The sequence below is a fragment of the Pseudomonas sp. PvP100 genome, from assembly GCF_017833055.1.
In the GTDB taxonomy this organism is placed as follows: Bacteria; Pseudomonadota; Gammaproteobacteria; order Pseudomonadales; family Pseudomonadaceae; genus Aquipseudomonas; species Aquipseudomonas syringae.
In genome coordinates this window covers 4602692-4716452 of record NZ_JAFIBO010000001.1, presented here as the reverse complement: position 1 = coordinate 4716452, position 113761 = coordinate 4602692, and the positions used below count along the sequence as shown (strand labels likewise).

The window sequence follows — 113761 nt, the reverse complement described above, 5'->3', positions numbered from 1 at the left end:
CGGCGCTGATTTTGCTAGAAGGTAGGCACGGTGAATGGCAATACATGAGGTAGGTAATGGAAGGCTTGGTCAAACTGGATCGGATTGATATCAATATCCTGGTAGAACTCCAGAAAGACGGGCGCATGACCAACGTCAGCCTGGCCGATGCAGTCGGGCTTTCCGCGAGCCCTTGCCTGCAACGCGTCAAACGACTTGAGTCGGCGGGTTACATCTCCAGTTACAAGGCGCATCTCAATCTCGCGAAAATAACCGAATCGGTCACGGTGTTCACGGAAATCTCGCTCAGCGACCACAAGCGCGAAGACTTCGCCAAATTCGAAGCCAACATCCGCCACGTCGACGAAGTGCTGGAATGCCACCTGATCAGCGGCGGCTACGATTACCTGGTGCGCTTCATGACCCGCAGCATTCAGCATTATCAGGAAGTGATCGAAGAGCTGCTGGACAAAAACATCGGCATCTCCAAGTACTTCAGCTACATCGTCATCAAATCCCCAGTCATGAAAGACGGCGTACCGCTGCGCAAATTGCTGCGCCACTGAAATACCAGCCGGGAGAGGACGCTGAGCGTCCAGAACAGCATGCCCACGCTGGAGCATGGGCACGATAGCGTTCGCACGGACGCCTCGCGCTACACCCGTTCCGCGACCTACCTGCTGACTATCGTTCCTCACGCTCCAGTGGAATGCCTGGCGTGACGCTCCGCGTCACAGATCTGCGCCGCACCGCATACGCAGCCGTGAATACCGGGCAAAGAATATGTATGTCTGAAATTCTGGCATAGGGCTACTATCCGGACGGCACTTTGGCCGGGCTTTTGCTCGTGCAGATTTGAAAACCGGCAGGAGCCCCTGTCGCCATGGATTTCAAAAGGATGTGTTCGATGCCCGTAGCCCCTCGTTTCCTTGACCATTACCGCAAGGCTGACCGGATCATGCTGGGTCTGATCTGGCTGTTGTTCATCTACGCGCTCGGGTTGGCGTTCTGGTTCGACACCTTCACCCAGGCAGTCGTCGTCGGTGGCGGCACCGCGGTGGTGCTGACCGGGCTGTATCGGGCCATCGGCGGCACCCGATTGATGCGTTGCTGTTTCGGGGTAGGCCTGATGGTCATGACCGCGCTGCACATCAATCAGGCCCACGGGCAGGTCGAGATACATTTCGGCATCTTCGTCCTGCTGGCAGTGCTTACCTTCTACCGCGACTGGCTGCCGATTCTGGTCGCTGCCGTCACCATCGCCCTCCACCACATCGGTTTCCATGCCCTGCAGCATTCCGGCTTCCCGGTGTATGTCATGCACCACGGCTTCGGCTGGAGCATGGTGCTTGTGCATGCGGTGTATGTGGTCGTTGAAAGCGCGATTCTGGTCTACCTCGCGGTACAGAACCAAGCCGAGGCGGTCGAGAATCAGGACATGCTGGACCGGATGCTGGCCACCACCAACCAGTTCTCTACTGATAGCCAGTCCAGCCAGCAGTCGGGCAAACATGTCTCGCTGGCGCAGCGGTTCGAGCAGTTTCTGGCGCAGATCACCGGCCTGGTCGACGGCGTGGTGCGTGACACTCGCGGGCTTGGCGAACTGGGTCATGACCTCGCCAAGGCCAGCAGTACGCTGGAAACCGGTGCGCAGCATCAGCTCAGTGAAATCGCCCGCATGACCGGCGCGATGCAGCGCATGGGCGATGCCATGAACGATATCTCCAGCCACGTCGCGCAAGCCGTGCAGCGGGCCGGTGACGCCAGCGATCAGGTCGCTCACGGGCGCGACAGTGTCGACCGTGCGCAGAGCGAAATCACCCAGCTTGCCGCACGCATCACGACCACCGATGAGACCGTACAAGCCCTGGCCAATCAGTCAGAACAGATCGGCAAGGTGCTGGACGTGATCGGCAGCATTGCCGAGCAGACCAACCTGCTGGCCCTCAACGCCGCAATCGAAGCCGCCCGCGCCGGTGAGCAGGGCCGAGGCTTTGCGGTGGTGGCCGATGAGGTACGCAACCTGGCGCAGCGCACAGCAGCCTCGACCAAGGAAATCCAGACCATCATCGAAGACCTGCAAAAAGGCAGTCGTCAGGCCGCTACGGCCATGAACGACAGCCTGCAGGGCGTCGGGCGTTGTGTCGAGGACAGCCAGCGCGCTTCGCAATCCCTGCGCGCTGTCGGCGAAGGCATCGGCCATATCACCCGGCTCAACGGCTTGATTGCCACGACGACCGAACAGCAGTCCGCCGTCAGCCGGGAAATGGCCGACCAGTTGCGCTCGGTGCAGACCATCGCCGAACACACCGCCGCCAATATCGGTGTGCTGGCGACCAGCAGCCAGAGCCTGTCACCACTGGCCATCCGCCTGGAAGCGCTGGGCCAGAGCTTTCACGCGTAGTTTTCGCGCTTAGGCAAACACCAGCCCCGACGAACGCAGCAGTTCCTGAGTGTAGGCCTGCTGCGGCGCGGCGAAGATCTCGCGGGACGGGCCCTGCTCGACCACCTTGCCGTCCTTGATGACGATCAGGTCATGGGCCAGGGCGTGAACCACCGCCAGGTCATGGCTGATGAACAGGTACGTCAGGCCATGCCGGATTTGCAGGTCGCGCAGCAGGGCGACGATCTGCTTTTGCACGGTCCGGTCGAGCGCCGAGGTCGGCTCGTCGAGCAGGATCAGATCCGGTTCAAGCACCAGCGCCCGTGCGATGGAAATACGCTGGCGCTGCCCGCCGGAAAACTCGTGCGGGTAACGATGCCGGGTGGCCGGGTCCAGGCCGACTTCCTGCAACACGCGGATCACGGTCTGTTCACGCTCTTTCGGCGTACCGATGTTGTGGGTCAACAGGCCCTCGGCAATGATCTGTTCCACGGTCATGCGCGGGCTGAGACTGCCGAACGGGTCCTGAAACACCACCTGCAGTTGACGGCGCAACGGGCGCATCAGGTGCTGGCTGTGCAGGCTCAGTTCCTTGGTGCCGAAGCGGATGCTGCCCTCTGAATCGACCAGGCGCAAAATCGCCTGGCCCAGGGTCGATTTGCCCGAACCCGACTCGCCGACAATGCCCAGCGTCTTGCCTTTGAGCAGCTCGAAACTCACCCCGTCCACTGCCTTCACATACTGCGGTTCACGCTTGAACCAGGCCTTGCCCAGCGGGAACCAGACCTTCAGGTCCTGCACCGACAGCAGCGTGTTGCTGTGCGTGGACGGCACCGGTTCGCCATCCGGCTCGGCATTGATCAGCAGACGGCTGTAAGGGTGCTGCGGGCTGTCGAACAGGGTCTGGCAATCGGCCTGCTCGACGATCTCGCCCTCACGCATCACGCAGACCCGCTGGGCGATGCGCCGCACCAGATTGAGGTCGTGGCTGATCAACAGCAGCGACATGTTCAAGCGCTGTTGCAGGGACTTGAGCAACTCCAGAATCTTCACCTGCACGGTCACATCCAGCGCGGTAGTCGGCTCGTCGGCGATCAGCAGATCCGGCTCGTTGGCCAGCGCCATGGCAATCATGATGCGCTGCCGTTGCCCGCCCGACAGTTGATGCGGATACGCCTTGAGACGGGACAGCGGATCACGAATGCCGACCAGCTCCAGCAGCTCCAGAGTACGGCTCAGCGCGGCCTTGCCCTTGAGGCCCTTGTGGGTGACGAGGATTTCGCCGATCTGTTTTTCAACCGTGTGCAGCGGGTTCAGCGAACTCATGGGCTCCTGAAAAATCATCGCCACGCGGTTGCCGCGCAGGCTGCGCAACTGCTTGTCGCTGGCGCTGACCAGGTCCAGCCCGTCGTAACGAATCGAGCCTTGCGTGCTGACGGTTTTCGCCGGCAACAGGCGCAGAATCGAATGCGCCGTGACCGATTTGCCCGAGCCGGATTCGCCCACCAGCGCCAGGCACTCGCCACGGCGGATGTCGAGGCTGACGCCATGCACCACTTCGCGGCCGTTGAAGGCGACCCGCAGGTCGCGAATTTCAATCAGGTTGTCGTGCATGTCAGCTCCGAGGATCGAACGCGTCGCGGCAGGCTTCGCCGATGAACACCAGCAGAGAAAGAATCAAGGCCAGCACCACGAACGCGGTCAGCCCCAGCCAGGGTGCTTGCAGGTTGCGCTTGGCCTCGCCAATCAGCTCGCCCAGCGACGCACTGCCCGCCGGCATGCCGAAACCAAGAAAATCCAGCGCAGTGAGGGTGGCGATGGCGCCGGTGATGATGAACGGCAGGTAGGTCAGGGTACTGGTCATCGCGTTGGGCAGGATGTGTCGCCACATCAGCGCAGCGTCGGTCAGACCCAATGCGCGGGCAGCTTTGACGTACTCCAGATTGCGCCCACGCAGGAACTCGGCACGCACCACGTCCACCAGCGACAGCCAGGAGAACAGCGCCATGATCCCCAGTAACCACCAGAAACTGGGCGACACAAAACCGGACAGAATGATCAGCAGGTACAGCACCGGCAGCCCCGACCAGATCTCCTGAATGCGCTGGCCGATGAGGTCGGTCATGCCGCCGTAGTAACCCTGAATCGCCCCGGAACACACGCCGATCACCGTGCTGATCGCGGTCAGCAGCAGCGCGAACAGAATGGATATCCGCGCGCCGAATAGCACACGCGCCAGCACATCACGGGCCTGCTCGTCCGTGCCCAGCCAGTTGATGTGGTCCGGCGGGCTGGGCGATGGCGCGTCCAGGTCATAGTTGATGGTGTCGTAGCTGAACGGTATCGGCGCGAACAGCATCCAGCCGTTTTTCGCCGCGATCAGCTTGCGCACGTAGTCGCTGGAATAGTCCGGCTCGAAAGGCAGCTCGCCGCCGAAATCGGTTTCCATGTAGGTGTGCAGCACCGGGTAATACAGCTGCCCGTCGTAGCGGATCAGCAGCGGCTTGTCGTTGGCGATCAGTTCGCCGCACAGGCACACCAGCAGCAGGCCGATGAAGATCCACAACGACCACCAACCGCGACGGTTGGCCTTGAACAGGTCGAAGCGGCGCCGGGTTTGGGGAGAGAACTCGAACATCAGGCGCTCCTCGCGGAAAAGTCGATGCGTGGGTCGACCAGCGTGTAACACAGGTCACCGATCAGTTTGATCAGCAGGCCGAACAGCGTGAACAGAAACAGCGTGCCGAACACGATGGGGTAGTCGCGCGAGACGGCTGCTTCGTAACTCATGCGTCCCAAACCATCGAGACCAAAGATGGTTTCGATCAGCAGCGAGCCTGCGAAGAACACTTCGATCAAGGCCTGCGGGATACCGGCGATCACCAGCAACATGGCGTTGCGAAACACATGGCCGTACAGCACGCGGTGCTCGGTCAGGCCCTTGGCGCGCGCCGTGACCACGTACTGGCGGCTGATCTCGTTGAGAAAGCTGTTCTTGGTGAGGATGGTCAGCGTGGCGAACCCGCCGATCACCAGCGAACTGACCGGCAGCACCAGGTGCCACAGATAGTCCTTCACCTTGCCCCAGGTGCTCAGGCTGTCGAAGTTGTCCGAGAACAGCCCTTGCGCCGGAAACCAGCTCAGGTAACTGCCCCCGGCGAACACCACGATCAACAGAATGGCGAACAGAAACGCGGGCGTGGCGTAACCGATGATCACCAGCGTGCTGCTCCAGACATCGAACGCGCTGCCATGCCGCACTGCCTTGCGAATGCCCAGCGGGATGGAAATCAGGTACGTGATCAGCGTCGCCCAAAGCCCGAGGGACAGCGACACCGGGAGCTTTTGTGCAATCAGTTCGGTGACCGGTGCACCGCGGAAGAAGCTGGTGCCGAAATCCAGTTGTGCGTAGTTCTTGAGCATTAGCCACAGCCGTTCGTGCATCGGTTTGTCGAAACCGTAGTGTTGCTTGATCTGCTCGATCAGCGCCGGGTCCAGCCCGCGTGTGCTGCGGCTGGCGGTACCGGAGGCAGCCACTTCGCCCCCGCCGCCGCCCACACCGTTGGGGCTGAAGCCCTGAATGCGCGCGATGGCCTGCTCGACCGGTCCGCCGGGGGCGGCCTGCACGATCAGGAAGTTGACGATCAGAATGGCCAGCAGCGTGGGAATGATCAGCAGCAGGCGTCGAATCACATAAGCCAGCATCTCAATACTCCTTGGCGGCGGCAGGTTTGCCGGTCAGCGCAGTGGCCTGAGCATTGGTCAGCGGCGTCGGGCTGATCTGCCACCAGGTTTCCAGGCCCACGTCATAGATCGGTGCCACATCCGGCATGCCGAAACGGTTGGCGAACACCAGCGGCGTGCCCTTGGAGTAGTAGTTGGGGATCATGTAGTAACCCCACTGCAGGACCCGATCCAGCGCCCGCGCGTAGAGCACCATGTCGTTGCGCGTATTGGCGCTGACCAGCCCGTCGATCAGCGTGTCCACCGCAGGATTGCGCAGCACCATGGCGTTGGAGCTGCCCACTTCGGTGGCGCTTTGCGAGCCATACAGGTTGTACAGCTCACGGCCTGGGGAAATGATCGGATTGCCGTTTTTCGGCAGGCTGACCACGATCATGTCGTAGTCCCGCGCATTGAGCCGGTTGATGTACTGCGCCGAATCGATGCGCAGAAAATCCAGCGTGATGCCGATCTGCGCCAGCGTACGCTTGAAGGGCAGGATCAGCCGGTCGAAGCCGCCCTGACCATCGAGAAAACTGAACACCATCGGCTCGCCCGCCGCGTTGACCAGCTTGTTGTCTTTCGGGTGCCAGCCGGCTTCGGCCAGCAGCTTGAGGGCCTGCAACTGCTTGTCACGGATGTAACCGCTGCCGTCGGTTTTCGGTGGCTGATAGACTTTGCTGAACACCTCGTCAGGGACCTGGCCGCGCAAGGGTTCGAGGATCTTCAGCTCGGCCGGGGTCGGTAGCTCGGTGGCGGCCATGTCGCTTTTCGGGAAGTAGCTTTGTTCACGCACGTAGAAATTGCGCATGACCCGGCGATTGATCCAGTCGAAATCCCACAGCAACGACAGCGCCTCGCGCACGCGGCGGTCCTTGAACATGGGCTTGTCCAGATTGAACACAAAGCCCTGCGCGGCGACCGGGCGTTGCGGTGCGAGGATGCGCTTTTGCAGGCGCCCGTCGTCAATCGCCGGGCCGCTGTAGCCGACCACGAAGCCTGAAGAAGAGAACTCGCGGTTGTAGTCGAACGTCCCGGCCTGCAGCAACTGGCGAGCGATCTCGGTGTCGCCGTAGTAGTTCACGGTGAGCGTGTCGAAGTTGTACAGACCACGGCTGACCGGCAGGTCCTTGCCCCACCAGTCCTTGACCCGTTCGAAGGTGACGCTGCGCCCGGCGTCAACCTTGGCGACGCGGTACGGCCCGTTGCCCAGCGGCGGTTCGAAACCGCCGCCGTTGGCGAAGTCGCGGGTCTTCCACCAGTGTTCGGGGAGGATGTGCAGGCTGGCAATGTCCAGCGCCAGCATGCGGTTGAGGTTGTTTTTGAAGTCGAAGCGAATCTGCAGCGGGCCTTCGATTGTCACCTCTTTGACGTCGGCGAACATCGGTCGATAGCTGAAGCTGCCCTTGGTGGTCATCAGCTCGAAGGTGTAGCGCACGTCTTCGGCGGTGACGGGCTTGCCGTCCTCGAAACGCGCCTTGGGGTTGAGGAAAAAACGAATCCACAGACCGTCCGGGTCCATCTCCATCTTTTCCGCGATCAGGCCATACACCGTGTACGGCTCATCCAGCGAGCGATAGGCCAGTGGCGAGTACACCCAGCTGTCGACCTCGCGCACATTGATGCCCTGATCGACGTAGGGATTGAGGTAATTGAACTGGCCGATTTCTTCCGCCGAGCGCGTCAGCGAGCCGCCTTTAGGGGCGTTCGGGTTGACGTAATCGAAGTGCTTAAAGCCAGCCGGGTATTTCGCCGCCTCGCCATAGACGGTCAAGGCGTGGGTCGGCGTCGCCAGCACGGTCTGCCAGCCACTGCACAGCGCAACACCCAGAAGCAGGCGCTGCAGAAAACGGTTAAAACGCGACATGGTAGGGCTTTCCTCGTGCGCACTGAATGACGGAACACTGCGAAAAAGCCCCCGGCCGGGGAAGGCGGATGAAACCTGGGCCGGAGGGGGCGAGCTCGCAATCTGACGTGGCCCACGGAGCGTGTATGGGCCACGTCGTCACACTCAGAAGTGGTAAGTCGCGCGGGCGAACAGGGTGCGGCCCAGCGGGTCGGCGTAACGAGGGTCATAGCCGGACTGGAAGTTGTAGGCCTGGTTGGAGAACGGCGGGTTGCGGTCGAACATATTGCGCACACCGGCGTCGATATCCAGCACCTTGTCGAAGGTATGACCCACCGACATGTCCCACAGCGCATACGACGCGACCCGCGCATTGGTGGTGCGGTCGTAGTCGTTGTAGCCGCTGGTGAAGCGGTTGGTGATGGAGGCGCGGGTATCGCCCAGTGCCCAGGTACCAGTCAGGACGTGTTTCCAGCGCGAAATCACGCCGTCGCCCTGGAAGTCGCCGACCTTGTCGGTGTACGGGCCGTCGATGATGTTCTGGAAGTCATACCGGGTGACGTAGGTGCCGGTCATGCCCAGACCGAACTGGCCGTAAGGCGTGTTCGGGAAGCGATAGTCGAGGGTTACGTCGACACCGCTGGTTTTGACGATGCCCAGGTTGGCGTTGCCGGTGACGATGTTGGCGATCGAACCGTCGGCAGCGCGCACGTAGCGGTCGGCGTAGGTGTTCGGGTCATCGAACACGGTCGACTCGGGGAACGCCTGGATCTGGTTGGAGATGTGAATCCACCAGAAATCCAGGCCCATCGACAGGTTGTTGACCGGCTGATAGACGAAGCCCAGGGTCATGTTGCGGGCTTTTTCCGGGGCCAGCTCGGTGTTGCCTCCGCCATTGTTGAGGAACTGCTGCTGGCAATCACGACCGGCGTTACCACCAGGCTGGACGACACCACCGGCACACAGCACCGGGTCGTTGTAATAGCCTTGGGTAAAGGTCGTACTACGCGGGGCATACAGTTCGTACAGCGAAGGTGCGCGAAAGCCTTCGCTGTAGGCACCACGGACAACCAGTTGCTTGAACGGCTGGTAGCGGAACGAGTATTTCGGGTTGGTGGTGCTGCCGAAGTCGCTGTATTTGTCGTGACGAACGGCGGCGGTCAGTTCAAGGCTGTCCAGCACGGGGACATTCAGTTCGGCGTATTCCGCTTTGACGCTCCTGTCACCTTCGACGCTGCCTGCGGCATCTGCGCCCAGACTGCTGACGTCGTTGACGAACGCTTCGTACTCTTGATGCATTTTCTCTTTTCGGTATTCGCCACCTAGCGCAATGCCGGCAGGGCCTGCACCGAACCAGTCACCGATTTCTCGGCTGATGCGCGCGTCCAGCCCGGCCACCCGGCCCACGGCGCTTGAGTACTGGCCATGGTATTGATTGGCGTCAATCAGCGCCTGACCGGCAGCGGTCTGCGGACCAAACGGATTGAGGGTGCCGTTGGCGAGGCCATTGAGCATTGCAGCATCGCTGATGTAACCATCGGTGAGTGATGACAACACTTTGTTCTGGTTGTAAGAAGCGCCAACGTTGTAGTCCCAGCCACCCACCAGACCGTCGAAGTTCAGCAGAAAACGCTGGCTGGTGTTTTGGTCGCTCGATCCGCGTGGGCCTGCTGCCGTTTCTCGCCAGGCGGTGCTGACCGGTTGCGTCGGGTCGAGGGTGAAATCGGTGGGGGCCGGAGTGATGCCGTTACCGGGATAGAAGGGTGACGACGAGTCCAGTGACAGCCCGGTGAGAGGCGCTGGCCCGATATCGGTATGGTTGTTGTTGCGGGCCCAGAAGTATTCGAGGCTGACGTTATGATCGTCGGCCAGCTTGCCGGTAGCCCTGCCGAAAAAAGAGGTCTTTTCGGTTTGCGGGATCAGGTCGATGTACTCGCGAGTACTGAATCGGCAGATGCCGTTGCTGGCTATCAGGCTGGGGCCGCTGCAGTTTCTGCCCAGCGGGTTGGCGGAGTTGTCGCCCTGAAAATAATTGCCGGGATATGCCGTCCCGGAGGTCTGGTTGAGACCGCGTCCCGGTACGTAATCCTTGGCAAACGAACGATCATTGGCGTCCAGATTCTGCTGCTTGTTGTAGTTGAAGACGCCCATCACGTTAAAGCGGTCTTCTTCCAGATCACCGAAGCCCCAGCTGGCACTCATGTCCTTGGTCGCACCGCCGCCACTGGCGGTCGGCGTCTCGCCACCGAGGGTCAGGCTGCCATCGGTCAGGGATTTTTTGGTGATGAAGTTGATCACACCACCGATGGCGTCGGTGCCGTACAGCGCCGAGGCACCGTCACGCAGCACTTCCACGCGGTCGATCGCAGCGAACGGGATCATGTTCAGGTCAATGGCGCTGCCGTTGGGCGTACCCACACCGGACAACGCATTGTTGGCCAGACGTCGGCCGTTGAGCAGCACCAGCGTCTTGTTCGCACCGATGCCGCGCATGTCGGCGAAGGAGGCGCCTCCTGTTCCGGCTCCGACCGAGCCAGCGCTGTTGTTGATCGACTGGCTGCCGGTGATGCGCTGGACCATTTCCTGGGTGGTGGTCACGCCCTGTTTCTTCAGGTCGTCGGCGCGCAGGATGGTAATCGGCACGGCGGTTTCGGCATCGACCCGGCGGATCGCCGAACCGGTGACTTCTACACGTTGCAGCTGGGTCGTGGCAGGCACAACCGCTGCGCTGGTGGACACGGCCGAGCCGCTGGTGTCTGCATCGACGGCGTCTGCCGCCTGGGCACCGCTCATGCCCATGGCCAATGCGCAGAGCAGGGCACGTGGATGACGCCGGACCGCGAGGGCCAGTGGTTTGAGGGTGCAACCGGGAAGATTCATCAGCATGGTTAGTTCCGACTTGATCCAGACATTATTGAAATGGCCTTGTGAGCCCTCTGTTCCCGACGCGGTTGTGCCGAGCGGGAGTTCCACTTCTTCTTTTTCCAGCAAGCCGCTCCCCTCCAGGGGCTTTTCAGCCCACGGACAACCGCATTCACGGGGGTCGGGTCAGACGGCTTCGCGAGGCGAAGCCACCCGGTCAGTCGAGCGTCATTTCGCTGTCATGACGGATATCTTGGTAATGCCAGAGCGTTCGATGGAGGCCATGGCCTTGGCCACCTGGCCATAATTCACGGCGGTATCGGCCTGCAACTGGACGCGGATTTCCGGGTCCTTGGCCTTTTCGTCCTGCAGGCTTTTTTCCAGCAGCTCCGGGGCGATTTCCGATTTGGCGAGGTAGAACTTGCCGTCCTGATCGACGCTGACCACCACCGGGTTTTTCTTCTCGGCGGGGGCGACTGCGTCGGTCTTGGGCAAGTTGACCTTGATCGCGTTGGTCATCAGCGGCGTGGTGACGATGAACACCACCAGCAGCACGAGCATCACGTCGACCAGCGGCGTGACGTTCATTTCGCTGAGCACTTCATCGCTGTCCTGAGTGGAGAAAGACATTAGCTGGCCTCCCGAACGGCATGGCCATTCTTGCTGGCGATGGGCTGGCGCGTGACGGCAAAGGCGCTGCGCTGGGCGAGGGCGTCGAAGTCGTGGGCGAAGTCATCCATGTCGGCCACGGCGAGCTTGAGGCGGCGCAGGAAGAAGTTGTAGATCAGCACTGCCGGCACGGCGACGGCGATACCCACGCCGGTGGCGACCAGCGCGTGACCGATAGGCCCGGCGACCGCTTCAAGGCTGGCCGAGCCGGTCACGCCGATGCTTTGCAGCGCTTCCATGATCCCCCAGACCGTACCGAACAGGCCGATGAAGGGCGCGGTGCTGCCGATACTGGCGAGAATCGCCTGGCCACTTTCCAGCGCGCGCCGCTCTTTTTGTATCTGCTGGCGCAGGTTGCGCTCCAGACGGTCCGAGCGGTTGATGGTGTGCGCCAATTGTTGCGTGGTGCGCGGCGACTCATCGACCGCCATGGCTTCGAAGCCGCTGTTGGCAATACGTGCCAGCGCGCCGGGATATTGCGCAGAATGCTCGGCAGCGGTGAGCAGGTCCGGTGCGCTCCAGAACACTTTGGTGAATTGTTTGTTCTGGGACTTCTGGCGGACATACTGCGCCGACTTGATCAGCAACAGTGCCCAACTCAATACGGAAAACAGAATCAGTGCCCAGAGCACGGCCGGGACGATCATGGAAGAGAGCGATGCGTTCATGGTTTAAACCTCACCAGCTTTGATAATTGAATAGTCGGTTGTCATGCGCCGGATCATTCCGGCAACTTGAAGTCGATGGTCTGCGTCGCGAAGCCTTCTATCGGCGTGTCACCGCGTTTGGCCGGTATGAACTTCCAGTTGCGCACAGCCTCCACGGCCGCTTCGTCCAGTACCGGTTTGCCACTGGATTTGGTCACCTCGACAGCCCCGGCGCGACCGTTGGGCAGCACCTTGATGCGCAGAATCACGCGACCTTCCCAACTGCGTCGTAACGCCAGCCCCGGGTATTCCGGCGGTGGATTGCCCAGGCTGGCGAGCCCGGATACCGCGGCGCTTTCCTTGACCGGAGCCGGTGGCGCAGCAGGTGCCGGCGGCGCGGGCGCAGGTGTTGGCGGCGCGGGCGGGCTGGGCGCAGCAGCAGCAGGCTTGGGCGCAGGCGGCGTCGGCTTTTTCACCGGCTCGACTTTCTTGACCGGCTTGGGCTTCTCGACCTTGGGCTTTTCCACCGGTTTGGGCGGCGGTTCGACCGCGTCCGGGTCCTCGACCGGTTGTTCCGGTTCGGGGGGAGGCGGTGGAGGCGGCGGCGGAGGTGGTGGCTCGGGCGGCGGCGGTTCCGGGGCGGGTGGTGTCGGGCTGGTCAGTTCAATGGTCATTTCCGGAACTTGTGGCGCAACTTCCGGCACGTCTGGCTGGGCCGTTTGCATGTACCACCAGATCACACCATGAATAAGTACCGACGCAGCAATCAACACCATTACTTGCGGCTTGTTAAGGCCACCCGGGCGTGACGTATTGGCGCTGAAAGGAATACCCTGCCACGCCGTCGAAGTGTCATCGGGCGAGGGAGAGGGAACCGCTTTCATTATTACCGCATCATTCATTAACGCTCCCTCGGGTAGTTAAAGGGCAATAAAAATCCGCTCGAACAATGGGTAACTGTTCGATTGATGAAGACCTGCATATTGTGGATAGGCAGGGCAACGCGGTGGGTGCGCACACGGCGAACTCAAACGGTTAAAGGACGTCTTGAATCAGGGCACTGACATTGCAAATCCTTGCTTTCTTATCGTCATGTACGGGGACGTACAGCGATGTTCCTGAAGGCTTACATTGCAACCGCTGTGCCAGAACGACCCAGCTGTAACCACTGACGCAGAGCGGGTGTCGCATTCGTATAACTATTTATCGATTCCCGACTTCATTGGCTTCAAAACCGCACAGATGAATAAAACCTCGAACAAAAAAACAGGCAAACAATGACCCTCTGCTTGAGCAGACGCGTTCGAAAATCATGACCTGCAAGTCACTTTGTTTGATGCACCAATACTGTGTCACTAGGATCACGTTGGTGCGTTAGTTGATCAGCGCTTCATAAAACAATGCTCCGTACAGGTACGCGGTTGTGTGGACAGTTAGCGTTGTTGAAATAAAAGCCATTCCATGGGTGATGGCAAAATGAAACCACTTAAAACAAAGTGTCGGACACTCTTTATAGGTCGACCGTCTTTTAATTAAAAACAACTCCGTGCGTACTTATTACGCGCACGGGCGCACACGATCCTGATTCATCACCAGAACACTAAGGCACACGCGAAATGTCTTAAGTCCAGACGTGCAGGGCCGTCGAATAACAACGCGCAGATCGGGACAAGGGTGAAGCGACCGTGCAGGCATCGCTTGAGGCAGGTGATGCCCAAGGTGTGGATTGCCAACGTAACGGTGGTCTGACGCAAGACTGATAGGGCACAGCTAGATTCCTTTCCTGGCGGGAAGCGAGACTTGTGGTCTGCCCCCTGCACTGTTTATGGACGCTCTGACGTCCGTTAACTGCACTTTGGTGCGTGTAGGCACCCCATGAATGCAGCGCGCACCATTGGTTTATGGCACGACCGTTCCACTAGAAAGAACTGTGCCAATTTGTGTCTTTTTGTATCCGGAGGGGTACATTTTCATCTGGAGACGAGTATTTGCGGCTGCAAGGCGCAGTCGCTGACCCAGGCGGGTATCAACTCGGCAGATTGGCGCGGGTGCGTCGGGAGAGGGCAGCCCGTGATTCGGGCGGCTTGTAGGTGTCGTGAGTTACCAGAACGCAGCAGGTGCGCTGAGCGCCTTGCTGAACACCTCAATGGCGCGTTCGACATCTGCCTGCGTGGTGTAGCGGCCAAGGCTGACGCGCACGCTGGCCAGGGCCTTGGCGGAGTCCATGCCCAGAGCAAGCAGCACATGCGAGGGTGCATTGCTGGCCGAATTGCACGCGGACGTCGAGGACAACGCCAGGCTGTGGGACAACTGGGCGCTGGTGAAGCCGCTGCGGGTGATGCACAGGTTCAGGGTGTGCGGTATGCGTTGTTGCGGACAGCCATTGAGTTGCACATCCGGCAGACTCAACAGGCCTTCGCGCAGGTGACGACTCAGCGCTTCGATACGACGGTTTTCGGTTTCGGCCTGGCTGATCGCCAAGGCAAAGGCTGTCCCCATGCCGACGATCTGATGGGTGGCCAACGTGCCCGAACGAAAGCCGCCTTCATGTCCGCCGCCGTGGATCTGCGCTTTCAACAGTGAATGCGCACGCGGGCCCACGTACAGGGCGCCAATGCCCTTGGGGCCGTAGGCCTTGTGCGCCGAGAACGACATCAGGTCGACGGCCAGACTCGACAGATCGACCTTCACCTTGCCGACGCCCTGCGCAGCGTCCACATGAAACAGCGCACCGTGCTCGCGCACCAAGGCGCCGATGCTGGCGATATCGGTCAGTGTACCCAGCTCATTGTTCACCAGCATCAGCGACACCAGCAGCGTGTCTTCGCGCAAGGCAGCCTGTACCGCGTGAGGCTGGATCAGGCCTTGGGCGTCCGGTTTCAGCCAGGTGACGGGAAAACCCTGACGCTCCAGCGTGCTGACGGTGTCGAGCACGGCCTTGTGTTCCAGGACGCTGGTGATGATGTGGCGGCGTTGCGCGCTGGCATCCTGGGCGATGCCCTTGATCGCCAGGTTGTTGGACTCGGTAGCGCCGGAGGTCCAGACAATGGTATCGACAGGCGCACCCACCGCATCGGCCACCTGCGCGCGTGCCTGTTCAACGGCCTGCCGCGCCACCTGCCCATAACCGTGCCCGCTGGAAGCCGGATTACCGAAATGACCTTCGCGCCCCATGCAGGCAACCATGGCTTCGATGACCTGCTCATCGACAGGTGTGGTGGCGGCGTAATCCAGATAGAGCGCAGAAGTGGTCATGGGCAATTCGCTTTGTAATCGAGTCAAAATCAAGGGCTGGCATAACCAGACCGACTGCTTGAAAGATTACTGATCCGCGCGCGAAAAATTATTGATATTTGCACGGGCATGGACAACCAATGCGAAAAATTATTCGCTTTCACTTGGATTTATACGATTAAAAATTCTAGGATACTGCTTCAGACGCAGAATCGCAGCCAGACACCCATCGTTCCTCACGATCAGTGTAGAGCGACTAACGCAGGAAACCGCTAATGGACAAGTTCGACCGGGCAATCCTCGACATCCTGCAAACCGACTGCACCCGTTCGGTGGCGGACATCGCCGAGCGTATCGGCCTGGGCAGTACCGCGTGCTGGCGACGTATCCAAAAGCTGGAAGAGGCCGGCATCATCGACCGCCGGGTCGCGCTGCTCAATCCGCAACGGCTGAACGTGTCAGTCAGCGTCTTCGCCGCCATCCGCACCAACCAGCACAACGCCGCCTGGCTCGAACAGTTTCACGCCGCCGTCGGCGAGCTGCCTGAAGTGGTCGAGTGCTACCGCATGGCAGGCGACACCGACTACATGCTGCGCATCGTGGTGGCCGACATCGCAGGGTACGACGAGGTGTACAAGCAACTGATCAGCATCCCCGGCATCAGCGACGTGAGCTCCAGCTTCGCCATGGAACAGATCAAATTCACCACCGGCCTGCCCTTGCACTACGCATCGTTTGGCGGCTGAGCGCAGCCACGCTCATCGATTGAATCGAACCCTCAGCCCGATGCCACGTCCACTTTCTTTGGCAAACGAAAAAGGTGGCTGACATGACAACCGATCACATACTCACAGACAGCGTGCCCAAAGAAGACCCCGCCAGCCCGCAACTCGGCCAGTACGACCGCGAAGCAGACCCGGTCCTCGCCATGAACGCGAACAGACCCGGTGTCGGCCCGAAAAAAGGCGACGAGGTGAAGAAGCGTACGGAACACGACGAGACTTACGATGAAGGTGAGCTGGAAGTGGACGACGCCGACAGCGTCTCGGATGAGGGCGGCGGCACTCTGCCGGGCTGAGGGAGCACAAATATGGCGCTGAGGTGGTGTAACAGCTCAAACGTGTTCATGTAAGGGACGTTGAGCTGTTCACAGAGGTTGGGGATGATGAATTTCCGCCTTGCATCCATATTGCGTACTTCATGGGTAACGACAGTAGCTCCAGAGGTCAGAGCTTTGGCGATCAGCCATGGATCAGCGCCCCTTAAAAACTCTTCCATTGCCCCTGTCTTCATACCCTGGGCTTGAGCGACTAACGTTACAACCTTCACAAAAGCGGTTTGGGTATCTTCATCCGAAACGCCCCAAAAGAAGCTCGAATTATCGATCGTCCACACGGCCAGTTCATCATGGCCTTTGGTGAGTTCATCTTTGACAGGCTCTATGCTCGCTAAAGAAAAAGCCTGATTTTGAAGCAACAACCATTGCCAGTATGCCGGGCATATTCTCATGCCGTAGTAACGGTTCTTGGCTTCAATCAGCGTATTGGAGTCGAGAAAATACTTCACAGCGTTACTGTCTGCGCCAGCGTTCTCAACTTGGCAGGCTGTATGCCGAGCAAGTTGCCTGCTTCACGCAACAGCATTCGTCCACTCATGGCCTCGATCAGGACGGCTCTGCTAAGACGGGTGCTGTTTTTGGCAGTTGCATTCCGGTAGTAATTACCGGCACCGCCTTTCTCCTCCTGAAATGCTTTCAGTACCCTTTGGTAATACGTTCCGTACTGCTCTTGCGTTACAAAGCCCAGGTCGAGGGCTCGGCGACCTATAACGAGTTTGCTGACGTGGAATCGCGTAGCAAGCTGGGCTAGATTGCTTTCCCATTCCACAGCGGTATCCCACAGGGTACGAAAAAGTGCTTCGGGAACAAGAAACTCTCCGGCTACCGCATTGCAGAAACGCTCGTCCTCTCGGCCGTTGGCAGTGCCTGCGTCAGAGACACCACTGCTGCCAATCCAGATATGTGCAAGCTCATGCATCAATGTGAACAAGCGAGCCGTTGGAGCATCAGAGCTGTTGATAAATACCAAAGGTGCCAGCGGATTGCTGATGGCGAAGCCCCGAAACTCGCTGACTTCCAGTTTGCGATGGGTATTGCCCAGCGCAATACCGCTGCGCATCACAAGCACACCGGCCGCTTCTGCGGCATCGATCAAAGCACGGCTGTACCTGTCATGATCGAGACGGGATTTTTCTGGATCGACGTCGAGGGTCCGGCGAATATCGTCCACAACCGCCTTCACAGCCGATCGGCTGTCAAAGCGGCCTACGAACGAAAGCGGCTTTTGCTCATGGTTGTGGAGATACTCCAGATACCAGTCCTGCTTTCGAATGGCATCTTTCATAGTATCCAGAAGCTCCAGACTTGGCCGCAGGGGGGCCAAGTTGCCGACCGTGCGAAGGTCTGGCAGCGGGAGCAGCTCAACAGGCGGTTGCAGAAGGAAAAGGAAGCCAAATGGAACGTGCGCGACGCTCGCCCACTTTTGCGCCTGAAGAAAAGTCGGTTTCGCCTCACCCGCTTCCCATTCCACGACCCGCTCAGGTTTCACCGGAAGCTTTCTGGCGACCTGTGCGGCAGACAAGCCTGCACGCTCGCGGGACCACGTGAGGATGCTGGGATTAACAAACGCGGGTTGGCTCATGGCGGATTAGGAATATCAAAAAGGGCTGTAGCGAGCTGATCCATATGCAGGCTGACGGGCATTGCCTTCTCCTTGGCGATGACGCGCACCGCAGGCTGCGGCGCATGTCCGTACATTATGGGCTGACAACGCCACGGTCAATGACGGCGGCATCGCGTTAAGGCAGCCATGATGAACCTGATAATCGGGAGCGTGTAGGTAAGTAATTACTTCATTTACCTACCCGGCATCATTCAAGGCCGCGAAGCAATCTCGTCCAGATGATTCAGCAGATCCAGCGGGTCTTCATACACCCTCAACGCGCCAGCACGCTCAAGTTCGCCAATGTCGTAGCCACCCGACAGCAGGCCGACGCCGGTTGCCTTACAGCGACGCGCCGCCAGCATGTCCCAGATCGCATCGCCGATCACCAGACACTCGTCGATCGGAGCGTTTATCTTCTTTGCAGCCGCCAGGAACAGGTCGGGGTCAGGCTTGCCGTAGCTCACGTCATCGCGCGTAACGATGTTGATCTTGTTGATGTCCAGTTTCAGCGCTTTGAGGTTGATCGTCGCCGTATCGATCCCGCCGCTGGTGGCGATGCACCACTTGAGGTTTTCCTTGTCGAGCGTCTCCAGCAACTCGACGGCGCCGGGCAAGGCGATGATCTGTCCTTGCAGCCGCTCGTAAGCCTGAGCATGTTTCTCGCTGAGCCGTTCGGCTTGTTCTTCGCTGATGTTCAAGCCGGTTTCACGCGACAGTGATTTCAACATCAGCCCGCCGCTCATGCCGATCTTGCGGTGAATACGCCACATCGCAAGCGGGATCTTTTCTGCATCCAGCGCTTCTTTCCAGGCGGCGACGTTTTGATAAACGCTGTCGGTCAGCGTGCCGTCCAGGTCGAAGATGAAGGAAGTCTGGGGTCTCATAGGGTTACTCTTTTTGAATGCGGATTGACCATCTGGCGAGGTCCGGAGCGTTGTGAGTCGATACCTGTTCGGCGGTACCGGGGGGCTTCAATACGGCGTTGCCAAATGGCGGGAAAGGGTTGGTTTTTTGAGGTCACACACTTTCGAGTACGTGATGGAATGGCGGTTCGATCTTTCGGGCGGGAGGGCGATCTGGTAGCAGAAAAGCCTGATGGTTCTAAAGCCGCATTAACGCTGTATGTAACCCTCCACCAGCGCCTGAACCCGCGCCGCGTCATCCTCGGTGACCGGGTTATAAACAATCATCGACAGATCGGGCCGGCCATCCACTGCGAACCCCGAATACTCCAGTTCAATCAGCCCATGAACCGGATGCCGCAGGCGCTTGGTGCCTTCGCCCTGTGAACGCACATCGTTGTCGCGCCACAACGCAGCAAAATCGGCGCTGAGCGTGCAGAGTTCGTCAGCAAGTTCGCGGAGTTCCGAGGCAGCACCGGCACGGGTCGCGTCGGCTCTGAATGCGGCGACGATAAAGCGCGCGACGGCCTGCCAGTCGTCCTGCTTTGCACGCGTGCCAGCGTTGCAAAACATCAGGCGCAGGATGTTGCGCTGCTCTACGGGCAGCAGGCTGTAGTCAGTAAATACAGCTGCCGCAGCGTTGTTCCAGGCCAGAACATCCCAAGTGGCAGTCTTGATAAAAGCAGGGCTGAACGCGAGCGTATCCAGAATGCGCTGCAAGCGCGGCGATACGCCTTCGGGCGCGCTGTAGACCACTTCGGGCAGGTGACCAAAAGCGAGCATGAACAGGTGTTGCCGCTCGGGCTCGGTCATCAGGAGACTTTGCGCGATCCGGTCCAGAACCTGAGCAGAAGGCGCGCCACCGCGCCCTTGTTCCAGCCACGTGTACCACGTCGCGCTGATATTGGCGCGCTGGGCAACTTCTTCACGACGCAAGCCTGGCGTGCGTCGACGCGTGGTGGAAAGCCCCAGACTCGCAGGGTCCAGACGCGCCCGACAGTCCTTCAAATACGTTCCAAGCGGGTTGGCCATGATGATCCTGTTGGTTTTTATACCCTGATAACGTCACGTCTTTTACGGGATAAACGTTACGCGCACTCTGCCGACTTCAGCAAAGAGAGATTTGACTATGCGCGTATTTATAACCGGCGCCACAGGCTTTATTGGCACTCGCGTCACTGGGGAACTGATCAACGCAGGCCATCAGGTAGTAGGTCTGACACGTTCGCAAGAGGGGGCTCAAGCTCTGCTTGCCATGGGAGCCGAACCGCATCGCGGTGATATCGAAGACCTGTCCGGCCTTCAGCGTGGCGTAGAGCAGTGCGACGCGGTGATTCACACGGCGTTTGATCACAACTTCGCGCACTTCGTCGCCAACTGCCAGAAAGACGCTCGCGTCATCGACGCATTGGGTTCTGCACTGGCAGGCTCCGAGCGACCACTGGTTATCACCTCCAGCACGGCGATGGGCTCGTCAGCACCTGGGCAGTCCGCAGACGAAGATCATTTCGACCCGGCGCACCCCAACCCTCGCGTCGCATCGGAACTCGCCGGGCAGGCGCTGTTGCAACGCGGCGTCAACATAGTCGTGATGCGACTCTCGCAGATTCATAACCCGGCCAAACAAGGCTTGGTCAGCGAAGTCATCAAACAGGCGCAGGAAAAAGGCTGCTCGGCCTATATCGACCAAGGCCTCAATCAGTGGTCTGCAGCGCATCTTGAAGACACGGCGCGCCTGTATCGTCTGGCTCTGGAGAAACATCAGCCTGGGGCTCGTTATCACGCGACGGCCGAATCAGGCATTACTTTCCGCCTGATTGCCGAAACCGTCGGAGAACATCTCGGCCTGCCCACGTTGGCAATGCCCGCCCATGAAGCCGCCGCACACTTTGGCTGGCTGTCGACATTTGTGGCCAAGGACATGAGCAGCCTGAATCACAAGACACGCGAGCGCTTGGGATGGCAGCCCAAGGGCCCAAGTTTGATTGAGGACTTGGGAAGGTTTTTGAAGGGATAGCGTTTGCGGGCGGAGCAACTCTGCAATTGCAGATGACCATCGTGCCAATGCTCCGCGTTGGCATGCAGCTCGTGACGCTCTGCGTCACAAAGCTACAGTCTGGCAAGGCAGCCTAAGGGCCTAAGGAATCGCGTGTAATCAAAGTGATTACTGGTGAGTGTCCGCATTCTCAGCCGGATAAAACTCGCCCTGGCTCCCCATTCTTTCCAATCTATCGCGAACGAGTGCTTCGACGTTGGCTACTGCAGCCTTATCGTCGGGGTCGACCAGTTGCAGGCACAGGCGCCGGGCGTTCTGATCGTGGGTGCCCTCGCTGAGCATGTCGTGGGTAGGGACTTGTTTGCCACGCCACAGACATAGCTCGGTATGAGTACCGCCGAGCCATATTTCGTTGACTGATCTGAGGTCAGTGGAAGCCAGTTGGTCCACAGTGATCGTCTTGTCCATTGCGCTGTACCTTTTCAGTGAGTCGATACAGGTCAGACGAACAGCCGCCGCGGATCGTTCCCGGCGTCGGCTGTTCAACAGCGCCAACGGTGAAGAGTCGACGCCCTGAATCAATCGACAGGCAAGGCTTTACTTCTTTAGCCAACCCTCGACAACATCGGAACCATGCTCCGCTTTCCACTCCTTCAGAATCTTGTGATTCCCACCCTTGGTCTCGATCACTTCACCGGTTTTCGGGTTCTTATAAACCTTGAGTTCACGCGGTTTGCGTTTGCCCGCAGGTTTTTCAACGGTCTGGCCACGGGAAGAGCTCTGTGGGTCCAGCAGATTGATGATGTGCTTCAGGCTGAAACCATATTGCTCAAGTAGCTTGCGCAGCTTGGTTTCGAACTCGATCTCCTTCTTGAGCCCTTGGTCGCCTTTCATTGCTTCCAATGCCTGGAGTTGCTCGGCGAGATGTTTTTCCAGCTGGCGGAATTCTGCGAGTTTGGACATGGTGTTTTCCTCATAATCAGGTGTGCGTAGTTATTGAGAGAGATCATACCCGTTACAAGTTCAGCCTATTTTCCTCAGAGGCGCGTTGCCTTCTAATACGCTGTAGTGACACGATAAGCCGGATTGCCGGGGCTTCCGGTTATTTTCAGAAAATGCGATTTCACGAGCGCAGAATCAACAGCGATTTTGGTCTATCCGCGTTGCAAGCTCGAGGGAGGTTTTGATTGGCCTATTTGCTGACGCAGTAAACAGTGGTTCCGTCTATTCGCTGCGCGGCAGCGAAAAGCCTGTGAAGACGTGGCCGAACGACCACATCTTCACACTGGCTTTATTTAGGACTTGGCCCAAAACGGTTCGGTCCTGGATGACCTTCCTGAATCAGGAACACAAGGTTGGCAATCGGTACCAGCAGCCACCAGCCACTGCGATCCGTGTCGTGCAACCTGCGAACACCCACCGCGATACCTGGGACCAACACGGCCAGGGAGTAAAGGTTAGCGATAATGCCGCCATCCCCGATCAACCCACCGATAAAGCCGAGGACAATCGAGATCAAGATGTTGAACAGAAAGAACATCCAGTATTCTTTTCTGCGTGCCCTGCCCGTGAACACCGCGTATTTTTTCAGAACTTCTGTATACCAGCTCCACGCAGGCGGGTTATCGGTGCTCGCACTGGCTGGCGAAATAACCAACTGCGGAGCCCCGCAGTGCGGACACGTACCAGCGTCATCACTGATTTCCTTTGCACAACCACGACAAAATACCATCTCATTCTTCCCTAAATCAGTTAGCTATTAATCCAAAAAATATCAGCAGCGATACTGCTGACAAGACAGTGCCTGCTATCGCTATTCCGTTTCCCGGCAACTTTTTGTTGATGCTGATGACGCCCAGAACCAGTCCGGCTATCGAGCACATGCCGAGCCCGACGACGGTATCCAGATCCCATTCACCATCGTCGAACAGCGCCAGCGAGCAGAGGATGCCCAGCACCAGAGAGACGATAGCCATCCACGGAGAGCCAGTTTGTTGTAGCTGTTTCGCGGGAGTTGCAGAGACCTGACTGGCGCCACATTGCGGGCAGTTGAGTGCCGTTTCATGTATTTCCTTTGCGCAGCCACGACAGAAGACCATCGCCATTTTATTTCCTTATATCGAGTAGCTTTCAGACCACCAGCCAGCGATTGAACACCCGCAAAGTCTGGGTTAAAAGGTTTGTATTGCCAAGAATTAGTTAGTTTTATTTACAATTTTGGCGACTGCGCAACGTTTTGAGGTGTTTTGCAGTCAGTTATTTACGTTGGCGTGTTGCATCAGCCGAAATGGGAGCGCCTGTTCCAGGTTTCAGTGGGCTTTCGTGTCTGGCACGAAAGCAGGCAACTAAAGGTGAGGCGAGCGGTTCAGGCGCTGTCAGTTCACGAGGTCAACGGCGTTGCCCTCAGTGCTGGCGTTGAGCTCATTGGCATGGTTGCCACTGAGCAGAATTTCAAAGCGGTTACCGTTGGCATCGGCTTCTAATGATTTAAGTGCGGAGGCATCGCCGGCGAGGTTGAGAACCACCTTCAGCGTACCGTCGTAGCCGTTACCCAGCCCGGTGAAGCCCAGTGCGGACACGTTGATCATGTCATGACCGTTGCCATTGAAGTCGGTGGGCTGTAGCTGCCACTGGCATCGTTGCGGTAGCTGTCGCTGAGCTGGGTATACACGAAGGTGTCGGCACCCGCGCCGCCGCTCAGGGTGTCCCCGCCTGCGCCGCCGAATAACCGATCATTGCCCGCACCCGCTTCGACTGTGCCGCGGCCAGCGCCGGCTCTGAGCGTTTCACTGCCGTCGGTGCCCACCAGCTGTGGTGTGACGCCAGCAATGCGGTCTCGTGATAGCAGTGGGCCTTATCCGACGAAGGTGCAATAAGCGGCGGGTTTGAAGTACGCCGTTACGCGGCAGCCGTTAGTGTTGAGGAAGAATACGGCTGGGCTCAGGCATCACTCCAACCGTAATCGAGCTACTTGCCCATGGCAAAGGCTGCGTGAGTGGCCAAAGATTCCTGGATTCGCGCAATCAGTGCTTCTTCATCTGGATAGAAGAACCGTTGTCGGGATTTTGTGTAGTGCCCTGATCTTTATTCGATGTGTCAAAACACCCTGAGAGACCTGCCGACAAGAAAGCGGCAAGGCAAATTATCTGGAGATGGCTCATGACGTGCTCCATGGTTGATGATCGAAGTGAGGCGACGAAGACTGGGACGTCGCGCCTATCACTGACTGAACAGGCACATAGTGCTTTCAAACGCTCGATTGGCCATGGCCTCAAGGGGAAGCTTGCGGTGGGTGTCTGACAGCACTTCCAACCCCCACGGGCCCTCATAACCTGCAGCTTGAACCGCGTTGATAAAAGCCGGGATGTCGAAGGTCCCATCGCCCGGCAGGACACGTTTATGAATGGTGTCCATCCACAGCGGCTCGATGGGGTACTTGTGCGCATCGTTCAGCTCGACCGACTTTATGAACCGGGCCGGGATTCGGGCGATTTCACTGAAGTCGATACCGCCACGTTGCAGGTGCCAGATATCGAGTAGCAGACCTCCATTGGGCTGATCAGCGCCTTCCACAATCGCCAAGGCAGTGTCGATGGTGCGCACGTTACTGAACGGCATGATTTCCAGGACTATATTGGAACCGACCGCGGCAGCTTCCTGACAGAGCAAAGTGAACTCCTTGACCATGAGATCAATGTCCGTCAGGTCTTCTCCTATCCCAGGGCCGATTTTGATTGAGCGAACGCCCAAGGCTTCAGCTGCTTCGAGTAGTTCTCGGCGAACTTTGTCTGACTGGCGTCGACGCTCGCCTGAGTGGTACCAGTCCACCAGGAATTCCAGTTCAATATGCTCGATACCGTTCTGCTTCAGGATGGTTTTCATCGCCGGGTAACCGATCTCATCCAGCGTCGCCATCATGCCGTTGTGCACCAAGCCGATACCCTTGAAGCCAGCCTGGCCCGCCGCCTCCATACGATCTCTGAAGGAAAAAGGGCTCACTTCTGTAGGGCCCATCGGGTAAACGTCACCGGCAATAGTCCAGTAGGCTGCGAGAAGTTCTACGTGTTGATGGGTCATTGCTTTTTCTGCCTCTCAATCTGTTCTGAATAACTTGGTAACCAGACTAAGGTAGAGCTTTGCTACGATAAACCCGTAATCAGTCCTAACAGAGTAGAGCTGGAGTTGATAATGCCTCAGGTTGAACAGGCTTTGAGCGGAGTTGTTATTTTCGTTACAGCGGCAAGAGCCGGAAGCTTTACTTCAGCCGCCGACCGGCTGGGCATAACCAAATCAGCAGTGGGCAAGAGCATCGCCAAGCTGGAAGAAAGGCTGGGTTGCAAACTTTTTCATCGATCCACTCGCAGCTTGGGGCTCACCGTTGACGGAGAGGCTTACTTCGCAAGCTGCTCATTAGCCGTGGATGAAGTTCTCGCTGCTGAAGCATTTCTGACGAGCAACCAGAAGACGCCTGGCGGGCGCCTGCGAATCGATCTGCCCGCCGCCTATGGACGTAGCGTCGTTCTTCCGGTGTTACTGGATATCCTTGAAGCCAATCCCGGCCTCAAGTTGACGGTGACGTTTAACGATAGCGTGATCGATCTGATTGAAGAGGGTGTCGATCTCAGTATTCGATTCGGGGCGCTCAAAGACACAAGCGGCCTGGTCGCGAGGCGCCTGGCTGTACAGAAGCAGATCATCTGCGCTGCGCCTCGTTATATTCAAAAGCACGGCTACCCGGAGTCTCCCGAAGACCTTCAGCAGCACCGCTGTATCGTCAACTATCGTAGAGGCCAGCGGGTAAGCTGGACGGTCCTGGATGAAAGCGGCGAGCTCGCGCGGATCACTCCACCGGGTACCCATGAGGTCGGCGACGGGGATGCGATCATTGCCATGGCTGCGGCCGGTCAGGGGATCTGTCAGATGCCCGGCTCTTTGATCCGCGATCATCTAAAGGATGGCAGGCTGGTTCCCGTCCTGGAGAAATACCACCCGGATGACGTGGCCATCCACGCAGTCTGGCCTCAGACGCGGCACCTGCAGCCGAAGGTAAGACGTGTCGTGGATGAGCTTGTTGCCCGGGCCGAGAGGGGTGACCTGAGCTGATCCTGTCGGGCGACTGGACGTTCGCAGCCCGCTCAAACCCGACTGAACTGTGGAGCCCTCGCGGGGACTGAACTTAACACCCCTTTAAGGAGCCAGCCCCATGAACAGCGATCAACTCAATCAATACGACGCCGAGCGCCTTCACCAGCGCGTAGCGGCCGAACTGGGCATTACTGCCGAAGAACTGACCACCTGGATGATCAACGATATCGAACGCGTGACCGAGGGCGGCAAGGATGTCGGGCACATGGTGGTCTTCCGCGAGTCGACCCCTGCGCAGGTTCTCGACAGGGTTCAGCACAAGCAAAGCCATTTCACGGCCATGACCGGTGTGATCGATCTGAGCTAAGTGCAGCGGGCTTTGAGGTCAAAGCCCGCAGACTCAATAGCCCGCCCCCGCACCCGCGCCTGTCACGATCGCAATCCCGGAACTGGTGCCCAGGCGTGTTGCGCCAGCTTCGATCATGGCTCTGGCCGTGGCCACGTCACGCACCCCGCCAGACGCCTTGACGCCGATGTCAGGGCCTACCACACGGCGCATCAGCGCCACATCCTCAAGCGTCGCGCCACTGCGGCTGAAGCCGGTGGAGGTCTTGACGAATGCCACGCCCAAGTCGCGGCAGATCTCGCAGGCGCGCACCTTCTGCGCCTCATCGAGCAGGCAGGTCTCCAGGATCACCTTGAGCGGCACGCTGCCACAGGCCTGCAGCACCGCAGCGATATCGTCGCGGACCTCGTCGAACAGGCCGTCCTTGAGCCAGCCGATGTTCAGCACCATGTCGATTTCCTGAGCGCCAGCGGCGATCGTCAGGGCTGCTTCCGACGCCTTGCTGGCACTCAGCCCGGCGCCCAGCGGAAAGCCGACCACCGCACAGACCTTCACGGCAGACCCGGCCAGTTGTCGAGCGGCAAAAGGCACCTGGCTGGAGTTCACGCACACCGAGTAGAAGCCGTGTTCCCGGGCTTCGAGGCAAAGTGTGGCAATCTGCTCTCGGCTGGCGTCTGCCGCCAACAAGGTGTGATCGATGGCCTGGGCCAGTGCAGCGGGTTCTAGCGAATTCATCAAGGGATTCCTGTCATCAGTAAAAACACTTGGGTGGATACCCATAAGTTAAAAAATTAACACTTGGTGTTACTCTAGCGACACCACTAACGGATTGCCGAGATGCCCATGGACGTCAAGAAAACCGACCGCATCAAACAGATTCAACAGGCCCTGCAAGATCAGAAAGCCATCCATCTGCGGGAGATGGCGGCGCTGCTTGAGGTGTCCGAAATGACCTTGCGCCGCGACCTCAGCCGGCACCCCGAGCAATTACGGCTGCTGGGTGGCTACATCACTCGCGCCCACGATGATCCTGAGCCGGGGGACTACCGGGTCAGCGAGCAGGGCACCCGCCATGTCGAGGAGAAGCGCCGCATCGGCAAGCTGGCCGCCACTTTCATCCGGCCCGGCGACACCGTGTTTTTCGACTGCGGTACGACGATCCCCTTCGTGGTCGACTTCATCCCCGACGAGCTGGAGTTCACCGCGGTGTGCAACTCGCTCAACGTGCTGCTCAAGCTGCAGCAGAAACCCAACTGCAGCATCGTCTTGTGCGGTGGCATCTTCCACCGCAAGAACCAGGTGTTCGAGAGCCATGCCGAAACCAGCATCCTCGATGGCGTGCGCCTGACCTGGGCGTTTGTCTCGGCGGCCGGGGTCAGCCTGGACTGCGGTGTCACCTGCTTCAATTTCCACGAGGTGGAGGTCAAGCAGAAAGTCATGCGCCAGGCCCGGCAAAGCCTGCTGCTGGCCGATCACTCCAAATTCGACGCCGTACGCACTGCGCACTTCGGTGCCTTGAGCGATTTCCATTGCGTGGTCAGCGACAAGAAAATCCCGCGTAGCTACCGCGAGGCCATCGAGGCCGGCGGCGCGCAGCTGGTGCTCTAGATGCATCACGGTTGCAGCGCCCGGCGTTCGGGTGCGTTCAGGTAACCGGTGGTCACGCTGAACTCGGCGCTGGCACCGGGCGCGAGGCTGCGCACGTTGCCTTTGGCGAGTTCGGCGCGGTAGCCCTCCGGTTCGCAGGTGGCCGGCAAGATGAAGGCCGCCACCTGCTGATCGGTGTTATGCAGGATCCAGCGCGCGGCATGTTCAAATTGCCGCGGGCTGTAGCGGGTGTAGAACGCCGCGCCGTCGGGATGTTCGAGGAAGAAATGCGCCTGTCCCTGAGCGTCGCTGCGCACGTCATCGAAGAAGCAGACGATCTCCGGGTCATACAGCGCGGGCGAGTCGAGCACCTCAAGGCGGGGCGGGTCCTGGCTGAGCTCGGCGATATAGGCGTTCCAGGCTGGGGTCGGCCGCACATGGGCCGGCACGCTGGCGCGTACCCGTGTGCGCTCGCAGCCCAGGGGCTGGGTGAGGCGCGCGCCGTCGACGTAGGCGTAGTTCATGTGCGCCATGTACATCAGGTCCATGGCCTTACCGGCCAGATTGACCACCTGCATGCCGATCTCGAACAGCCCGCTGGCCGGGCGCAGGGTCACGCTCGGGCTGGCCCGGTAATGGTCGCCGAAACCCTGCACGTATTCGTAAGTGCCGCCGAGGCGCAGATAAGCGCCGTGCTCGTCTTCGCCTGCCTGTAGCCAGGCATCGTCCATCGGCGCGCAGGGCATTTCGCCGTGCAGCGCATGATCATCCTCGGGCCCCGGGCAACCGTTGCGCAGCAGGCCGCTGTGAAACATGAAACAGCCGTAGGTGCCGATCACGCTGGCACTGGGCCGCGGCTGGGCGAACATATTGAGCATGGTCAAATCAACGCCGTCGAATTCGGCCGACCAGATCATTTGCCCCTGCCAGGGCAGGATCACCAGCTTGCCGCGACTGTTTTCCAGTGACAGCGCCTTGACCCCGCTGGGGTAGGTCCAGGCACGCACGCTGAAATTCGCGGATTCGAGCAGCAGCCGGCTGGTCTGGTCCCAGAGCTGAGGGTAGAGCGGCAGGCGTAACGCTTCGCTACTCATTGCGCCACCGCCGTGGCCGAGCCACCCAGCACCGGTTGCGGCTGACGCATGCAATACACTGCGTACATCACGATGGCCACGAAGCACAGCAGCGGCACGCTGTAGGCAATCTGCATGTTGCCGCCATTGGCATCGCTGAGCAGACCCTGGAAGATCGGCATCACGCCACCGCCAACAATGCTCATCACCAGCAACGAGCCGCCGACACCGGTGTCCTCGCCGAGCCCGTCAATGGTCAGACCATAGATGGTCGGCCAGCAAGGCCCGAGAAACACACTGACCCCCACGGCGGCATACACCGCGGTGATGTTCGGCACCAGGATGGTGTAGGCCAGCAGCGCGATGCACAGCACGCCATACACCGCGAGAACTTTGGCCGGGTGCATTTTGCGCATCAGCAGGTTGGCGATCATCTTGCCGATAAAATAGGCGGCAAAGGTGGTCAGCAGGAACCACGAGGCACTGCGCTCGTTCATCCCGCCCATTTGCATGGCCAGGCGAATGGTGAAGCTCCACACCCCGACCTGCGCGCCAACGTAGAGAAACTGCGCCAGTACACCGAAGCAGAAGCGCGGATTGCGCCGCAGGCGGCCGAGGCTCTGGCCGATGCTCGCCCGCGGTTCGCTGACGGTGCCGTTGCCCTTGCACGCCGGGAAGCGGGTGATGGCGATCAGAATGAACATCAATATGAGTACCGCGATCATCCATTTGTACGGCAGCAGGGTCGACTGGATCATTTGCAATTGCTGCGCCGCCGCCTCACTGGCGCTCATCTGGGCCAACTGTTCGCGCGTGGCGTCGGTGTCCTTGAACATCACGAAGCTGCCGACGTACACACCGGTCATAGCGCCGAACGGGTGGAAGGTCTGCGAGATGTTCAGGCGCCGTGTGCCGGTTTCCCGCGGCCCCATCAGTGTCGAATAGGTGTTGCACGCGGTCTCGAGAAACGACAGGCCGGCGGCGATGACGAACAGTGCCATCAGGAACATGCCGTACTTGGCGGTCGACGCCGCTGGAAAGAACAGGGCGCAGCCGAACAGGTACAGCATCAGGCCGATGAGGATGGTGGTCTTGTAGCTGAAGCGGCGCACCACCAGTGCGGCCGGAATGGCGACGAAAAAGTAGCCCAGATAGAACGCCGACTGGACGAAAGCGGTCTGGAAGTCGCTGAGCAGGAAGGCCTTCTTGAAGTGCGCGATGAGTACATCGTTCATGCTCGCGGCCGCCGCCCACAGGGCGAAGATGCTGCAGAGCAGGATGAAGGCGAACCACGGCGTACGGTTCAGGTAGAACCCGTCCGGGGTTTGTTGCAGCGCAGGCTTATTCATTATTGTTCTCCGCGAGATGCTGGTGAGTGTCAGTTGGTCGATGCATCGAGGAAGCGCGCAAACGTGGGCGCATCGGGGTAAGAAGATTGCGTGCCGAGGCCGGTGACCGAGCAGGCCGAGTAGGCCACCGCCTGGTGCATGGCCTGGCGAATATTGCCGTCCTCGCTCCAGTGCCGGGCGAAGCAGCCAATGAAGGCGTCACCGGCGCCGGTGGTGTCACGCGCCTGAACCTTGACCCCTGGCACCTGCCACTCGCCTTCGGCGCCGACGTACAGCGCCCCTTGTTCGCCCAGGGTGACGATGACGTGGCGTACGCCCAGCGCAACCAATTGGCGGGCAGCCTGAGCCGCTTCCTCGGCGCACGTCACCGGCTGACCGCTGATCAGAGCCAGCTCGCTCTCGTTGGGGATCAGGAAATCCAGCTGCGCCAGGTGCTCGCGGCTCAGGCCGGCCAAGGCCGGCGCCGGATTGAGCAGCACCGGGATGGCATGCCGGTGAGCGAAGGCGATGGCGTGGTAAACGGTCGCCAGCTCGACTTCCAGTTGCAGCACGATCAATGCGCAATCGCGCAGCTGTGCCTCGGCGCGGTCGATATCGGCCGGGCTCAGGTGGGCATTGGCGCCTTTGACGATGAGGATGCTGTTATGGGAGTTCTCCTGGACGAAGATCGGCGCCACGCCGCTCGACACGCCCGGCACCCGTTCAACGAAGCGCGTATCAATGCCCAACCGTTGAAAATTGGCCAAGGTGGTATCGGCGAAAGCATCGTCGCCGACCTTGCTGAGCATCAGCACGTCGGCACCCAGCAGCGCAGCGGCGGCGGCCTGATTGGCGCCTTTGCCACCGCACCCCATGGCAAAACGCGGTGCTTCGAGCGTTTCGCCCTGGGCAGGCATGCGTTCGATGTAAGTGATCAGATCGACCATGTTGCTGCCGATGACTGCAATCTTGCTCATTGTTATTTTGACCTCACCAGCGCCGACGGATGCCTCAGCGGCTTTATTTATGTTATTTAAATAACATTTTCTGTGAGGATTCAATCTTTATTTTTTGATGTGAGCGCGCGCTATCAAAACGCCTGCAAGGCGTTTCGGTGGCGGTTCCGGATCAGAGGCAGGGAAATCGAGCGACTGCCTTCGCCGCCTTATTGCGGTTTGAATCCGGCAATGTCTTTCTCTGGATGCTCAACGTTCTGTCTATTCCAGCCACAATCCGCTCGTCTTTTTGTATGCATGATTTCGAGGACAAACAGAGTACAAAGGGCATAGCAGTGACGCTGCTTTACCTTGGTTTTCGTGTTTCACGGGGTTGTGACCAAAATGCATGCTTTGGGCGATAACAGCCCGTCAGACGGGCCTGACCAGACTTACAGCCCTCTCACTTTCGCAAATGAAATAAGTCACCAGACAATCGGCTTATCGTCCCAGTCCCAAAAGGTCCCGCTGTCGGCCGGTCCATGCGCGCCCACCACCTCAATGATGCGATCCGCCGAGAAAGCCGGTTCGAACAGTTGGCCTTCGGGCACATTCGCCTGGAATGGCTGAGACAGCTCCGTGTCAGTCGTGCCTGGGTGTATTGCCAGGACAGTAGAGGCCGGATTCAGGCGTTTCAATTCGATACTGGCCGTGTGCAGCAACTGGTTGAGCGCTGCTTTGCTGGCTCTGTAGCTGTACCAACCACCCAGTCGGTTATCGCCAATAGAGCCAACCCTCGCGGAGAGCGCCGCGAAGGTAGAAGGTTGTTTGCGCAATAGCGGGAGTAGGTGTTTGAGCAGCAGAATCGGTGCAAAGGTGTTGGTCGCGAAACTCGCTTGCAGGCTCTCAAGTGTCAGTTGTGCCAGGCCCTTTTCTGCTTTCGCACCGTCCTGATGAAGGATGCCAAGCGTACTGATGACAAGGTGCAGATGATGACATCCATCCAGCGTCTCGCTCGCGAGTGCTTCGAGGGATTGTTCATTGCGCGCGTCGCAGTCGACGCGTTTGATGCGTTGGCCATATTGCTCTGCAAGCGTTGCCAGCTCTTTGGAGCTGCTGGCTTGTCGCGCGACCGCCCATACCTGAGCCACATCATCGCGAGCAAGCAACGCCGCGCACAGTGCCAAGCCAATACCTCGGCTGGCCCCGCATATCAGCACGTTAGCCTCGCTGTTCAGTTCGGGTATCAAACTCATAAGGCACCTTGAGGAGCATGGTTGAAGTGTTTTTTGACTTCTTTGAGGCAACTATAGCCCTACCGCCTCGCCAACAACCGCGCCAACCCAGCCGTCACCACGACCGCCAGCAAAACGGCAGCCGCGATAGACAGAAGCGCGCCCCATTGCAAGATGGAGTACCTGAGGGTCAGGTAGAAACTCACCACCCCGACCGCGCCAATGGCATTGCCACGGATTATCGCCGCCAGTTCATAACGCCCGCCTTGCACGTGGACGAACACTACAAGCGGCCAGGCGATCACCGGGATCGGCGCGAGCAGCCCACTGACCACAGGCCCGAGCCAGGTGGCGCTTGCGGTAATCGCCAGCAGCAGAAGGGTAGCCGTCAGCATTCGCATCGGAATGACCCAGCGCGGCAGTGCAACGTATGACGCTACGTCCGGCGGTGTCTGTTTCGAGGTGGCAACGATGATCAGCGCAACCATCAGCAGCGTGAACATGATCGACAGCGCCAGTAAGCCCGACAGGTTCATCAAAAAGGCCGTTGCGCCATACACCGCCAGGGCCAGGACGCATCCCGTCAGCGCTGAAACGTGTCGAGTGACCAGGAAATAAAACAGGTACGTCGCCTGAATCGCCGCCAGCCCGGCCAGTGCGCCGGGCACCGCCATCGAGGCGAATTCGGTGCCTTGCTCGAGGCTGAGAAACAGCATGACCAGCGCCGAAGTCATCGGCAGGCCGGAAAGCAGCCCTGCCACGCCGGTGCCCCAGCGCCTGGCCGCCAATGAGATGGCCAGCATGAGCGCGGGGGTGATGAGTAACTTGAGGTAGAAGGCCGTCATGCAGAAAACTTCACATCCGAAGGTGGGCTGAATGCTAAACCTTTTGGCGGTGGGTAACGATGTATGTCAGCGCTTACTCCATCGCTCGATAGCCAGAAACAGAAAAGCCCGGCGAACCGGGCTTTCTGAAAACGGGCAGTGCTTATTTAGCGGTCTTCAGCTTGATCACATCACCAGAAACGGTGGTGGTGTAGCCGTTCAGGACCCAGGCCCAGAACCACTTCTCCTGCACTTGGGTATTGATCAGCGCATCGCCACCCTTAGCCTGAATGGCGCTGTTCTGCGCACGAACGAAACGGTCGTTCTGACGAATCGGGATCAGACCGAACAGCATCAGGCCGGTGGCGCTTGCTTCACTGTGACCTACGACGGTGTATTGGCTGCTGTCGTATTGCGGGGTTTTCATAGGGGTGCCGGTGCAACCTGCCAGAACCAGACCACATACTGCTGCGGCGACAACTTTACTAACTGACTTCACGATAAAACTCCATGGAAAACGCCCGGATCCAAATCTCGGGCGGCGGTACTTTACTCGTCGGGTTCATGCTTGAGGTAATTTTTTGAAATTGCCTCACAGCGCGCTCACGACCGAGCATCCGCCAACTCCGAGAGTGGCTGTTTTCCAGTTGTAGCGGGGCGCTCCACCTCCGAGATACTCAGTACGCCTGCAAAGGTATCAACGCAGCAGGCGGAAGGTCTCACGCACATGCTCGGTGAGCGTTTTCGGGTTTTCCATGGCCGCGAAGTGGCCGCCGTGCTCGGCTTCCGTGAAGAACCGCAGATCGTCGAAACGCGCCTGCGCCCAGCGCCGTGACAGGCGCAGCAGCTCGCCCGGAAACATGCTCACGCCCGCAGGTATAGGCATCGCAGGGGCAGGGCCTTGCTGTTGCATTTCGCGCATCCCTTCCCAATAGAAACGGATCGAGCTGGGGCCGGCATTGGGCAGCCAGTACAGCATGATGTCGTCGATCAGCGCATCGAGCTCGATGACCCGCTCAGGCTCGCCGCCGCTGTCGGAGGCATCCTGAAACAGCGCATACACCCACGCCGCCAGGCCAACGGGCGAATCCGACAGGGCGAAGCCTACTGACTGCGGCCGGGTGCTGTGCACTTTCATGTAACCGGAAAGCTCTCGGTCGTAGCGCTGCGCATCGGCCAACATGCGCTGTTCTTCAGGCGTGGCCTGGGCGATTTCCGCCTCGGTGGCTTGGTACATCACCATGTTCAGGTGAATGCCGATCAGGCCAGGCGGGCGCATGTGCCCAAGGGCGGTGGTCACGGCCGCGCCCCAATCCCCACCCTGAGCGGCCCAGCGCTGGCCATAGCCCAAACGCTCCATCAACTGCGCCCAGGCCGCCGCCGTTTTGCCCACGCCCCAGCCTGTAGAACGCGGCTTATCACTGAAACCAAAGCCCGGTAGCGCCGGGATCACCAAATGGAACGCATCACTGGCCTGCCCACCATGGGCGACAGGGTCGGTGAGTGGCCCGATCATCTTCCTGAACTCAAGAATCGAGCCCGGCCAACCGTGGGTCATCAGCAAGGGCAAGGGGTCAGGATGAGGCGAGCGAATGTGCAGAAAGTGAATACCAAGCCCGTCGATCTCGACCCGGCTGCTGTTCCAGTGGTTGAGCTGGGCTTCGGTGGCCCGCCAGTCATAGCCATTACGCCAGCGCTCGACCAGCGCGCGCAGTCGCTCGAGCCGTGGTCCCTGACTGTTGTCGGAGACCGTTTCAGGATCAGGCCAGCGGGTTTGCGCCAGGCGCTGAGCCAGATCGTCGAGTTGCACCTGGGGGATTTGAAGGGGAAAGGGCTCGATAAGGTAGGTCATTGGTTGCTCCCTTGCACATGGGTACGGGCCAGCGTGTCACGCACGGATGCCCATTCACGTTGACCATAGCGGTCGTTATCCAGATTGAGCAGCTTGCCGCGCCCGCTCATCATGTCGCACAGGTATTGCATGCCCTGCCAGGCCGGGAACGGCTTGTCGCTGGCAGGCGTGAGCGCACGCACCACGCCGATAAGCGTGGACAGCGTGCCGATATTGCTGGGGCGCAGGGTACGGTAGCGCTGCCCGGTCAACTCAGTGAGGAGGCTGGCGATCTGCGCAGGCGACAGACTGTTACCGGCAATGCGCAGAAAGCGCGGCGTGTGAGAATCCAGCGCGGCATCGGCGGTGAAGGCGGCTACGTCGTCCTTGGCCGTGAAGTCCAGCGGCTGTTGTGCATCACCAAAATGCAGCACCCGGCGCCCAGGCAGCACGATCGGCGCATCGCCTTCGAGCAGCTCCAGAAAACCACCGTTGAGGATAGAGGTCACGTTGATGTCGGCCGCATCGAGCTGGGTAACGAAGCGTCGCCGAAGGTCCAGGTTGCGGTTATCGCCAGGCCGGGTACGGGTGTAGTCGAGCGAATAATCAGAGGGAATAAACCTGGGCACGCCAGCGGCTACCGCAGCCTCCAACAGCCTGCCCTGCTGCCCGATGATCACCTCTTCCAGGCCGTTGAGTGTAGACACCACACAACCCGAACCGGCAATGGCACGGCGCAGGCCCTGAGCGTCATCCAGTGAAACAGGCGTGATCGTCGTGGTGCTGTTGCGCAGGCCATTCAGCCTGGCTGGTTCAGTGCCCGGTCGAACCAGGGCTATGACATGGGCACCGCGCTCTGCCAAGGCCCGAACGACGCGGTGGCCCAGATCTCCCGTAGCGCCAGCAACCACGATGGGTAAAGCAGTCGCGTGATTCACAAAGCGCTTCCTTGGTCGTTATGAATAGGTAGAAACGGCGTTTACCTGCTTCTATTTAACTGAACGTTACCGTTTAGTTGACGAACAAACAAGCGGGCTGTAAGTTGCCGGCCATGACAGCGATCAAGACCAAATCCAAAGGTGGCAGGCCCAGGCAAGACCAAGCGGGCGAGGCCGAGCGTCGATTGCTGGATGCCGCGCTGCAGCGCTTTCTGGCCTGTGGTTTCGAAGGCACCTCATGCGAAGACATCGCCCGCGCGGCAGGTGCCAGCAAAGCCACCCTCTATGCCCGTTACGCCAACAAAGAAGCGCTGTTCGAAGCCGTTGTACGACGCCACGTAGCCACCTTGCTGGTGCCCGCCGAAACCACTCCCGCACTCCCTCTCGAAGGCCGCCTGCGGCATGTGGGCCACGGCATCCTCGAACATGCGCTGCAAGCCGAAACCCTGGCCATGATGCGCCTGGTGATCGCCACCTCTAACCGCACCCCGCTGCTGGCGGCTGAGGTCAACCGCATCGGGTGGGAAGGCGGTTTCACCAGAGTACGTTCGGCGATATTGGCAGGCCCGGACCAACCCACCGACCCTGACGCACTGGCCCGTCAATTCATTGATCTGGTGTTCGCTCCCCATCAGCTTAGAGCGCTGTTGGGGGAGGATCGGGGGGTGTTGATTCAGGGTATTCCGGAGCGGGTGGAATGGGGGGTGAGGATGGTTGGAGGTGCTGGGTTGTTGGGGTGAGGGGGTTGGGGTTTAACCGCTTGCGAGGCAATGGGCCTGAACGGTGAAGCCTTGTTGGGACATACAAGTCCCAGGCCCAAGCTGTCATCGCGGGCTACTTTTTTAGTTCATCAGATGGCTTCGCGACACTCGGTTCTGTCTCCCTGATTACCCTGGGTGCCCGTTTAATCACACAAGGTGGGCTGGTTTAGACTGCACTCACTTCACACCATTGCGCGAATCTTATCGAGCAGCCGAAGCTCGCACCCACTACATTGATTTTTGCAACTAAAAATGCTCGAGAATTAGCGGGTAAGAAGCTCTATTTTTTTCTGATCCTATAACCTTCCAAAGGAATCTCAGACGTGCAGTTATAAAGCGGAGCAGGGCTAAACTCTACGCTTTCTAATTCCTGTGTGTCCCAGGTTTTTGTTTTAGCAGCCAAATACAGCATACCCAAAGTTATAGGAATCTTGCCGCGCCTGTCCTTGCTTCGCCTGAAGGAAAAAAAATCATATCCCTCAGGTACAAAATACCTGTAGGGATCATAGTTATCTATATTTATGGAAAAACGCTCAAAGAACTCGGGCATCAGCTCATTGGCATCATCCCCTTCGATGCCCAGCTCACGATTAATATCAGTGGCCAGGCTGAGAGTTTCAAATGCATCCTTGCTGAATTCAAACACTTCTTTAATACACTTGACGATGTCGTTCAGCAGTTCATAGTCCACGCTATCTTTATTCATTCAGAACACCTGATCCTCAGCGCATACGTTGGCATTGTATGCGACAACGGTTTTATAGCCGATAAGTCCTAGATCTCGACTCCAATGCGTTCAGGTAGCAGCGCCTGGATTTCCTCGACAAGATGCTTTCACGCTGACGGCATTCTGCGGAGTCGGGTGCGGTGTCTCCCTTGCAAATGGGTGCGCGTGTCATTGAAATAGATCGCGTCCGATGCATGTTCAGCCCCGTTTTTCCAGGGCACCAAAAAAAAAACCGCACAAGGCGGGCTTTGGGCATTTCAGTCCACTGTCCAAGACACATCTAGATTTCAATAGGGTGCCCAGGCGTGAATCACGCAAATAAAACGAAGCCGCCGCAGAGTGCGTGTGCAGTCTGCGGCGGCTCTTTCCTGCAAAGCCTGGGGCTCTAAATCAGCTTTGGCTTTGCTTCGGGTCCTCAGCGTGAGCCCAACGATAATCCAGACGCGGCGCGAACACTTTGATCCGACGCTTGATCTTGATCAGAATCGGATCATGCACCGGCTCCGGATCTTTCAGGAATACGGTCAGCACAGCACTCAGTGCGTACAACCCGGAGAACGCCCAGACCACGCCTTCAATGCCGTAACTTTCATTGAAGATCGCAACAACAGCCGGGCCAACCCACGTCGACGCGCCTGCACCCAGGCTCAACACCGACAAGGCAGCCGCTTTGTTGTTCGGTGCCAAAGCAGGGGCAAGCGCCGACAGCGGCACGAAGCACGCCAGGGTCAGGCCGTAGAAGGCGCCGAAGATCGAGGCGATCAGGAAGTCGTTCGGAAACGCCTGTGGCATGAAGAAGAACAGCGGCGTGCTGATCGTGCTGCCCACTGCGCCAAACCACAGGATCGTGTTGCGATAACCGATCTTGGTGCTGATGACGCTGGAGCCCAGGTTGCCGATGATGTTGAACACAAACACGATGGTCAGCAGGCGCAGCCATTCTTCCAGGGTGAAGCCAACGGTTTGCATGAAGAACCCTGGCATGACCACCAGAAAGCCAAACATCGATGAGGTGTTGATGACGCGGACGATACCGGCCAACGACACTTTGGGACGGGTCCACATGATGGTGATGTTCTTGGCCATCGACACCAGCGGACGCTCGCCTTCCGGTGCCAGTCGGCGCATGCCATGAGCTTCGCGCATCCCGACCAGACCAATCACACCACCGATGACCACCAGAGCGAAAGACAGCCAGAAGGTCAGCAATGCACCAATCAACGGAATAGCGATGCTCGCTACCAGAGAGCCCAGCATTGGCAGGCCCGCGGCGTAAGCCACCCAGAACCAGCCCACGGCCATGCCCATCTTGCGGGACGGCGTGGAAGCCGCGATCCAGACCAGGAAACCGTAGGCGAAGAGCGGATAACCGAAACCGCGCAAACCATAGGTCAGCAGAATCATGGAATAGCTCAATTCCTGCAGCCCGTAGACCAGGAAGAGCACTTCGAACACGCTCCAGATAATCAACCCCAGGAACATCACCCGTTTCGGGCCCCAGATATTGGAGAGCGCGCCGGCGAGCCACGATGAAATACCGACCGTGACGCCATAGATGGTGAAGATCATGGCGACTTCATCGCCGGGCATGCCGCGTTCACTGAGGAAGGGCGAGAGGTATCCGAGTTCTACGCCATCGCCGATCATGAAGATCAACAGGCCGACAAAACCCCAGAACATGGGATAGGGAATACCAACTTTGTCGCAGAATCTAACGAGTGGAGTGTTCGGAGTTGATTGATCGCTCAATTTTCCGGTCCTTTTTGTTGCACGGCGTTTGGGCGCGCCGTAGGAATGGCCTCGATGAGGTTGAAAGACAGATTGGATAGCACAGGCATCCGCTTCGGGCAGCGAGCAAAACTGGCTTGATTATTTGACGCGCGGGGTCAGACATTGGAGCAGCTATCGTCGACCCATTAATCTATGTTTTTCTAGATTTTCGAGCCCGAAGCCGACCTTTTATGCCAGATGAAACGATTCATCACAACCGCAAGCCATTTTTTTAGGTGCGACAATATGTCCGGTTGTATTGTCTGAGGGGTTCGGATTTAGGGGCATGAGGTGTTTCGAATTGTGTATGAAAATAAATACATCTTTTTCCTGGGGCTGTGAGAAAAGCGGTGTGCCAGTGCTGCTGCATCTTCGGAACCGTTCAGGGCGTCGAACATACCGAGGCCTTTGCTGGCATCGGTTGGGGGGGGCGAGCATGCGTACCTCGATGTCCGCTTTCAGTTCCTTGTTCGTTTGGGCCATTTGCTGGGCCAACACCTTCTCGCCGTGACGTGTGGAGCGCACATAACGATCTCATCCAGCACCAAAAGCCAGAAACAACAAAGCCCGCACAGGGCGGGCTTTTGGGGTTCTTTGTAGACTGTCCACGACATGTCCAGATTTCCAGGCGTCGTTTGAACTGGGCTGTCAGAGGCCCGTTTTATAAGGGCTCTGCTAACAGCCTCTCAGTTAGGCATACACGTGGGCATACACGGTCCAGCTCGCTATGGTTAGTAGTCAGTCATTTGGATGATTCATTTCCCTACCTGTACGGTCTTCAGCAAGGGGGTCCCATTTCGAATCAGAGCAAGCCTGACTGCTTGTCCCCTCCGAGCGGCGATCATTTTGGTAAAGCCCTCTTCGTTGGAGACTTTCTCACCATCAATCGCCACGAGCATATCGCCTACCAAGACATCTGCTTTGTAAGCAGGACTATCATCGACGATGGTCCGCACCACGACTCCTTGATTTGTCTGCAGCAGTTGCTTTTCTAAGTCGTTCAGATTGCGCACAAACACTCCGAGCCGAAACCTTCCTTTCACAAAGTAAATCGCGCCATAGTCGGACCGGTTTACCGTAATTGGTACATAAGTGGTGGTGCTGCCGTAGGTGGTAGTCGTGGCATTTCCGTAAGCAGTGACCGGGCCACCAGGGCCATAAGCGTTGGCGCTTCCTGAGGTGAAGGAAGTGCTGGTGGTGGGGGTAGTGATCGGCATGCTTGAGGTAATGGAGCCGGTATATTTCGGTAGATAGACCAGAACCAAATCTGCTCCTACCGCCTTGCCTTGCTCCAATGCGTCCTCTTCAGAAACCCTTTCTCCGCTATTGAAGTGCGACTCGCCAATGATCACGTATCCCCGTTTCGCGTACCTGTCGACAATTTGATCGGCATCGCCGAATGCTGACCTTTCGACAAGGGGCGTCGCAGGAGGCGTCGAAGCTCGATTTGCGGAGATCTCCTCAGGCGTTGCGCCGGAACTCGGGGTATAAAACTCTTTGTAGCCGCTGGCGCATCCAGTGATGACAAACGACGTGATTATTGCCAACAGAGCGTGCATAGATAGCTTTCTCATACGAACCGGTCCTTGCCCCATTGACGTCATTGTCTTCTCCAGTATGGCGGAATGCCGCTACTTGATACAGCTGAGCCCGTATGCGGGACATAGCCGCTGACCGTGGAAGGGTTGAGGCTGTTGGCAGTTACTGAATCGGATTAGTAGCGGAAGGAATGAGAAGTCGAGTTCACCAGCCGATGAGTGAGTTCACCGAGTTCACCAGTTCACTAAGCTGCGAAAGCGTCGGCTACTCAAGACGCGCGGGTTCCCTGCCCCGTATGATGTAAAAGACCTCAGGGACCCCGCCCCTGAGACGATGCTTTCGCTGGTGGATCCACCTTAAGGGGGGGCGGGGGCGATAGCTGTCAAATGCCGTGTAACTAGTGTTGCACGTGTAACAAGCCTTCTTAACCCATTGATTTTCAAGTATAAATATATCGTAACACCGACCTGAAAGCTTCCGAGTTAGGGATGTAACAACGAGCAAATGTGTAACGTCACCTTCGTCTATGCTGGCTGCTCTTGACCGCCGTGGGCTCAAGGCAGCCGTTCGCCTAGTCGTTCATCAAATAAATTGACATATAGCTGGGCTCGACTTCATTTTCTGCGCACCACAAATCAAAACGTTCGATCTCAGATGCAACGAACCCGGTCTCATCTTTGTTAGTGATCACGTACGTTTGTGGATGTATAGGCCTGATGTATCCACCATCACGCATAAACTCTCGAGTTGAAATCAATGCATCGGCGACTTGTTCGATAGTCACACCGTGATTCCGAATTAAATACTCCCTCATATCATCATCTAGGAGTAAATATCCACCTTGCACTGCCATTATATTTATTGAAGCTATTTCAGCTTTGCCTATCCTCGAGGGCGACCACAAATTGTCATCGTCTCGCACCATGTGTTTTTCCTTAAACTCTTGTGTTCTATAAGCCCAACCAGCGCCGCCTTCGATCTCTTTGGCTTCCGCAATCAACAGTGGCTGAACACTATCCATGTGCAGCCCATCACCCCAAGGCATTTTGACGTTGAAATACTCGCCGATTTTTGACCAAATCAACTCTAAAATTAACTTTGCTGAGTTATGCCTCGTAGAAAATACGGAGATCCACTCATTTTTATTCTGCACAAGTAAAAATGGAATACCGCTACCTTTAACCAAACAAAAGTTATTAGACGTAACAAGGGTTGGAATGCTTGGAACTCCCCAGCCATGCCCGCTTTTCCAAGCCTCTTCAAGAATATCTGAAAATGCAGTCCTAAGACCATTCTCAGTCTTATATCCTTCGTAGCCATGAATTATTGTTATTGGTGACAATGACTCTTGCACAAGAGTATAAAATAGTATGCCATCAGCTTTAGATAAGTTATGTATGTCAAGGTATTCTTCAGGCGCCACTTTACCAGTCAGCTGAGAGAAACGTCGGCGCGCATTAGAAATATCAGGTCTATACCCTTCGTTAATCAATCTCTCCTCAAAATTGTCAGCAAATTTTCTTCTGATTTTTGCTAAATGATGCATAGCATCAGCGTATTCGGCCTTTCTTAGATTTTTCTTAACTTCAAATATACAAAGTATACTGTTGATATCATACTTGTACTGCTGCGTAAGCCCATATCTCTCTCCATCGCCATGCACCAACATACAATCTATTTGCTCATCCAGCATTTCGCCTCCGATAGAGATGAAACCCGAAACGACTCGTAGATCTAAGTGTTTTGGAATGGCGAAATCTTGGTATATACCTTGCTTTGTAATCTCCTCATAGGCACTTCCAAGGGTCGGCATATGAGACATATTAAATCCATCGAGCTTTCTTTTTTCGGCTTCGATAAATTCTCCAAGAAGCTCCGATGCCTTGCGAATCATATAACCTCCATTGGCAACTCTTGATTAATACACACTGAAGCAGCTTATCATCGACGTGCATAGAACGGCGATAAGAAGCCTAAATTTAAGGCGATTCGAGCATTTAAGACCCACTGTTTTCGGATCGTAAATTAAAAATAATTGTAATGCCAAGTATGACTAAAGCGGATCAAAAAATTATTTTATGGGAGGGACTCGTACGACTGGGAAGGCTTTAAGAAGTTCGGCATCTAGAGTATCTGCAAAGCTCTTTACCAAATCAGCAACCCGCTTCACGTCGGACGATGAGACATTGACAGGATAACCCTCTTTATTACGCCCACCTCGGTGCACTATATCATGACGAATTATTATTTCAGGCATGAAAGGAGCAATGTCAGGAAACTTTATTCCTAGGGTTTTCTCAAGTAGCGGCTTAGTTTTATCTAAGCGATGCCAAATGAATGTCTGTAAATACTCAATAACTTTTTTCTCTAACCCTTCCATTGCGGTGAAGATATCCGAAAGCTTCAGCTTCTCCCCTGCAAAGTCTTCATTACCCTTAACAAAAGAGCGCAATACTTCATCATTCTGAGTGACCCAGAAGGCTGTTGTGTCCCATAGATAAGCCTCTAAAGCCGTGATTGTCGCGCTATGCAATAGCTGTATTACAAAATCTTGAGCAGTCGCAGGCCCTGTCAGCGTCTCTTCAATTCTATTCAAGCGCTCAATCAGCATTTTCAGTGGGTCACTGCGATTGTCAGGAAGCAACGAATAAATGTCATCGTACTCCCAATCTCCGTGATTGACTCCTGCCCATTCATCTCCACACTCCTGAATTAGCTCATTGATCAACTCTTCCATCACCTCGTATGTTACGACGTCTGAAAAACGCTCTTGGATCTCATCGCTTGGATCATAGGGGCCACCGCAAATAAAATGATAACCTCCCTGCCGACCATCGTAAGGTGTTGAATTCGCGGGATTTTCAAACCGAGCATAAAACCAATGCCGCATTGCTTCAATCTGGAGGGCTTTAGGGGCTTTTTGAAGCCACTGATCATCAGGGTTAAATTCTCGAGCATCCTGGTTACCTGCTTCGGGTGGTAACTCTGGACGATCATCGAAGTCCCATTGGTCCATAACGTAATCTCCGTGTTAGCTCGTATAAACTGGGCGAATCGTGATGAAGGCCCTAAAAGCAATCTAGCGGATATTTAGCTCAATTGCCTCCCCGACCTTTGTAAATCCGTCAAAATAGGCGTACCTAGCCGACGCCGCTCGCCATGAAAAATCTAAATGGGTAGTTAGCGATCACTTGCGAGATCGCATCCTATCTTTACGTTGCTGCACGCGGACAAAAAGCAAGAGCCAATGCGACCCCACCTCCAGCCCTCCGAAGCTAGCTCGTGATTCTCTATCAGCTTCAACGAACGCAAAAGGTTAGCCGCCACGGTAGGTTTCCCGTAGTTTTTACGCATGTATGCACTAGGATTTGGCTTCGCACAAAAAAGCTTTTGACCAATGGCTCTCTGACTCCCCAACGACTACGCTGGAACTGTGCCCAGCCAGTCTAGGATGGCTTCTATGAGAGATCTTCGATTCAGTCGTACCTTTACTCTGCTGCAGCAAGAGGGACACCTAGCTAGAACATCGTTACTCGCCGGGATTGATTTGCTCTTGAAGGCAAATCTCGATGATAGAAAAATAGGTAATTTCTATTCCGCATTCTTTCAGCTCACAATTGGGATAGAAAGGATCCTAAAGCTTGTAGTTATTACTCACCACATGCTCGAAAACGACTACAAGCCTCCGACGGACGAGGAGCTACGAAAGAAGTATGGGCATAACATTAAGGCAACGTATTTGTATGCACTGTCCATACATAATAAATGGGAGGATGAAAAAGTAGCTGCGCCAATCTCTGGCAGTGCTGAAGATGAAATTCTCGATTTCCTAGAAAAATTTGCTAATAAGGCTCGTTACTACAATCTGCGCGAACTTAATAACAACACAGCAGATCGTGGGCCGCTCGGGGACTGGTACGCTATCTGCAAGAAGGTTGCAAACACTGACATAGGGTATGTAAAACTCAACAAAGACGCAGAGCGAGTCATGTATCAGCTGGATCAAGCAGGGTTGGTTGGTTACTCTACTAGATTTGCTTTCGACGGCCATCCAATGACGCTGTTCGACGATTATTGGAGCATGCATGTCATCCAGAAGACCGCGCCACATCTGGTATGGAAGATCCTACAGTTTATCAAGCCACTGTATAACACCCTCAACTATATTGCTCACGAGGCGGTAGATTTTGAGAGTACAAAAAAATTCAAATTACCCGTTATTCCACACCTATACGAATTCTTCGTCTTTGCGCTTGCAACAAAGGCTGACGCAATGCGTAGAAAATCATGGGCTCGAATTTTCCTTTATTAGCTTGGCTGATCTAAGAGCATACGAATTTAGCACTGACCGCCCGTTATCTAACGAATTTTTTTCTAGCTATCCAAAGCAGCAATTGACGAATAGTAAACGTCTTCGGTAAGTGAGTTTGGTAGTTTTCAAATATAACCAATCGTGGGATTGGGGCGGTCTACCGCCCAGAAGGAGGGCAATTAAATTTTATCGACCTCACCTAATATATCCTCTGCTTTTTCTACATTTACAACTCGAACCATTGATTTTCCGAAGCCCAAAGGAAAAATTGGATTTGACGGATCAATAGCAATAAAAAACTTCAGTAAAAGCATCGCTGAATTTATGTATCGGCCTACATATTCTGCGAATAACTCCTCCAGTATTGCATCTGTATTACTGGACTTGCTGTGTATGATCTCGTTTCTTAGCCTTTCAAGACTCTTGAAGTCCGACCAAAAAACTTCAGATTGAGGCGGTGGACATTTTAATATTACTGGCAGTATCGATGAAACTTTGTCTGACGTGGAAATCCATCGTTCAATTTGTTCTTTGTTATAATATTCTGTAGATTTATTCGTGGATTTTTTGTATGTGTATGAGTCTGGTATTCCTGCGTTACAAAACGACTCCACTGCCTTGTAAGCGAATATTATTGCTGTTTGTATGCACTCAAGATAATCATACGCAAGACCTACATTGTGGTCATATATCGATTCGGTAGACTCCGATAGCCGCTCGAGTCTCACTTTGATTTTTTTAGCCCGCTGTAACGACTTAGTTGCAACACTTATTGCGAGGGTGATTTCATTAGGGATTGCAATTGCAATTGTATTTGAACCAATTTTTGGCTTTATTATTTTTTGAAAAAAAGCTGTTGTATTTGTGGATGTTTCGTGAACCCCAAAAGGTTTATTTCCGCGCATGTCGGGTGCAGGGACAAACTCAGATGGATCGTCCGGGTTGCTCATGTGATAAACGCATACCAGCTGGGTATTTAGTTTTAACAATTCTCACTCCGGTATCTTGATAGCTTGTTGGCCTGATAGGGATGTTGTAATTTAATGCGCTTCTTACAATTACCTATTTTTCATCGCTAAAACACAGCCCTCTTTTTACCACTTTGCCGCTTTTCAATAATGTCATGAGGATTATGATTCTGTCATAGGCCATGAGATTTCTGGCTTTACACGGACGGCACCTACGAATCGGAATTTCCATGTTACTCATATCTAAATAAATTCCTTTTTTCGAATTTCGCACTCGTCTAGAACATAGTCTAGCCATGCCTCGTACCAATACCATGTGTTCATCACGGTAACACCGAAACCTTTACCCTGTTTTTTTGCTTCATTGAGCTGCCACATTTGCGTGTGGTGCATCATGTTGAATCGTGGATAACCAGCTTTCTTTACTTTTTCTACAATTTTCGAAGGTAAATATTTAGGCCGTTCAATCTCCTTTATCTGAATATACTTTGTATTCATTCCTTGGGCCATTTCAGAACCTGGCTTGATAAACTCAATAACCTGATCTGCCTGACCTTTATGATTCGCGGTTTTGGGAACGAAGAATACGCGATAAGAAAATTTCGGATCATTAAACTCCTCATCGCTTAGCGCCAAATCAAAATTAGTTATATATGCCCTAATATTTTCAGGGAGTCCGTCTGCCTGGGACAATCTGTCAACCTGATCCTTATTCAAAGATGAGAATTGTAGGCTGAAAGATAAGTGTTTATCTATTCCGAAATTAATGCCAAATAGCGACTTTATAAGTTCGTTGTAGTTTAGGCAGCAGGCTTGAAATCTAGCACTTAGAAACTGATCTATCCTGGTTGTCATTTGGTGTTCAATCTCATGCCTTAACCCGATTAAGAATCGGAGATTATTGGCGGCACTTAGGTGGACCGGTGATGCTGGATGATCCAAGCATTTCTCTAGCTCCCAATGCTTTACCGCGCCTTTAGCAGTCTTTTGAAACTTCTTACGCGTGCCTTCCAACTTAAAGTATCGATACTCAACTTTGTTTTTACGATAAAAAGCATGGAGTAGATAAGTCCAGGATATCATCATCAAGACTATAAATATTTCAGACTTAAAGGTTAGCGCAGGATTATTGAATATCTGTACCGAGGCTAGCGCAGCTTCTCTGGATTTCTTTATAAGTTCACCAGCTACAGAACCAACCGATCGCACTCTCTTCTCTGTTGACATTTTGATAGCCCTTAGAGTTGATTATATTTATTGGTTTACATTCTGTGAAGTCAAATTGACTGCGTTGTGTGTACTTGGGATGTTCCCTTTCCTACTGTACACCATAGCGACAGATAGCCGGAAATCCAGTCTGGGTATACGGTTTGCAGCATTCAGCAGTCACTCCGATCCTGCGCTAGTAGAAGCGTGGTTGGACCATTCACGCCCTAGCCTATGAATAATCTTTCAGACCTCTCCGTCCGAGCAGCAGTAGAATTGTCCTGCAGTAGCGACCGCTGTTGGCGGAAAACACTCCAGATCGTGAGGCAGAAATTCAAAAATTTGGTGTATTAGACTCCCTGCGTGTGGATTAAGACCGAGACATCTCATTTCAGTAAGTCGCGCCCATCAAAAAGGGCCCGTTCGGGCCCTTTTTCAGGTTAATCAGCGCTATTTCTTCAGCCATCCCTCGACGACATCATCGCCGTGTTCTGCTTTCCATTCCTTCAAAGCTCTGTGATTCCCACCTTTGGTTTCGATCACTTCACCGGTATTGGGATTTTTGTACACCTTGAGCTCGCGCGGTTTGCGTGTGCCTGCAGGCTTGTCAGAGATCTGACCTCGGGCTGATGCCTGTGGATCCAGCAGATTGACGATGTGCTTCAGGCTGAAGCCATAGTGCTCAAGCAGCTTGCGCAGCTTCGTCTCGAACTCGATCTCTTTCTTCAGTCCATCATCATCTTTCATTTTCTCCAGTACCTGGAGTTGCTCTGCGAGGTGTTTTTCCAGTTGGCGGTACTCTGCAAGTTTTGACATAGGGTTTCCATTGTGTGTGTTATTGAGATCGATAGCGCCGATTACAAGTTCAGCACTATTTTCGGCTTATCAGTTGACTTTCAATGTGCGCCATTTCCGCTTTAATTGCCTTGATCGTCAGCATTTGAATCTGACTGACTTTGGCTGAGGTCGCGTTGATGGTTTTCAGCAGTGCGGCCAGATGAGCTTTCCGAGTCTTGAGCGTGTCAGCCCAGCTCGTGCTGTTTTGTAGTTGCTTGTTCACTGCTTTCATCCTTTCGTTCCTCCAGTTGGCTCACGAGTACAGCCTGTTGAGGTGTCGAGATATTGTTGAGCTGAAGCAGATCCTGCGCGCCGTAGTTGCGCGCTCGGTCGGATAATTCATGCCACGTCCAGTTCCCGACGGTTTCGCCTTCCTGCGGAACCGCCAGTTTCAACAGGCTCACTTGATCAAGGCCGAGCAGGTTGTAATTCGCCCAGAGCCTTCCACCGACTTCAAACAATGACTTCGCGGCCTCGTTCCATTTCTCCTCAAGGATCGTCTGAGAGAGCCACAGGGCGTCGCGCTCTATGCCTCTGTGCTTTTCCTGTGCTTCAACGATGTATTTATCTACGGTGGCCAGCTCCTGCTTGAGCGCGGATATGATCAGCCCCTGCCGACGATCATGCTCGGCGGCGGTTGCCAGGTTTTTTGCGGCTTTTTGTGCATCGGCATTGGCGGTCTTTTCACCTTCGGTGTCGCCCCATGCGACAGCCTGTGCATATGCGGTAGCCGCATCCGTTTCCGCCTGCCGGGCTTTGGCCATGTCCTCTACCGCCTGTTGTTGGATCTGTTCCAGACGGATGCTGAGGCTCTGACGTTTTTCATTCAGCTCCTGCTCATCGGCTTTCCAGGTGTTCATGGCCTCGATGTAACCCGCCATCAGGGACTGATTGTTGATGAGGGTCTCGCGGCGATTGATCTTCTGATCCAACAGTCCGTATTGTGCCTGCGCGAGTCGACGATGCGCGGATCGCACATGCTGATCTCACCAACCATTAGGAGGCTGTCGGAATGCTCACGGATGGTGGATGCCGACATATCTTGAGAATTGCTAAAGCCAGAAACAAAAAAGCCCGCACAAGGCGGGCTTCGGGCATTTCATAGACTGTCCACTATCCAAGACACATCTAGATTTCAATATGGTGCACCAGGCGGGATTCGAACCCACGACCCCTGCCTTCGGAGGGCAGTACTCTATCCAGCTGAGCTACTGGTGCGACGCGGGCGCCATGATACTCACATGGGTACGGGGCGTCCAGTTGCGGGCGGTGTGCGACACAAATCATCCGCCTTCCATCACCCCACACCCACTGCCACCCATAAAGGAACAGACCTACGCTACCGGCACAACCGCCAGCTGGTGCATGATGCTCCCCATACCACTCCGTCAGTTCGTTCTCACCGAGGGCCTCTTATCAATCAGTTCAAAAGCATCGAGCGCAGCCCGTGCCGCGTTCTTATTACGGGGGCCAGTATCGCGGGTTGTGCCGCGGCCTGGTGGCTGACGCGGCGCGATTGCGATGTCACGGTTGTCGAGCAGGCGCCTGCCTTTCGCGATGGCGGGCAGAATGTGGATGTGCGGGGCGCGGCTCGGGAGGTCTTGCGTCTGATGGGGCTTGAGCAGGCGGTGAAGGGTCTCAACACCGGCGAGACGGGGCTTGCGTGGGTGGATGAGGATAACCGCACGGCGGCGCGCATCGATCTGGCCGGTCTGGACGGAGACGGCCCGACGGCTGAGCTTGAGGTGTTGCGCGGTGATCTTGCGCGTCTGCTGTATGAGGCGTCGTCTGCTGATGCGTTCTATCGCTTTGGTGACCGCATCGTCTCGGTCGAGCACGATGCGGAGGGCGTGTCGGTTACGTTCGAGGGCGGTGGCGAGGAGCGTTTTGATCTGTTGATCATTGCCGAAGGTGTCGGCTCGCGCACGCGGGAGCTGGTGTTCCCCGGCGAGAATCAGCCGCGTCGGATGGACCTGGCCAGCGCGTTCTTTACCGTGCCTCGTGCGCCGACCGATAGTCAGACCGCGCGCTGGTACAACGCGGTGGGCGGTCGCAGTGCGGGTGTTCGTCCGGACAATCGCGGTACGACGCGTGCGTTCTTTAATGTGCAGGGCCGAAGCCACCTGACGGTCGGCAATAGCGTTGCCGAGCAGAAGGCGTTTCTTCGGGCGTCGTTTGCAGGTGCCGACTGGGAGGTGCCTCGCCTGCTGGAGGGGATGGAGGCTGCGGAGGATTTCTGGTTCGATGACTTGCGTCAGGTGAAGATCGATCGCTGGTCGAATGGCTCGGTCGTACTTCTGGGCGATGCGGCGTGGTGTGTCACGCCGCTGGGCGGGGTCGGTGCTTCGCTGTCGCTGATTGGCGCGTATGTGCTGGCGGGCGAACTCACCAGAACCGATACGATTGCAGAGGCGCTTGCCTCCTACGAATATGTCCTGCGCCCTGTGGTGAAAAAGTCGCAGAGCGTGCCGAAACTTGTTCCGCGTCTGGTCCATCCTCGCAGTCAGACCGGGGTGAAGATCCTGCGCACCGTGCAGCGGTTGGTGGCAACGCCCTTTATCAGCAAGCGTGCTGCCAGAGCGCTGACTCCGGCGGTGCAGGCTTTCACGCTTCCGGATTATCGATAGCGCTACAGGCGTGGGCTAATGCCTGCGCCACAGGGAGAATAAAAAATGGAATCGCTACAACAGTGGCTCAGCTTCGCGATGATTGCCTTGTTCGTCACGCTCACGCCGGGGCCTGCGGTGATCATGGCGCTGTCCAATTCAATCACCCACGGGCCGGCGAGGGCGATGATTGGTTCGCTCGGCAACGCCTTGGGGTTGATCGTGGTTGCCACGGCGGTAACGGCCGGGCTAGGCGCGGTCCTGGTAGCGTCCGCCAGTGCCTTTCTGGTCCTGAAAATCGCGGGCGCGGGGTATCTGGTTTATCTGGGGATCAAGCAGTGGCGTAGCGCGCGCAGTGCATTCGACGCGCTGGCCAACGTGCCCAAGGCGGTGTCCACAGGCAGCCTGTTTATCAAAGGCATCTCGGTGGCGCTGACCAACCCCAAGGCGATTCTGTTTTTCATCGCGTTTCTGCCGCAGTTCATTCAGCCCGGCACCTTTCAGGTGGAGCAGACGGGCGTTTTGATCGTGACCTTCGCCGGCTGCTCTGTGGTTGCTCACGTCTTTTATGTGCTGCTGGCACAGACGCTCAAGCGCCACCTCAATTCGGCGCGCAGGCGCCAGAACGTCAATCGTGTGTTTGGCGCTTCATTCATAGGTCTGGGGCTGAGCCTGTTCACGTTGAAGGGCAGGGCCGCCTGATCGCGTTGCGGTTGCAAGATGCCTCTGCGTCGCGGCTCGACGCTGATCAGAAAACCACACACCTCCCTGCGCCCGTTCTTTTTTTCGAACGGGCTATTGTCCTTTCCCCCCGCAATGCCTAGGATTCGTTTGAGATTTCAAACGCTCTTGTTCGGTCTTCCTGCCTTCATGCGTTGCGCAGCGCTGGAACCCGATGGAATGTTTTCCTGACGATGGCTTCCAAATGGGGTGCATCGATATCAATTGTTCGCGTCGCCTCTCGGGCGATGCTGTTTAGGAGGCCGACATGCAGCTCAAAGATTCCACACTGTTCCGCCAGCAAGCCTATATCAACGGCCAATGGCTGGACGCGGACGGTGGTCAGTCGATCAAGGTCAACAACCCTGCCAACAACGAGATCCTCGGCACGGTGCCAAAAATGGGCGCAGCCGAGACGCGTCGGGCGATTGAGGCGGCTGACAAGGCGCTGCCGGCCTGGCGTGCGCTGACCGCCAAAGAGCGTGGCAACAAGCTGCGCCGCTGGTTCGAGCTGATGATCGAGAACCAGGACGACCTGGGTCTGCTGATGACGCTGGAGCAGGGCAAGCCACTGGCCGAAGCCAAGGGCGAGATCACCTACGCTGCGTCGTTCATCGAGTGGTTCGCCGAAGAAGCCAAGCGTGTGTATGGCGATGTGATCCCTGGTCACCAGCCGGACAAGCGCCTGATCGTGCTCAAGCAGCCGATTGGTGTGACTGCAGCGATCACCCCGTGGAACTTCCCGGCGGCGATGATCACCCGCAAGGCCGGCCCTGCACTGGCGGCGGGCTGCACCATGGTGCTCAAGCCTGCGTCGCAAACGCCGTTCTCGGCACTGGCTCTGGCTGAACTGGCCGAACGTGCGGGTATCCCGGCGGGCGTGTTCAGCGTGGTGACCGGCAGCGCAGGCGATATCGGTGCCGAGCTGACCGGCAACCCGATCGTACGCAAACTGTCCTTCACCGGCTCGACCGACATTGGTCGCCAGCTGATGGCCGAGTGCGCCAAGGACATCAAGAAGGTGTCCCTGGAGCTGGGCGGTAACGCGCCTTTCATCGTGTTCGACGATGCCGACCTCGACAAGGCGGTCGAAGGCGCGATGATCTCCAAGTACCGCAACAACGGCCAGACCTGCGTGTGCGCCAACCGCATCTACGTGCAGGACGCGGTGTATGACGCGTTCGCCGAGAAGCTCAAGGCAGCGGTCGGCAAGCTGAAGATCGGTAACGGCCTGGAAGAAGGCGTCACCACCGGCCCGTTGATCGATGACAAGGCGGTGGCCAAGGTCAAGGAACACATCGCCGACGCCGTCAGCAAGGGCGCAACCGTGCTGACCGGTGGCAACAGCCTGGAAGGCTCGTTCTTCGAACCGACCATTCTGGTCAACGTATCGAAAGATGCCGCCGTAGCCCGGGAAGAAACCTTTGGTCCGCTGGCCCCGCTGTTCCGCTTCAAGGACGAGGCTGAAGTGATCGCGATGGCCAACGACACCGAGTTCGGTCTGGCGTCGTACTTCTACGCGCAGAACATGAGCCGCGTGTTCCGTGTCGCCGAGGCGCTGGAATATGGCATGGTGGGTATCAACACCGGCCTGATCTCCAACGAGCTGGCACCGTTCGGCGGTATCAAGTCGTCCGGCCTGGGCCGTGAAGGCTCCAAGTACGGCATCGAAGATTATCTGGAAATCAAATACCTCTGCCTGTCGGTCTGACCGACACTTGGGTATTGCAGCCGATGGCGCGCGAGAGCGACGTGTCATCGGCTTTTGTTGCACCGCAGTTTCCTAGTGGCCTTAAGGCTGCAGCAGTCGATCATCGTATGCTGCCGCAGTTGATCCGGTCCGCTTGATCCTTGACCCACGCCGACCGATGAGCGGCGAATGAGGAATACATGAGCAAGACTAACGAATCCCTGATGCAACGCCGCCATGCAGCCGTCCCGCGTGGCGTTGGTCAGATCCACCCGATCTTCGCTGCGTCGGCGAAGAACGCGACCGTTACCGACGTCGAAGGTCGTGAATTCATCGACTTCGCGGGCGGTATTGCCGTTCTCAACACCGGTCACCTGCACCCGAAGATCATCGCCGCGGTGCAAGAGCAGCTGACCAAGCTGAGCCACACCTGCTTCCAGGTACTGGCCTACGAGCCTTACGTCGAGCTGTGCGAAAAAATCAACGCCAAGGTGCCAGGCGATTTCGACAAGAAAACCCTGCTGGTGACCACCGGTTCCGAAGCGGTGGAAAACGCCGTGAAGATCGCCCGTGCTGCGACGGGTCGTGCGGGCGTTATCGCCTTCACCGGCGCTTACCACGGCCGCACCATGATGACCCTGGGCCTGACCGGCAAGGTCGTGCCGTACTCGGCGGGCATGGGCCTGATGCCAGGCGGTATCTTCCGCGCGCTGTACCCGTGCGAACTGCATGGCGTGAGCGTGGATGATTCCATCGCCAGCATCGAGCGCATCTTCAAGAATGACGCCGAGCCCAAGGATATCGCTGCGATCATCATCGAACCCGTACAGGGCGAGGGTGGTTTCTATGTGGCGCCGAAGGCCTTCATGCTGCGTCTGCGCGAGCTGTGCGACAAGCACGGCATTCTGCTGATCGCTGACGAAGTGCAGACCGGCGCTGGCCGTACCGGCACGTTCTTCGCGATGGAGCAGATGGGCGTTGCGGCTGACCTGACCACCTTCGCCAAGTCCATCGCAGGCGGCTTCCCGCTGGCGGGCGTGTGCGGCAAGGCTGAATACATGGACGCCATCGCACCCGGCGGTCTGGGCGGCACGTATGCCGGTAGCCCGGTGGCCTGCGCTGCGGCACTGGCGGTGCTGGACATCTTCGAAGAAGAGCACCTGCTGGAGCGCTGCAAGGCGGTTGGCGAGCAGTTGGTGACCTCGCTCAAGGCGATGCAGACCAAGTACCCGGATATCGGTGAAGTGCGTGCGCTGGGTGCGATGATCGCTGTCGAACTGTTCGAAGGCGGCGACTCGCACAAGCCTAACGCCGCTGCTGTGGCTCAGGTGGTTGCCAAGGCGCGTGACAAGGGTCTGATTCTGCTGTCCTGCGGTACTTACGGCAACGTGTTGCGCGTGCTGGTGCCGTTGACCGCCGAAGACGAATTGCTGAACCGCGGCCTGGCCATTCTTGACGAATGCTTCGCTGAAATCGCGTAAAAAGTGTGAAGTCATGAATTGATTAATTTATGACCAAACAGACAAAAAAAGCCCGTTTCGACGGGTTTTTTTTGCTTTAGAGCAGGGTATTTCGCTGTTTTGGGTATATCCGGACGTTTGCATTGGCTAAGGTGGTCGCATTGACATCGGAGAGTCATGATGACCGCTGTAGTTTTGCCCGCCGTTCCTCGCGTACTGATAGCCGAGTCTGATCCGTGGGTTCGCGAGACGCTCAGCGACCTGGTGCTGGGCGTGCGTGCGGATATCGAGCTGGAGATGTGCACCGATGGCAAACAGGCCGTCGAGTGGATGAAAAAACACCTGCCGGACCTGATCATCGCCGCCCGCGAGCTGCCGGGGATTGATGGCCTGAGCCTGCTGCGGGGCGTGCGCAATCTGCGTCGTCAGCCCGCCATCCCGTTCATTCTGATCAGCAATCGCAATGACAGCGCCAGCGTGCGCGAGGTCGTGCCGCTGGCGCCGACTGCCTACCTGACAAAACCACTGAACACCGAAGGGCTGCGCCAGCGTCTTGAAGGCCTGCTGCTGGAACGCAGTGCCCCGGTTGCAGGTGCGGTGCCCGCGCTGACGCCGGGTCTGACCCTGACCAAGTTTCTCGACAAACGCCGTGACATCGCCGATGGAGCGCCGCTGTTTGTCGATGTCGCCACGGCGGTGACGCTCAGCCAGACCGCCAGCGGCATCGACGCCACCCTGCTGGAGCAGGAGCTGCGCAATGATCCGCACATCACGGCTGTATTGATCGCCGCCGCCAACACGGCGGCGCAGCACCTGGGCAAGCCGATTCAGACCATGGGCGGGGCGCTGGCCATTCTCGGGCCAGTGCAGGTCGCCAATATCGCGTCCGGTCTGGGCAAAAAGCGTATGGCGGTGCTGACCGACGACGCGTTGCTGGCCAAGGCCCATGAGCTGTGGACCCTGTCGCAGCGCACGGCTGATTACGCACGCATTCTGGGCGGCATGCTGGAGCTGGATGCGGAGCGCTGTTTCTGTGCCGGACTGTTGCAGTCGCTGGGCGATCTGGCGGTGTTGGGTTGTCTGCAGGAGTGGCTGCTGGCTGGCGGCCATCTGGATGAGCAGGTGATCGGGCAGTCTCTGGAGCAGTACTCCGCTGCCTTCGGTTCTGCTCTGCGCACCCGCTGGCGTTTGCCGCTTGAACTGCGTGAGCTGATCGCTGCGGTGTATCAGTACAATACCGGCATCTACACACGCGAAGTGCTGACAATGAACCTGGCGGGGCAGATGGCGCGCCTGGGCGAGGAAGAAAGTGTCACCACGCTGGTCAAGACCAAGTCGGCCAAACTGTTGAAGCTCAGCGTCGGTGACTTGCAGCGCCTGCGCAAGAAGCTGACGGGTGTGACGGATCCGAGTTTGCTGAGGCCGCTGACTAGCGAAACTGAGGTGGCTGTAGATGCGGTCGACGACGAGCCTGATCTGCTCGACCTGGCACCTGAGGCACCTGCTGAAGAGCCTGCTGCACTTGAGGATCCGGCTGGCGCTGTTCAGGGTCCGCCCGAAAAGTAAAAATCTGACTGACGCCTTCGCGAGCAAGCTCGCTCCCACAAGGTACCGCGTGCTCCTGTAGCAGCGACCGGGGTGGCGATCCGCCTTGTTCGCGAAGGCGGTATTCCTGACGCAGAAAATCCATCGACTGCACCGGACTCTTCGCGAGCAAGCTCGCTCCCACAAGGTACCGCGTGCTCCTGTAGGAGCGAACGTGTTCGCGAAGGCGGTATTCCAAACGCAGCCAATGCATTGAATGTACCGCCCTCTTCGCGGACAAGTCCGCTCCTACAGGGCACCGCGTGCTCCTGTAGGAGCGAACTTGTTCGCGAAGGCTATATTCCTGACGCAGGAAAGCCATCGACTGCACCGGACTCTTCGCGAGCAAGCTCGCTCCCACAAGGTACCGCGTACTCCTGTAGGAGCGAACTTGTTCGCGAAGGCTATATTCCAAACGCAGCCAATGCATTGAATGTACCGCCCTCTTCGCGGACAAGTCCGCTCCTACAGGGCACCGCGTACTCCTGTAGGAGCGAACTTGTTCGCGAAGGCGGTATTCCTGACGCAGAAAGTCCATCGGCTGTACCGGACTCTTCGCGAGCAAGCTCGCTCCCACAAGGTACCGCGTGCTCCTGTAGGAGCGACCGGGGTGGCGATCCGCCTTGTTCGCGAAGGCGGTATTCCTGACGCAGGAAATCCATCGACTGCACCGGCCTCTTCGCGAGCAAGCTCGCTCCCACAAGATACCGCGTACTCCTGTAGGAGCGAACTTGTTCGCGAAGGCTATATTCCAAACGCAGCCAATGCATTGAATGTACCGCCCTCTTCGCGGACAAGTCCGCTCCTACAGGGTACCGCGTGCTCCCGTAGGAGCGAACTTGTTCGCGAAGGCGGTATTCCTGACGCAGGAAATCCATCGACTGTAGCGGCCTCTTCGCGAGCAAGCTCGCTCCCACAAGGCACCGCGCACTCCCGTAGGAGCGAACTTGTTCGCGAAGGCTATATTCCTGACGCAGGAAATCCATCGACTGCACCGGACTCTTCGCGAGCAAGCTCCCACAAGGTACCGCGTGCTCCTGTAGGAGCGAACTTGTTCGCGAAGGCGGTATTCCAAACGCAGCCAATGCATTGAATGTACCGCCCTCTTCGCGAGCAAGCTCGCTCCCACAAGGTACCGCGTGCTCCTGTAGGAGCGACCGGGGCGGCGATCCGCCTTGTTCGCGATGGGGCCGGTCGTGCTTTCTACATTCGGGAAAGCATTTCAGACCAGTACGATCTGGTTCTTGCCCTGGCGTTTGGCCTGATACATCGCTGCGTCGGCGCGGCCGTAGAGAGTTTCGAGGCTTGGGTCGTCAGCGCCCAGGTTGGTCAGGCCCTGGCTGGCAGTGATGCTGAAGGTGGTGCCGCCTGACTGGAAGTTCTGGCGCTGGATCTCGCGTTGCAGTCGCTCGGCGATCTGCATGGCCATGTCCGGCGCGCAGCCGGGGAATACTGCGGCGAACTCTTCGCCACCGATACGCCCGAACAGGTCACCCCGCCTCAATGCCGAACGACCGCTTTCGGCGATGCGCTGCAGCACGGTATCGCCTTCCTGATGACCGTAGGTGTCGTTAACCAGCTTGAAGTCATCGATGTCCAGCAGCAGGAACGCCAGCGGCGTGCCGTTGAGACGAGCCAGTTCGAACTCGCGCTGGGCGCATTCGAAAAAGTGCCGGCGGTTGCTGCTCTGGGTCAGCACATCGGTGGTTGCCAGGCGTTGCAGCTCATCCTCGAGGTGCTTCTTCTCGGTGATGTCTTCGGCGATGCCCACCACGATCAGACGCTGGCTGACATCGGCGCGCTGGCTGACGAAGCATTTGTCGCTGAGCCAGCGCACTTCGCCGTCCGCACGAATGATCCGGTACTCGCGGTCTTCGATCGAGCCTTTCTCGATGACCTCGTTGAGGCTGCGCTCGGCGTAATTCAGGTCATCGGGGTAGATGCTGTCGCGCCACTCGCTGTAGTCAGCCAGCAGCAGGCCCGCCGAACGACCGAAGATGCGCTCGTAGGCCGGACTGACATAGATCATCTGCTGAGTTTGCCAGTCGAACGCCCACAGAACAGCGTTCACGCTCACCAGCAACGAGCTGAACAATTGTTCACGCTCGCTCAGGCGTGCGACTTCTGCCTGAGCGTGCATCAGGGCTAACAGGGTTTCTGCGGCTGCGGGCATATCTGTGATCGGAGTGCCGGATAGGGAGGTGGGGGGCTGCTTTTCCATAAGAACCATCTCAAGCGTTTACGGCCAGTGAGGCGCCCTGTCCCGATTGGCGGGAAAGTGGATGAGATAGACGAGGAGGGGATAAGTTCCGGGACCGGCGCGCCAGGGGATGGCGCGCCGATCAACGGTTCAAGCGTGGGCGGGGCGCAGCGAGTAGGTTTTCAGCTGGTCGGCGAACTCGCGCAACGAGTGAATACCACTGGCTTCGGCCTCGTGAATCCACTCTTTCATGGCCGACAGCATGTCGTGACCGTTGCTGCTGGTCTTGACCCAGATCTGCTGCAGGGCCAGGCGTTTTTCATAGATCACCTTCAGCGCATGGCTGTGTTCCAGCATGGTCTGAATACGCAGGTGATGCCTGTCATCGAGCAGGCTGGTTTCACGCGACAGCAGGCGCTTGGCGCGACGGAACTGATGACGCACCGACTCGTCGGCCTTGCCGAGTTCCTGGGCAACCAGCGGCGCGATGACCAGCTTGCGGTACTGCGCCATGATCTGGAAACGGTTGTTGAGGATCGCCATCGCGGTGTCCATGTCCATATGGCCCTTGCCTTCGACGCGATGGGCGATAGGCGCGACCCGCTGGACCTTGGCCAGACCGAGGAAGCTGAACAGTTTGATCCACGCCCAGCCCATGTCGAACTCCCATGGCTTGACCGACAGCTTGGCCGAGTTGGGATAGGTGTGGTGGTTGTTGTGCAGTTCTTCGCCGCCGATCACGATGCCCCACGGCACCAGATTGGTGGCTGCGTCGCGGCATTCGAAGTTGCGATAGCCAACGGCATGACCCAGACCATTGACCACGCCGGCAGCCCAGAAGGGAATCCACATCATCTGCACGGCCCAGACCGTGATACCGAGGGCGCCGAACAGCGCCACGTCGATGACCGCCATCAGAGCGATACCCAGCAGCTTGTAGCGCGAATACAGATTGCGCTCGATCCAGTCTTCCGGGCAGTTCTTGCCGTAGATACGCAGGGTGTCCTGGTTCTGCGCTTCCTCGCGGTACAGCTCGGCACCCTTGCGCAGCACAGTGGACAGACCCTTGACGACCGGGCTGTGCGGGTCATCGACGGTTTCGCATTTTGCGTGGTGTTTGCGGTGGATGGCTGTCCACTCGCGGGTATTCTGGGCAGTGGTCAGCCACAGCCAGAAGCGGAAGAAGTGTTTCAGACCCGCATTGAGCTCAAGTGAGCGGTGGGCTGAATAGCGGTGCAGATAGACCGTGACGCCGACAATAGTTATATGGGTCATCGCCAGCGTGACCGCTATTACCTGCCAGACGGAAAGGTCGAGCAAACCGTTGTACCACATAGGCTGTTTGGCCCTCGTAGAAATACCTGTGAAGAAAAAAGTCGCAACAGCATTATCACTGACATTGCTCAGAAAACCAGCCACCCTTGCAGATAAGCGTCGCAGGATGTTTCTTGCTTTATAATCCAGACCTTTCGTAAGGCTCGGTTTTTTATGTCCGATTATTCCCGTAACGCGCTGCGAACCGCCGTTCTGTATGGGCTGCTGTCGATTCTGTGGTTCGCGACAGGCAGCGCCCTGCTGTCTTTTTTCGTCAAGGATCCGGCTCGACTGGCCGTCGGACAACAGATGATCGGTTATGGCTGGGCGCTGCTCAGCACCGTCATGATCTTCATTGCACGTGACAGATTGAAGGCCATCGTCGGCGGTGAAGCGCTGTTTGAGCGCCAACAACAGGACTATGACCGACTGCTGCTGGCGGCAGTGGTGTTCGACAGCACGCGTGAGGGCGTACTGGTCAGTGATGCCGAAGGGCGCATTGTCCATGTAAATCGTGCGTTTGTAGACATCACCGGCTATCAGGCCGACGAGGTGCTGGGTTTCAACCCCAGCAAGTTCAAGTCCGGTCGTCATGGCCCCGAGTTTTATCGGCAGATGTATCACTCACTGCAGAGTGCCGGGCAGTGGAGTGGCGAGATCTGGAACCGACGCAAAAGCGGTGAAATCTATCCGCAGTGGCAAACCATCCGTAGCATCAAGGGTGAAGACGGGCAGGCCAGGCATTTTGTCGCGGTGTTTTCCGATATCACGGCCATCAAGCGCTCCGAGCAGGAACTGGCGCAACTGGCCCATTACGATGCGCTGACCGAGTTGCCCAATCGTCTGCTGCTGACCGATCGTATCAGCCAGGCGCTGACCTCGGCGCGCTCCAGCAAGCGCGGCTGTGCGCTGCTGGTGGTGGACCTGGACAACTTCAGAAACATCAACGACAGCCTTGGCCATAACATCGGCGACGAAGTGCTCAAGGCGGCTGCCGAACGCCTCAAAGCGCTGGCTGACAGCGGTATGACGGTCGCACGCCTGGGCGGTGACGAGTTCGCGCTGCTGGTCAAAAACTGTAAGCACATGGTGCATGCCGCAGCGCTCGCGCAACAGGTGATCAATGCCTTCAAAGCGCCATACCCGATTGCCGGGCATCAGTTGTTCGTCAGTGCCAGTATCGGTATCAGCCTGTTTCCCGGTGATGCGCTAACTGCCGAGCAACTGTTGCGCAACGCTGATTCGGCGCTGTTCAAAGCCAAGACCGATGGCCGCGAAGGGTTTGCGCTGTACACCGAAGAGCTGACCGCTCAAGCCCAGCAACGGGTGCAACTGGCCAGCGAGTTGCGTCAGGCGATCGAGCAGGACCAATTGCGGGTGTTCTACCAACCGGTTTACGACCTGGTGACCGGGCGTATCTGCGCGGTCGAAGCGCTGGTGCGCTGGCAACACCCGACCCGTGGCATGGTGTCGCCTGGCGACTTCATCCCTATTGCCGAGCAGAACGGGCTCATTGCCGATATCGACGCTTGGGTATTGAATACCGCCTGTCGGCAGATGCAGGCCTGGCTGGCAGAAGGCGTCTCGATTGCGTCCGTCGCGGTCAATGTATCCAGCCGTCTGTTCAGTCGTGGTGATGTCGATCGGCGAGTGGCTGAGGTCTTGAACGAGACCGGCCTCGATCCGGCATTTCTTGAGCTGGAAGTCACTGAAAGTGCCGTCATGGAAGACCCTGAACAGGCCATCGAGCAATTGCATCGCCTGCGTGAACTGGGTCTGAGCCTGGCCATCGATGATTTCGGCACAGGCTACTCATCGCTGCTGCGGCTCAAGAGCATGCCGGTGCAGAAGCTCAAGATCGACCAGGGTTTCGTGGCCGGGCTGCCGGGCGATGTAGATGACATCGCGATTGTGCGGGCGGTCATCGCGCTGGCGTCGAGCCTGGGCATGCGTGTACTGGCGGAGGGGATCGAACACGCCAATCAGGCTTCATTTTTGTTAAGCAACGGTTGCGAGTTGGGCCAGGGCTACTGGTTTGCCCGGCCCATGGCGGCGCAGTCTATCGATTGGACGCACGCCCCCGCGTTCAACTAGTTCAGCCTCTCACTGATAACGCCGGCCAGGGTGTGCAATGCACCCTGGCAGACTCACGCCTCGCTAAAGTTCTTTTGGTTATATCTGCATTCTTAAATAGTCTTTTTAAGAATATCCGCACCTCACTATTATTGCCTCACCGCCATACGCCATCGCCCCCAGTCGCGACGGCAGGCCTCTCACCTCTCAAGGAATAAGACAATGAGCGCATCTCTACGTAGTGTTGACGGTCAGGACGAAGCAGCCATTCTGCGTGAAATTCAGAGTGCGTTGCGTGACCTGCGTTTTGGTGCCGTCGAAATCACCGTGCACAACGCACAGGTGGTGCAGATCGAGCGCAAGGAAAAGTTTCGTTTGCAGACCCCTGCCAAGCAGAGCTGAAGCGGCAAGCACCCGACTGGTCAACCGGAGGGTTTCATCCTGACTCCTGATACCCCCCTGAAAAAAAGCAGCGCGCCCGTGCGAATGCCGCTCTGACGCGCCAAGAAGAAATCAAAAAAGTCGACACACCGTATTTCCAGGAGCTTCAATCTATGTCCATTCGCCGTTTTGCGCTGGCTGCTCTCGCCAGTGCTGTTTTCGCAGGTTCGGCTGTCGCCAAGGATTACGAACTGCTCAACGTGTCCTACGATCCGACCCGCGAGCTGTATCAGGACTACAACGCAGAATTCGTCAATTTCTGGAAAAAATCCCATCCGGACGACAAGGTCGAGATCAAGCAATCCCACGGCGGCTCGGGCAAACAGGCGCGTGGCGTGATCGACGGCCTGCGCGCCGACGTGGTGACCCTGGCACTGGCCGGTGACATCGACGAAATCGCCAGGCTCGGCAAGACCCTGCCCGAAAACTGGCAGACCCGCCTGCCGGACGCGAGCACGCCGTACACCTCGACCATCGTGTTCCTGGTGCGCAAGGGCAACCCGAAAGGCATCAAGGACTGGGGCGACCTGACCAAGGAAGGCGTCTCGGTGATCACGCCCAACCCGAAAACCTCCGGCGGTGCGCGCTGGAACTTCCTGGCCGCCTGGGCCTACGGCCTGAAGGCGGGCGGCGGTGACGAAGCCAAGGCCAAGGAATACGTGCAGACGCTGTTCAAGCACGTGCCGATTCTGGATACCGGCGCACGCGGCTCAACCATCACCTTCGTCAACAACGGTCAGGGTGATGTGCTGCTGGCATGGGAAAACGAAGCGTTCCTGGCGTTGAAAGAAGACGGCGGCAAGGACAAGTTCGACATCGTCGTACCGTCGCTGTCGATCCTTGCCGAACCTCCGGTTGCCGTGGTCGACAAGAACGCCGAGCGGAAAGGTAATACCGAAATCGCGACTGAATACCTCAAGCACCTGTACAGCAAGGAAGGTCAGGAAATTGCCGCGAAAAACTTCTATCGTCCACGTGATGCCGAAGTGGCGGCCAAGTACGAGAAGCAATTCCCGAAACTGGATCTGGTGACTATCGACAAAGACTTTGGTGGCTGGAAAACTGCGCAGCCGAAGTTTTTCAATGACGGCGGCGTGTTCGACCAGATTTATCAGGCGCAATAAGCCGAATGAGGATGCCGCACGAGCGGCATCGCAACTTTGGCCAAACAGCCCGGATTGACGTCCGGGCTTCGTGCAAGTGAAACCAGGGACTTTTATGTCGCGTCGTATCTCCCCCGTCATACCCGGCTTCGGGCTGACGCTGGGCTACACCTTGGTGTACCTCAGTCTGATTGTGCTAATACCGCTGGCCGCCATGTTCGTACATGCCGCGCAGCTCACCTGGGATCAGTTCTGGACCATCATCACGGCACCTCGCGTGATCGCGGCACTCAAGCTGAGTTTCGGCACCGCCTTTTACGCAGCCCTCATCAACGGGGTGATCGGCACACTGCTGGCCTGGGTGCTGGTGCGCTACACCTTCCCCGGCCGCAAGATCATCGATGCGATGATCGATTTGCCGTTCGCCCTGCCGACCGCCGTGGCTGGTATCGCCCTGACCGCGCTGTACGCGCCCAACGGCTGGGTCGGCCAGTTCGCAGCTGATCTGGGCTTCAAGATCGCCTACACCCCGCTGGGCATCACCCTGGCGCTGACCTTCGTCACCCTGCCGTTCGTGGTGCGCACCGTGCAGCCTGTGCTGGCCGACATCCCCCGCGAAGTCGAAGAGGCCGCTGCCTGCCTGGGCGCACGCCCCCTGCAGGTGTTCCGCCACATCCTCGTGCCGGCGTTGCTGCCTGCCTGGCTGACCGGCTTCGCCCTGGCGTTTGCCCGTGGCGTGGGCGAGTACGGTTCGGTGATTTTCATCGCCGGCAACATGCCGATGAAAACCGAGATCCTGCCGCTGCTGATCATGGTCAAGCTCGACCAGTACGACTACACCGGCGCAACCGCTATCGGCGTGATGATGCTGGTGGTGTCCTTCATTCTGCTGCTGCTGATCAACCTGCTGCAGCGGCGCATTGAAACCCCATCCTGAGGAGGCGCAGAACATGTCTTATTCATCTGTTTCAGCCGCCGCCTCTGCCAACGCCGCCCGTCGTGGCAGCGCGGTGTCGCGACGTATCCTGATTGGCCTGTGCTGGCTGGTGTTCGTCCTGTTTCTGGGCCTGCCGCTGTTCATCGTGGTGTCCCAGGGCCTGAAAAACGGTCTGGGCGCGTTCTTCACCGCGATCCTCGAGCCGGACGCGCTGTCGGCGCTGAAGCTGACGGTCATCGCGGTACTGATCTCGGTGCCGCTCAATCTGGTGTTCGGCGTCAGCGCCGCGTGGTGCGTGAGCAAATACTCGTTCCGCGGCAAGAGCATTCTGGTCACGCTGATCGACCTGCCGTTCTCGGTATCGCCGGTCATCGCCGGTCTGGTCTACGTGCTGATGTTCGGTGCGCAGGGGCTGTTCGGGCCGTGGTTGCAGGATCACGACATCCAGATCGTCTTTGCCCTGCCGGGCATCGTGCTGGCGACCATCTTCGTCACTGTGCCCTTCGTTGCGCGTGAACTGATCCCGCTGATGCAGGAGCAGGGCACTCAGGAAGAAGAGGCCGCGCGGCTGCTGGGCGCCAACGGCTGGCAGATGTTCTGGCACGTCACGGTGCCGAACATCAAATGGGGCCTGATCTACGGCGTGGTGCTGTGTACGGCGCGGGCGATGGGTGAGTTTGGCGCGGTGTCGGTGGTTTCCGGGCACATTCGCGGCGTCACCAACACCCTGCCGCTGCACGTCGAAATTCTCTACAACGAGTACAACCACGTTGCCGCCTTTGCCGTGGCGAGCCTGTTGCTGATCCTGGCGCTGTTCATCCTGCTGCTCAAGCAGTGGAGCGAATCCCGCATTAACCGTCTGCGCCATAACGCGGCGGAGGAATAATCATGTCGATCGAAGTCCGTAACGTCAGCAAGAACTTCAACGCCTTCAAGGCCCTGAACAACATCAGTCTGGACATCCAGAGTGGCGAGCTGGTGGCTTTGCTCGGCCCGTCAGGCTGCGGCAAGACCACCCTGCTGCGCATCATTGCCGGTCTGGAAACCCCGGATAACGGCAGCATCGTGTTCCATGGCGAAGATGTGTCCGGCCACGACGTGCGTGATCGCAATGTCGGGTTCGTGTTCCAGCATTACGCGCTGTTCCGCCACATGACGGTGTTCGACAACGTCGCGTTCGGCCTGCGCATGAAGCCCAAGCGCGAGCGCCCGAACGAAACGCGGATCGACGAGAAGGTCCATGAGCTGCTGAACATGGTGCAGCTGGACTGGCTGGCCGACCGTTATCCGGAGCAGCTGTCGGGTGGACAGCGCCAGCGCATTGCCTTAGCCCGCGCCCTGGCGGTCGAGCCAAAAGTGCTGCTGCTGGACGAGCCGTTCGGCGCGCTGGACGCCAAGGTCCGCAAAGAGCTGCGTCGCTGGCTGGCGCGCCTGCACGAAGACATCAACCTGACCTCGGTGTTCGTGACTCACGATCAGGAAGAGGCCATGGAAGTGGCCGATCGCATCGTGGTGATGAACAAGGGCGTGATCGAACAGATCGGCTCGCCGGGCGAGGTCTACGAGAAACCGTCCAACGACTTCGTCTACCACTTCCTCGGCGACTCCAATCGCCTGAGCCTGGGCGAGGAAGGTCACCTGCTGTTCCGTCCGCATGAGGTGTCGCTGTCCCGCCAGGAAATCGAAGACCACCACGCCGCCGAAGTCCGCGACATCCGCCCACTGGGCGCGACGACGCGGGTCACCTTGAAAGTGGAAGGGCAGGACGAGCTGATCGAGGCCGAAGTGGTGAAAGACCACGACAGCCTGGTGGGCCTGACCAAGGGCGAGACGCTGTTCTTCAAACCGAAGGTCTGGCAGAAGCTTTAAGCCTGCGCAGGTGCTTATCGTTATACACAACTCTTGTGGGAGCGACCGGAGCGGCGATCCGCATTGCTCGCGAAGACGGTGTTTCAGTCGATGCATTTTCGGCGATGCTACCGACCCCTTCGCGAACAAGTTCGCTCCTACGCCCTCCGGGCAGAAGCCTTATCGTTCCCATGCTCCGCGTGCTCTGCGTCCTCGGGCTGTTATCGTACGGACAACGCCAGCATGAACGCCGCGACGATGCCGCATACGGCGAACAGTTGTTGCAGGCGTGGGCCGGCGAGGTAGCGGGCGACTTGTCTGCCGATGACCAGGCCGATGACTGCACCCAGCGCGAACGGCGCACCGACCGCCCAGTGCATCACCCCGCTCAGTGACGCGGTAATGACGCTGCCCATCGAAACCAGGGCGATCACGGCCAGTGACGTCGCCACGACACTCTTCATATCCAGGTCGCTGTAGCGGGTCAGCGCCGGAATGATCACGAACCCGCCGCCCACCCCCAACAACCCGGACAGCAACCCGGAGCCCACGCCGGTCAGCGTCAGTGCGCGCAGGCAGGGCATGGTCCAGCGCAGGCGGCCCTGCAGCGGGTTGAGCACGCAGGGCAGTATTTCCGCACGCGGCGCCGGCTTGCCGTGGCGCAATTCGCGGCTGGCCCTGATGAACATGCGTCCACAGGCGTACAGCAGCACGACCGAAAAGACCAAAGCCAGCGGCGTATTGGGCAGTCGATGAGCGAGCCATAGGCCCAGAGGCGCCATCAGCACACCAATGGAGGCGATGTACCCGGCCGCGCGATAGCGGACGATGCCCTGACGCAGCCCCAGTACCGCACCGATCCCCGCCGCCAGCCCTACGGCCAACAGACCGACAGGCGCGGCTTCGACAATCGACAGGCCGAGACCGAAGACCAGCAGCGGCACGGCGAGAATGCCGCCGCCCGCGCCGGTCAGCGCCAGTACCATGCCGATGACGGTCCCCAGACCAACGCCCAGCAACTGATGCTCATCCATGCCGGGTGTCAGCCTTTTGCGGTTTGGCCAGCCATTCACGGCCCTTGAGCATGCCATGCCAATAAAGCGCGGGCAGCACTCGCGCTTTCAACCACCAGGCCAGTCGGGTCGGCTGGCGACCCTCCAGCAGCCAGCGCGGAAAGCTCGGCGCAACCTTGCCGCCATAGGTAAATTCGGCCAGCACGATGCGGCCTTTCTCGACCGTCAACGGGCACGAGCCGTAACCGTCATACACAGCTGCCCCATCCCGACGACCCAGCGCGACCAGCACGTTGTTGGCCACCACCGGCGCCTGCTTGCGTGCCGCTGCAGCGGTCTTGGCATTGCTGGTATTGGTGACGTCGCCCAGACCATGAACATTGGCGAACTGCCGGTGCTTCAGCGTGGCAGGGTCGACATCCACCCAGCCTGCGGCATCGGCCAGCGGGCTGCTGCGGATGAAGTCAGGGGCAATCTGCGGCGGCACTACGTGCAACATTTCGAAGCTTTGCTCGACGGTCTCGCTGCTGCCATCGGCCTGCGTGCGAATGAAGGTCGCGCGCTTGCCAGGCCCGTCGACGGCGACCAGCCGATGGCTGAACTTGAGGTCGATGGCGTAGCGCTCGACGTACTTCATCAGCGCCGGAACATAGTCGGCGACACCGAACAGCACGCCACCGGCGTTGTAGAACTGCGTATTGATCTGCGCGAGACGGCCGCTTTTCAACCAGTGATCGCAGGACAGGTACATGGCCTTCTGTGGCGCACCGGCGCACTTGATCGGCATGGGCGGCTGGGTAAACAGCGCGCGGCCCTGTTTCAGATTCTGTACCAGCTTCCAGGTGTAGGGCGCCAGGTCATAGCGATAGTTGGAAGTCACGCCATTGGCCCCGAGCGTTTCTACCAGCCCGTCGATAGCCGACCAGTCCAGCTTCAGGCCGGGGCAGACCACCAGTTGCTGATAACCGAGCACGCGGCCGTCGGCCAGCGTAAGCGTATTGTGCTGCGGCTCGAAGGTCGCCACCGCAGCCTTGATCCACTGCACGCCTGTGGGTATCAGCGAGGCCATGCTGCGTGCCGTCGACTGCGGCGTGAAGATCCCCGCACCGACCATGGTCCAGCCGGGCTGGTAATAATGGGTATCGGCGGGGTCGACCAAGGTGATCTGCAGGGTAGCGTCGCGGGCCAGCAGGCTTGCGGCAGTAGCGATACCGGCAGCACCGCCACCGACGATCAGGATCTGACAGGTTGTTGTCGAAGCATTCATCACAGGGTTTTCCAGAGCGGGCAGCGGTCAAAGGGCATTGAGCGGGATCTTCAGGTAGACGACGCCGTTGTCTTCCGGCTCGGGAAAGTGTCCGCAGCGCATGTTGACCTGCACCGCAGGCAGCATCAGCACCGGCATGTCCAGCGTTGCGTCACGGGCTTCGCGCATGCCGACGAACGCGTCTTCATCCACCCCGTCGTGCACATGGATGTTGCTGGCGCGCTGTTCGGCAACCGTGGTCATGTACTTCAGCTCCCGGCCATTGGGCAGGTAGTCGTGGCACATGAACAGCAGAGTGTCCGGCGGCAGCGCCAACAGCTTCTTGATCGAGCGATACAGCGTGCGCGCATCGGCACCCGGGAAGTCGCAACGAGCGGTGCCGTAATCGGGCATGAACAGCGTATCGCCGACAAACGCGACCGTGGCGTCACCGACTTGCACCAGGTAACTCATGCACGCCGGCGTGTGTCCGGGCGTGTGCATGGCCTTGACCTCAAGCGTGCCGAGGGCGAACGACGCGTTGTCCTCCAGCAGCACATCGAACTGGCTGCCATTGCGTGCAAAGTCAGAAGGCGCGTTGAACAGCGTACCGAAGGTTTCCTGCACGGCAGTGATATGACTGCCGATGACAATTTGCCCACCCAATCTCTGTTTCAGATACGGCGCTGCCGAGAGGTGATCGGCGTGCACGTGGGTTTCGAAAATCCACTGCACCGAGGCGCCCAGCGCCTGCGCCCGTTCGATCATCCGGTCGGCAGACTCGGTCCTGGTGCGGCCGGACTTGGGGTCGTAATCGAGCACGCTGTCGATCAGCGCACATTGCTTGCTGTGCAGGTCCATCACCAGATAGCTGATGGTCCAGGTATGCGTGTCGAAGAACGCTTCGACATGGAGTTTTTCACCGATGATCATGTGCAATTCCTGTGGCTGTAAATCGCCTCAAAGCCCGTTTGGCCAGGCCCGACGGTTGGCAGTCGTTGCCATGATGTCTCAATAACCATGCCAATCACTGCAAAGCCCCTTCAGGCTAATAAATACAAGGCGTTTTGCGGTTTTGCAAAACACCTTGATGGCCTGCCGCAGGTCGTTGACTGCCACATTCTGGCAGTCATTTGGCAGTCAGTGGCACAAGCTGGCAGGCGAATGGGTTAAGCTGCGCCCAGTCCACAGGAGCACCCATGAACCTCGTCGCCACCGATTTTACCGGCAGTCGCATGCAGTCGCTGGTGTCATACCTCGAACACGATCTGCGACCGACCATCGTGCTCGACACCGACTACAACATCATTGCCGCCAACACTGCCTACCAGCGTCAGTTCGGCGTCGAAGGCACGCCGCATGTGGGCGAGAAGTGTTATCGGGTGTCGCATCAGTTTGCGGTGCCGTGCGATCAGGCCGGTGAGCATTGCCCGATGCGCAAGGCCCATGAAACACGGCTTCCGGAGCGTCTGCTGCACATTCATCACACGCCGCGCGGCCCCGAGCATGTGGATGTGGAGCTGCGGCCGATTCTCGACGATCAGGGTGAGGTGATCGCTTATGTCGAGCGACTGAGCTCGGTGGCGGTGGCCTCCGTCCAGCCGCAGCAACATGGGCTGGTAGGGCGCTCGGCGGCGTTCAAAGAAGTGCTGGGCGCTCTGCAACGCGCTGCGCCCGCGCAGATTCCGGTGTTACTGCAGGGCGAGTCGGGTACCGGCAAGGAACTGTTCGCGCGCGCACTGCACGCCAGCAGCGCCAGGTCCGCCGGGCCGCTGGTGGTGGTCGATTGCACCGGGCTTACCGAAACCCTGCTGGAAAGCGAGCTGTTCGGCTATGAGAAGGGCGCATTCACTGGCGCATTGCAGCGCAAGACCGGTCTGGCCGAAGCCGCTCATGGCGGGACGTTGTTTCTTGATGAGATTGGTGAGGTGCCGCTCGCCATGCAGGTCAAGCTGTTGCGGCTGATTGAATCGGGCAGTTTTCGTCCGGTGGGCAGTCTGCGCACGGTGCACTCGGATTTTCGGCTGGTGGTGGCCACGCATAAACCGCTCAGGGAGATGGTCGCCGACGGCAGCTTTCGCCAGGATTTGTTTTACCGCATCAGCGCCTTTCCGATTCGCCTGCCGGCCCTGCGTGAACGCAGTGACGACCTGCCGCTGCTGATCGATAGCCTGCTGCAACGCATCGCGCCTGGCGCCGCGCCGCGTGTCGACGCCGAGGCCATGAAGCTGCTGAGTTTGTACAGCTACCCCGGCAACATTCGCGAGCTGCGCAACATACTCGAACGCGCCCGTTTATTTACCGATGACGGCATCATTCGCGCGCAGGATCTGCCCGCCGAAGTACGTGGGCAGGGCGAGGCGGGTGGCGTGACGTACCGCCAGCAGGACGACAGCCTGGAAAAACTCGCCCATGCGCTGCGAGTGTTCAACGGCTCGCGCAGCGAACTGGCCAGAGAACTGGGACTGAGCGAACGCACTTTGTATCGACGTTTGCGTGCCCTAGGCATTCCGCGCTGAAGCACGCACGCTATGACGCAGAGCGTCACGAACGGCATTCCCACGCGGGAGCGTGCGGAACGATAACCGCAACTATCGTGCGGCGCTCCGCGTCGTATGCCTTTCCGGACGCTCCGCGTCCGCCCTCGGGAGCCTTACTTGAACGTCACAACCCCACCGGCCAAGGATTCGACCCGCGCCAGGGATTCGACGCGATAGCCCTGGGCGTCCAGTTCAGCGCGGCCGCCCTGGAAGGATTTCTCGATCACGATGCCCAGCCCGGCTACCGTGGCGCCAGCCTGTTTGATGATCGAGATCAGCGCCTGCGAGGCTTTGCCGTTGGCCAGGAAGTCGTCGATGATCAGCACCTTGTCGTCGCTGCTCAGATGGCGCGGCGAGATGGCCACGGTGCTTTCCACCTGCTTGGTGAACGAGTACACGGTCGCCGACAGCAGGTTTTCGGTCAGGGTCAGGGACTGGTGCTTGCGAGCGAAGATCACCGGCACGCCCATGTTCAAACCCGCCATGACTGCCGGCGCGATGCCGGACGCTTCGATGGTCACGATCTTGGTCACGCCAGCGTCGGCGAACAGTCGGGCGAATTCGTCGCCGATTTCCTTCATCAGGGCCGGATCGATCTGATGGTTGAGAAACGCATCGACCTTCAGCACCTGATCGGACAACACGATGCCTTCTTCGCGAATTTTCTTGTGCAGTGCTTCCACTTCAATTCCTTGGCTGCGCCATTGCGCAATAAATGATCAATAGGGTGTCGGCTAGCGTTTCAGCATGGCGCGAATGTCGGCAAGCGCGGTGTTGCCGCGCACCGCTTTGACTTCCGTCGGGGTGTCGTCATTGCCTTCCCAGGCCAGGTCGTCCGGGGGCAGCTCATCCAGAAAGCGGCTTGGCGCGCAGTCGATGATTTCACCGTACTGCTTGCGCTTGGCGGCGAAGGTGAAGGCCAGGGTCTGCCGCGCGCGGGTGATGCCCACGTAGGCCAGGCGGCGCTCTTCTTCGATGGTGTCGGCTTCGATGCTGGAACGGTGCGGCAGGATTTCTTCTTCCATGCCCATGATGAACACGTACGGAAATTCCAGGCCCTTGGAGGCGTGCAAGGTCATCATCTGCACGCCTTCGGCACCGTCTTCCTCTTCCTGCTGACGTTCGAGCATGTCGCGCAGGACCAGCTTGCCGATGGCTTCCTCGATGGTCATGCCGCCTTCTTCGTCCTTCTCCAGCGTGTTTTTCAACGCCTCGATCAGGAACCAGACGTTGCTCATCCGGTAATCGGCAGCCTTTTCGCTGGAGCTGTTCTGTCGCAGCCAGTTCTCGTAATCAATGTCCATGACCATGCTGCGCAGCGCGGCGATGGGATCGTTCTGCGCGCACTGCTGGCGCACCCCGTCCATCCAGCGCTTGAAGCGCTGTAAACGGTCGGTGAATCGGCTGTCCAGGTGCTCGCCCAGGCCGATCTCGTCGGTGGCGGCGTACATCGACACCTTGCGCTCGGTGGCGTAATTACCGAGCTTTTCCAGCGTGGTCGAGCCGATCTCGCGACGCGGAACGTTGATCACCCGCAGGAAGGCGTTGTCGTCGTCCGGGTTCACCAGCAGACGGAAATAAGCCATCAGGTCCTTCACTTCCTGGCGGCCGAAGAAACTGTTGCCGCCCGACAGTCGATACGGCACCTGATGGTGCTGCAATTTCAGCTCGATCAGCTTGGCCTGGTAGTTGCCGCGATAGAGGATGGCGAAATCGCTGTACGGGCGGTCGGTGCGCAGGTGCAGGGTGAGGATTTCCATGGCCACCCGCTCGGCCTCGGCGTCTTCGTTACGGCAGCGGATCACGCGGATCTCGTCGCCGTGGCCCATCTCGGACCACAGTTGCTTTTCGAAGGCGTGCGGGTTGTTGGAGATCAGCACGTTGGCGCAACGCAGAATGCGGCTCGTCGAACGGTAGTTCTGCTCCAGCATCACCACCTTCAACGACGGGTAGTCGTCCTTGAGCAGCATCAGGTTTTCCGGCCGCGCGCCACGCCAGGCGTAGATCGACTGGTCGTCGTCGCCCACCACGGTGAACTGATGGCGCGTACCGATCAGCAGCTTCACCAGCAGGTACTGGCTGGCGTTGGTGTCCTGATATTCGTCGACCAGCAGGTAACGCACCTTGTTCTGCCACTTTTCCAGGATGTCGGCGTGTTCCTGGAACAGCTTGACCGGCAGCAGAATCAGATCGTCGAAGTCCACCGCGTTGTACGCCTTGAGCGTGCGCTGATAGTGGGTGTAAACGATGGCGGCGGTCTGTTCCTTAGGATTGCGGGCGTTTTCCAGCGCCTCGGCGGGCAGGATCAGGTCGTTTTTCCACGAGCCGATCATGTTCTTGATTTCGTCGACGCCGTCGTCGCCGGAATACTCTTTCTGCATGATGTCGGTCATCAGCGCCTTGACGTCGGTTTCGTCAAAGATCGAGAAGCCCGGTTTGTAGCCCAGCCGCGTGTGCTCTTTGCGGATGATGTTCAGGCCCAGGTTGTGGAAGGTCGAGACCGTCAGGCCGCGTCCTTCGCTGCCCCTGAGCAGCGTGCCGACCCGCTCTTTCATCTCGCGCGCGGCCTTGTTGGTGAAGGTCATGGCGACGATGTACTGGGCGCGAATGCCGCAGTTCTGGATCAGGTGCGCGATTTTGCGGGTGATCACGCTGGTCTTGCCGGAACCGGCACCGGCGAGCACCAAAAGAGGGCCGCCGACGTAGTTCACGGCTTCCTGCTGCCGGGGATTGAGTCGGGACATGGCGGTATGAAGAGTCGTCTGCAAAAAAGGTCGGGCATTTTAACAGGCCCACGGTTTTGTGCAGTGCTCATCGTCGTCAGACAGTGACTGCTATCTAATTCTTCTGTTTTTGTTACATTTGCGCCGCGACGCGCGATACGTGTATTTGTCGCGCTCCTGCGAGAGAGCGGCCACCGGTTTTTCCTTTGCACTTAGGAAGTTAGATTGCCTACACCTGTCGAACCCTTGCGATTGCTGTTATTGGCGCACGAGCCTTTCTGGCAGGCGCTGCTTAGCGGCTGCCTCACTGCGCCGGGAGGCAACGTGATACTTCTGCATGGCGCGAACTGGGACGTTTTCAGTGCCCGTTACGCTAACGAGCGCAATACCGTGCTGCTGACCACGCCTGATCTGCAGCCCAGGACCGGGGCCTGCCTGTTGCCTACCGTGGTGCTGCTCGAGACCGAACCACTGGTCGGACCGACCGGCGTCAGTGACTGGCTGGTGCGCGATGCCTTGACCGGTGACACGCTTCGGCGCTGCCTGCGCTATGTTCACGAGCGCAGTCGCCTGGAAGACAGCCTGCGACGCCTGGTCGGCCAGGACCCGTTGACCGGCATCGCCAACCGCCAGGGTTTTCAGGCGCTGCTCTCGGCTCGCCTGAGCGAAGGCGGCGGCGTGGCGCTGGGGCATCTGGACCTGGACAACTTTCGCCGCGCCAACGATTCACTGGGTCATCAGGCCGGTGATCGACTGATCCTGCAAGTCGTGGCACGCTTGAAAAACCAGCTCGATGCCGGTGATCAGATCGCCCGTCTGGGGGGCGACGAATTCGCCCTGTTGATCGACACCCGAACAACCCCCGAACGCGCTCTGCAAATGGCCGAACGTATCACTGACGTGCTGGCCGAACCCTATTGGGTCGATGGCGAAAGCCTGCTTCTGGGTTGCAGCCTGGGCATCGCTCACTCCCAGGCCCAGCCCGAAGCCGACCCGCTGATGTGGCATGCACATATCGCCATGCGTCAGGCCAAGAGCATGCAGGGCTGCACCTATCACCTGTTCGACGAGCGCATCAACCGCAACGCCCGCAGCCTCGCCGACCTGGAAGGTGAACTGCGACGCGCCTTGCGCCGCGATGAGCTGGAACTGCATTACCAGCCGCGTCTGTGCCTGGACAGCGGGCGTATCGTCGGCCTGGAAGCGCTGGTGCGCTGGCGCCATCAGGAGCGCGGGCTGCTGCCACCCAGCGAGTTCGTGCCACTGGCCGAGCAAAGCGGCCTGATCGTGCCGCTCGGCTACTGGGTCATCTTCCGCGCATTGCGTGACATGCAGGCCCTGCGCGAACAAGGCTTTGCCCCGCTGCACATGGCGATCAACCTGTCGTTCCGGCAGTTTCAGGACAGCCAGTTGCTGCCGACCTTGAATCGCCTGATCGCGGAACACAATGTCGACCCACGCTGGCTGGAGTTCGAACTCACCGAAACCGCCGTCATGCGGCGCAGCGATCAGGTCAGGCAGACCATGGATGCATTGCGCCAACTGGGCGTGCGCTTTTCGCTGGATGATTTCGGCACCGGCTATTCGTCATTCATGCACCTCAACAGCCTGCCCATCGCGCTACTCAAGATCGACATGGGCTTTGTCGCGCAGATGGAGTTACGCGAAGAGAACCGCAAGCTGGTCAACGCCATGATCAATCTGGCGCACAACCTGAACCTGGAGGTGGTCGCCGAGGGTGTGGAAACCGCCGGGCAACTGGAGTTGCTGCGCAGTTTTGGCTGCAATCAGGTGCAAGGCTATCTGATCAGTCGGCCGCTGCCGGTGGAAGAACTGGTGACCTATCTGCGTTCGCAAGCCGCGCACACAGATACATCCAGGTCCGGGTGACGGTGCGCCGGATCAGCCCGGCACCGCCACCCCGGCTGCATCCCTACGCAACAGCCGAGCCGTCTTCCATTCAAACGCATAGGTCAGCGCCACAGCCGAGCAGAACAGGCCCAGCGCCAGCCCCCACCACACACCTGAAGCACCGGCATCGGTAGAGAAACCGAGCAACCACGCGGCAGGCGCGGCGATCAGCCAGTAGCAGCCCAGGCCGATCAGGAAGGTGGTGCGTGCATCCTTGAGCCCACGAATGGCGCCCATGGCAATGGTCTGCGTGCCGTCGAAAAACTCGAACAAGGCGGCAATGGCCAGCAGTTTTGTGGCCAATACCACGATCTCGGCAAACGCCGGGTCATTGATGTCCAGAAACAGCCCGATGACCAGGTGCGGCGCCAGCCAGAACAGCAGCCCGAACATGAGCATCACACAGCCGCCAAAACCGATGCCCAGACGCCCGGCCATGCGCACCATCAACAGGTTGCCTGCTCCATAATGCTGGCCGATACGCATGGTGACCGCGTAGGACATCCCCACCGGAACCATGAACGCCATGGACACGGTCTGCAGGGCGATCTGGTGCGCCGCCATCTGCGTGCTGCCCATCGCGCCCATGCAGAACGCCGCAAAAGTGAACAGCCCGACTTCCACTGCATAAGTGCCGCCAATCGGCAAACCGAGACGCCATAGCTCGCCCAGGTGACTGCGCGACAGTTTCGAAAGCCCTTTTCTGATCGGGTACGCCGCGTAGGCCGGATGCCGCCTGATATGCAGCGCCAGCGCGAGGGCCATGCAGTTGGTGACGATCGCGGTGACCAGCCCGATGCCCATCAGCCCCAGGTTGGGCAGCCCCAGCCATTGATGGATCAATGCGTAATTGAGCACGAAGTTGGCTGCCGCACCGGCCAGGCTGATGGTCATCACCGGCCCCGCACGACCCAGTGCGCTGGTGAAGCCGCGCAATGCCATGAAGCTGAGCAGGCCGGGCAGGGCGAAGGGCAGGGTGATCAGAAATTGAGCCGCCATATGCACGTTGGCTTCGGCCTGACCGAACTGCAACAGGATGGGTTCGAGGTTCCACAGCAACAGCGCGGCAACCAGCGCCATGCCCCAGGCCAGCCACAGACCGGCCTGGGTCAGACGGGTCGCGCCTTCGGTGTCGCCGGCACCGTGACGGATCGAAACCAGCGTGCCGACCGCGGCCATCACGCCGACGCAAAAGAACGACACGAAGCTGTACGTGGCAGCGCCCAGCCCCCCGCCGGCCAAGGCCTCCGGGCCGATCCTGCCCATCATCACGGTGTCGGTGAAGACCATCAGCATGTGCGCCATCTGTGACGCAATCAGCGGCCCCGCCAGGCGCAGGATGATCCAGAGTTCTTTGAGGGCGGACGGCTGCATGGTGACGGTGCTCTACGGCAAAGGGACGAATGAGCGACGTATTCTGGGCAGTTGCTCGACTAAACACAAAACGATAAATCCGATGCTCAGCATGACTAAAACTCATCTGAAGCTATTTTCAGCATTTGCAGTAAAGTAGCCGTTCATCGTTCGCAGGAAGCGCCCCATGCCCCGTAGCCTCCCTCCTCTTTATGCACTAAGGGCTTTTGAAGCGGCTGCGCGGCATACCTCGTTTACCCGCGCGGCCGAGGAACTTTCGATCACCCAAAGTGCAGTAAGCCGGCATATTCGTACGCTGGAAGAGCACTTTGCCTGCCGCTTGTTTCAGCGCAACGGGCGTAACTTGCAGCTCACTGAATCGGCACGCGCGCTATTGCCCGGCGTACGCGATGGGTTCCTGGCACTGGAACGCGCTTGCAGCACCTTGCAGACCGACGAGGGCATTCTGCGCATGAAAGCCCCGTCCACTCTGACCATGCGCTGGCTGCTCGCGCGGCTCAGCCGTTTTCGTCATCTGCAGGTGGGCAACGAGGTACAACTGACCAGCGCGTGGATGGAAATCGATGCGGTGGACTTTACCCAGGAGCCTTTTGACTGCGCGATTCTGCTCAGCCAGGGGCATTTCCCGTCGGACTGGGAAGCCACACTGCTGTTTCCCGAATTACTTATTCCAGTTGGTGCGCCCACCTTGTTGCAGGACCCGCCATGGGACGTCGAACGCCTGGCAAAGGCTGAATTGCTGCATCCCACCCCTGATCGCCGTGACTGGCGCACCTGGCTGAACCGCATGGGTCTGGCCGATCAGGTGTCGCTCAAAGGCGGGCAGGTCTTCGACACCCTGGAGCTAGGCATGATTGCCGCAGCACGTGGCTACGGTGTGTCGATGGGTGATCTGCTGATGGTCGCCGAGGACGTGGCGCAGGCCCGGTTGAGCCTGCCGTGGCGCACGGCGGTGTTCAGTGGCGAAAACTATTATCTGGTCTGGCCGCGTACGAGGCCCGGCGCAGAGCGGTTGCGACGCCTCAGCGATTTTCTTCAGGCGGAGGTGGGCGCCATGCAGTTGCCGTTAGTTGAAGTACTCTATTAAAATTTAGTTTAATATTGAACTGCCATCATCTGTAAATGTCTCGCTCCGCTCTCAAGTAACGACCTTGATGGCCGAAGCATTGCTTGAAGATTGCTCGTTCAAATAGCGTAAAAACACCAACTAAATTTATCAGCTGAATGGCAAGCCACGGACCCGGCGACTCCAATCATTCGGCACGGAGTCTCTATGTCCAAGCCTCGTACCCGAATTGCTTCGCAACTTGGTATTGCTCTGGCCGTGATCCTGGCGGTGGTTATCAGTGGTAGCACCCTCTTCGCGTTGAGGTCCCTGGACGCGTCCAACCTGGTCATTCGTGAAGAGCACATGTCGAGTGAAGCCAGGCTCCTCGCTGACCAGCTCAACACTTTCCACAGCACGCTGCGCGACAGCACTCAGCGCTTGAGTGGCCTGTTCGAAAAACGCTTCGCCGCTGGCCTGAGCCTGCAAGCCGACAAGCCGGTCACGGTGGCGGGCACGTCCACGCCAGGCCTGTTCCTGCGTGATGCCGCGCTGAATAACGACTTCACCGAAGTCGATGAATTCCGCTCGATGACCGCCGGCGTCGCGACCATTTTCGTGCGCAGCGGCGACGACTTCATCCGGATCAGCACCTCCCTGAGCAAACAGGATGGCACGCGCGCCATCGGCACCGTGCTGGACCGCAAGGGCGCAGCCTACGAGCGCCTGATCGCCGGTCAGAGCTATGTCGGCAAAGCGGTATTGTTCGATCGTTATTACATGACCCAGTACAGCCCGGTCCGCGACAGCAGCGGCAAGATCATTGCGGCGCTGTTCGTAGGGTTCGATTACACCGATGCGCAGAAAACCCAGTTCGATAACCTCAAGAACTTCCGTATCGGCTCAACTGGTTCGCTGGCACTGCTGGACGACAAGGGCACCTGGCTGGTTCCACCGGCAGGCGTCAAATCCCTCGACGGCGCAGCCAAGTCAGTTGCAGAGCTCGCCAGCAAACCGGGCAAGGCGCAGTTCTGGGATGACGGGGATGACAACTATTACAGCGTCGGCCAGCCGTTCGCTGGTGGCCCCTGGACCGTCATCGCCAGCATGCCGCGCAAGGAAATCAGCGAAGTGACCTGGCACGTCGGCACGCAACTGGCGATCGGCAGTCTGCTGGCCATGATCATCGCGGTGATCAGCGCCATCTGGCTGCTGCGCAGCAAGCTTCGCCCACTGTCCGAATTGGTACGCCAGGCCGACGCACTGGGTGCAGGCGACCTGAGCGTGCGCCTGAATGTGACCAGCAATGACGAGATAGGGCAGTTGTCGGGCAGCTTCAACAAGATGAGCGAAGCACTGTCATCAATGGTGTCGCATATCCGTACCGCGGCGCAGGAAGTCAGCACCCGCGCCAACGCGCTGTCCGGCCTGTCGGGCGGCGCGTTCGAGGGCATGGAGCAGCAATCCGGCGAGATCACCAGCATGGCCGGTGCCGTCGAAGAGTTCAGCGCCACGTCGATGAACATCGCCGACAACATGGGTAATACCGAGCGTCTGGCCCAGGAAAATGCCCAGCAGACACGCATTGGTCGTACTTCGATGGAAGAGGCGTCTTCGTCGCTGCAACAGATCGCCACTTCGCTGAGCAGCACCGCGAAAGTCATCGACACGCTGGGCCAACGCTCGCAGGAAATCGGCAGCATTGTCGGGGTGATTACCTCGATTGCCGACCAGACCAACCTGCTCGCGCTCAACGCTGCCATCGAGGCCGCACGCGCCGGTGAGCAGGGTCGCGGCTTTGCCGTGGTGGCTGACGAAGTCCGCAGCCTGGCCTCGCGCACCCGTGAAGCCACGGATGAGATTTCCGGCATGATCGCCAGCATCCAGCAGGAAACCGGCAACGCCATCAGCACCATGCAGCAGGGCAACACACTGATGCAGGAGGGCTTGTCGCTGAACGCCAAAGTGGCCTCCGCACTGGCGCAGATCGACGAGCAAAGCCGCTCGGCCGGTCACCAGTTCGCCGCGATCACCACTGCCACCCAGGAACAAAGCAGCACCGCGACCATGCTCAGCAGCAACCTGCAAAGCATCGCCATGGCCAACAGCGAACAGCGCCAGGTCATGTCCAACCTCGCCATCACTGCCCAGGAGCTGAATGGCCTGGCGACAGAACTGCGTCACGAGGTTGACCGGTTCCGTTAAAAACGGACCGAACAGTGTGCCAAGGCTCGGCGTTGGCACGCTGTTTCGGACGTTTGCGTCAGTTTCTGAATACCCGTCAAAGCCTGCTATGTCGCTGCAGGTGCCATTAGTGTCACCAAGCGTTTCTGGTCAGTTTGCAGGATTAACGGCCAGGCACTCGAAACCCCCTACACTGTTCCCACACCCCAACGCGCATGCTTCGACAGGATCTACGGTAAACCGCGCCTCGCTAACCATCGTCAAGGATCCAGACCATGAAGCAATATGTTGAAAACTATCAGCCTACCGAAGGCTTCGCGCCTGCAACCGGCCATGTGGAAGGCGACTCGGTCTCTCCCAAGGCGATGATTTTCCATATCCTGAAAGATCTCAGCGCCGATGTTGAAGTACTGGATATCGGGTTCGGCTCTGGAACACTGGGCGCGTTGATCAAGGCAAACCCGGACACGGCGCACTGGTCGGTGGACGGCATCGATGGCTGGGAAGCCAACTGCCAGAATTCGCAGCTGCATGAGAACGCTACCTACCGCAACATCTGGCACGGCCTGGCTCAAGAGCTGTCATCCGAGCGGCTGGCCCAGTACCGGATAATCTGTCTGCTGGATGTGGTCGAGCACTTGACGGCCGATACGGCGAGATGGCTGGTGCGCACGTTGCTTTCCAGCCTGGGTCCGGATGCCTATCTGTTCATCAGCACGCCACTGTGGTTCTACCCACAAGAAACTCAACAGACCGGCGATCTCGAGGAACACCTGATCGGCGTGCCTGCTTCGTCGATGATGGCGCTGTGTCCGCACCTGTATGCAGTCAATCAGCCGCTCATCGGCGGGTTCGTGTTCAGTCGCCGCAGCCTGGATTTCGTGGAGTTCTTCCAGCCCACTGCAGATAAATCGTTTTCGTATGAAAAAGGCATGCACGTCGCAAAAGCCGTCGGCATGAAACTCGAGCCCAACGTTGCGTTCACTATGGATTGACTCGGTAACGTTTCCGCCGCCTTCGGGCGGCAGGGCGGGTGAACAGCCATGAGACACGTGCGACGGGTCCATGGCGAATGCCCGAGCGATATCAAAATACTGATTTATGACACTTTTATTTCAATGGAATCCGCGCTGTGCGATGCTGGCGCCAAGGCCCGTGGCCGACTAAAAGCCTAGTAGAGCGTTACACCCATCCCCGCTCTCTACACGCTGCATCTTTCAATTCATCGCCTGTATGGGCAAACCTCAGGGGGCTTTTCGCATGCTGACCCTGCTCGATTTGCTATCTGCCGTCGCCCTGCTGATCTGGGGCACGCATATCGTGCGCACTGGCATCCTTCGTGTTTACGGTACACAACTTCGTCGTGTGCTCAGCCAGAACATGTCCAAACGACCGCTCGCGTTCATCGCCGGCATTCTGGTGACAGCGCTGGTACAGAGCAGTAACGCCACCGCCATGCTGGTGACATCGTTTGTCGGCCAGGGGCTGATGACGCTGACGCCTGCGCTGGTGATCATGCTTGGCGCCGATGTCGGCACCGCTTTGATGTCTCGCGTGCTGACTTTCGATCTGTCATGGCTGTCGCCTTTGCTGATCTTCCTTGGCGTGGTGTTCTTCCTGTCGCGCAAGCAGACCCGTGCCGGTCAACTGGGGCGGGTCGGTATCGGCCTGGGCCTGATCGTGCTGGCCTTGCAGCTGATCGTCGAGGCCGCCGCACCGATCACCCAGGCCGCGGGGGTCAAGGTGCTGTTCGCCTCGCTGACCGGCGACCTGCTGCTGGATGCGCTGGTGGGCGCCATGTTCGCGCTGATCTCCTATTCCAGCCTGGCGGCAGTGCTGCTGACGGCGACATTGGCAGGCACCGAAGTCATTGGCTTGCCGGTGGCGATCGGCCTGGTGATCGGGGCCAATATCGGCAGCGGCCTGCTGGCCTTTCTCAGTACCAGCATGCAGAACGTTGCCGGTCGGCAGGTGGCGCTGGGCAGTCTGCTGTACAAGCTGCTCGGCCTGCTGCTGATCTTTCCGGTGCTCGACCCGCTGGTTGCCTGGATCGACACGCTCGGCTTTAGTCCGCAGGAACTGGTTATCGGCTTTCACCTGCTCTACAACACGGTGCGCTGCCTGATCATGCTGCCAACCGTAGCCCCGATGGCGCGGTTGTGCTCGTATCTGCTGCCGCAGCAGAACGAAGTCGGCGGCCTGGCCAAGCCGCGTCACCTGGACCTGACCGCACTGTCGACACCCAGCCTCGCGCTGGCCAACGCGGTGCGTGAAACCCTGCGGATGGGCGATCTGATCGAGAGCATGCTCGCCTCGATGCTGGCGGTGCTGCGTGGCACACAGACGGCGGTGACTCAGGAAGTGCGCCGCCTCAACGACGACGTCGAAGCGCTGTACAGCGCAATCAAGCTGTACCTGGCGCAGATGCCGCGTGAAGACCTCGGCGAGCACGATAACCGGCGCTGGGCCGAGATCATCGAGCTGACCATCAACCTGGAACTGGCCAGCGGCCTGATCGAACGCATGCTGCGCAAGATCCAGCAGCAGAAGACAGCGCATCGCCGGTCGTTCTCTGAAGTCGGTCTTGAAGAACTTGCCGATCTGCAGATCCAGTTACAGTCGAACCTGCGTCTGGGCCTCTCGGTGTTCCTCAGCGGCGACCACGAAAGCGCACGTCAGTTATTGCGCGAGAAGCGCCAGTTCAGGGCCGAGGAGCGACGCCTGGCGCACGCCCACGTCAGCCGTTTGCGCAACAAGGTGGTACAGAGCATCGAAACCAGTTCGCTGCACCTGGAACTGATTGCCGACATGAAGCGTCTGAACTCGCTGTTTTGCAGCAGCGCCTACGTGGTGCTGGAAACCGCTGACACAGGAGCCTTGTCAAGCGAGGGCGAGGCAGACAGATCACTATGAACGTAAGGGCGGAGGTGAAGTCTGTTAAACATACCGGCCCGCCAGGAAAGCTGTTTTATGCGTTGCCTGCTGTTCGCTTGTCTGCTCCTCGGTTCACTCCCCTCATTCGCCCTTGACCGTCTTCAGGTCGAGGGCTACCTGCTGCCCAATGGTTTGCAAGTCATTCTCAAACCCGGTTACGACAAGGGTCACGTCGCCATTCGCCTGGTGGTGGGTATCGGCTTCGATGACTTCCCGTGCCAGGACAAGGAACTGCCGCATCTGCTGGAACACCTGCTGTTCAGCGGCGTGGATGACAGCGGTGAAGGCGGGCTGGAAGAGCGTATGCAGGCACTGGGCGGCGAGTGGAACGCCTTCACCAGCAACGCCGACACCACCTTCGTGATCGAAGCGCCTGCGCGAAACCAGCGCAAGGTGCTCGATCTGCTGCTGGAAATCATGACCAAAACCGAGCTGAGTCAGGCGCGGCTGGACGGCGTCAAACGCGTGGTCGAGCGTGAAGATGGCGGGCACTTCTCGCACTTGCAGCGCCTGCTTGACCGGCGTGATTCCGGGCGCAGCGCCAGCAGCCAGCTCGCCGTGGAACTGGGGCTAAAATGTGCCGACCGTCCCGAGGTGGACGGCATCAAGCTGGAGCACATCGAAGACATCTTCGCCAACTGGTATGCCCCCAACAACATGACGCTGATTGCGGTGGGTGATCTGGACAAGCTGCTGCCAGCCTATCTGGAGCGCACCTACGGCAAGCTCGCCCCCACCGACCCGATCGACCACCCGCCGCTGGCGCAGGACAGCGGCTCTGCCGAACCACGCCGCGAGCTTGAACGCGGCGGGCTGGGCGAGAGCGCCAAGCTGCACCTGATCTACCCCGAGCCGCAGCTCGACGATCAGCACGACGAAACCTGGGAGTTGGTCAAAGCCTATCTGGACTGGACGCTCTACACTGAGCTGCGCCTGAAACACAGTTTGTCCTACGGCCCCTCTGCAGAGCGCGAAGTGTTCGGCGATGTCGGGTTTCTGAGCCTGAACGCCGATGTCGAGCGTGACGATGCCGATGAAGCCGAGCGCGACATTCGCGTTCTGGTCGAGCGCCTGCAAAAAGAAGGCATGCAACCCGCCACGTTTGCGCGGCTGCAACAGCTCGCCATAGACCGGCAATCTTGGGCCACTCAAGGCAATAGTGCGCTGGCCGACTACTATTGGAGTGCGCTCAACGATTATGAAAACGGGCGCTTCGAGGACCCGGCCAAACGGATCAAGGCAGTGAAGCTGGAAACCGCCAATCAGGCGATGCGCCAGTTGCTTGCCCAGCCGGGTTACATGCGCATTGAAAAGCCGCTGTTCAGTTATGACGGTCTGTATTGGCTGATTGGCGCGGTACTGGGTTTCATCGCACTGCTGGCCCTGTGGCGCTGGCGTGCACGCAGCAAATAGAATCCTGACGCCGAACTGCACCCAGAGTGCAGGCACCGCGCCGCGTTGTTACGCTGCGCGTTTTTTTGTATGAACAGAACCGAGTGACCCCTCCGATGCTTGACGTGAATCGCTATGTGACACCCGTGCTCAACTTGATGCAGCGCTATCCGGGGCTCATTGCGGCGTTTGGTTTCGTTTCCGGTATCGCCAGTTTCATTCTGGTCGATCGCCAGGCAGGGCTGGCCACCTGGATCGCGGTGGTGATGCTGATCAGTTGGCTGTGGCTGATGGTCGAAAACACCATGGTCGGGTTGCTCAACAGGGCGCTGGGCCGTGAGATCCCGCAGGGTTTGCTGCGCTACGGCACGCAGATGATCCATCAGGAAAGCCTGTTCTTCGTGCTGCCGTTCTTTTTCATCACCACCACCTGGAACAGTGGTCAGGCGGTGTTCACTGCGGTGCTCGGGGCTGCCGGGCTGATTTCGATCATCGACCCTCTCTACTACAAATGGCTGGCGCCCAGGCGCTGGCTGTTCATGACGCTGCACACCCTGACGCTGTTCGCCGCACTGCTGACCGCGCTGCCGATCATCCTGCACCTGACCACCGCCGAGAGTTACAAACTGGCCCTGGGCGTGGCGATGCTACTGTCGGCGCCCAGCCTGATGTCGAACTTTCCGCTCAACACCTGGCGCAGCGCACTGGCCGTGATCAGCATCATCCTGGCCATCGGCGCGGCGGGCTGGTTGCTGCGTTCCTGGGTGCCGCCTGCGACGCTGTGGTTGACCGAAGTGGCGGTGAGCCCGGACTTCGATAACAAGAACCGTACGCCGGGCGACAGTATTTCGCTGATCAGCGCCAAGCAGCTGCGCAACGGCGGCCTGTATGCGTACACCGCCATCAACGCGCCGCGTGGCCTGGATGAGCGTATCTACCATGTGTGGTGGCATGAAGGCGAAGAGATGGACCGCATCGCGCTGGATATCCACGGCGGCCGCAAGGAAGGCTATCGCGCCTGGACGCGCAAGCAGAACTTCCCGGAGGACGTGACGGGACGCTGGCAGGTGAGGGTGCTGACCGAGGACGGCCAGATGATCGGCGTGCTGCGGTTTGTCGTCACTGACAATGACCAGCCGGCAGTCAAGCGACCTACCGGGCGGATAATCAAGCTCAAGCCGGGCGGCGACTCGGCTGAAGAGACCACACCTGAATCCGCGCCGGCTGATGAGCCGAAGCAGGAGAAGCAGGAGGCTGCGCCGGCACCTGAGCAGTCTGCCCCCGCTGAATCTGCGCCTCAGGCTCCGGCGCAGTAATGCTTCAGGTGGCGGTCGCGCCGAAGAACCAGTAGCAGACGAAGATCGCGGCCACGACACCGGAAAACTCGGCCAGCAGCGCGCAGCCCACAGCATGGCGAGCGCGCTGAATGCCCACGGCGCCGAAGTACACGGCAAGTACGTAGAACGTGGTCTCGGTGCTGCCCTGAATCGTGGCAGCGGCCAATGCAGCGAAGCTGTCCACGCCTTGGGTCTGCATGGTTTCGATCAACAAGGCACGGGCGGCGCTGCCCGAGAAGGGTTTGACCATCGCGGTCGGCAGCGCATCGACGAAGCGCGTGTCCAGGCCCAGCCACTGCACCAGATGCCGAATGCCTTCCAGACCGAAGTCCAGCGCGCCGGATGCGCGCAGCACGCCCACCGCACAGAGCATGGCGACCAGATAAGGCAACAGGCTCTTGGCGACGTCGAAACCTTCCTTCGCACCTTCGACAAAGGCCTCGTAGACCAGCACCTTGCGTAGCGTGCCGATGATCAGAAACATCATGATCAGGCCGAATAGCGTGAGGTTGCCCAGAATCGACGACAGACCCGCCAGCGCAGCCGCCGACAGCGTGCCGAGAAAGGCCATGAATGTGCCCAGCAGCAGGGCGCCGGGGATGAGGTAGGCGAGCACCACCGGGTCCCACAGACGCAGACGCTGCATGAATGCGACCGACAGCAGGCCGACGATGGTCGAGACACTGGTGGCCAGCAGGATCGGCAGGAATACCAGGGTCGGGTCAGGCGCACCTTGCTGGGCGCGGTACATGAAGATCGTCACCGGCAGCAGGGTCAGGGATGAGGCGTTGAGCACCAGAAACAGGATCTGCGCGTTACTGGCGGCGGTCTTGCTGGGGTTGAGTTCCTGCAGCGAGCGCATGGCCTTCAGGCCGATCGGCGTGGCGGCGTTGTCGAGGCCCAGCGCATTGGCAGCGAAGTTGAGGGTGATCAGCCCCAGCGCAGGGTGGCCGGGCGGCACTTCCGGCATCAAGCGCAGAAACAGCGGCCCGAGGACCTTGGCCAGCCAGTCGACGATGCCGGCCTTCTCGGCGATGCGCAAAAAGCCCAGCCATAGAGTCAGCGTGCCGAACAGCAGCACCATGACCTCGACCGACAGCTTGGCCATGGCAAAGATACTTTCGACCATCGCGGCAAAAATGCCGGCGTTGCCGCCTACCAGCCACTGCACCAGCGCGGAAATCGTCGCCACGACAAAAAAACCAAGCCACAGGCCATTGAGCATCGGATAAGTCCCCCACAAGAAGCGGGGATGATAGCGGCGGGGTGCGCTGGAGGGAAATCGGCAGGTGCTGAAAGAGTTGCAGGAACGATAGGTGCACGAGAACACGGTCGTTTTGTGACGCTCTGCGGCGCACATTCAGGATAGGACGCAGAGCGTCCAGAACAGCATTCCCACGCGGAGCATGGGAACGATGAAAACCTCGAGATTTCTATCGTGCCAATGCTCCGCGTCATCAGGGGCTGTACGGGGTATGTTCAGCGACCGGCCAGCAGTTCCTGGCCGCGAACCACGGCAGCGCGGACCTGTTCGGGGGCGGTGCCGCCGATGTGGTTACGGGCATTCACCGAGCCTTCCAGGGTCAGCACGGCGAAGACGTCCTGTTCGATCTGGTTGCTGAACTGACGCAGCTCTTCCAGGCTCATCTCTGCCAGGTCCTTGCCGGTTTCCACACCGTATTTCACTGCGTGACCGACGATTTCGTGGCAGTCACGGAACGGCAGACCACGACGGACCAGGTAGTCGGCCAGATCGGTGGCGGTCGAGAAACCGCGCAGCGCCGCTTCACGCATCATTGCGTGCTTGGGCTTGATCGCAGGAATCATGTCGGCGAACGCACGCAACGAATCACGCAGGGTGTCCGCGGCGTCGAACAGCGGTTCCTTGTCTTCCTGGTTGTCCTTGTTGTACGCCAGCGGCTGGCCTTTCATCAGGGTCAGCAGGCCCATCAAGGCACCGAACACACGGCCGCTCTTGCCGCGAACCAGCTCAGGGACATCGGGGTTTTTCTTTTGCGGCATGATCGAGCTGCCGGTGCAGAAGCGGTCCGGCAGGTCGATGAACTGGAACTGCGCACTGGTCCACAGCACCAGCTCTTCCGAAAAGCGCGACAGGTGCATCATGGCGATGGACGCAGCCGAGCAGAATTCGATGGCGAAGTCGCGATCCGATACGCCGTCCAGCGAGTTGCCGCCCACCACGTCGAAGCCCAGCAGTGTGCAGGTCAGCTCGCGGTCGATCGGGTAGGTGGTGCCCGCCAGCGCCGCACTGCCCAACGGCATGCGGTTGAGACGCTTGCGGCAGTCGACCAGACGCTCGTAGTCGCGGCTGAGCATTTCGAACCAGGCCAGCATATGGTGACCGAATGTTACCGGCTGGGCCGTCTGCAAGTGGGTAAAACCGGGCATGATGGTTTCAGCTTCACGCTCGGCCTGGCCCAGCAGGCCTTGCTGCAGACGGGTGATTTCGCTGAGGATCAGGTCGATTTCGTCGCGCAGCCACAGACGGATATCGGTGGCGACCTGATCGTTGCGGCTGCGACCGGTGTGCAGCTTCTTGCCGGTGATACCGATTCGGTCGGTCAGGCGTGCTTCAATGTTCATGTGCACGTCTTCCAGATCGACGCGCCAGTCGAACTGGCCAGCCTCGATCTCGGCCTGGATGGTGTTCAGGCCGTCAACAATAGTATCGCGCTCGGCGTCGGTCAGTACGCCCACCTTGGCCAGCATTGTGGCGTGGGCGATGGAGCCCATGATGTCGTGGCGATACAGGCGTTGATCGAAGGTGACGGAGGCGGTGAAACGCGCGACAAACGCGTCGACGGGTTCACTGAAGCGGCCGCCCCAGGACTGGTTGGTCTTGTCGGTGCTCATGGATTCGCTCGTTGCTGACTGAAAGTGACGTGCCCGATACCTGGCACAAGAACGAACGCGATGATAACAGGGTTGATGCATTTTTATCCCCGGACAGCTTGCCGCTGACAAGGCCAGGGCAGAGACTGGAGCCATGCGAATCGAACCTGTGAAACACGATGCCCGGCCCGCGCCCGGCAAAGACTTTTTCCTCCCTGAACTGTGCCTGCCGCAGGCATTGCTGGTGCTCGTCGTGCTGGCGGAGCTGCTGGTACTGGTTCTGGTGCTGGTAGAACCGATGCGCAGCGGCTTCGACTGGGTACGCCTGGCGTTGATGTCGCTGTTTGTGCAATGGATCGTGCTACTGTCCGCAGCGCTGCTGTGCGGGTTGCGGCCTTGGCTGGCGCGATTGACGCCGGGCCTGGCGGGCATGCTCAGCTGCCTTTTGGTGGTCGGCCTGACGCTGTTGTGCACAGCCGTTACCGATGTCTGTCAGCTTACCGGGCGAATTTCGGTCAGTGGCATGGTCGAGCGTTATCTGCGCTACTCGACGATCGCCCTGATCATGTCGGCCCTGATGCTGCGCTACTTCTATCTGCAGAGTCAGTGGCGCAAGCAGCAACAGGGCGAACTGCGCGCCAGGATCGAATCGCTGCAGGCGCGCATCCGCCCGCATTTCCTCTTCAACACACTCAACAGTATCGCCAGTCTGGTGGCCAGCGACCCGGTCAAGGCCGAGCAGGCGGTGCTGGATCTTTCGGACCTGTTTCGCGCCAGTCTGGCCAAGCCGGGCAGCCTGGTGACATGGGGTGAGGAGCTGGCATTGGCAAAACGATATTTATCGATTGAGCAATATCGTCTTGGCGAGCGTCTACAGTTGGACTGGAGGGTGAGTGCAATTCCCGATGACTTGCCAATCCCCCAGCTAACCTTGCAGCCATTACTTGAAAACGCTTTGATTTATGGCATTGCTCCGCGGGTTGAAGGGGGCGTTGTAACAGTCGAAGCGAACTATGAAGGGGGAGAGTTCATATTGAGCGTCAGCAATCCCTATGAAGAAGTTGCCAATCGGCAGACTTCCAACGGTACTCAGCAAGCTCTGACGAATATAGGCGCACGAATTGCGGCACTTTTTGGCCCGCATGCCAGTCTGAGCGTGGAGCGCCGTGACGGTCGTCACTACACCTGTCTACGCTATCCTTGTGCGAGACTCACGCAGGAAGCCAGAGCTATATGAATGTCCTGATCGTTGATGACGAACCCCTGGCCCGCGAGCGATTGAGCCGCATGGTCAATGAAATCGAGGGTTATCGAGTACTGGAACCCAGCGCTTCCAATGGCGAAGAAGCCTTGGCGCTGATCGAAACCCACAAACCGGACGTAGTGCTGCTCGATATCCGCATGCCGGGTCTCGATGGCCTGCAGGTCGCAGCGCGACTGTGCGAGCGCGAAGCACCGCCTGCAGTGGTCTTTTGCACCGCCCATGATGAGTTCGCCCTGGAAGCTTTCCAGGTCAGTGCGGTCGGCTATCTGGTCAAGCCAGTGCGTCCCGAGCACCTTATCGATGCGTTGAAAAAGGCCGAGCGGCCAAACCGTGTGCAACTGGCGGCGTTGACCCGCCCGGCTGCCGAAAGCGGATCAGGGCCACGCAGCCACATCAGCGCGCGTACCCGCAAAGGCATCGAGCTGATTCCCCTGGATCAGGTGATCTACTTTATCGCCGATCACAAGTACGTGACCTTGCGTCACGAGGGCGGCGAAGTGCTGCTGGACGAACCGCTCAAGGCGCTGGAAGACGAGTTCGGCGACCGTTTCGTGCGCATTCACCGCAATGCGCTGGTGGCCCGCGAGCGAATAGAACGGTTGCAGCGCACCCCGCTGGGGCATTTCCAGCTGTTCCTCAGAGGGCTCAATGGCGATGCACTGATCGTCAGCCGCCGCCACGTCGCCGGAGTCCGCAAAATGATGCAGCAGCTCTAGCGCTTGGCCGCTCTGGAGCCTCTGCGCCCAGGCCGATACATGGAACGGGGAGAATCCCGGATCCATGTGTTTTTCGGCTGGCCTGCGGGCCGCCTTCCCCATGCGCCCCTCAGGCACTGCCGTTTGATTGATCGGCTTGGTGTCTGAAGCAAGTTCCAATCGGCGCCGAAGCCGCCCCGACCGAGATTGAGCTGTTATTATCCGTCGCATTCACTCAGTACGGATTGTTCAATGTCCTCTCGCGAAATCCGCATCGCCACTCGCAAAAGCGCGCTGGCACTCTGGCAGGCCGAATACGTCAAGGCTCGCCTGGAACAGGCCCACCCCGGCCTGATCGTGACGCTGGTGCCCATGGTCAGCCGTGGCGACAAACTGCTCGACTCCCCGCTGTCGAAAATCGGTGGCAAAGGTCTGTTCGTCAAGGAACTGGAAACCGCGCTTCTAGAGAACAACGCCGACATCGCCGTGCACTCGATGAAAGACGTGCCAATGGACTTTCCACAAGGCCTGGGCCTGTTCTGCATCTGCGAGCGTGAAGATCCGCGCGATGCATTCGTCTCCAACACCTTTGCCAGCCTGGATCAGTTGCCGGCGGGCAGCATTGTCGGCACCTCCAGCCTGCGCCGTCAGGCCCAATTGCTGGCGCGCCGACCCGATCTGCAGATCCGTTTCCTGCGCGGCAACGTCAATACCCGTCTGGCCAAACTGGATGCCGGTGAGTACGACGCCATCATCCTCGCTGCCGCTGGCCTGATCCGCCTGGGTTTCGAAGACCGTATCACCTCGGCGATCAGCGTCGATGACAGCCTGCCAGCCGGCGGCCAGGGCGCGGTGGGTATCGAATGCCGCAGCGTCGACGCCGAAATTCATGCGCTGCTTGCCCCTCTGCATCACGAAGACACCGCCGTGCGCGTGATTGCCGAGCGCTCACTGAACAAGCACCTCAACGGTGGCTGTCAGGTGCCGATCGCTTGCTACGCCGTGCTGGAAGGCGATGACGTCTGGTTGCGCGGCCTGGTAGGCGATCCATCCGGCAGCGTGTTGCTGCACGCGGATGCCCGGGCACCTCAGACATCCGCCCAGGCGTTGGGTGTGCAGGTGGCCGAAGCGCTGCTGGAGCAGGGCGCCGCCGACATCCTGAAAGCGGTCTACGGCGAGGCCAATAACGAATGAGTGGCTGGCGTCTGCTGCTGACCCGCCCGGCCGAAGAGTCGACAGCGCTGGCCAGGGTGCTGGCCGAGGACGGTATCTTCAGCAGCAGTCTGCCCCTGCTTGAAACCGAGCCGTTGCCCTTGACGCCTGCACAGCGTTCGATCATTTTCGAGCTGCTCAATTATTGTGCAGTGATCGTGGTCAGCAAACCTGCCGCGCGACTGGCCATCGAGCTGATCGACGAAGTATGGCCGCAGCCGCCCTTGCAACCCTGGTTCAGTGTGGGTTCAGCAACCGGGCAGATACTGCTCGATTACGGGCTCGATGCGAGCTGGCCGGAGCAGGGCGACGACAGCGAAGCCTTGCTTGAACTGCCGCGCCTCAAACAGGCGATTGCCGTACCGGGAAGCCGTGTGTTGATCATGCGCGGTGACGAGGGGCGCGAACTGTTGGCCGAGCAACTGCGCGGGCTGGGGGTGGGCGTTGATTACCTGCCGCTGTATCGTCGCTACCTGCCGCAGCATGCGCCCGGCGCCCTTGCGCAACGTGTCGCGGTGGAACGCTTGAACGGGCTGGTGGTCAGCAGTGGGCAGGGTTTTGAACATTTGCTTCAGTTGGCGGGGGATTCATGGCCGGACCTGGCCGATCTACCGCTGTTTGTACCGAGCCCCCGGGTTGCCAGCATTGCGCGGGCAGCCGGAGCAAGGACCGTTATTGATTGTCGTGGCGCCAGCGCCGCGGCATTGCTGGCAGCGTTGCGGGAACAACCTCAGCCTGCCGTCAAGGCGTAATGATCGACACCTGTCGTTTACGCTATTACGCCAAAATGCAAAGGATGGGATACGTGAGCGAAACAGCCTTGCCTAAAGACGAAGAATCGGTGTTGAAAACGCCTGCATCCAAGCCTGAGCCAGTCCGCACCGAGCGCACCGGCAGCCGCAACAGTGGCCTGGTGTTCCTGGCCTTGCTGCTGGCAATTGCCGGTATCGCCGTCGCCGGCTGGGGAGTCTGGCAACTGCGCATGTTACAGGCCGGGCATCAGCAACAGCGCGGGCAGGTCGAGGACATCGCGGAACAGACCCTGGTGCTGGCGCAGAATGACCAGCAACTGAGCGCACGCATCGCACAATTCCCGCCCGCCAATCAGCTGGAAGACAGCCGACGTCTGGTCGCGCAACTGCAAGGCGATCAGCAGCGCCTCAGCCAGCGACTCGAAACCGTGCTGGGGGCGAGCCGCAAGGACTGGCGTCTGGCCGAGGCCGAGCATCTGCTGCGTCTGGCCAGCCTGCGCCTTTCAGCGCTGCAGGACATCAACAGTGCGCAAGCGCTGGTTCAGGGAGCCGACGAAATTCTGCGTGAGCAGGACGATCCAGGCTCATTCGCTGCCCGCGAGCAACTGGCCAAGAGCCTTGCCGCCCTGCGCAGCGTCGAGCAGCCGGACCGCACGGGGCTGTTTCTACAACTGGCGGCATTGCGTGAGCAGGCTGTGCAGCTCAACAAGCTGGCTCCCGAATACGAAGACAAAGGCGAGTCGCTTATGGGGCTGACCGCCGACAAGACCGAAACCAGCCGGTGGACGCAGTGGTGGGACGAGATCTCCCATTACTTCCGCATCGACTTCAACGCCGACAAGGACATCCGCCCGGTACTCGCCGGCCAGAGCCTTTCGCAGGTACGCCTGGCCCTGAGCCTGGCGTTGGAGCAGGCGCAGTGGGCAGCGCTTAACGGCGAGCCCGAGGTTTATTCCAAGGCCATCACCGAAGCGCAAAGCGTTCTGAAAGCCAACTTCGATCAGGACGACCCACAGGGCAAGGCACTCGGCCAGGGGCTTGATGCTGTCGCCAGCCAGCCGGTATCGGTGAAGACACCGGATCTGGCACCGACCCTGAGCGCCGTGCAGGCCTACCTTGAACGCCGTCACGCTGCCGGCCAGCCAGCCGAGGCGCAACAGGGGACCAGCCGATGAAGCGCTTCTATGTGCTGTTATTCATCGCGATCGCCGCTGCGGCGCTGATCGGGGTCGCCGTCGCCGAGCATTCCGGCTATGTCCTGATCGCCTATCAGAACTTCCGCTATGAATCGAGCCTGTGGGCGACCCTGGCGCTGCTGGTCGTTGCGCTGCTGGTGATCGCGCTGCTGAGGCTGCTGATCAGCCTGCTGACGACCTCAGGCCGCGTGGTCAACCCATGGTCGCGTCGCAACCGCCGTCGTCGCGTGCAAATAGCCATCGAGCAAGGCCAGATGGACCTTGCCGAGGGCCGCTGGTCCAGCGCCCAACGTCATCTGCAACGCGCGGCCGAAGCCGATACTCATCCGCTGCTCTACTACATCGGTGCCGCACGTGCTGCCAACGAGCAGGGCCGCTACGAAGACTGCGACGCCTTGCTGGAACGCGCGCTCGAGCGTCAGCCACAAGCCGAGTTGGCGATCGCCCTGAATCACGCTCAACTGCAGCAAGACCGTGGTGACACCGACGGTGCGCTGACCACACTGCTGGCCATGAAAGAGCGTCATCCGCATAACCCACAGGTGCTTCGTCAGCTGCAACGCCTGCATCAGCAACGTGGTGACTGGTCCGATGTTGTCCGTCTGATGCCGGAACTGCGCAAGGACAAGGTCCTGCCCCCCAAGGAACTGGCCGAGCTGGAACGCCGCGCCTGGGGCGAGAACCTGAGCCTGGCGGCGTACAGTGAAGGCATCGAAGGCGCACCGACCGGTCTGCCTTCACTGGAAAGCGCCTGGCAAGGGCTGGGGTCTGCGCAACGTCAGGAGCCTCAACTGGTGCTGGCGTATGCCGATCAATTGCGCCGTCTAGGTGCCGAAGCCCAGGCTGAAGAGGTGCTTCGTAGCGCCCTCAAGCGCGAGTACAACAGCCATCTGGCGCGTCTGTACGGGCTGGTTCGCGGCACCGATCCGTTGAAGCAGCTGCAAGCGGCGGAAGGCTGGCTCAAGCACCATCCTGCTGATCCAAGCCTGTTGCTGAGCCTGGGACGTATCTGTCTGCAAGGCCGCTTGTGGGGCAAGGCGCGGGATTATCTGGAGAGCAGTCTGCGTATGGAACGCAATCCCGAAACCTGTGCCGAGCTGGCTCGTCTACTGGGCCAGCTGGGCGAGACGGATCGCAGCAATCAGCTGTTTCAGGAAGGCCTGGGCCTACTCGACGAGCGCCTCCTGTCGCGCCCCTTGCCGGTGCTGACCAAGGCGTGAATCCAGCGGAGAGTCCTCGGTGAGGGCTCTCCGTGCTGCCTCGCCAACCCGTCAAATTCAACGCGTGAGAATCGTCCTACATACATGTGTAAAAGAACCACGCGGCGGTGTGTTCTTTTTCCTCGGTAAACAGCGACGCATCCGTACGCCGCCACCTTGAATGCGCCGCCCCCTTTCCTCTACCGTAATCGTCTCGTCCTTTGTTACGGATTTGCCATGTATCTGGCTCGCACACGCTTTCTGTTTTTCCTGGCATCGCTGGCCTGTGCATCAATCATTGGCGTCGCCTTTTACCTGCAGCAAGCTGTCGGTCTCGACCCTTGCGCGCTGTGCATAGTGCAACGGGCTGCATTCATCGTCTGTGGCGTACTTGCGCTCTGCGCTGCCTGCCACGCCCCTGGCCCGGCAGGCACGCGGCGCTACAGCCTGGCGCTTCTGCTGGTCGCTCTGGCCGGGCTTGCCACAGCAGGCACACAGGTGTGGTTGCAGACCGCCTCGGCCGATCAATTGATACCTGTTATTACCAGACTGGAGCACGTATTGAGCCTGCTCTCCCTGGACATGTGCATCGACCGGCTGCGAAGCGACGCGCTATTTTGCGCCGAAATCACCTGGACACTGTTCGGTATCAGCCTGCCGGAGTGGAGTCTGCTGGGTTTTACGGGTCTGGCGCTGTTGCCGCTGTATCCCCTTTTCAGCGAATTCAGCCACTGGCTGGCGACCAGAGATCGGGGCAGCTATTAAACGCTTGTATGAACTTTATCTCCTGCGTACCTTGATGGCCTTGTCGAGCGGGCATAATCTGGGCCGCACGCGTCACTGGAAATATGCTGTCCTGACGCATTTATCAGGCTTGGTCCCGGCTAATCACCCGGACCTGCACAGGACTGCATGCCCCTGAAGGGAAGAGAGAAGACCATGCTGGAAAGTTGTCAGAATGCTCAGGAACGCTGGGGCGGAGTGAACAAGCTGATCGATCGCTGGCTTCAAAGCCGTCTCGAACTGGTCGAAGCCTATGACGCGCTGGGCGACACGCCCGAAGCGCTGGCAGCCGACCTCGAGGGCCTGCAGAACTTCTGCGGGATTCTTGTGGATTACGTCTCTGCCGGGCACTTTGAAGTTTACGAACAACTGGGTGATGAAGCCCGGGCGTTCAATGACGAGCGTGGGCTCGAACTGGCAGACACGATCTATCCACGTCTGGACGTCATCACCAAGTTTGCCCTGACGTTCAATGATCGCTGCGAAAAGGGCGACTGCTCGGATGCGGCGGTGGTAGCCCGGGAATTCAATCAGCTGGGGCAACTGCTGCACGAGCGTTTCGAGCTGGAAGACTGCCTGATTGAAGTGCTGCACAACTCGCACAAGGAAGAGATCGCCGCTCAGGCGTGACCGTGCCGGTGACTGCGCTACACGCCAAGGGTGCTTATCGCACCCTTTCGCATGTCTGAACGCCGGTTTTACGCCCGCTTACTGTGAAACCGCAACCAGCTCGATTTCAAATACCAGCGGTGTAAACGGATCAATCAGATCACCAGCGCCCTCGGCGCCATAGGCTTGATCCGAAGGGATCACCAGCCGCCACTTCGCGCCGGTCGGCATGTTCTGCAAGGCGCTGGTCCAGCCGCTGATCACGCTGTCGAGCCGGAACCACTGGGGCTGGGTGCTCTGATCGAAGATCGTGCCGTCCGGCAAACGACCGACATAACGCACTTCAACCCGGCCATCGGCACTGGGCTTGGGACCGGTACCCGGGGTCAGCTCGGTCATGAGAATGCCGTCAGCCATCACCTTCACACCCGGTTTGGCCTTCTCGCTGTCCATGAACGTGCGCTCGGCCTTGAGGGCCGCCTCGGTCGGCGCATCCGTACCGGCAGTCTCGGCCTGGGCGATAGCGGCGTCATGCTCGCGCAGAATCTGGTCGATGCGGTCCTGCTTGAGCGCCAGCGGCTTGCCCTGGTAAGCCTGCTGCAAGCCTTCTACCAACGCCTTGAGGTCCAGATCAGGGACTTCCTGATGCAACCGCTCGCCAAGGCTTGCACCCAGGCTGTAGGCGAGATCATGGCCGTCACTGGACGCCGGTGGCGCCTCGGCGGCCTGAGCCAGGGGAAGCAAGAGGAACAACGACGTTAACAGGTAGCGCGACATTAATGCTCTCCGGCCTGGGAAGGCAGCGATTATGCCTGCGCCAGCGCGAGTAGTGACGAGTCTTGTGACGTGAATTTCACAATGCCTTTGCATCGTGTCGAGCAATCATTTCTCTCAGTATGCAACAGGGACCCATGGATGCTGTCAAGATGCCCTAGCGGCGATGCGCGCAGAAGCCTAGTATGAGCCGCAATTTCGTCACCCAGGAGGTAAGTCATGTCGGCCAAAAAGAAGCCAGTAAATACTCCGTTGCATTTGCTCCAACAATTATCGGGCAGCTTGCTTGAACATCTGGAAGACGCCTGTTCCCAAGCCTTGGCTGATGCCGAGAAACTGCTCGCCAAGCTTGAGAAACAACGCGGCAAGGCGCAGGAAAAACTGCACAACTCCCGCATCAAGCTGCAGGACGCTGCCACTGCCGGAAAATCCAAGGCGCAGGCCAAGGCCAAAGGTGCCGTGTCCGAGCTGGAAGAGTTGCTGGACGCTCTCAAGGATCGTCAGACTGAAACCCGCACTTACATCCTGCACCTCAAGCGTGATGCACAGGAAAGCCTGAAACTGGCCCAGGGTATTGGCCGCGTGAAAGAGGCGGTTGGCAAGATCCTGACCACTCGCGACGCCAAACCTGTCGCGCCTAAAGCCGCCGCCAAGGCACCTGTTGCCAAGACACCCGCTGCCAAAGCTCCCGCAAAAACCGCAGCCAAAGCGCCGGTTAAAGCGGCCGCAGCCAAGCCAGTCGCCAAAGCCGCAGCCAAGCCTTCCGCAGTTGCCAAGCCAGCTGTCAAAACCGCTGCTGCCAAGGCCCCGGTAAAAGCCGCTGCCAAACCGGCCGCCCGCACGACTGCAGCAGCCAAGCCTGTCGCAGCCAGGACCACTGCCGCCAAACCGGCTGCGGCCAAGCCTGCTGCCACCAAGGCGCCGGCTGCCAAGCCCACCGCCAGCAGCGCTGCCAAACCAGCAGCAAAAGCGGCGGCCGCCAAACCTGCGGCGAAAGCGCCTGTGAAAGCGCCCGTCAAGGCACCGGCCAAAGCACCTGCCAAGGCACCTGTGAAAGCAGCGGCCAAGCCTGTCGCCAAACCTGCGGTCAAGCCAGCAGCGAAGCCAGCCGCCGCCAAACCGGCCACGCCAGCACCTGCTGCTGCAGCCAAGCCGACAACGCCTGCACCTGCTGCGCCAGCCGCCGCACCGGCAACACCTGCCAATGGCGCAACGCCAACCAGCGCTTCCTAAGTCTGGTCGACGGCAAGTCCAACCGCGATGCGCAGCACATGCAGCGCATCGCGGTTTTTTTCTGCGTCCCCTTCGGCAAGCTCGAGCAGCCACTCCTCTGCATTCCTCGCCTCACCTGCCGGCCAATCCCCGGTCAGTGCCTCAAGCTTCATCATCAGACCCTGCTCGGCCTCCAGTTCCAGCGCCTTGACCTTCATCCGTAATGGGGTCAGCGACGCATCTTCAAGCGCCGCATTACGCCATTGGTTACGCAAATCCCGCAGCGGACGCACCACATCGTCATGCCAGGGTGTCGCCAACTGCTTTATTTGCGTCACTCGCTGAGCGTCACACGCCACGTCGCGCGTGCCCAGCCACACCCCGCAAAGCACCATGCACACGTTGGCCCCGTTGGCTTGCAGCGTCAGACAAGCCTGTTCCACACCCGGCCGGGCGTAGAAATCGAGGGTGAAACTCCAGAGCGCTGAAGGCATAGTGATCCACCTGTTCAGGACGAAGCTGGTAGACTCCGCCGCCATTATGATTCGACTTCAAAGCCTTACCTTACAGCGTGGTCCGCAACGTCTGCTAGAAGACGCCGAGCTGACTCTGCACGCCGGCCATAAAGCCGGTCTGATCGGTGCCAATGGCGCCGGTAAATCCAGCCTGTTTGCCCTGTTGCGTGGAGAGCTGACGCCGGATGCCGGCGACTGCCTGCTGCCCGCCGACTGGCGTATCGCGCACATGCGCCAGGAGGTCGACACACTCGAACGCCTGGCCGTGGATTACGTGCTCGATGGCGACGAGCGCCTGCGAGAAGTACAGAGCTCGCTGGCCGAGGCCGAAGCCGCGCAGGACGGCGCCGCTCAGGCACGTCTGCATTCGGAGCTCGACAGCGCCGACGGTTACACCGCCGACGCACGCGCTCGCAAGCTGCTGGCCGGGCTGGGCTTCACCAACGAGCAGATGGAGCGTCAGGTCGGCAGTTTCTCCGGTGGCTGGCGTATGCGCCTGAACCTGGCGCAGGCATTGATGTGCCCCTCGGACCTGCTGCTGCTCGACGAACCGACCAACCACTTGGACCTCGACGCCATTCTGTGGCTTGAAGACTGGCTCAAGAGTTACCCCGGCACCTTGCTGCTGATTTCCCACGACCGGGATTTTCTGGATGCCGTGGTCGATCACATCGCCCATGTCGAGCAGCGCAAGATCACCTTGTACCGCGGCGGCTACAGCGCCTTCGAGCGGGCTCGTGCCGAACGTCTGGCCCAGCAGCAACAGGCCTACGAGAAGCAGCAGGTGCAACGTGCGCACATGGAAAAATACATTGCGCGCTTCAAGGCTCAGGCCACCAAGGCCCGTCAGGCACAAAGCCGGATCAAGGCGCTGGAGCGCATGGAAGAGCTGTCCGCAGCGCATGTCGACTCACCGTTCAACTTCGTCTTCCGTGAGTCCGACAAGATATCCAGCCCTCTGCTGGACCTGTCCGACGCGCGTCTGGGTTATGGCGACAAGACCATCCTCGAGAAGGTCAAGCTGCAACTCACGCCGGGCGCACGCATCGGCCTGCTGGGTCCGAACGGCGCAGGCAAGTCGACGCTGATCAAAAACCTCGCCGGCGAGCTTGAGCCGCAAAGCGGTCGGCTGGTGCGTGGCGAAAACCTCACCGTGGGCTACTTTGCCCAGCATCAGCTCGACTCACTGGACGCCAAGGCGACGCCGTTGCTGCACTTGCAGCGCCTGGCACCAACTGAGCGTGAACAGACGCTGCGCGATTTTCTTGGCGGTTTCGACTTCCGTGGCGCGCGTCTGGATGAGCCGGTGCTGAATTTCTCCGGTGGCGAGAAAGCCCGTCTGGCGCTGGCGCTGATCGCCTGGGAAAAGCCCAACCTGTTGCTGCTCGACGAACCGACCAACCACCTCGACCTGGAAATGCGCCTGGCGCTGACCATGGCCTTGCAGGAGTTCGGTGGCGCGGTACTGGTGGTGTCTCACGATCGGCACTTGCTCAAGAGCACGACCGATGACTTCCTGCTGGTGGCCGACGGCCGCGTGCAGGAGTTCGACGGCGATCTGGATGACTACACGCGCTGGCTGGCTGATTACCGGCTGCGCAACGCGCCGGTCAGCAACACGCCCGTCAACGCCGACAAGACCGACAAGAAAGCCCAGCGTCAGCAGGCAGCGGCCTTGCGTCAGCAACTGGCGCCGCACAAACGCGAAGCCGACAAGCTGGAGCGTGATCTCGGACTGGTGAATGAAAAGCTCGCCAAGGTCGAAGAAGCACTGGCCGACAGCACCAACTACGAGGCGGCCAACAAGGACAAGCTGCGCGATCTGCTGGCCGAACAGGCCAAGCTGAAAGTGCGTGAATCCGAGCTGGAAGACGCCTGGATGCACGCTTTGGAACTGCTGGAGTCAATGCAGGCCGAACTGGAAGCATTGTCGTGAGCGAGGCAGGCAAGTGATGGACATGTTGGGCTTGCCAGTATCCGCTTACTGGCTTGAACCGCTGCTGGTGGGTGCGCAGATTTTGCTGATCCTGTTGGCCGGTTACGTACTGCAACGCATCGTCGGTGGTTTTCTGACCGGTCTGGGCGAGCGTTATCCGTTGCCGCCAGAATTGCTGGTGCCGGTTCGCGGCGGCTTGCGCTGGTTCATCATGGGCAGCGCCTTTGTCCTCGTCCTGGGCCGACTCGGGGTGTCGGCCACGGTGCTGTGGACGGCACTGTCGGGCTTCGTCGCCGTTGCGGCAGTGGCGTTCTTCGCCATGTGGAGCGTGCTGTCGAACCTGCTCTGCGCCATTCTGATCTTCACCATCGGCCCGTTCCGTATCGGTGACATGGTCGAGCTGGTCGATACGCTGGACAAGCCGGGCGTGAAGGGCAGGGTGGTTGCCATCAACCTGATGTTCACCACGCTGATCGAGACCCCGGAAGCCGGTGGCGCATTGGTTCAGGTGCCCAACAGCCAGTTTTTCCAGAAGTCGGTGCGACGCTGGCGCGGCAGCGATCTGTTTCCGCAGATGGTGGTTGCAAAGCAGCCGGATGAGCAGGATTAGGGTCTGTACGAAAAGTGGCTGCGCTCGGTGATGCTGCGTTAAAAACAGGCTCGGATGCGAGTCCAATCGGAATGCTCATTTACAACACGTAGAGTCGAACGCGACCCCGGCCGTTCCTAGCCTGTTTTTGCCTTGCCTGACCTTCGCTCGCCGACTTTTCGTAAAGACCCTAGAAATCGTTAGCCTTGCAAAGCATTAAGCACTAATTTATTGCGCATTCGACTTTGCTTGAGGTGCACGATGGCGCTTGAAACGTGGCTGGGCTTTTTTGCGGCCTGCTGGATTATCAGTCTGTCTCCTGGCGCGGGCGCCATCGCTTCGATGTCCTGCGGCCTGCAATACGGCTTCTGGCGTGGCTACTGGAATGCCCTGGGCTTGCAGATTGCGTTGGTGGCACAGATCGCCATTGTCGCGGCAGGTCTGGGTGCAGTGCTGGCGGCCTCCGATATGGCGTTCACGCTGATCAAGTGGTTCGGCGTCGCGTATCTGGTCTATCTCGGCATCAAGCAATGGCGCGCCCTGCCAGCCGACCTCGCCGATGAATCCGCCGTGCGCCCGGTAGGCAAACCGATGACACTGGTATTGCGTGGTTTTCTGGTGAATATCAGCAACCCCAAGGCGCTGATCTTCATTCTGGCGATCCTGCCACAGTTCATCGACACGGCCGCTCCGCTGCTCATCCAGTACGCGATCATCGCGGCGACCATGGTGGTGGTTGATCTGATCGTGATGGCGGGCTACACCGGGCTGGCCTCCAAAGTGCTGCGCCTGCTCAAGACGCCTCGCCAGCAACGTCGCATGAATCGCACCTTCGCCAGCCTGTTCGTGGGCGCGGCAGGTTTCCTCGCGACGTTGCATCGCGGTACGGCCTGAAACGTGTCGGTCTCGAGCCCTGAGCAGACACCCGCTTTGCTCAGGGCGACTGAAGGCTGAACGTAAGATTCAGTAACAAAAATGGACCTCGACTATTGAGTAGTGCCGTTGCGGCGTTAACAATGCAACGCTTCGCATTCCCGTCGAGATTCTGCAATGCCCGTCCATTCTCGTTTTCTTGCCTGGTTACTGTTGCCGCTCCTGGCGTTGGGCAGTTGCATTGCGCTGGCTGACCCGGTCGAGGGCGCAGCCCAGGCGCTGCATCTGCTCGATTACCTGGGGGCCGATTATCCGGCGACCGTGGCGGACGGCAAGGTTGTGGACACCGTCAAATATCAGCAACAGGTCGATAACCTGGCTGCGTTGCAGGGCCTGGTCATTGCCTTGCCACAGCGCGCCGAGCGTGAGGCTCTGGAGCAGGCGGTAACCCAGTTGAAAAGCGCTGTGGCGGGTCGGCAGGACGCTGTGCAGGTCAGTCGTCAGGCACGGCAGTTAAGTGCGAAGCTCGCGCTTGCCTATGAGGTCAGTCAGGCCCCGGCCATTACGCCGGACCCCGCCCGTGGCGCGCCCCTGTACGCTCAGCATTGTTCGGTGTGCCATGGCGACAGCGGTGCAGGTGATGGACCGGCAGGCATCGGCCTGGAACCGCCCCCCTCGAACCTGCGGGATACCGCGCGGCTGGATCGCCTGAGTCTTTACGATCTGTACAACGCGACCGGGCTGGGGATTGCCGGCACCGATATGCCCGCGTTCGCCGACCAGCTGGACGATCGCCAGCGCTGGGACATCGCGACCTATATCGCCAGCTTCAGCGCACAACCTGTCGCCCAGCCAGCCAAGACCTTCAACCTCGCCGATCTGGCTCGCCAGACGCCGGCCGAAGTCCAGGCTGCCGAAGGTCCGGACGCTACCGCCACCTTCCGGGCCCAACGCGCTCAGCCACCTCAGGTGCAGCGCGGCCCGGCGCAACTGCTGGATTACACCAGTGTAACGCTGGACAAGAGCCTGGCAGCCTACAAGGCTGGTGATCGCGAGCAGGCCTATGATTTGTCGGTCGCGGCATATCTGGAGGGTTTCGAGCTGGTCGAAAGCTCGCTGGATAACGTCGACGCCAATGTGCGCAAAGATACTGAAAAGAGCCTGATGGCTTACCGGCAGTCCTTGCAGGACAGCATGCCGCTACCTCAGGTTGCGCAGAAGCTGGAAGCAGCCAAAGGCAAGCTCAAGGAATCAGCGGACCTGTTGGGCAGCGATGGCCTGAGCCTGTCGCTGAGCTATATTTCGGGCCTGCTGATCCTGCTGCGTGAAGGGCTGGAAGCGATTCTGGTACTGGCGGCGATTCTGGCGTTTCTGCGCAACACCGGCCAGCAGTCTGCCGTACGCAGCGTCAACATCGGCTGGGGCCTGGCGCTGCTGGCCGGGCTGGCCACCTGGGCGCTCGCGGCGTATGTCATCGACGTCAGCGGCGCGCAACGTGAATTGCTGGAAGGTGCCACCGCGCTGTTCGCCAGTGTGATGGTGCTTTGGCTCGGGGTGTGGATGCACGATCGTCGTCACGCTGCTGCGTGGCAGGACTACGTCAAAAGCAGCCTGGTCGGCGGCGGCGGTCGTTTCGGCTTCGCGCTGCTGGCATTCTTCTCGGTCTACCGCGAACTGTTCGAAGTCATCCTGTTCTACGAAACCCTGTGGCTGCAGGCAGGCCCTGCCGGGCACGATGCCGTGCTGGCGGGCGGTGCCACGGCGCTGGTGCTGCTCGTGGGCCTGGCGTGGGTCATCCTGCGCGGTTCGGCGAAGCTGCCGCTGTCGCTGTTCTTCGGCATCAATGCTGCGCTGCTCTGCGCACTGTCCGTGGTGTTTGCCGGTCACGGCGTCAAGGCGCTGCAGGAGGCGGGCATATTCGGCACACGGCCGGTGCCGTTCTTCGAGTTCGACTGGCTGGGCATTCACGCCGACCTGTACTCGCTCGGCGCACAGGCGATCGCCCTGATTGCCATTGCAGTGCTGTACGGCAGAAGTCGTCTGGCCGAGAAGCGCAGGCTGCAGACGGCAGACTGACGTTTGCCTGCCAGGGACAAGTGGTGCTCACCGCTTGTCCCTGCTTCCCCCGCAGCGTTGTTGCGATTCTGCGTCTTGACTTCCCGCCCTGTACAAAAAACCACCTGTTACTTCTGCCAGTAGACGCCCTTTTTCTTCAGGCCTAGTGTAGCGAAACGCCAACTCGGCTATCGGGTACTGGCGCATTTACCTGACAACGGGGTGGGTGATGGCCAAGTATGAAATTCGGTTGTGGGCTGAAGACATTGAGGAACATGACCATCCTGAAATAGCCATTGAATTTTACGAAAACGATGACCTGCAGGAACACGCCTGGGTCAGGCTGCACCCGCGGGGAAAACACAAGATTCGCGGCGAACTGGGCAGGGATGAGGAAGTGCTGACGGTTCTGGCGCTGGCCTTCAGGAAGAAGGTGGCTGAGTTGGCCGATTGGTGACGCCTGGTAATAAAACCTGATTTACGCAGGTGCCGGAAAGGTATGCAGTACTGGCATCTCAATCAATAAAAGAGGATTGAGAACATGGCTAATTATGAAATCAGGTTGTCCATGGAAGATTTTGAAGGCGACGGTGTTCCGAAAAACTGGTGCAACACTGGAACGGAGACAAGATGGATGGCATGGCTTATGTAACAGCGTCCGATAAAGATAAAGGTTTCGACACAGTAAAAAGTGGAGCCGACATCAACGAAGACGGTGTCACCAATACCCAGGACATCACTGCAATACTTGCCTTGGCCCAAGCCTATGCGGTCATGAATCTTTCCATAAAGCCGAAAGAAGAAAAAACCAACGATACGGGTACAGAAGAGCCAGTTAACTAATAGTGTGAGAGGGGGCGTTTACCGCCCCCCATACATAATTGACTCTAGTCGCTCAAATCAACCGGCTTCTTCAACTTCGGATTCGGGAAGAATTGCACACCCTGAACCTTGGGATCCGCCGGTTTGACCACCGCCTTGTTGACCCGCGTACCCAACTCCTTCGGTATCGAAATACCCTGCTCGTTGAGCGTATCGCTGTAGCCGCAACTCACGCACTCGCGATGCGGCACGTCGTTTTCGTTCCACATCATCAGTTTGTCAGGCTCGCTGCACGCCGGGCACACCGCCCCGGCGATAAAGCGTTTCTTGGTAATGACTACCGGTGTATCGGTCATGCTGCCGCGTCCTCACTCAAGCCACTGTGACGCAACAATGCGTCAATCGACGGCTCGCGTCCGCGGAAGTCGACGAACAGCACCATCGGTGCCTGCGAACCGCCACGCGCCAGAATGGCTTCGCGGAAGGCGCGTCCGGTTTCAGCGTTGAGCACGCCATCTTCCTCGAATTTCGAGAACGCATCGGCGGACAGCACTTCAGCCCACTTGTAGCTGTAATAACCGGCTGCGTAACCGCCTGCGAAGATGTGCGCGAAGCTGTTCGGGAAGCGGTTGTAGGCAGGCGGACGCATCACCGAGACTTCATCACGAACGCCTTCCAGAACCTCAAGCACGCTGCGGCCGTCACCGTGAGTGGCGTGCAGCTCGAAATCGAACATCGAGAACTCCAGCTGACGCACCATCATCAGGCCGGACTGAAAGTTCTTGGCAGCGAGCATCTTCTCCAGCAGATCCTGCGGCAGTGGCTCGCCGGTTTCGTAATGACCGGAGATCAGCGCCAGGCCTTCGGGCTCCCAGCACCAGTTTTCCATGAACTGGCTCGGCAGCTCGACGGCGTCCCAGGCCACGCCATTGATACCGGATACCCCGGCATGCTCGACGCGGGTCAGCAGGTGATGCAGGCCGTGACCGAATTCGTGGAACAGCGTGGTCACTTCGTCGTGCGTCAGCAGCGCAGGCTTGCCGGCAACAGCAGGCGTGAAGTTGCACACCAGATTGGCCACCGGGCTTTGCAACGTGCCTTGCGCCGTACGGCGACGGTCACGCGCGCCGTCCATCCAGGCACCACCACGCTTGTTGGCGCGGGCGTACAGATCGAAGAAGAAGCGCCCGACGTGCTGGCCGTTTTCCTTGATCTCGAACAGACGAACATCCGGGTGCCAGGTGTCGAAGCCTTTCTGCTCGGCAATCTCGATGCCGTACAGGCGCTGAACGATGGTGAACAGACCGCCGAGCACCTTATCGACAGGGAAGTAGGCACGCAGGATTTCCTGGGAAACGCTGTATCGCTGCTCGCGCAGCTTCTCGCCGTAGAAACCGCTGTCCCAGCTTTGCAGATCCGGGCAGCCCTGTTCGGCGGCATAAGCCTTGAGCTGCTCCAGATCCTGGGCAGCAAACGGCTTGCTGCGCTTGGCCAGGTCACGCAGGAAGCTCAGCACCTGATCGCTGGACTCGGCCATCTTGGTCGCCAGGCTCAGTTCAGCGTAGTTGGCATAGCCGAGCAATTGCGCGAGTTCCTGACGCAGGTCGAGGATCTGCTCCATGACCGGCGTGTTGTCGTTCTTGCCCGCGTTCGGGCCTTGATCCGACGCGCGGGTGGCGTACGCCGCATAGACTTCTTCGCGCAGTGCGCGGTCTTCGGCGTAGGTCATCACCGCGTAGTAGCTCGGGAATTCCAGCGTGATCAGATAGCCTTCCAGATCCTTGGCCTTGGCGGCGGCGGCCATCTGCTGTTTGGCAGAATCGGTCAGGCCGGCGAGGGCGGACTCATCGGCGACCAGCTTGGTCCAGGCCTGAGTGGCATCGAGCAGTTGGTTGGAAAACTGGCTGCCCAGCTCTGACAGTTTGCTCTGCACTTCGGCGTAACGCTTCTGCTGCTCTGGCGGCAGATCGATACCGGACAGGCGGAAGTCACGCAGTGACTGCTCCAGAATGGTCTTCTGGCCAACGTCGAAACCGGCGGCTTCCGGGCCATTGGCCAGAGCTTCATAGGCCTGGAACAGTGCGCGGTTCTGGCCCATCTCGGTGGAGTAGGCGCTCAAGGCCGGCAGGCACGATTCATACGCTTCGCGCAGCTCGGCGCTGTTGCACACGGCATTGAGGTGGCTGACGGGGCTCCAGGCAGCGCCCAGGCGGTCGTTCAGCTCGTCCATGGTCAGCACCAGCCCGGCCCAGGTCGGTGTCGAACCCTGTTTGGCGAGGATGTCGGCAATCGCGGCACGGTTATCCGCCAGGATCTGTTCGATAGCAGGTTTGACATGCTCGGCACGAATCGCCGAAAAGGGTGGCAGGTCGTACGATTGCAGAAGAGGGTTGTTCGCGCTCACGGTTTTGCACCTTGCCTTGAAGAAACACTCAGCCATCTTAATTACAATCGACGCCGACCGCAGCAACCAAACCCGCTCTACACGCCTATCACTGCCAAAGAAGGAGCCTATCGTGGCCATTCGCAAGTTTCAGGAGCACACCCCAGCCCTCGGCGAACGGGCCTTTGTCGATCATTCAGCGGTGGTTATCGGTGACGTCGAAATCGGCGCCGACAGCTCCGTCTGGCCGCTGACCGTGGTACGCGGCGACATGCACCGCATCCGCATCGGCGCCCGCACCAGCGTGCAGGACGGCAGCGTGCTGCACATCACCCACGCCGGCCCCTTCAACCCGGACGGTTTTCCACTGCTGATCGGCGATGAAGTGACCATCGGCCACAAGGCCATGCTGCACGGCTGCACAATCGGCAACCGCATTCTGGTCGGCATGGGCACCACCATCATGGATGGCGCGGTTGTCGAAGACGAGGTGATCATCGGCGCAGGCAGCCTGGTGCCGCCGGGCAAAGTGCTGGAAAGCGGCTTTTTGTACGTCGGTCGCCCGGTCAAACAGGTGCGCGCACTCACCGAAAAGGAAATCGCCTTTTTCCCGTACAGCGCGACTAATTACGTGAAGCTCAAGGATCAGCACCTGGCTGAGGGGTTTGATAAGGGTTGAGGCCCGCTATTAATACTGCGCTCTGCACTCAGTCGGCCTTCAATTCTGGCCGAAGGCCGTAGGCGCGAGCCGGGGCGACGCTTCGCTTGTTCGCGAAGACCGCGGTTCAAACGCCCTTTGTGTGGGCGCTGTACCGACCTCTTCGCGAGCAAGCTCGCTCCCACAGGAGCTTCAAGGCATCAACGCCCGCAGCGCCGCCTTGCGCGCCTCGACCGGCATCGCGCCCAACTTCTCCACAGCGTGATAAAACGCCTGCCAGTCGCCATTCACCTGCCTGAACAACGTCTCGAACGCTGGCACCCATTGATCGTAAAGACCAAAAGGCAGCAGTTTGGCGTTGTTCATCGGGCTGTTGATCCAGGCATCGAAACGCTTGTCGCCAGCCCACTGCTCATCCCGCAACGTGCGGTAATCACGACGCATCCGCTCGAATGCTTCAGCCTTGCGCGCGCGCATCACTTCGGCCGACAGGGGTTGACGATAAAGCGCCTTGAGTCGCTCCCGGGTGTCGAGCACCAACCGGGTAAACTGATCACGCCGCGCCGACTGCGAAACACTCTCCGGCGGTAATCCCCGCGCCGCACGCCATTGCCGCGTACCTTCCTGCTCGACGAAACTGGCGTAGGACTCGTTGAACTCGGTGTCGTCCTTCACATAAAAACGCTGATGCGCCAACTCATGAAAAATCAGCGTGGCCAGACGCTCGTCACCCCAGCCCATCATCGAACTGAGAATCGGATCATTGAACCAACCCAGCGTCGAATAGGCTTCCACGCCACTCAAATACACATCCTTGCCCGCCTGGCGCTGCAACGCCGCCTCACCACGCGCCCCGCCAGGGCTGTAATAACCGCGATACGCGACACACCCTGCAATCGGAAAACAATGCGTGACCGGCTCCAGCGAGAACTCATCCGTCGCGAACACATTCCACACCACATAAGGGCGGCCCAGGTCCGCATACAGGCGGTAACTCTTGTTGTCCGGCAGATGCAAATGCTCACTGGCAAACGTGCGCGCCAACTGCGACCGGGCCAGATGCTCGCGCAAACCCGCATCCCGAGTCGGGTCAGCCACGATCTTCTCTACCGGCTCGCGTGCCTGCAGCAACCGCCACTGCCCTTGAGCCAACTGGCCGTAATAGGAAACGCTGGAGCAGCCGGCAAGCAGCGTGACGGCCGTCAGCGCTAGCAGGTGTCGATGGCGTGGTAGAGGGTGTGTGGCCATAAAGGGAAGGACTTTGGTGGCTTGGGTACGGTGATGTTATGCAGGAGGGGAGTGGGGATGTGCAACTGTTACGAGGATTGAAGGGTATGGAGACTCAAACCACGGACGAGCTGGAACGTACCAAGCTGTGCGCCCGTGTAAAAAGCTATTTTCATCAGACACAAACAGAAAACCCACCGTGCAGGTGGGCTTTAGGTATTGCTATATCATCTGTCCGTGGGGGGAGGCATAAGCCAGCTAGGCCCTCGGCAAGTGGAAAGACTATAGGGAGATTTGCAGTTGTCGTCAATGTCAGCCTTAGAGGTCGCAAAGGCAATCAGATTATCCATTTCCTCTGCCCGGATTTCGACGTATGAAAACGCAGCGCGCGCTGTGGGCCGAGGTCTTGATGAGGCCCTCACCTTGTATGCCTGGAACGCCCTCGTCTCTGCAGCGTTCCTTACGCCTCTACACCTGTGCGAGGTGATTGTTCGTAACGGTGTTGCAGACGCAATCGCTTCGGTTTACGGCCCCGAGTGGCCTTGGAGTCCCGGCTTCGAGCAGAGCTTGCCCAATGTTACAGGTCCGGTTTTCAAGCCAAAACAAGAGCTTGCAAGAGCCCGACAGAAATGTGGCACAACCGGCGCCGTCATCGCGGAGTTGAAATTCGTCTTTTGGGAAAAAATGTTCACAAAACGATTTGAAGGCCGTATCTGGGCCCCTTATCTGTACCGCTTTTTTCCAAACCTCGAAAAGTGCTTCACTGTATCTGCCCACCGAGCAAAGATCGCGGCTGATCTCGAACAAATCCGATTGCTTCGAAATCGAATTGCTCATCATGAGCCAATCTTTTCACGAAACCTGAGAAGCGATTTTGCCGTTATCCAACGCTTGACCGAAACACGCTGCGCAGTTTCTGCAGACTGGATGAATGGCCAACAGCAGGTCATCTCAACGGTTGCCACTAAACCTTTTTAAACAGAGGTACACCTCGGTGCCAAACCGTCTTCTGATACTGATAACCGCATTCACTCTAGCCACCCTCGCCGGATGCGCCGGTCCCTTGCCCGCCGTCAATCCGGACATGGCGTGGGTCGACATGCGCACCATCACCGGCCAGTTGATCATGGGCGACAAGCTCGATGGCAAGAACACGTATGACGGGCGCTACTTTCAAGTCACGCCGGGCAGCCATGAGTTGCAGGTGCGTTATGACTATGAGTACCGCTCGGGCGGCATGGGGATGATCGGCGACGAGTACACCGAGATCACCTGTTACGTCAGTGTTCGTTACGACCACTTCGCTGCCGGGCAGCGCTATGTGCTGGAGGTACGCTCACTGGCGAACAGTGTCGATGCCTGGCTTTACGATGCAGAGCGCAAGGTGGTGGCCGAGGAGGAAGAAGAGGGCGGGGTGCACTGCATCTGATCAGCGTCCGTTGAGCTGATAGATGATCTTTTTCGTACCGTTGTCGCAGCTGCCGACGATCATGCTTGGATCGGTGGCTTCTTCGTTGCTCACGATTTCCAGCGTATAGGACGTGACGTTGTTGGCCTGGATCTTGGCTTCGATTTCAGCCTTGAGTTCTTCGCAGGATTTCGGTGCCGCCAGGGCACTGGTTGCCAGCAGGGTGCAGGTCGCTGCCAGAATAAAACGTTTCATGCTCGACTCCTGATCATAATCAAACCATGCGTCAACCAACGCATGACCGATGAAGCAAGCCAGCTTTATACAGCAGATACAGGAGCGCACAAGGCGCCCCTGCAAGGCTGGCTGTGAATCAGCTCAGCAATGTCGCATCCAGGGTGATCTTGGCGTTCAGTACCTTGGAAACCGGGCAGCCTTCTTTGGCCTGCTTGGTCAACTCGTCGAACTTCTCTTGGGTCGCGCCTGGCACTTTGGCCTTGAGGGTCAAATGCACAGCGCTGATCGCGAAACCGCCTTCTACCTGATCCAGCGACACCTCAGCCTGAGTATCGATGCTTTCAGCAGTCAGGCCTGCACCGCCCAGAATCATGGACAGTGCCATCGAGAAACAGCCTGCGTGGGCTGCACCGATCAGTTCTTCCGGGTTGGTGCCTTTGCCGCCTTCAAAACGTGCCTTGAAGCCGTAAGGTGCTTCGCGCAACACGCCGGTTTCCGTGGAGATGCTGCCGATACCGCTTTTCAGATCACCTTCCCAGTGGGCGGATGCTTTCTTGACGATGCTCATAGTGGCTCCTTTTGGAATGAATTTGGATCGTTGCTGTTACAGCATTCTGAGGATAGACGGCTCTGGAAAGTTCAACCGTCGGAAAGACCTACCATTTCAGTAGGTTTTTCTACACTGCCCCATTGAAAAGCCGGACTTGCGCCCGCACTGCTGTTTCATCGTGGGCAGCTCCAGCAGCCGGCCCATCACAATTCGAGGAGCTACCCCGGCCTATGAAACGTCTGGCAGATGTAAAAATTTCCACCCTTGATCTGGTGCCGGTGCGCCACGACAAAGGGCCCGCCGAATCGCTGCGCAACTCGCTGAACCTCGCCCAGCATGTCGAAAAGCTCGGTTACAACCGCTTCTGGGTGGCCGAACACCACAACATGGACGGCATCGCTAGTTCAGCGACTGCGGTGCTGCTCGCCTACCTTGCAGGCGGCACGTCGACCATTCGTGTCGGGTCGGGCGGGATCATGCTGCCCAACCACGCGCCGCTGGTGATTGCCGAGCAGTTCGGCACCCTGGCCAGCCTGTATCCCGGCCGCATCGACCTGGGGCTGGGCCGCGCACCGGGCTCTGACCAGATGACTGCGCGTGCCTTGCGCCGCGAGCGCTCCGGCAGTGCCGATGACTTTCCGGATGATGTCACCGAGCTGATGGAATATTTGGGCCCGCGCACGCCTGATCAAAAAGTGATCGCCGTACCCGGTTCAAACACCAACGTGCCGATCTGGCTGCTCGGCTCGAGCCTGTTCAGCGCCCAGCTGGCAGGCATGCGCGGCTTGCCGTATGCCTTCGCCTCGCACTTTGCGCCGCGTTACATGCACGAGGCGATTCGCGTGTATCGCAATCACTTCCAGCCATCGGAAGTGCTCGACAATCCTTACGTAATGCTCGGCGTGCCCCTGTCGGCAGCCGACACGGACGAGCATGCCGAATACCTGGCGACCTCGGTCTATCAGCGCATTCTGGCGCTGATGCGTGGACACAGCCTGATGCAGCGTCCGCCTGTCGAATCGATGGACGGTCTGTGGCTGCCACACGAGCGTGAGGCCGTAGCAAGCTTCCTCGGGCTGGCGATGGTGGGTGGCCCGGACAAGATTCGCGCCAAGCTGGACGTACTGCTCGAGCAGACCGATGCCGATGAGTTGATCTTCACCTGCGACATGTACGAGCATGAGGATCGACTGCGGTCCTACGAGATCCTCGCGCAGGTCGCACATGGCTAAGCGCTTTTCCGAATCGGGAAAAGCAGCCACAAACGGAATCGCCCCGGACTGGATGACAGCCCGGGGCGATTCTGTTCGTGAAACCTGCAAACGGGATTAACCGGGCAACCCGGCCTGAGCCGGGCCCGGTTGGCAATCAACCGCGCTGGTAAACGATTTCCTTGGTACCACCTTCGCAGGTGCCGACGACTTGCTTGTCGGCCGCGCTGCCTTTCTCGACCACTTCCAGCGTGTAGGACGTTACGCCCTTCGCCTGGAGTCTGGCATCGAGTTCACTTTTCAACTCTTCACATGGCTTGCCTGCCGCGAGGGCAGTGCCTGCAATGCTCAGCAAGCCTACGGCCAACAAAAACTTCTTCATGGGTAATCCCTCTCGTCCGGCCAAATGAAGACGCCATCGGAACAGGCGCCCATTGAAATCCCCACGCTCACACAGCGAACGCGTGGCCACATCTGCGTGTAGCGCAAGTTATGGCAATCGGCCAGCCGAAAGGTTCAGATCACCCTCAACTGTTGGTGATGCGGAAGCCCACTTTCAATGTCACCTGGAAGTGCGCGACTTTGCCGTTTTCGATATGGCCGCGGGTTTCAGTCACTTCGAACCATTCCATCAGGTCGAGGCTTTTGCTGGCTTCGGCCAGGGCATTGTTGATGGCGTCTTCGATGGTGGTCGTGGAAGAGCCTACGATTTCAACTTTCTTGTACGTGTGATGATCCGACATGGCAGTTCTCCTGAGGTCTGAAAAAGACGCGATATAGAGCGCGCTCCCTGCTTCTGTCAGGAGA

General features: G+C 58.8%; 104 protein-coding genes, 1 tRNA gene and 3 pseudogenes (1 of these 108 only partly in view). 50 read left to right on the top strand and 58 right to left on the bottom strand.

What is annotated here, in order from left to right; all coding sequences use genetic code 11:
• The 3 genes from JOE39_RS20345 to JOE39_RS20335 form a co-directional block, all read left to right on the top strand.
• Positions 1-9, top strand: the end of a protein-coding gene (locus JOE39_RS20345; RefSeq protein WP_032634241.1) for a 2-haloalkanoic acid dehalogenase. The gene continues 648 nt to the left of window position 1, outside the view; the window shows 9 of its 657 coding nt (coding positions 649-657); the start codon falls outside the window, past its left edge; the stop codon is at positions 7-9.
• 47 nt (positions 10-56) lie between these two features.
• Positions 57-545 (top strand): Lrp/AsnC family transcriptional regulator, encoded by a 489-nt coding sequence (locus JOE39_RS20340; protein WP_002555947.1) that lies wholly within the window; start codon positions 57-59, stop codon positions 543-545.
• 341 nt (positions 546-886) lie between these two features.
• Positions 887-2383, top strand: a complete 1497-nt coding sequence (locus JOE39_RS20335) for a methyl-accepting chemotaxis protein (RefSeq protein WP_016566868.1) — start codon at positions 887-889, stop codon at positions 2381-2383.
• A gap of 9 nt (positions 2384-2392) precedes the next feature.
• Here the strand turns inward: JOE39_RS20335 and JOE39_RS20330 are convergent, their stop codons facing one another.
• The 9 genes from JOE39_RS20330 to JOE39_RS20290 all read right to left on the bottom strand — a co-directional run bounded on the left by JOE39_RS20330 (position 2393) and on the right by JOE39_RS20290 (position 15364).
• Positions 2393-3976 carry an ABC transporter ATP-binding protein gene (locus JOE39_RS20330; protein ID WP_210078349.1) on the bottom strand — a complete coding sequence of 528 codons (1584 nt, stop codon included), beginning with the start codon at positions 3974-3976 and terminating at the stop codon, positions 2393-2395.
• Position 3977: 1 nt separating this feature from the next.
• Positions 3978-5000 carry an ABC transporter permease gene (locus JOE39_RS20325; protein WP_032659613.1) on the bottom strand — a complete coding sequence of 341 codons (1023 nt, stop codon included), beginning with the start codon at positions 4998-5000 and terminating at the stop codon, positions 3978-3980.
• A complete protein-coding gene (yejB, locus tag JOE39_RS20320) occupies positions 5000-6067 on the bottom strand; it encodes a microcin C ABC transporter permease YejB (protein WP_003413943.1) in 1068 nt (355 codons plus the stop codon). Before yejB ends, JOE39_RS20325 begins: the two co-directional genes overlap by 1 nt.
• A gap of 1 nt (position 6068) precedes the next feature.
• Positions 6069-7952, bottom strand: a complete 1884-nt coding sequence (locus JOE39_RS20315) for an extracellular solute-binding protein (protein ID WP_046266608.1) — start codon at positions 7950-7952, stop codon at positions 6069-6071.
• 144 nt (positions 7953-8096) lie between these two features.
• The gene (locus JOE39_RS20310) at positions 8097-10922 is read right to left on the bottom strand and encodes a TonB-dependent receptor (protein ID WP_003425754.1); all 2826 of its coding nucleotides are present in this window, start codon (positions 10920-10922) and stop codon (positions 8097-8099) included.
• Positions 10923-11021: 99 nt separating this feature from the next.
• On the bottom strand, positions 11022-11423 hold the full coding sequence (locus tag JOE39_RS20305) for a biopolymer transporter ExbD (RefSeq protein WP_002555939.1): 402 nt from the start codon (positions 11421-11423) through the stop codon (positions 11022-11024).
• Positions 11423-12130, bottom strand: a complete 708-nt coding sequence (locus JOE39_RS20300) for a MotA/TolQ/ExbB proton channel family protein (protein ID WP_003340004.1) — start codon at positions 12128-12130, stop codon at positions 11423-11425. The genes JOE39_RS20305 and JOE39_RS20300 overlap by 1 nt, the downstream gene beginning before the upstream one ends.
• A 53-nt stretch (positions 12131-12183) precedes the next feature.
• Positions 12184-12993, bottom strand: a complete 810-nt coding sequence (locus JOE39_RS20295; RefSeq protein WP_229699120.1) for an energy transducer TonB — start codon at positions 12991-12993, stop codon at positions 12184-12186.
• 1216 nt (positions 12994-14209) lie between these two features.
• Positions 14210-15364 carry an aminotransferase class V-fold PLP-dependent enzyme gene (locus tag JOE39_RS20290; RefSeq protein WP_046266607.1) on the bottom strand — a complete coding sequence of 385 codons (1155 nt, stop codon included), beginning with the start codon at positions 15362-15364 and terminating at the stop codon, positions 14210-14212.
• A 254-nt stretch (positions 15365-15618) separates the two neighbouring features.
• Here JOE39_RS20290 and JOE39_RS20285 point away from each other — a divergent pair, with 254 nt between their 5' ends.
• Complete coding sequence (locus JOE39_RS20285) at positions 15619-16089, top strand: Lrp/AsnC family transcriptional regulator (protein ID WP_003339996.1); 471 nt, start codon at positions 15619-15621, stop codon at positions 16087-16089.
• Between the two features lie 83 nt (positions 16090-16172).
• Complete coding sequence (locus JOE39_RS20280; protein WP_003339994.1) at positions 16173-16421, top strand: hypothetical protein; 249 nt, start codon at positions 16173-16175, stop codon at positions 16419-16421.
• On the opposite strand, the gene JOE39_RS20275 is transcribed toward JOE39_RS20280, so the two are convergent.
• The 4 genes from JOE39_RS20275 to JOE39_RS20260 form a co-directional block, all read right to left on the bottom strand.
• A complete protein-coding gene (locus JOE39_RS20275) occupies positions 16346-16909 on the bottom strand; it encodes a DUF4411 family protein (protein WP_080341364.1) in 564 nt (187 codons plus the stop codon). The genes JOE39_RS20280 and JOE39_RS20275 overlap by 76 nt on opposite strands.
• A complete protein-coding gene (locus JOE39_RS20270) occupies positions 16906-18042 on the bottom strand; it encodes an XRE family transcriptional regulator (RefSeq protein WP_209995202.1) in 1137 nt (378 codons plus the stop codon). Before JOE39_RS20270 ends, JOE39_RS20275 begins: the two co-directional genes overlap by 4 nt.
• 233 nt (positions 18043-18275) lie before the next feature.
• Complete coding sequence (locus JOE39_RS20265) at positions 18276-18950, bottom strand: HAD family hydrolase (protein ID WP_003437275.1); 675 nt, start codon at positions 18948-18950, stop codon at positions 18276-18278.
• Positions 18951-19178: 228 nt separating this feature from the next.
• Complete coding sequence (locus JOE39_RS20260) at positions 19179-20000, bottom strand: helix-turn-helix transcriptional regulator (RefSeq protein ID WP_010408189.1); 822 nt, start codon at positions 19998-20000, stop codon at positions 19179-19181.
• 97 nt (positions 20001-20097) lie between these two features.
• Between JOE39_RS20260 and JOE39_RS20255 the strand changes: the two genes are divergently transcribed.
• Positions 20098-20985, top strand: coding sequence for an SDR family oxidoreductase (locus JOE39_RS20255; RefSeq protein WP_010408188.1), 888 nt, complete (start codon positions 20098-20100; stop codon positions 20983-20985).
• Positions 20986-21132: 147 nt separating this feature from the next.
• Here the strand turns inward: JOE39_RS20255 and JOE39_RS20250 are convergent, their stop codons facing one another.
• The 6 genes and pseudogenes from JOE39_RS20250 to JOE39_RS20225 form a co-directional block, all read right to left on the bottom strand.
• Entirely contained in the window at positions 21133-21432 is a 300-nt protein-coding gene (locus tag JOE39_RS20250; protein ID WP_004403637.1) for a hypothetical protein, read from the bottom strand.
• Between the two features lie 129 nt (positions 21433-21561).
• Positions 21562-21927, bottom strand: coding sequence for a histone-like nucleoid-structuring protein, MvaT/MvaU family (locus JOE39_RS20245; RefSeq protein WP_003318143.1), 366 nt, complete (start codon positions 21925-21927; stop codon positions 21562-21564).
• Positions 21928-22255: 328 nt separating this feature from the next.
• Entirely contained in the window at positions 22256-22696 is a 441-nt protein-coding gene (locus tag JOE39_RS20240) for a DUF805 domain-containing protein (protein WP_003437268.1), read from the bottom strand.
• A 16-nt stretch (positions 22697-22712) separates the two neighbouring features.
• Complete coding sequence (locus JOE39_RS20235) at positions 22713-23069, bottom strand: DUF4190 domain-containing protein (RefSeq protein ID WP_003318145.1); 357 nt, start codon at positions 23067-23069, stop codon at positions 22713-22715.
• A 300-nt stretch (positions 23070-23369) separates the two neighbouring features.
• Positions 23370-23776, bottom strand: a pseudogene (locus JOE39_RS26585) (calcium-binding protein); the annotation flags it as partial.
• 407 nt (positions 23777-24183) lie between these two features.
• A complete protein-coding gene (locus tag JOE39_RS20225; RefSeq protein ID WP_096113003.1) occupies positions 24184-25041 on the bottom strand; it encodes a sugar phosphate isomerase/epimerase family protein in 858 nt (285 codons plus the stop codon).
• Between the two features lie 111 nt (positions 25042-25152).
• Here JOE39_RS20225 and JOE39_RS20220 point away from each other — a divergent pair, with 111 nt between their 5' ends.
• Together JOE39_RS20220 and JOE39_RS20215 are read left to right on the top strand one after the other, a co-directional pair.
• A complete protein-coding gene (locus tag JOE39_RS20220) occupies positions 25153-26067 on the top strand; it encodes a LysR family transcriptional regulator (protein WP_003425731.1) in 915 nt (304 codons plus the stop codon).
• Between the two features lie 100 nt (positions 26068-26167).
• Positions 26168-26416, top strand: coding sequence for a hypothetical protein (locus JOE39_RS20215; RefSeq protein WP_003318146.1), 249 nt, complete (start codon positions 26168-26170; stop codon positions 26414-26416).
• Between the two features lie 33 nt (positions 26417-26449).
• Here the strand turns inward: JOE39_RS20215 and deoC are convergent, their stop codons facing one another.
• Entirely contained in the window at positions 26450-27130 is a 681-nt protein-coding gene (deoC, locus tag JOE39_RS20210) for a deoxyribose-phosphate aldolase (RefSeq protein WP_024692686.1), read from the bottom strand.
• A 102-nt stretch (positions 27131-27232) separates the two neighbouring features.
• Here deoC and deoR point away from each other — a divergent pair, with 102 nt between their 5' ends.
• The gene (deoR, locus tag JOE39_RS20205; RefSeq protein WP_003425726.1) at positions 27233-28003 is read left to right on the top strand and encodes a DNA-binding transcriptional repressor DeoR; all 771 of its coding nucleotides are present in this window, start codon (positions 27233-27235) and stop codon (positions 28001-28003) included.
• A gap of 5 nt (positions 28004-28008) precedes the next feature.
• Here the strand turns inward: deoR and JOE39_RS20200 are convergent, their stop codons facing one another.
• From JOE39_RS20200 to JOE39_RS20165, 8 genes are all read right to left on the bottom strand, one after another.
• On the bottom strand, positions 28009-29076 hold the full coding sequence (locus JOE39_RS20200; RefSeq protein ID WP_210078351.1) for an aldose 1-epimerase family protein: 1068 nt from the start codon (positions 29074-29076) through the stop codon (positions 28009-28011).
• Positions 29073-30404 carry an L-fucose:H+ symporter permease gene (gene fucP, locus JOE39_RS20195; protein ID WP_003437258.1) on the bottom strand — a complete coding sequence of 444 codons (1332 nt, stop codon included), beginning with the start codon at positions 30402-30404 and terminating at the stop codon, positions 29073-29075. Before fucP ends, JOE39_RS20200 begins: the two co-directional genes overlap by 4 nt.
• Before the next feature lie 29 nt (positions 30405-30433).
• A complete protein-coding gene (gene rbsK / locus JOE39_RS20190) occupies positions 30434-31360 on the bottom strand; it encodes a ribokinase (RefSeq protein ID WP_063313230.1) in 927 nt (308 codons plus the stop codon).
• A gap of 443 nt (positions 31361-31803) precedes the next feature.
• Positions 31804-32574, bottom strand: a complete 771-nt coding sequence (locus tag JOE39_RS20185; protein ID WP_057407509.1) for an SDR family NAD(P)-dependent oxidoreductase — start codon at positions 32572-32574, stop codon at positions 31804-31806.
• Between the two features lie 59 nt (positions 32575-32633).
• Complete coding sequence (locus JOE39_RS20180) at positions 32634-33398, bottom strand: hypothetical protein (RefSeq protein ID WP_210078353.1); 765 nt, start codon at positions 33396-33398, stop codon at positions 32634-32636.
• Positions 33399-33540: 142 nt separating this feature from the next.
• Complete coding sequence (locus tag JOE39_RS20175) at positions 33541-33876, bottom strand: hypothetical protein (RefSeq protein ID WP_016566852.1); 336 nt, start codon at positions 33874-33876, stop codon at positions 33541-33543.
• Between the two features lie 198 nt (positions 33877-34074).
• Positions 34075-35229 (bottom strand): epoxide hydrolase, encoded by a 1155-nt coding sequence (locus tag JOE39_RS20170; RefSeq protein ID WP_210078355.1) that lies wholly within the window; start codon positions 35227-35229, stop codon positions 34075-34077.
• Positions 35226-36146, bottom strand: coding sequence for an NmrA family NAD(P)-binding protein (locus JOE39_RS20165; protein ID WP_210078357.1), 921 nt, complete (start codon positions 36144-36146; stop codon positions 35226-35228). The genes JOE39_RS20170 and JOE39_RS20165 overlap by 4 nt, the downstream gene beginning before the upstream one ends.
• Positions 36147-36259: 113 nt before the next feature.
• On the opposite strand from JOE39_RS20165, the gene JOE39_RS20160 reads away from it, so the two are divergent.
• Complete coding sequence (locus tag JOE39_RS20160; protein ID WP_210078358.1) at positions 36260-36886, top strand: TetR/AcrR family transcriptional regulator; 627 nt, start codon at positions 36260-36262, stop codon at positions 36884-36886.
• Between the two features lie 301 nt (positions 36887-37187).
• Here the strand turns inward: JOE39_RS20160 and JOE39_RS20155 are convergent, their stop codons facing one another.
• The 5 genes from JOE39_RS20155 to JOE39_RS20130 form a co-directional block, all read right to left on the bottom strand.
• The gene (locus JOE39_RS20155; protein WP_210078360.1) at positions 37188-37613 is read right to left on the bottom strand and encodes a DUF1493 family protein; all 426 of its coding nucleotides are present in this window, start codon (positions 37611-37613) and stop codon (positions 37188-37190) included.
• A gap of 411 nt (positions 37614-38024) precedes the next feature.
• A complete protein-coding gene (locus tag JOE39_RS20150) occupies positions 38025-39383 on the bottom strand; it encodes an MFS transporter (protein WP_024649504.1) in 1359 nt (452 codons plus the stop codon).
• Between the two features lie 776 nt (positions 39384-40159).
• Positions 40160-40978, bottom strand: a complete 819-nt coding sequence (locus tag JOE39_RS20140; RefSeq protein ID WP_237504558.1) for a PDZ domain-containing protein — start codon at positions 40976-40978, stop codon at positions 40160-40162.
• 536 nt (positions 40979-41514) lie between these two features.
• Positions 41515-42837, bottom strand: coding sequence for a DUF6602 domain-containing protein (locus JOE39_RS20135; protein ID WP_210078364.1), 1323 nt, complete (start codon positions 42835-42837; stop codon positions 41515-41517).
• Positions 42838-43014: 177 nt separating this feature from the next.
• Positions 43015-43959, bottom strand: coding sequence for a hypothetical protein (locus tag JOE39_RS20130; RefSeq protein WP_210078367.1), 945 nt, complete (start codon positions 43957-43959; stop codon positions 43015-43017).
• 444 nt (positions 43960-44403) lie between these two features.
• Between JOE39_RS20130 and JOE39_RS20125 the strand changes: the two genes are divergently transcribed.
• Complete coding sequence (locus tag JOE39_RS20125) at positions 44404-45255, top strand: hypothetical protein (RefSeq protein WP_210078369.1); 852 nt, start codon at positions 44404-44406, stop codon at positions 45253-45255.
• Between the two features lie 179 nt (positions 45256-45434).
• Here the strand turns inward: JOE39_RS20125 and JOE39_RS20120 are convergent, their stop codons facing one another.
• The 6 genes and pseudogenes from JOE39_RS20120 to JOE39_RS20095 all read right to left on the bottom strand — a co-directional run bounded on the left by JOE39_RS20120 (position 45435) and on the right by JOE39_RS20095 (position 49484).
• Complete coding sequence (locus tag JOE39_RS20120; RefSeq protein WP_210078371.1) at positions 45435-46205, bottom strand: hypothetical protein; 771 nt, start codon at positions 46203-46205, stop codon at positions 45435-45437.
• Positions 46206-46466: 261 nt separating this feature from the next.
• Complete coding sequence (locus JOE39_RS20115) at positions 46467-47450, bottom strand: DUF3644 domain-containing protein (protein ID WP_210078373.1); 984 nt, start codon at positions 47448-47450, stop codon at positions 46467-46469.
• Between the two features lie 429 nt (positions 47451-47879).
• Positions 47880-48245, bottom strand: coding sequence for a histone-like nucleoid-structuring protein, MvaT/MvaU family (locus JOE39_RS20110; RefSeq protein WP_210078375.1), 366 nt, complete (start codon positions 48243-48245; stop codon positions 47880-47882).
• A 55-nt stretch (positions 48246-48300) separates the two neighbouring features.
• Positions 48301-48489, bottom strand: coding sequence for a hypothetical protein (locus JOE39_RS20105; protein ID WP_210078377.1), 189 nt, complete (start codon positions 48487-48489; stop codon positions 48301-48303).
• A pseudogene (locus JOE39_RS20100) lies at positions 48452-49263 on the bottom strand (chromosome segregation protein SMC). The gene JOE39_RS20105 and the pseudogene JOE39_RS20100 overlap by 38 nt, the downstream one beginning before the upstream one ends.
• A gap of 144 nt (positions 49264-49407) precedes the next feature.
• Positions 49408-49484 (bottom strand) — tRNA-Arg (locus tag JOE39_RS20095).
• A gap of 23 nt (positions 49485-49507) precedes the next feature.
• On the opposite strand from JOE39_RS20095, the gene JOE39_RS20090 reads away from it, so the two are divergent.
• The 6 genes and pseudogenes from JOE39_RS20090 to JOE39_RS26400 form a co-directional block, all read left to right on the top strand.
• Positions 49508-50893, top strand: coding sequence for an FAD-dependent monooxygenase (locus tag JOE39_RS20090; protein ID WP_210078379.1), 1386 nt, complete (start codon positions 49508-49510; stop codon positions 50891-50893).
• Between the two features lie 45 nt (positions 50894-50938).
• Positions 50939-51574 (top strand): LysE family translocator, encoded by a 636-nt coding sequence (locus JOE39_RS20085; RefSeq protein ID WP_210078381.1) that lies wholly within the window; start codon positions 50939-50941, stop codon positions 51572-51574.
• 286 nt (positions 51575-51860) lie between these two features.
• Complete coding sequence (gabD, locus tag JOE39_RS20080) at positions 51861-53303, top strand: NADP-dependent succinate-semialdehyde dehydrogenase (RefSeq protein WP_003367662.1); 1443 nt, start codon at positions 51861-51863, stop codon at positions 53301-53303.
• Positions 53304-53482: 179 nt separating this feature from the next.
• Positions 53483-54763, top strand: a complete 1281-nt coding sequence (gene gabT / locus JOE39_RS20075) for a 4-aminobutyrate--2-oxoglutarate transaminase (RefSeq protein ID WP_210078383.1) — start codon at positions 53483-53485, stop codon at positions 54761-54763.
• Positions 54764-54922: 159 nt separating this feature from the next.
• Positions 54923-56308, top strand: coding sequence for a response regulator (locus JOE39_RS20070; RefSeq protein WP_210078667.1), 1386 nt, complete (start codon positions 54923-54925; stop codon positions 56306-56308).
• A gap of 84 nt (positions 56309-56392) precedes the next feature.
• Positions 56393-57146 (top strand): annotated as a pseudogene (locus JOE39_RS26400) (urea ABC transporter substrate-binding protein); the annotation flags it as partial.
• Positions 57147-57548: 402 nt separating this feature from the next.
• On the opposite strand, the gene JOE39_RS20065 reads toward JOE39_RS26400, so the two are convergent.
• Both JOE39_RS20065 and desA read right to left on the bottom strand, forming a co-directional pair.
• The gene (locus JOE39_RS20065; protein ID WP_003318683.1) at positions 57549-58547 is read right to left on the bottom strand and encodes a sensor domain-containing diguanylate cyclase; all 999 of its coding nucleotides are present in this window, start codon (positions 58545-58547) and stop codon (positions 57549-57551) included.
• A gap of 129 nt (positions 58548-58676) precedes the next feature.
• Positions 58677-59861: a delta-9 fatty acid desaturase DesA gene (gene desA, locus JOE39_RS20060; protein ID WP_024683748.1), complete on the bottom strand. Its 1185-nt coding sequence runs from the start codon at positions 59859-59861 to the stop codon at positions 58677-58679.
• A 153-nt stretch (positions 59862-60014) separates the two neighbouring features.
• On the opposite strand from desA, the gene dibA reads away from it, so the two are divergent.
• From dibA to JOE39_RS20030, 6 genes are all read left to right on the top strand, one after another.
• On the top strand, positions 60015-61934 hold the full coding sequence (dibA, locus tag JOE39_RS20055) for a phosphodiesterase DibA (protein ID WP_024692669.1): 1920 nt from the start codon (positions 60015-60017) through the stop codon (positions 61932-61934).
• Between the two features lie 201 nt (positions 61935-62135).
• Positions 62136-62315 carry a sulfur starvation response protein OscA gene (oscA, locus tag JOE39_RS20050; protein ID WP_010423239.1) on the top strand — a complete coding sequence of 60 codons (180 nt, stop codon included), beginning with the start codon at positions 62136-62138 and terminating at the stop codon, positions 62313-62315.
• Between the two features lie 152 nt (positions 62316-62467).
• Positions 62468-63478, top strand: a complete 1011-nt coding sequence (locus tag JOE39_RS20045) for a sulfate ABC transporter substrate-binding protein (protein ID WP_032657216.1) — start codon at positions 62468-62470, stop codon at positions 63476-63478.
• Between the two features lie 94 nt (positions 63479-63572).
• On the top strand, positions 63573-64394 hold the full coding sequence (gene cysT / locus JOE39_RS20040) for a sulfate ABC transporter permease subunit CysT (protein ID WP_003421596.1): 822 nt from the start codon (positions 63573-63575) through the stop codon (positions 64392-64394).
• 13 nt (positions 64395-64407) lie between these two features.
• Positions 64408-65280 (top strand): sulfate ABC transporter permease subunit CysW, encoded by an 873-nt coding sequence (gene cysW, locus JOE39_RS20035; RefSeq protein ID WP_002551394.1) that lies wholly within the window; start codon positions 64408-64410, stop codon positions 65278-65280.
• Between the two features lie 2 nt (positions 65281-65282).
• Entirely contained in the window at positions 65283-66263 is a 981-nt protein-coding gene (locus JOE39_RS20030) for a sulfate ABC transporter ATP-binding protein (RefSeq protein WP_046266424.1), read from the top strand.
• 200 nt (positions 66264-66463) lie between these two features.
• Here the strand turns inward: JOE39_RS20030 and JOE39_RS20025 are convergent, their stop codons facing one another.
• The 3 genes from JOE39_RS20025 to JOE39_RS20015 are packed head-to-tail and all read right to left on the bottom strand — an operon-like array spanning position 66464 to position 69434.
• Positions 66464-67276 carry a sulfite exporter TauE/SafE family protein gene (locus JOE39_RS20025; protein WP_003421592.1) on the bottom strand — a complete coding sequence of 271 codons (813 nt, stop codon included), beginning with the start codon at positions 67274-67276 and terminating at the stop codon, positions 66464-66466.
• The gene (locus JOE39_RS20020; RefSeq protein WP_003421591.1) at positions 67269-68522 is read right to left on the bottom strand and encodes an FAD/NAD(P)-binding oxidoreductase; all 1254 of its coding nucleotides are present in this window, start codon (positions 68520-68522) and stop codon (positions 67269-67271) included. Before JOE39_RS20020 ends, JOE39_RS20025 begins: the two co-directional genes overlap by 8 nt.
• Before the next feature lie 27 nt (positions 68523-68549).
• Positions 68550-69434: an MBL fold metallo-hydrolase gene (locus JOE39_RS20015; RefSeq protein ID WP_210078385.1), complete on the bottom strand. Its 885-nt coding sequence runs from the start codon at positions 69432-69434 to the stop codon at positions 68550-68552.
• A gap of 266 nt (positions 69435-69700) precedes the next feature.
• Here JOE39_RS20015 and JOE39_RS20010 point away from each other — a divergent pair, with 266 nt between their 5' ends.
• Positions 69701-71020 carry a sigma 54-interacting transcriptional regulator gene (locus JOE39_RS20010; RefSeq protein WP_210078387.1) on the top strand — a complete coding sequence of 440 codons (1320 nt, stop codon included), beginning with the start codon at positions 69701-69703 and terminating at the stop codon, positions 71018-71020.
• A gap of 134 nt (positions 71021-71154) precedes the next feature.
• On the opposite strand, the gene JOE39_RS20005 is transcribed toward JOE39_RS20010, so the two are convergent.
• Together JOE39_RS20005 and rep are read right to left on the bottom strand one after the other, a co-directional pair.
• The gene (locus JOE39_RS20005; RefSeq protein ID WP_003318411.1) at positions 71155-71724 is read right to left on the bottom strand and encodes a xanthine phosphoribosyltransferase; all 570 of its coding nucleotides are present in this window, start codon (positions 71722-71724) and stop codon (positions 71155-71157) included.
• A 51-nt stretch (positions 71725-71775) separates the two neighbouring features.
• Positions 71776-73785, bottom strand: a complete 2010-nt coding sequence (rep, locus tag JOE39_RS20000) for a DNA helicase Rep (RefSeq protein WP_003318412.1) — start codon at positions 73783-73785, stop codon at positions 71776-71778.
• Positions 73786-73989: 204 nt separating this feature from the next.
• Here rep and JOE39_RS19995 point away from each other — a divergent pair, with 204 nt between their 5' ends.
• Positions 73990-75654, top strand: coding sequence for a bifunctional diguanylate cyclase/phosphodiesterase (locus JOE39_RS19995; protein WP_210078388.1), 1665 nt, complete (start codon positions 73990-73992; stop codon positions 75652-75654).
• Between the two features lie 12 nt (positions 75655-75666).
• On the opposite strand, the gene JOE39_RS19990 is transcribed toward JOE39_RS19995, so the two are convergent.
• Positions 75667-77049: a NorM family multidrug efflux MATE transporter gene (locus tag JOE39_RS19990; protein ID WP_096112886.1), complete on the bottom strand. Its 1383-nt coding sequence runs from the start codon at positions 77047-77049 to the stop codon at positions 75667-75669.
• A gap of 166 nt (positions 77050-77215) precedes the next feature.
• On the opposite strand from JOE39_RS19990, the gene JOE39_RS19985 reads away from it, so the two are divergent.
• The 6 genes from JOE39_RS19985 (at position 77216) to JOE39_RS19960 (ending at position 85920) form a co-directional block, all read left to right on the top strand.
• The gene (locus tag JOE39_RS19985) at positions 77216-78136 is read left to right on the top strand and encodes a LysR substrate-binding domain-containing protein (RefSeq protein WP_003318415.1); all 921 of its coding nucleotides are present in this window, start codon (positions 77216-77218) and stop codon (positions 78134-78136) included.
• Positions 78137-78322: 186 nt separating this feature from the next.
• Positions 78323-80299: a methyl-accepting chemotaxis protein gene (locus JOE39_RS19980; protein ID WP_044313476.1), complete on the top strand. Its 1977-nt coding sequence runs from the start codon at positions 78323-78325 to the stop codon at positions 80297-80299.
• A gap of 254 nt (positions 80300-80553) precedes the next feature.
• On the top strand, positions 80554-81273 hold the full coding sequence (locus JOE39_RS19975; protein ID WP_003421584.1) for a methyltransferase domain-containing protein: 720 nt from the start codon (positions 80554-80556) through the stop codon (positions 81271-81273).
• Positions 81274-81538: 265 nt separating this feature from the next.
• Positions 81539-83191 carry a Na/Pi cotransporter family protein gene (locus JOE39_RS19970; protein WP_003421583.1) on the top strand — a complete coding sequence of 551 codons (1653 nt, stop codon included), beginning with the start codon at positions 81539-81541 and terminating at the stop codon, positions 83189-83191.
• Positions 83192-83248: 57 nt separating this feature from the next.
• Complete coding sequence (locus tag JOE39_RS19965; RefSeq protein ID WP_210078390.1) at positions 83249-84625, top strand: pitrilysin family protein; 1377 nt, start codon at positions 83249-83251, stop codon at positions 84623-84625.
• 95 nt (positions 84626-84720) lie between these two features.
• Complete coding sequence (locus JOE39_RS19960; protein WP_017278950.1) at positions 84721-85920, top strand: DUF5924 family protein; 1200 nt, start codon at positions 84721-84723, stop codon at positions 85918-85920.
• 4 nt (positions 85921-85924) lie between these two features.
• Here JOE39_RS19960 and JOE39_RS19955 read toward each other — a convergent pair whose 3' ends face one another.
• Both JOE39_RS19955 and argH read right to left on the bottom strand, forming a co-directional pair.
• Entirely contained in the window at positions 85925-87166 is a 1242-nt protein-coding gene (locus JOE39_RS19955; RefSeq protein WP_003367703.1) for a spore maturation protein, read from the bottom strand.
• A gap of 254 nt (positions 87167-87420) precedes the next feature.
• Positions 87421-88815, bottom strand: coding sequence for an argininosuccinate lyase (gene argH / locus JOE39_RS19950; protein WP_003421581.1), 1395 nt, complete (start codon positions 88813-88815; stop codon positions 87421-87423).
• A 133-nt stretch (positions 88816-88948) separates the two neighbouring features.
• Between argH and JOE39_RS19945 the strand changes: the two genes are divergently transcribed.
• From JOE39_RS19945 to JOE39_RS19910, 8 genes are all read left to right on the top strand, one after another.
• Entirely contained in the window at positions 88949-90031 is a 1083-nt protein-coding gene (locus JOE39_RS19945) for a sensor histidine kinase (RefSeq protein WP_024693521.1), read from the top strand.
• Positions 90028-90774, top strand: a complete 747-nt coding sequence (locus tag JOE39_RS19940; RefSeq protein WP_003421579.1) for a LytTR family DNA-binding domain-containing protein — start codon at positions 90028-90030, stop codon at positions 90772-90774. The genes JOE39_RS19945 and JOE39_RS19940 overlap by 4 nt, the downstream gene beginning before the upstream one ends.
• Before the next feature lie 231 nt (positions 90775-91005).
• Positions 91006-91947 carry a hydroxymethylbilane synthase gene (gene hemC / locus JOE39_RS19935; RefSeq protein ID WP_004403536.1) on the top strand — a complete coding sequence of 314 codons (942 nt, stop codon included), beginning with the start codon at positions 91006-91008 and terminating at the stop codon, positions 91945-91947.
• Positions 91944-92717, top strand: coding sequence for a uroporphyrinogen-III synthase (locus JOE39_RS19930; RefSeq protein ID WP_003421578.1), 774 nt, complete (start codon positions 91944-91946; stop codon positions 92715-92717). Before hemC ends, JOE39_RS19930 begins: the two co-directional genes overlap by 4 nt.
• Positions 92718-92770: 53 nt before the next feature.
• Positions 92771-93892: a uroporphyrinogen-III C-methyltransferase gene (locus JOE39_RS19925; protein ID WP_032659634.1), complete on the top strand. Its 1122-nt coding sequence runs from the start codon at positions 92771-92773 to the stop codon at positions 93890-93892.
• Positions 93889-95133 carry a heme biosynthesis protein HemY gene (locus JOE39_RS19920; protein WP_004403524.1) on the top strand — a complete coding sequence of 415 codons (1245 nt, stop codon included), beginning with the start codon at positions 93889-93891 and terminating at the stop codon, positions 95131-95133. The genes JOE39_RS19925 and JOE39_RS19920 overlap by 4 nt, the downstream gene beginning before the upstream one ends.
• 216 nt (positions 95134-95349) lie before the next feature.
• Positions 95350-95877 carry a disulfide bond formation protein B gene (locus JOE39_RS19915; protein ID WP_010423154.1) on the top strand — a complete coding sequence of 176 codons (528 nt, stop codon included), beginning with the start codon at positions 95350-95352 and terminating at the stop codon, positions 95875-95877.
• Positions 95878-96051: 174 nt separating this feature from the next.
• Complete coding sequence (locus JOE39_RS19910) at positions 96052-96525, top strand: Rsd/AlgQ family anti-sigma factor (protein ID WP_003340038.1); 474 nt, start codon at positions 96052-96054, stop codon at positions 96523-96525.
• Positions 96526-96603: 78 nt separating this feature from the next.
• Here JOE39_RS19910 and JOE39_RS19905 read toward each other — a convergent pair whose 3' ends face one another.
• Positions 96604-97281, bottom strand: coding sequence for an FKBP-type peptidyl-prolyl cis-trans isomerase (locus JOE39_RS19905; RefSeq protein WP_003340040.1), 678 nt, complete (start codon positions 97279-97281; stop codon positions 96604-96606).
• A gap of 216 nt (positions 97282-97497) precedes the next feature.
• Between JOE39_RS19905 and JOE39_RS19900 the strand changes: the two genes are divergently transcribed.
• A complete protein-coding gene (locus tag JOE39_RS19900; protein WP_024665418.1) occupies positions 97498-98511 on the top strand; it encodes an AlgP family protein in 1014 nt (337 codons plus the stop codon).
• On the opposite strand, the gene JOE39_RS19895 is transcribed toward JOE39_RS19900, so the two are convergent.
• Positions 98508-98984 carry a TIGR02444 family protein gene (locus JOE39_RS19895; protein ID WP_010423130.1) on the bottom strand — a complete coding sequence of 159 codons (477 nt, stop codon included), beginning with the start codon at positions 98982-98984 and terminating at the stop codon, positions 98508-98510. The genes JOE39_RS19900 and JOE39_RS19895 overlap by 4 nt on opposite strands.
• Positions 98985-99030: 46 nt before the next feature.
• On the opposite strand from JOE39_RS19895, the gene JOE39_RS19890 reads away from it, so the two are divergent.
• The 6 genes from JOE39_RS19890 (at position 99031) to JOE39_RS19865 (ending at position 105301) form a co-directional block, all read left to right on the top strand.
• Positions 99031-100941 (top strand): ATP-binding cassette domain-containing protein, encoded by a 1911-nt coding sequence (locus JOE39_RS19890; RefSeq protein ID WP_004403512.1) that lies wholly within the window; start codon positions 99031-99033, stop codon positions 100939-100941.
• A gap of 16 nt (positions 100942-100957) precedes the next feature.
• A complete protein-coding gene (locus JOE39_RS19885) occupies positions 100958-101551 on the top strand; it encodes a mechanosensitive ion channel family protein (protein ID WP_003421571.1) in 594 nt (197 codons plus the stop codon).
• Between the two features lie 240 nt (positions 101552-101791).
• Positions 101792-102424: a LysE family transporter gene (locus JOE39_RS19880; RefSeq protein ID WP_003421569.1), complete on the top strand. Its 633-nt coding sequence runs from the start codon at positions 101792-101794 to the stop codon at positions 102422-102424.
• 156 nt (positions 102425-102580) lie between these two features.
• Positions 102581-104479 carry an FTR1 family protein gene (locus tag JOE39_RS19875; RefSeq protein WP_096113454.1) on the top strand — a complete coding sequence of 633 codons (1899 nt, stop codon included), beginning with the start codon at positions 102581-102583 and terminating at the stop codon, positions 104477-104479.
• A gap of 208 nt (positions 104480-104687) precedes the next feature.
• Entirely contained in the window at positions 104688-104915 is a 228-nt protein-coding gene (locus JOE39_RS19870; protein WP_003437135.1) for a hypothetical protein, read from the top strand.
• 173 nt (positions 104916-105088) lie between these two features.
• On the top strand, positions 105089-105301 hold the full coding sequence (locus tag JOE39_RS19865; RefSeq protein WP_245227495.1) for a hypothetical protein: 213 nt from the start codon (positions 105089-105091) through the stop codon (positions 105299-105301).
• A gap of 44 nt (positions 105302-105345) precedes the next feature.
• Here JOE39_RS19865 and JOE39_RS19860 read toward each other — a convergent pair whose 3' ends face one another.
• Both JOE39_RS19860 and prlC read right to left on the bottom strand, forming a co-directional pair.
• Entirely contained in the window at positions 105346-105636 is a 291-nt protein-coding gene (locus JOE39_RS19860) for a YheV family putative zinc ribbon protein (RefSeq protein ID WP_210078392.1), read from the bottom strand.
• Positions 105633-107720 carry an oligopeptidase A gene (prlC, locus tag JOE39_RS19855; RefSeq protein ID WP_161421553.1) on the bottom strand — a complete coding sequence of 696 codons (2088 nt, stop codon included), beginning with the start codon at positions 107718-107720 and terminating at the stop codon, positions 105633-105635. Before prlC ends, JOE39_RS19860 begins: the two co-directional genes overlap by 4 nt.
• A 76-nt stretch (positions 107721-107796) precedes the next feature.
• Between prlC and JOE39_RS19850 the strand changes: the two genes are divergently transcribed.
• Positions 107797-108342 carry a gamma carbonic anhydrase family protein gene (locus tag JOE39_RS19850; protein ID WP_003401536.1) on the top strand — a complete coding sequence of 182 codons (546 nt, stop codon included), beginning with the start codon at positions 107797-107799 and terminating at the stop codon, positions 108340-108342.
• A gap of 171 nt (positions 108343-108513) precedes the next feature.
• Here the strand turns inward: JOE39_RS19850 and JOE39_RS19845 are convergent, their stop codons facing one another.
• The gene (locus tag JOE39_RS19845; protein ID WP_210078394.1) at positions 108514-109569 is read right to left on the bottom strand and encodes an aminopeptidase; all 1056 of its coding nucleotides are present in this window, start codon (positions 109567-109569) and stop codon (positions 108514-108516) included.
• 288 nt (positions 109570-109857) lie between these two features.
• On the opposite strand from JOE39_RS19845, the gene JOE39_RS19840 reads away from it, so the two are divergent.
• Positions 109858-110526: a hypothetical protein gene (locus tag JOE39_RS19840; protein WP_004403484.1), complete on the top strand. Its 669-nt coding sequence runs from the start codon at positions 109858-109860 to the stop codon at positions 110524-110526.
• A gap of 85 nt (positions 110527-110611) precedes the next feature.
• On the top strand, positions 110612-110977 hold the full coding sequence (locus JOE39_RS19835) for a hypothetical protein (protein ID WP_004408777.1): 366 nt from the start codon (positions 110612-110614) through the stop codon (positions 110975-110977).
• Here JOE39_RS19835 and JOE39_RS19830 read toward each other — a convergent pair whose 3' ends face one another.
• A complete protein-coding gene (locus JOE39_RS19830; RefSeq protein ID WP_003318449.1) occupies positions 110978-111211 on the bottom strand; it encodes a DUF1161 domain-containing protein in 234 nt (77 codons plus the stop codon).
• Positions 111212-111329: 118 nt separating this feature from the next.
• Positions 111330-111761 carry an OsmC family protein gene (locus tag JOE39_RS19825; protein ID WP_003340074.1) on the bottom strand — a complete coding sequence of 144 codons (432 nt, stop codon included), beginning with the start codon at positions 111759-111761 and terminating at the stop codon, positions 111330-111332.
• A gap of 212 nt (positions 111762-111973) precedes the next feature.
• Here JOE39_RS19825 and JOE39_RS19820 point away from each other — a divergent pair, with 212 nt between their 5' ends.
• Positions 111974-112975 carry an LLM class flavin-dependent oxidoreductase gene (locus JOE39_RS19820; protein ID WP_024958972.1) on the top strand — a complete coding sequence of 334 codons (1002 nt, stop codon included), beginning with the start codon at positions 111974-111976 and terminating at the stop codon, positions 112973-112975.
• A 136-nt stretch (positions 112976-113111) separates the two neighbouring features.
• On the opposite strand, the gene JOE39_RS19815 is transcribed toward JOE39_RS19820, so the two are convergent.
• Together JOE39_RS19815 and JOE39_RS19810 are read right to left on the bottom strand one after the other, a co-directional pair.
• Entirely contained in the window at positions 113112-113336 is a 225-nt protein-coding gene (locus JOE39_RS19815; protein ID WP_003318454.1) for a DUF1161 domain-containing protein, read from the bottom strand.
• Between the two features lie 145 nt (positions 113337-113481).
• Positions 113482-113697: a dodecin gene (locus JOE39_RS19810; RefSeq protein ID WP_003318455.1), complete on the bottom strand. Its 216-nt coding sequence runs from the start codon at positions 113695-113697 to the stop codon at positions 113482-113484.
• Positions 113698-113761: the final 64 nt, after the last annotated feature.

Bases quoted from the DNA above. Each gene is read 5' to 3' on its own strand.
- JOE39_RS20340 (WP_002555947.1), top strand. From the start codon at position 57: ATGGAAGGCTTGGTCAAACTGGATCGGATTGATATCAATATCCTGGTA.
- JOE39_RS20335 (WP_016566868.1), top strand. From the start codon at position 887: ATGCCCGTAGCCCCTCGTTTCCTTGACCATTACCGCAAGGCTGACCGG.
- JOE39_RS20330 (WP_210078349.1), bottom strand. From the start codon at position 3,976: ATGCACGACAACCTGATTGAAATTCGCGACCTGCGGGTCGCCTTCAAC.
- JOE39_RS20325 (WP_032659613.1), bottom strand. From the start codon at position 5,000: ATGTTCGAGTTCTCTCCCCAAACCCGGCGCCGCTTCGACCTGTTCAAG.
- yejB (WP_003413943.1), bottom strand. From the start codon at position 6,067: ATGCTGGCTTATGTGATTCGACGCCTGCTGCTGATCATTCCCACGCTG.
- JOE39_RS20315 (WP_046266608.1), bottom strand. From the start codon at position 7,952: ATGTCGCGTTTTAACCGTTTTCTGCAGCGCCTGCTTCTGGGTGTTGCG.
- JOE39_RS20305 (WP_002555939.1), bottom strand. From the start codon at position 11,423: ATGTCTTTCTCCACTCAGGACAGCGATGAAGTGCTCAGCGAAATGAAC.
- JOE39_RS20300 (WP_003340004.1), bottom strand. From the start codon at position 12,130: ATGAACGCATCGCTCTCTTCCATGATCGTCCCGGCCGTGCTCTGGGCA.
- JOE39_RS20295 (WP_229699120.1), bottom strand. From the start codon at position 12,993: ATGAAAGCGGTTCCCTCTCCCTCGCCCGATGACACTTCGACGGCGTGG.
- JOE39_RS20290 (WP_046266607.1), bottom strand. From the start codon at position 15,364: ATGACCACTTCTGCGCTCTATCTGGATTACGCCGCCACCACACCTGTC.
- JOE39_RS20285 (WP_003339996.1), top strand. From the start codon at position 15,619: ATGGACAAGTTCGACCGGGCAATCCTCGACATCCTGCAAACCGACTGC.
- JOE39_RS20280 (WP_003339994.1), top strand. From the start codon at position 16,173: ATGACAACCGATCACATACTCACAGACAGCGTGCCCAAAGAAGACCCC.
- JOE39_RS20270 (WP_209995202.1), bottom strand. From the start codon at position 18,042: ATGAGCCAACCCGCGTTTGTTAATCCCAGCATCCTCACGTGGTCCCGC.
- JOE39_RS20265 (WP_003437275.1), bottom strand. From the start codon at position 18,950: ATGAGACCCCAGACTTCCTTCATCTTCGACCTGGACGGCACGCTGACC.
- JOE39_RS20260 (WP_010408189.1), bottom strand. From the start codon at position 20,000: ATGGCCAACCCGCTTGGAACGTATTTGAAGGACTGTCGGGCGCGTCTG.
- JOE39_RS20255 (WP_010408188.1), top strand. From the start codon at position 20,098: ATGCGCGTATTTATAACCGGCGCCACAGGCTTTATTGGCACTCGCGTC.
- JOE39_RS20250 (WP_004403637.1), bottom strand. From the start codon at position 21,432: ATGGACAAGACGATCACTGTGGACCAACTGGCTTCCACTGACCTCAGA.
- JOE39_RS20245 (WP_003318143.1), bottom strand. From the start codon at position 21,927: ATGTCCAAACTCGCAGAATTCCGCCAGCTGGAAAAACATCTCGCCGAG.
- JOE39_RS20240 (WP_003437268.1), bottom strand. From the start codon at position 22,696: ATGGTATTTTGTCGTGGTTGTGCAAAGGAAATCAGTGATGACGCTGGT.
- JOE39_RS20235 (WP_003318145.1), bottom strand. From the start codon at position 23,069: ATGGCGATGGTCTTCTGTCGTGGCTGCGCAAAGGAAATACATGAAACG.
- JOE39_RS20225 (WP_096113003.1), bottom strand. From the start codon at position 25,041: ATGACCCATCAACACGTAGAACTTCTCGCAGCCTACTGGACTATTGCC.
- JOE39_RS20220 (WP_003425731.1), top strand. From the start codon at position 25,153: ATGCCTCAGGTTGAACAGGCTTTGAGCGGAGTTGTTATTTTCGTTACA.
- JOE39_RS20215 (WP_003318146.1), top strand. From the start codon at position 26,168: ATGAACAGCGATCAACTCAATCAATACGACGCCGAGCGCCTTCACCAG.
- deoC (WP_024692686.1), bottom strand. From the start codon at position 27,130: ATGAATTCGCTAGAACCCGCTGCACTGGCCCAGGCCATCGATCACACC.
- deoR (WP_003425726.1), top strand. From the start codon at position 27,233: ATGCCCATGGACGTCAAGAAAACCGACCGCATCAAACAGATTCAACAG.
- JOE39_RS20200 (WP_210078351.1), bottom strand. From the start codon at position 29,076: ATGAGTAGCGAAGCGTTACGCCTGCCGCTCTACCCTCAGCTCTGGGAC.
- fucP (WP_003437258.1), bottom strand. From the start codon at position 30,404: ATGAATAAGCCTGCGCTGCAACAAACCCCGGACGGGTTCTACCTGAAC.
- rbsK (WP_063313230.1), bottom strand. From the start codon at position 31,360: ATGAGCAAGATTGCAGTCATCGGCAGCAACATGGTCGATCTGATCACT.
- JOE39_RS20185 (WP_057407509.1), bottom strand. From the start codon at position 32,574: ATGAGTTTGATACCCGAACTGAACAGCGAGGCTAACGTGCTGATATGC.
- JOE39_RS20180 (WP_210078353.1), bottom strand. From the start codon at position 33,398: ATGACGGCCTTCTACCTCAAGTTACTCATCACCCCCGCGCTCATGCTG.
- JOE39_RS20170 (WP_210078355.1), bottom strand. From the start codon at position 35,229: ATGACCTACCTTATCGAGCCCTTTCCCCTTCAAATCCCCCAGGTGCAA.
- JOE39_RS20160 (WP_210078358.1), top strand. From the start codon at position 36,260: ATGACAGCGATCAAGACCAAATCCAAAGGTGGCAGGCCCAGGCAAGAC.
- JOE39_RS20155 (WP_210078360.1), bottom strand. From the start codon at position 37,613: ATGAATAAAGATAGCGTGGACTATGAACTGCTGAACGACATCGTCAAG.
- JOE39_RS20140 (WP_237504558.1), bottom strand. From the start codon at position 40,978: ATGAGAAAGCTATCTATGCACGCTCTGTTGGCAATAATCACGTCGTTT.
- JOE39_RS20135 (WP_210078364.1), bottom strand. From the start codon at position 42,837: ATGATTCGCAAGGCATCGGAGCTTCTTGGAGAATTTATCGAAGCCGAA.
- JOE39_RS20130 (WP_210078367.1), bottom strand. From the start codon at position 43,959: ATGGACCAATGGGACTTCGATGATCGTCCAGAGTTACCACCCGAAGCA.
- JOE39_RS20125 (WP_210078369.1), top strand. From the start codon at position 44,404: ATGAGAGATCTTCGATTCAGTCGTACCTTTACTCTGCTGCAGCAAGAG.
- JOE39_RS20120 (WP_210078371.1), bottom strand. From the start codon at position 46,205: ATGAGCAACCCGGACGATCCATCTGAGTTTGTCCCTGCACCCGACATG.
- JOE39_RS20115 (WP_210078373.1), bottom strand. From the start codon at position 47,450: ATGTCAACAGAGAAGAGAGTGCGATCGGTTGGTTCTGTAGCTGGTGAA.
- JOE39_RS20110 (WP_210078375.1), bottom strand. From the start codon at position 48,245: ATGTCAAAACTTGCAGAGTACCGCCAACTGGAAAAACACCTCGCAGAG.
- JOE39_RS20090 (WP_210078379.1), top strand. From the start codon at position 49,508: ATGGGTACGGGGCGTCCAGTTGCGGGCGGTGTGCGACACAAATCATCC.
- JOE39_RS20085 (WP_210078381.1), top strand. From the start codon at position 50,939: ATGGAATCGCTACAACAGTGGCTCAGCTTCGCGATGATTGCCTTGTTC.
- gabD (WP_003367662.1), top strand. From the start codon at position 51,861: ATGCAGCTCAAAGATTCCACACTGTTCCGCCAGCAAGCCTATATCAAC.
- gabT (WP_210078383.1), top strand. From the start codon at position 53,483: ATGAGCAAGACTAACGAATCCCTGATGCAACGCCGCCATGCAGCCGTC.
- JOE39_RS20070 (WP_210078667.1), top strand. From the start codon at position 54,923: ATGACCGCTGTAGTTTTGCCCGCCGTTCCTCGCGTACTGATAGCCGAG.
- JOE39_RS20065 (WP_003318683.1), bottom strand. From the start codon at position 58,547: ATGGAAAAGCAGCCCCCCACCTCCCTATCCGGCACTCCGATCACAGAT.
- desA (WP_024683748.1), bottom strand. From the start codon at position 59,861: ATGTGGTACAACGGTTTGCTCGACCTTTCCGTCTGGCAGGTAATAGCG.
- dibA (WP_024692669.1), top strand. From the start codon at position 60,015: ATGTCCGATTATTCCCGTAACGCGCTGCGAACCGCCGTTCTGTATGGG.
- oscA (WP_010423239.1), top strand. From the start codon at position 62,136: ATGAGCGCATCTCTACGTAGTGTTGACGGTCAGGACGAAGCAGCCATT.
- JOE39_RS20045 (WP_032657216.1), top strand. From the start codon at position 62,468: ATGTCCATTCGCCGTTTTGCGCTGGCTGCTCTCGCCAGTGCTGTTTTC.
- cysT (WP_003421596.1), top strand. From the start codon at position 63,573: ATGTCGCGTCGTATCTCCCCCGTCATACCCGGCTTCGGGCTGACGCTG.
- cysW (WP_002551394.1), top strand. From the start codon at position 64,408: ATGTCTTATTCATCTGTTTCAGCCGCCGCCTCTGCCAACGCCGCCCGT.
- JOE39_RS20030 (WP_046266424.1), top strand. From the start codon at position 65,283: ATGTCGATCGAAGTCCGTAACGTCAGCAAGAACTTCAACGCCTTCAAG.
- JOE39_RS20025 (WP_003421592.1), bottom strand. From the start codon at position 67,276: ATGGATGAGCATCAGTTGCTGGGCGTTGGTCTGGGGACCGTCATCGGC.
- JOE39_RS20020 (WP_003421591.1), bottom strand. From the start codon at position 68,522: ATGAATGCTTCGACAACAACCTGTCAGATCCTGATCGTCGGTGGCGGT.
- JOE39_RS20015 (WP_210078385.1), bottom strand. From the start codon at position 69,434: ATGATCATCGGTGAAAAACTCCATGTCGAAGCGTTCTTCGACACGCAT.
- JOE39_RS20010 (WP_210078387.1), top strand. From the start codon at position 69,701: ATGAACCTCGTCGCCACCGATTTTACCGGCAGTCGCATGCAGTCGCTG.
- rep (WP_003318412.1), bottom strand. From the start codon at position 73,785: ATGTCCCGACTCAATCCCCGGCAGCAGGAAGCCGTGAACTACGTCGGC.
- JOE39_RS19990 (WP_096112886.1), bottom strand. From the start codon at position 77,049: ATGCAGCCGTCCGCCCTCAAAGAACTCTGGATCATCCTGCGCCTGGCG.
- JOE39_RS19985 (WP_003318415.1), top strand. From the start codon at position 77,216: ATGCCCCGTAGCCTCCCTCCTCTTTATGCACTAAGGGCTTTTGAAGCG.
- JOE39_RS19980 (WP_044313476.1), top strand. From the start codon at position 78,323: ATGTCCAAGCCTCGTACCCGAATTGCTTCGCAACTTGGTATTGCTCTG.
- JOE39_RS19975 (WP_003421584.1), top strand. From the start codon at position 80,554: ATGAAGCAATATGTTGAAAACTATCAGCCTACCGAAGGCTTCGCGCCT.
- JOE39_RS19970 (WP_003421583.1), top strand. From the start codon at position 81,539: ATGCTGACCCTGCTCGATTTGCTATCTGCCGTCGCCCTGCTGATCTGG.
- JOE39_RS19965 (WP_210078390.1), top strand. From the start codon at position 83,249: ATGCGTTGCCTGCTGTTCGCTTGTCTGCTCCTCGGTTCACTCCCCTCA.
- JOE39_RS19960 (WP_017278950.1), top strand. From the start codon at position 84,721: ATGCTTGACGTGAATCGCTATGTGACACCCGTGCTCAACTTGATGCAG.
- JOE39_RS19955 (WP_003367703.1), bottom strand. From the start codon at position 87,166: ATGCTCAATGGCCTGTGGCTTGGTTTTTTTGTCGTGGCGACGATTTCC.
- argH (WP_003421581.1), bottom strand. From the start codon at position 88,815: ATGAGCACCGACAAGACCAACCAGTCCTGGGGCGGCCGCTTCAGTGAA.
- JOE39_RS19945 (WP_024693521.1), top strand. From the start codon at position 88,949: ATGCGAATCGAACCTGTGAAACACGATGCCCGGCCCGCGCCCGGCAAA.
- JOE39_RS19940 (WP_003421579.1), top strand. From the start codon at position 90,028: ATGAATGTCCTGATCGTTGATGACGAACCCCTGGCCCGCGAGCGATTG.
- hemC (WP_004403536.1), top strand. From the start codon at position 91,006: ATGTCCTCTCGCGAAATCCGCATCGCCACTCGCAAAAGCGCGCTGGCA.
- JOE39_RS19930 (WP_003421578.1), top strand. From the start codon at position 91,944: ATGAGTGGCTGGCGTCTGCTGCTGACCCGCCCGGCCGAAGAGTCGACA.
- JOE39_RS19920 (WP_004403524.1), top strand. From the start codon at position 93,889: ATGAAGCGCTTCTATGTGCTGTTATTCATCGCGATCGCCGCTGCGGCG.
- JOE39_RS19915 (WP_010423154.1), top strand. From the start codon at position 95,350: ATGTATCTGGCTCGCACACGCTTTCTGTTTTTCCTGGCATCGCTGGCC.
- JOE39_RS19910 (WP_003340038.1), top strand. From the start codon at position 96,052: ATGCTGGAAAGTTGTCAGAATGCTCAGGAACGCTGGGGCGGAGTGAAC.
- JOE39_RS19905 (WP_003340040.1), bottom strand. From the start codon at position 97,281: ATGTCGCGCTACCTGTTAACGTCGTTGTTCCTCTTGCTTCCCCTGGCT.
- JOE39_RS19900 (WP_024665418.1), top strand. From the start codon at position 97,498: ATGTCGGCCAAAAAGAAGCCAGTAAATACTCCGTTGCATTTGCTCCAA.
- JOE39_RS19895 (WP_010423130.1), bottom strand. From the start codon at position 98,984: ATGCCTTCAGCGCTCTGGAGTTTCACCCTCGATTTCTACGCCCGGCCG.
- JOE39_RS19890 (WP_004403512.1), top strand. From the start codon at position 99,031: ATGATTCGACTTCAAAGCCTTACCTTACAGCGTGGTCCGCAACGTCTG.
- JOE39_RS19885 (WP_003421571.1), top strand. From the start codon at position 100,958: ATGGACATGTTGGGCTTGCCAGTATCCGCTTACTGGCTTGAACCGCTG.
- JOE39_RS19880 (WP_003421569.1), top strand. From the start codon at position 101,792: ATGGCGCTTGAAACGTGGCTGGGCTTTTTTGCGGCCTGCTGGATTATC.
- JOE39_RS19875 (WP_096113454.1), top strand. From the start codon at position 102,581: ATGCCCGTCCATTCTCGTTTTCTTGCCTGGTTACTGTTGCCGCTCCTG.
- JOE39_RS19870 (WP_003437135.1), top strand. From the start codon at position 104,688: ATGGCCAAGTATGAAATTCGGTTGTGGGCTGAAGACATTGAGGAACAT.
- JOE39_RS19865 (WP_245227495.1), top strand. From the start codon at position 105,089: ATGGATGGCATGGCTTATGTAACAGCGTCCGATAAAGATAAAGGTTTC.
- JOE39_RS19860 (WP_210078392.1), bottom strand. From the start codon at position 105,636: ATGACCGATACACCGGTAGTCATTACCAAGAAACGCTTTATCGCCGGG.
- prlC (WP_161421553.1), bottom strand. From the start codon at position 107,720: ATGGCTGAGTGTTTCTTCAAGGCAAGGTGCAAAACCGTGAGCGCGAAC.
- JOE39_RS19845 (WP_210078394.1), bottom strand. From the start codon at position 109,569: ATGGCCACACACCCTCTACCACGCCATCGACACCTGCTAGCGCTGACG.
- JOE39_RS19840 (WP_004403484.1), top strand. From the start codon at position 109,858: ATGTCAGCCTTAGAGGTCGCAAAGGCAATCAGATTATCCATTTCCTCT.
- JOE39_RS19830 (WP_003318449.1), bottom strand. From the start codon at position 111,211: ATGAAACGTTTTATTCTGGCAGCGACCTGCACCCTGCTGGCAACCAGT.
- JOE39_RS19825 (WP_003340074.1), bottom strand. From the start codon at position 111,761: ATGAGCATCGTCAAGAAAGCATCCGCCCACTGGGAAGGTGATCTGAAA.
- JOE39_RS19820 (WP_024958972.1), top strand. From the start codon at position 111,974: ATGAAACGTCTGGCAGATGTAAAAATTTCCACCCTTGATCTGGTGCCG.
- JOE39_RS19815 (WP_003318454.1), bottom strand. From the start codon at position 113,336: ATGAAGAAGTTTTTGTTGGCCGTAGGCTTGCTGAGCATTGCAGGCACT.
- JOE39_RS19810 (WP_003318455.1), bottom strand. From the start codon at position 113,697: ATGTCGGATCATCACACGTACAAGAAAGTTGAAATCGTAGGCTCTTCC.